Raw genomic sequence first — 113,286 nt, forward strand, 5'->3', positions numbered from 1 at the left:
TCACCCTCTCGGGCTTTCCTCCGGGCGCTTCCCTTCGGTGTTTCCGACTCTATCAGATCTTTTTCCGATCCGATTTCCTCGGTGCTTTCCAGGTTTCCGCTTTCGCGTTTCCCTTTCCGGCGGTTCCGACTTTATCAGAACTTTTGAGCCGGCCTGACCGGCCTTCGTTTCCGATTTTATCGGGAGAGGCTTCTCCATGTTCGATCTTGTCGACATATGCAGAAGCGGATAGACGCTCACTGTCACCCTCGCGGACCCTGTCCATCTCCGGGCAACTGTTTGAATCTACCTCCCCACCGGACCCGTGTCAACGGCTCTGGTGCGGCGAAGAGGAGAGTAGCAGCTCGGCGGGCTCAAACGCACATCAGGCGGCGGTCGGCACGGTCGCGCTTCGCTCGATCGGCTCCACGTCCCCTGTGCCGCCGGCCCGTGCCGCTCGACCGCCGAGGACGTAGACGTAGGCCAGGAAGGCCAGCTCGGCGACGATCCCGATGCCTATGCGGGCCCAGGTGGGCAGGCCCGACGGCGTGACGAAGCCTTCGATGGCGCCGGAGACGAAGAGAACGAGGGCCAGGCCGATCGCCATGCCCAGCGCGGCCCGGCCCTCTTCGGCGAGAGCGGCGCGGCGGGAGCGGGGGCCGGGGTCGATGACCGTCCAGCCGAGGCGCAACCCCGTACCGGCGGCGACGAAGACCGCGGTCAGTTCGAGCAGGCCGTGAGGGAGGACGAGGCCGAGGAAGGTGTCGAGACGGCCGGCCGAGGACATCAGGCCGATGCCCACGCCGAGGTTGAGCATGTTCTGGAAGAGGATCCACAGGACCGGCAGCCCCAGGAAGACGCCCAGAACCAGGCACATCGCGGCAGCCTGCGCGTTGTTCGTCCAGACCTGGGCGGCGAAGGCGGCCGCGGGGTGGCTGGAGTAGTAGGTCTCGTACTCGCCGCCGGGACGGGTGAGTTGCCGGAGTTCGTCGGGCGCCGCGATCGCGGCCTGCACCTCGGGGTGTGTCCCTATCCACCACCCCAGGAGCGCCGCGACGACGGTCGACACGAGCGCGGTGGGAACCCACCAGTGGCGGGCCCGATAGACCGCCGCGGGGAAGCCCTCCAGCAGAAAGCGGGTGACGTCCCGCCACGAGGCGCGGCGTGCCCCCGTCACAGCGCTGCGCGCGCCTGCCACGAGTTGGCTGAGTCGGCCCGTCAGCTGCGGGTCGGGGGCGCTGGACTGGATCAGGGAAAGGTGTGTGGCCGTGCGCTGGTAGAGGGCGACGAGTTCGTCGGCCTCCGTGCCGGTGAGCCTGCGCCTGCGGCGAAGCAGGGTGTCGAGGCGGTCCCATTCCGCTCGGTGGGCGGAGACGAAGACGTCCAGGTCCATCGTGCCTGCCTGCTCCTCGGCTGGTTGTTCGACAACTCGTCGGCTGTGTCAGCTTGTCCTACTGCGGCGCGGTCGCCCTCAGCTTGGCAGACTGGCCGTTCTCGGGGCAGGCCAGGGGAAGGACGACGGGCATGAGTGAGCTGGTGACGGGTGAGGCCGTGGTGCTGGAGGTGCGCCCGGCCAGGCTGCCCAGTAGGGCACTGGCCCTGCTGCTCGACCTGGTCGTGACAGTGATGGTCTACATGATCGTGTCCTTTGCCCTCCTCGCCGCCACGGCTTCCCTGGACGAGGCGGCGCAGATCGCGATGTCGATCGCGACGTTCCTGCTCGTGCTGGTCGGGGGGCCGATAGCCGTGGAAACGCTCAGCCACGGGCGGTCTCTCGGGAAGATGGCCTGCGGGCTGCGGGTGGTCCGGGACGACGGCGGGCCGATCCGCTTCCGGCACGCGCTGGTGCGTGGCGCGATCGGTGTGGTCGAGATTCTGATGACGTTCGGGGTCGTCGCCTGTATCTCCTCGCTGGTGTCGGCGCGGGGGCGCCGGCTGGGCGACGTGTTCGCGGGCACCCTGGTCGTGCGGGAGCGGGTGCCGGCCGGGCAGGCGACCGCCGTGCCTCCGCCGCCGCCCTGGCTGGCGGGGCGTTTCTCGGAGCTCGATCTGTCGGCGGTGCCCGACGGGCTCTGGCTGGCGGTCCGGCAGTACCTGACGCGGATGCAGCACCTGGATCCGCGGGTCGGCTGGAACATGGCCGAACGGCTCGCCGCCGATCTGGCCGCCCTTACCGGGACTCCGGCACCGCGCGAGGTCCCGCCGGCCGTGTACCTGGCGGCGGTGCTGCAGGAGCGGCAGGCGCGTGAGGCCCGGCGCACGTTCGGCGGCGGCTACGGGGCCGGTGCGTTCGCCGCGGGGGGCGGGGTCCCGGTAGCCGGGTTCGGCGCGGCGCCCGGTGGTCCCGGCTTCCCGCCGCCGCAACCGCCGGTGTACGGCGCGCCGCAGGCGTACGGCGTCGGCGAGCACTCGGGTGCTCCCGTGTCCGCCGCCGCGGCCTCACCCGCCGCGTCTCAGGACACCCACTCCTGGGGCGCCCCGGCCACGGATCTCCCCTCGCAGCACGCTGCGTCCGAGGACACGTCGCGGACCGAGCGTCCCGGTACCGGGTTCGTGCCGCCGGCCTGAGTCGTCGGCCGCTCCGCCCCGCAGGTTCAGGAGTCGAAGACCGACGGGGGCGACTGGAGGTCGTCGAGCTCGATGCCGGGGGCTGCCAGAACCACGTCACCGGCGATGTGCACGGTGTGCTGCTCGCCCGTGTCCAGGGCTGTGACCTGGTATTCGTCCACGGTCAGGGGGCCGTTGTCAGTGGCGTGTGCTTCTCTTTCGAGCAGAGCCCAGGACTGGTCCACGGTGCGGGGGGCGAGGACCGGATCCGTGAAGGCGACGAGGCGGACGCGGGTCGCGGAGGCAGAGGGGGTGAGGCGCAGGAGACGGGCGGTGGCGACGAGGAACGCGGGGGACGTGCCGGTGAAGGCGTGAGCGCGCGCAGTGCCTTCGGTTGCATGGATGCCGGTGGGGTCGGTGCGGACCCAGGTGACGCCGTCGAGGGCGGCACCGCGCACCTGCCAGCTTCCAGCGTGGAGTTCGAGGCGAAGGGGACGGCCGAGGTCGTCCAGGGTCAGGTCGACGGAGCCGTGATGAGTGCCCGAGGGAGTGGTCACCTGGGACACGTAGCGCCAGCCGGAGGGGCCGGGGGCGCACTGGAAGTGCTCTTCTGCGAGGGGGGTGTGATCGTGCGGATCGTGGAGCGAATAACGGCCGCGGGGCATGGGGGTCCTGGGGTGTGACGAGGTGGTCCGGCCGCCTCGGTGCTTCGGTCGGGCGGACGGCGTGACGGCCGCCGGTCCGGTCGGAACGGCCGGTCCGGTCCAAAGGGGCAGGCCCCCGACACGGGGGTGCGGGGGCCTGCCTCGAAGGACCTGGCTGAGACGCGGATGCGGCTCGGTGACGGTCAGTAGCGGTAGTGGTCCGACTTGTACGGGCCGTCGACCTCCACGCCGATGTACGCGGCCTGCTCGGGGCGCAGCGTGGTGAGCTTGACGCCGAGGGCGTCCAGGTGGAGGCGGGCGACCTTCTCGTCGAGGTGCTTGGGCAGCACGTAGACGCCGGTCGGGTACTCGTCGGGCTTGGTGTACAGCTCGATCTGGGCCAGGGTCTGGTCCGCGAAGGAGTTGGACATCACGAACGACGGGTGGCCGGTGGCGTTGCCCAGGTTCAGCAGGCGGCCCTCGGACAGCACGATGATCTTCTTGCCGTCCGGGAAGGTCCAGGTGTGGACCTGCGGCTTGACCTCGTCCTTGACGATGCCGGGGGTCTTGGCGAGGCCGGCCATGTCGATCTCGTTGTCGAAGTGGCCGATGTTGCCGACGATGGCCTGGTGCTTCATCTTCGCCATGTCGGAGGCGAGGATGATGTCCTTGTTGCCGGTGGTGGTGACGAAGATGTCGGCCGTCTCGACGACCTCGTCCAGCGTGGTGACCTGGTAGCCGTCCATCGCCGCCTGGAGGGCGCAGATCGGGTCGATCTCGGTGATGATCACGCGTGCGCCCTGGCCGCGCAGGGACTCCGCGCAGCCCTTGCCCACGTCGCCGTAGCCGCACACGACGGCGGTCTTGCCGCCGATCAGGACGTCGGTGGCGCGGTTGATCCCGTCGACCAGGGAGTGCCGGCAGCCGTACTTGTTGTCGAACTTCGACTTGGTGACGGCGTCGTTGACGTTGATCGCCGGGAAGAGGAGGGTGCCCTCGCGCTGCATCTCGTACAGGCGGTGCACGCCGGTGGTGGTCTCCTCGGTGACGCCCCGGATCTCGGAGGCCAGCTGGGTCCACTTCTGGGGGTTCTCGCCCAGGGTGCGGTTCAGCAGCTCCAGGATGACGCGGTGTTCGTCGGACTCGGCGGTGTCGGGCGAGGGGACCTTGCCGTCCTTCTCGTACTCGACGCCGTTGTGGACGAGCAGGGTGGCGTCGCCGCCGTCGTCCAGGATCATGTTCGGGCCGCCGGTGGGGCTGTCCGGCCAGGTCAGCGCCTGCTCGGTGCACCACCAGTACTCCTCGAGGGTCTCGCCCTTCCAGGCGAAGACCGGAACGCCCTGCGGGTCGTCGGGGGTGCCGTGAGGGCCGACGGCGATGGCGGCGGCCGCGTGGTCCTGGGTGGAGAAGATGTTGCAGGACGCCCAGCGGACGCGCGCGCCGAGGGCCGTCAGGGTCTCGATCAGGACGGCGGTCTGCACGGTCATGTGCAGGGAGCCGGTGATGCGGGCGCCCTTGAGCGGCTGCTTCTCGGCGTACTCCGCACGGATGGCCATGAGGCCCGGCATCTCGTGCTCGGCGAGGGAGATCTCCTTGCGGCCGAACTCGGCCAGGGACAGGTCGGCGACCTTGAAGTCCTGTCGGTTCTCGACAGTCGTCATGGGGTGCTGCTCCTCGGGGTTGGGGCGAGGTGGGTACGGCTGACCTGCGCGGCGGCGGACACAGGGGTGTCCCGAAGAGGACACAGGCATGCCCGCGTGCGCGCAGCGCAGTCCGTCGGAGGCCCTCTCTCCCTCGGCCGGCCCCTGCTCGGGCCGCCCGACCGCCATCAGCAGCGACGTCTGGCTCCGACCCAAGCTACACCGCGAAGCGCGGGGGCCCACAGTCCGCGTCCGGACACTCCGGGCCGTTCGCGGGACCTCGTGATCGTCGCCGGGCCGGCCGGGATCAGTGGCCTGTGGGGTGCGGGGCGGGGCCGCCAGGGGTGGCCTCGCGGTCCGGGCCCTTGGCCGCCTCGGCCTCGCTGTAGATGTCCGGTTCCAGGTAGATGACGCGGGCGATGGGGACGGTCGCGCGGATGCGGGACTCGGCGGCGTCGATGGCGGCGGCGACGTCGGCGGCCGTGTCGTCGTGCCGGACGGCGATCTTGGCGGCGATGAGCAGTTCCTCGGGGCCGAGGTGGAGCGTGCGCATGTGGATGACGCCGGTGACGGTGTCGCCGTCGACCATGGCGGTCTCGATCTGCCGGACGACGTCGGTGCCGGCGGCCTCGCCGAGGAGCAGGGACTTGGTCTCGGCGGCCAGGACGAGGGCGATCAGTACGAGCAGGGCGCCGATGCAGACCGTGCCGATGCCGTCCCAGATGCCGTCGCCGGTGAGCAGGGAGAGACCCACACCGCCGAGGGCGAGGACGAGACCGATCAGGGCGCCGAAGTCCTCCAGGAGCACGACCGGCAGTTCGGGTGCCTTGGCGCGGCGGATGAACTGCGGCCAGGACAGCTTGCCGCGCAGTTGGTCGGCCTCCTTGACGGCCGTGCGGAAGGAGAAGCCCTCGGCGACGATCGCGAAGAGGAGGACGCCCACCGGCCAGTACCAGTGCTCCAGTTCGTGCGGGTGGCTGATCTTCTCGATGCCCTCGTAGATGGCGAACATGCCACCGACGGAGAACAGGACGATGGAGACGAGGAAGGCGTAGACGTACCGCTCGCGGCCGTAGCCGAAGGGGTGTTGCGGGGTCGCCTCGCGCTGGGCCCGCTTGCCGCCGATCAGCAGCAGGAACTGGTTGCCGGAGTCGGCGAGGGAATGCACGCCCTCGGCGAGCATCGACGAGGAGCCGCTGAAGGCGAACGCCACGAACTTGGCTGCCGCGATGGCGAGGTTGGCGCCGAGTGCCGCCACGATCGCCCTGGTACCGCCTGACGCGCTCATCTGTTCGCGTTGTCCCTTCGCCGTCGTACGCCGTCACGGCCGAGTCCCGTGCTCGGCCGGTGGGCCATTGTGGCAGCCCGCTCCGGCGGCGGTACGCGGGCGGCGGCCTCCCGGGCCGCCGCCCGCGCGGTCATACGAGGACGGTGGCCCGGAACAGGGTGCCGGTGCCGGATGCCTCGGCTCTCTCGCCGGCCGGGACGAACACGGACTGCCCCGGGGTCAGTTGCTGCTCGCCGGCCCGGACGGAGCCGGTCGTGCAGAGCAGGATCTGCGGGGTGCCGAGGGTGAGGTCGACGTCGGCGGTGCCCTCGGACAGGACGTAGCGGGACAGGCGGAACTCGTCGACGGGGGTGTCGTAGACCTCCTCGCCGTCGGGGCCGGCCTCCGGGGACAGGATGCCGGGGTCGCCTGCCTCGAAGCGGACGATGCGCAGGAGTTCGGGGACGTCGACGTGCTTGGGGGTCAGGCCGCAGCGCAGGACGTTGTCGGAGTTGGCCATGATCTCCACGCCCAGGCCGTCGAGGTAGGCGTGCGGGACGCCGGCGCCGAGGAAGACCGCCTCGCCCGGCTTGAGGCGGAAGTGGTTGAGGAGCATCGCAGCCAGCACGCCCGGGTCGCCCGGGTAGTGGCGGGCGATGCCGGCGTAGGGCGCGTGGTCGCCGCCGAGGCGGGTGCAGGCGGCCGCGGCCTCGGTGACCGTCGCGGCCATCTCCTCGCGGTCGGCGGTGAGGAGGGCGGTGAGGACCTCGCGCAGGGCGGCTTCCTCGGGGCGGGTGCGCAGCACCTCGATGTACGGCTTGAGGGAGTCGACACCGAGGGCTTCGAGCAGGTCGGCGGCCCGGTTCGGCGCGCGGAAGCCGCACAGGCCGTCGAACTCGGTGAGTGCGCAGACCAGTTCGGGCTTGTGGTTGGCGTCCCTGTAGTTGCGGTGCGGGGCGTCGGCGGGGACGCCTCGGCGCTCCTCGTCGGCGTATCCCTGCTTGGCCTGCTCCAGGTCGGGGTGGACCTGGAGGGAGAGCGGGGCGCCGGCGGCGAGGATCTTGAGCAGGAAGGGCAGGTGCGGGCCGAATTTCGCGACCGTCCCGGCGCCGAGTTCCTCCTCGGGGCCGGCCTCGATGACGTCGGCGAGGGTGCCGCGTGCGGTGCGCGAGGGTGCGCCCGGGTGGGCCCCCATCCACAGCTCCGCCTGGGGCTCGCCGCTCGGTTCGACACCCAGCAGGTGCGGGATGGCGGTGGTGGAACCCCAGGCGTAGGGGCGGATCGTGTTGTCGAGGCGGTCCATGCGCTTCTCTCTGCGGTTCTGGTCTGTTCTCGGCTGTTCTCGGCTGCTCTCAAGGACAGATCAGGTGCCGGAGGCGAGCGCCAGGTAAACGGCGGTGAAATCCGTGACGGCGATCAGTTCCGCGAGGGTCTCGATCTCGTCGCCGGGTCCCGGCTCCAGTTCGCTGATCGGCGTGTCGTGGCTGAGGGCCAGGTCCCGGGCGGCCGGGGCGGCGGTCAGGCCGCCCAGCGGGCGGTCGCGCAGCAGCACCACGCGCGCGTGCAGGGCGGGCCGTTCCTCGACGCGGTCGCGGAAGAAGTCGTCGGGGTCGGCGCTGGCGGCCAGCGGACCGGCGAGCAGCGCGGTGTGCGCGGCGAGGGCCTCGGGCAGTTCGGCGACGACCGCGGGGATGCCTGACAGTTCGGCGAGCCCGGCGGCGAAGCGGCGGCCCGCGGGTCCCGCGGAAGGGCCCTCGGTCCAGATGACCGGCAGCGTGTCGGCGAGTTCGGCGGCGAGGGTCTTGGCCGGGTTGCTGTAGGTGACGATGGCGGGTCCGCAGCGCTCGGCGATGTGGTCCAGCCGGTCGGCGACCTTCCCCAGGGCGTCGGGCGGGGCGGTGAGCAGGCCGACGCGGTCCAGGAGGGCCAGCAGTGGGGTGAGCAGCGCCCACAGGACGCCCGGGGCGGATCCGGCGAGGGGTTCGTCGTGGTCGTAGGGGGCCGTGGCCATGGGAATGAACAGGCCGCGGGCGCCTTCGAGGGTCTCGGCGAGCGGGGTACCGGCCGGGGCCACGGCGACGACCGTGCACCCGCGCCGGTAGGCCTGCTCGGCGAGCAGGGACAGGCTCGGTTCGGTGCCGTCCGGGGTGGCGATCAGCAGCAGGTCGACGGAGCCGGCCCAGCCGGGCAGCTCCCAGCGCAGGGCGCCGGCGGCGGAGGCCACGCCTGTGGGCGCGAGCCGGGTCACGGGGCTGCCGGCGCCGGCGAGCGTGCCGAGCAGGTCGGCCGCGTGGGTGGCGGCGGCTCCGGGGCCGGCGATCAGGACGGCGCGGGGGCGGCCGTCGGGCCTGAGGCCGGCCACGCCGGCCTCGGTGGCGTTCCGGGCGGCGGTCCGGACGCGGGCGCCGGCCTCGGCGGCACCGCGGAGCAGTCCGCGGCTGTCGGCCTCGGCGAGCCCCTCAGGGGCGTCGAGCAGCGATTCGTCGAGCATGGGCGGCAGCCTCCCGATCGGGCACCGAGCGCCTGGTCGTCTTCGTGCGGGCAGCGGAAGTCGTCCGGACGAGGCGTGGGCCTCCTCCGGACGAGCCGTGTCACGCCGGGCGGCGGGCCTCGTCGACGAGCAGGACGGGGATGCCGTCGCGGACGGGGTACGCCAGACCGCAGTCCTGCCCGGTGCAGACCAGCTCGGCTTCCTGCTCCTTGAGGGGGGCGTGGCAGGCCGGGCAGGCGAGGATCTCCAGGAGGCCGGCTTCGAGCGGCATGGGGTTTCCCTTCGGGCGGCGGGATGGACGCGTCGGTGCGGTCGTACGGACGTGCCTGGTCAGCGTACCGCCGGTGGCGGCGGCATGGCGGGGGCGGGCCGGGGCCCGCATGCCGCGGCCCGCCTCCACCGGAGGTGAATGGTCTCTCAGCCCCGGATGATCGCGAGGGCCTCGTCGCGCACCTTGGCCATCGTCGGCTCGTCGCGGGCCTCGGCGTTCAGCCGCAGCAGCGGTTCGGTGTTGGACGGGCGGACGTTGAACCACCAGTCGGCGGCGCTGACGGTGAGACCGTCGAGTTCGTCGAGGGTGACGTCCGCGCGGCCTTCGTAGGCCGACCTGATCGCTGTGAGGCGGGCGGTCTGGTCGTCGACCGTGGAGTTGATCTCGCCGGAACCGGCATAGCGGTCGTACTGGGCGACGAGGGCGGACAGCGGGCCGTCCTGGCCGCCGAGGGCCGCGAGGACGTGCAGGGCGGCCAGCATGCCGGTGTCGGCGTTCCAGAAGTCCTTGAAGTAGTAGTGCGCGGAGTGCTCGCCGCCGAAGATCGCGCCGGTCCTCGCCATCTCGGCCTTGATGAAGGAGTGGCCCACGCGGGTGCGGGCGGGCGTGCCGCCGTTCTCCTCGACCACCTCCGGGACCGACCAGGAGGTGATGAGGTTGTGGATGATCACGCCCTTGCCGCCGTTCTTCGCCAGTTCGCGGGCGGCGACCAGTGCGGTGATCGCGGACGGGGAGACCGGCTCGCCGCGCTCGTCGATCACGAAGCAGCGGTCGGCGTCGCCGTCGAAGGCGATGCCGAGGTCGGCGCCCTCCGCGCGGACCCGCTTCTGGAGGTCGACGAGGTTGGCCGGGTCGAGGGGGTTGGCCTCGTGGTTGGGGAAGGTGCCGTCCAGTTCGAAGTACATCGGGACGAGGTCGACGGGCAGGCCCTCGAAGACGGTCGGGACGGTGTGGCCGCCCATGCCGTTGCCCGCGTCGACGACGACCTTCAGGTGGCGCAGGGAGTCCAGGTCCACGAGGGAGCGCAGGTAGGCGGCGTAGTCGTGCAGCGTGTCGCGCCGGCTGATCGTCCCCTGCCGGGCGGCCGGCTCCGGGGCGCCCGAGGCGAGCCACCGCTCGACCAGTTCGCGGATGTCCGCCAGTCCGGAGTCCTGGCCGACGGGGGCCGCGCCCGCGCGGCACATCTTGATGCCGTTGTACTCGGCCGGGTTGTGCGAGGCCGTGAACATCGCGCCGGGCAGGTCCAGGGCGCCGGAGGCGTAGTAGAGCTGGTCCGTGGAGCACAGCCCGATCCCGGTGACGTCGGCGCCGTGACGGGCCGCGCCGCGGGCGAAGGCGCGGGCCAGGCCGGGCGAGGAGGGCCTCATGTCGTGGCCTGTCACGAGGGCCTCGGCGTCGGTCACCTGGGCGAAGGCCGCGCCGAAGAGTTCGGCCAGCGACTCGTCCCACTGATCCGGGACCACCCCGCGTACGTCGTACGCCTTCACGATCTGCGACAGATCAGCAGCCACGGCAAGCCCTTCTGAGGTCCTATCGGTCACCACAAACTACCGTCGGTGTGCGAACACGAGGCAGCGAAGGCGCGGGGCACGGGTGACGGAAGGAGTGCGCGGCCGGACGCAGTCAGTTGTCGGGCGAGCGCAGCACGCGCAGGTGGCCGCGGCGAGCGACCTCCATCGGGTCCGCGGTACGCGCTCCGCCACCGGCCTCGGCCGCCCGTTCCTGGGGCCTGGCGGCCTCTCGCACGGCGTTGGCAAGCGCTTCCAGATCGTCGCCGCTGGGCCGCGCGGGAGCCGAGCCGTCCAGGAGCCGGACGACCTCCCAGCCGCGCGGGGCGGTGAGGCGCTCGGAGTGTTCGGCGCACAGGTCGTAGCAGTGGGGTTCGGCGTAGGTCGCGAGCGGGCCGAGGACGGCGGTCGAGTCGGCGTAGACGTACGTCAGCGTCGCTACGGCGGGACGGCCGCAAGCGGTGCGCGAACAGCGACGTACAAGGCTCACGACGTTGGACGGTACCGCACTCTTGAGCGGGCCGCGACGACTCTCCACCAGGCCGCTCCACCGTGTCGCGGCATGAAACGTCCCGGAAGCGCCTTCTGTCACACTTCCCTGACCTGCGCGAACGCCGCCTGACGGGCCCTCGGGCATGTCGGATCCGATCACGACCGGGTACAAAATCAGTCAATTACCTTGATATTGACGGTCCCGTAGAGATATGGAATCGAGCCCCAGCTTGGCTGAAATGCTCACTGCGACACAGGGCGTGACGCGGTGTCGGGCGCGATGTCCGGGATGGCGCGCGATGTCCGGGATGACGCGTGGAGCCGGGCGCGCGGGGACGCCGGGGACTACCCTTCAGCAGTGATGGACAACCGTGTACCGCCCCGTGCCGCCGGCCCCGGGCCCCGACGACGTGATCGCCACGGCCGGGGCATGCGCGGCCCGATCGCCCCGCCGCAGGTGCCCCTCGCCGCGAGCCGTGCCGAGGCGTTCGCGGATCTGGTGCAGGACTCCGTGGACCGGCTGGAGCGGCGCTGGCCGCAACTGGCCGACATCGACTTCTTCGTGGTCGAGGTGCCGCGGCTGGACGGGCCGGGGCAGGCGTGGAGCGACGAGGTGGTGCCGCTCGGAGGCACGGTCGCGTCGCGCGAGGGCCGACGCGCGCGCGTGGTGGTCTACCGGCGGCCGGTGGAGATCCGCACCAAGGGCCGCGACGAGCGGGCCGCCCTGGTGCACGAGGTCGTGGTCGAACAGGTGGCCGAGCTGCTGGGGCTGACCCCGGAGACGGTCGACCCCCGGTACGGCGAGGACTGACCCCGCCCGCCGGGGGCCGCCCGGCTCACTTCTGCAGCACCGACAGGTCCTGCTCCGCGTGCGGCACCGCCACCATCCCCCGGTCGTCCGGCAGCGTCTGGATCGTGAAGCCGGAGCCGCCCTCCCGCGCCGTGAGGGTGCGCGCCCCGTAGACCGGGCCGCCGGAGACCCGCTCCACCGTGACCGCGTACGTCCCCTTCAGACCCGACGGCACCGGCGGGACGATGTCCTGGGTCGTCCCCTCCTTGATCGTGTAGGTCTTCGACACGGCCGTGCCGCCGCCGCTGCCCGCCGACGCGGTGACCTTGACCTCCGCGGTGGCGGTGGGAGCCGTCAGCGACAGCGTCGCGCCCTTGGCGCTGTTGTCCGGCGAGGTCGCCCGGGTCATGACCGGGCCGGTCGCCGGGATGAACGCCGTCTCCTGCCGGTCGCCCTTGCCCCGCAGGATCCGCAGCGCCGCGACCACGGGCACCGACCGCGAGGTCGGGGTCAGCACCAGCGAGCCCGCCTCCTCGCGCGTGACCTCACCGAGCTCGACGACGGTCGTCGTCCCGCCCTTCAGGTGGACCGTCTCGTGTCCCGCGGGCGTGATCAGCCCGGACGGGGAGGCGAGGCGCACCTTCAGGTCGGCGTCGGAGTCGGCGGGCGTGAAGGCGACCAGCCGTACGTCCGTGGCGTCCTTGGGGATGCCCGGGAGCACCAGGCTGCCCGCCGGGTCGGCGGACGCCGCCAGCCAGTCCCCGCCCAGACTGTTGTCGAGGGACTGCACCGCCGCCCCGACCCGGCCGCTGCGCACGCTCACGTGCACGGTGAGGTCCTGCTGCGGGGAGTCGGCGAGCGTGGAGAGCAGGACCGGCTCGCTGGAGTGCGCCGGAACGGTGATGCCCTCACCGGCGGACGACTTCACGGCGCCCTCCGTGCCGTAGAGCTGGATGTCGACGACGGCCGGGGAGTCGTCCGGATTGGTGAGGTGGATGTAGTCGGACCGGCCGGCGGCCGTGCTGGCGCCGGGGAACCAGAACTGGGTGTCCGGCGCGGTGCAGGTCACGCCCAGGAGGCCGCGGCCGGCACCCACGGTGACCTCGGTGGTCTGCTGCACCGTCCAGCCGGGTGCGAACTTGCCCTCGGCCGTGCCGATCAGCGCGGTCCCGTCCCCGCCCGAGATGTCGGCGGTGACGGGGGTGCCGGGCTCCTTGGGCTCCAGGACGGACTTGGCGGTCTTGTTCTTTCCGCCGTCCTTGGTCCCGCCCTTGGCCGTGCCCTTCCCGGCGCCCGTGTCCGACGCCTCGGCGGCGGGCAGCAACTGGGCCTTGCCCGTGCTGCCGGTGCCCGTGGTCACGGGGGTGAAGGACGCGTACGCGGTGTCGGCTATGTCCGAGGTGCTCGGCGCCGGGCACACCAGGGTGGTGCGCTCGACCGGCAGTTGCGCGGCCGCCGTGGCGGTGCCGGAGCCCGTGGCCTCCGGCGTCTCCAGCGCGGCGAATCCGGTGACGGCGGCGAGCGCGGTCACGCCGGCGATCAGGGACAGGGTCGTGCGGTTCACTGCTGGCTCCCGTCGGGGCGCTCATTGCCGTTGCCGTGCGGGTGGTGCTGAGCCGGGTCGTACGGCTCCTCGTATCCCTGGTGATACGTCGTCCGGTCGTACGGCGCCGCCGACGTCCGGCCGTCGTATCCGTACGGGTCGTACTGGGCGCCCTGGTACGGGTCGGCCTGGTACGCCTGGTCGTAGCCGCCCGCCGGGTACTGCTGGGGCTGGGCGCCCTGGTACTGGCCGTCGTCCTGGTACTGGTTGTCGCCGTAAGCGCCGTACTCGGCCGTGGCTCCCGCGTAGGCGGTGGTGTCCCACTCGTCGTAGGCCTGCTGGTGCGGGACGGCGGCGGTTGCCTCGTCCGGGGCGGCAGGCGGCACGGTGCCCGGTTCCGGCGCGAACTCCGCCTTTCCGGGCTCCCGCTGCTGTCCGGGCCCCTCCGGCCCGAACCCCTCGTGACCGGCCTCGTCCTGTCCGGCCTCCTCGGCCTCCGCCTGGGCCCGGAGCCTGCGGGCCCGGCGGCCCTCTCCGGAGACGGCCTCGGCGGGAGCGAGCTCCTCCTCGGGCAGGTCGTCGTCGACGTCACGGCGCCGGCCGGGCAGGGCGAGCACGACGAGGACGACGGCGAGGGCACCCTGGGCCCACAGCCAGGCGGTGTGGCCGAACGGGTCGTCGAAGGTGACGTCCAGCTTGCCGCCGGAGGCGGGCAGCTGGAAGCCCTGGGCCCAGCCGTCGACGGTGGTGCGGGTGAGCGGCTTGCCGTCCAGGGTGGCCGTCCAGCCCGCGTCGGCGGAGTCGGCCAGGCGCAGCACGCGGCCCTCGGCCCCGGACGGGATGGTGGTGTGGATCTCGACGGGGCCCGCGGCGACGGGTTCGGCGGTGCCCGAGCCCGAGGCGGACACGACGGCGGCGCGCGAGACCTCCCGGTTCACCCGCCACAGGGCGCTGCCGTCCTGCTGGCTGAGCCGGGTGAGACCGGGCGTGGCGTCCAGGACGCGGCTGACGTCGCGGGGCGCGCCCTTGTGGACCAGGACGTAGCGCACGGCGTAGCCGCCGAGCTGGCCGGCCTGGTCGGCGCCGGAGCCGGCGACCAGGTTGGCGACGACCTTGTCCAGCTGCTGGTTCGCGCCGTTCACCGCGGCGAGTTCGGCGTCGCCCATGCGGGCGCCGGAGCCGCGTACGAGCATGTAGCCGACGTGGGCGGGCGAGTCGCTGTCGAGGACCAGGGTGCGGGCCTGGTCGCGGGTGGCGCTCTCCTCGGCGACGAACGCGGGCACCTGCACGGGGTCGCGCCGCTCCACCGGGCCGTCGGCGCCGCCGATCATCCAGCCGGCGGCGACGAGCAGGGGCCCGGCGGCCGAGGCGAAGGCGATCAGCGCGGCGACTGGCTGGCGCCAGCCGAAGCTCTGCTCGGCCACGCGGGCGCGTGCCCCGTCGGCGCCGATCACGGCGGCGGCGAGGAGGGCGAGGCCGTAGACGAGGGTGGCCGGGCCGGCCCAGGTGGAGCCGTTGGACAGCACGGCGAAGACGAGCGCCACCAGGGCGACCGCCCAGGCCGTCCAGATCGCGAACTGGCGCTCGGAGCGCAGCAGGGCGGCCAGCGCGGCCAGGACGATGCCGATGAGCATCAGCCCGTGCATGGTGCCGGGTCCGCCGGGGCCTGCGCCGAGCAGGTCGAGCGCGGAGGCGGCCGAGGCGCCGTACTCCAGGCCGGCCTCGTGGAAGAAGCCGAACGGCAGCAGCGACAGCGACCAGGGCGCGAGGACCAGCAGCGGAGTGCCCAACTGGGCCAGGAAGCGCAGGCCGTGGGCCACGATGTCGTCGCGGCGGACGACCAGCACGCCGAGGCCGAGCAGCAGCGCGATGGGCCACACGATCGGCGTGAACGCGGTGGTGATGGTCAGCAGCAGGGCGTACGCCCAGGTGGCGCGCCAACTGCCGCGGGCGCCGGAGGCCTTGGTGAGGCCGCCGGCCGCGACGCCCGCGCGGGCGATCAACGGCAGCAGCACGGCCAGCACGGCGGTGCCGATGCGGCCGCCGGCCAGCGCGCCGGTGGTGGCGGGCAGGAAGGCGTAGGCGACGGCGGCCCAGGCGCGCAGCAGACGGGAAGGGACCAGCGGGCGGGAGGCGAAGTACGCCGTGAACCCGGCCAGTGGCACCGATCCGACCAGCAGGACGGTGACCGCGAGTCCGCCCGAGCCGAGCAGCAGGGAGGCGAGCATCGCGACCATCGCCAGGTACGGCGGCGCGGACGGGGTGCCGCCCGCGCCCACCGGATGCCAGGAGTCGAGGTAGCGCGACCACAGTTCGGCGGAGTCGGCGGGTGCGGGCAGCAGGGCGCCGCCCGCGAGCGCGCCGCCGCCGAGCAGGCCGCGGCAGGCGGCCAGGGAGGCTAGCAGCAGCATCAGGAAGAGCACCGGGCCGGGTTTGCGCGCGATGCGCTTGAGGCGGGCGAACTGCTCGACCTCGAGGAAGTCGGCGTCGTCGCCGCCGGGCCCCGACTCGATGGCGCTCCCGTGCCGGCCGGCCGCGGACGCCTCGGCGTCGGAGCCGCCCACGAAGTTGCCGGCCACCTGTTCCACCGTGGCGCGGATGGTGGCGCCCGGCGGCGGGAGCAGCGCCCGCAGCTCGCCCTTGTCGATCTGCGGCCTGCCGCGTCTGCCGCGGCCCGCGATGATCCGCTCGGGCCGGAACAGAACGCTCATCAGGCCGCGGATCTCGTCCACCGCCTGTCCCGGGACCTTGCCGACGAGGTAGGCGACGGTCCGCAGCAGGGTGCCCAGGACGAGCCGCAGCAGGACCCAGGGCAGCGCCGCCGTACGGACGTTGACGAGCAGGGTGTAGACGGCTCCGGCCTTGTCGACCTTGTGCGGGGAGGCGGCGGTGCGGCCGGCGCAGTCGACGGTGCGGCGCTCCCGGGAGGCCGCCTCGGCGTGCCGTACGACGGCTTCCGGGGCGACCAGGACGCGGTGGCCGGCGGAGATGGCACGCCAGCACAGGTCGACGTCGTCGCGCATCAGGGGCAGCCGGCGGTCGAACCCGCCCAGCTCCTCGAAGATGTCACGCCGGATCAGCATTCCGGCGGTGGACACCGACAGCACGGGCCGTACGTGGTCGTGCTGTCCCTGGTCCTGCTCGCGCCGGTCGAGTCCGGTCCAACGGCGGCCGGAGTTGGCGATGCTGACGCCCACTTCGAGGAGCTGCCTGCGGTCGTACCAGCCGCGCAGCTTGGGTCCGACGACGGCCACGTCCTCGCGGCCGAGTTCGTACTCGTTGTCCACGACGCGCAGCAGCTCGGCCAGGGCGTCGGGTTCGGGGGCGCAGTCGTCGTGCAGCAGCCACAGCCACTGCACCGGCTCCCCGTGCGGCAGTTCGGGCAGGTCGTAGGCGTCGTCGCGCCAGGTGCGCGTGACGGGGTCCCAGCTGCTGGGGCGCTTGAGGTACGGCAGGTCGTCCGGGGTGAGGACCGGGGCGCTGTGAACCGCCTCCTCGACGGCCTGTCCGAAGCCGGTGCGCCGGGCGAGGTGCACGACGCGGTCGGGGCCGAGGGCGTCGGTGACCACCTGGGCGGACTCGTCCCCGCTGCCGGTGTCGGCGGCCACGGCGTACTGGACGGGGCGCTCCTGGCCGAGCAGGCCGGCGAGCGCGTCGGGCAGCCAGCGGGCTCCGTCGTGGGAGACGAGTACGGCGGTGACGACGTGGCGCGGGTACTCCGGTGTGCCGGTCTGGTCGGACACCGTCGCGCGCGCGGGGTCGTGCGCTGGGGCAGCGCCGTCGTAGTGGGCTGCCGTATGGCTGTGCACGGACATCGAGATACGGGCCCCGGTTCGGTGGTCTGCGGTGGACGCCCGCGCCCGCTGGGGGCAGGGGGGCGTGTCGGACGAGCGACCACACTATCGGCTGGCCAACAGGGCGGCCCGCCGCCTGTGGATAACCCACCCGCGACGGGCCGTTCGTGACGTTTTTCCGGGGAAGTGAGCGGAGCCTGCGGCGGTCCGGCGGTCAGACGGCGGCCTTCTTCAGCCGGCGGCGCTCCCGCTCGGACAGGCCTCCCCAGATGCCGAAGCGCTCGTCGTTGGCGAGGGCGTACTCGAGGCACTCGGAGCGGACCTCGCAGGCGAGGCAGACCTTCTTGGCCTCGCGGGTCGAGCCGCCCTTCTCGGGGAAGAAGGACTCGGGGTCGGTCTGGGCGCACAGCGCGCGCTCCTGCCAGCCGAGCTCCTCGTCCGCGTCGTCGACCAGCAGTTGCTGCACCAGCTCGGTCATGTGCGCCCCTCGTCTGTCTTTCGCGTCCCCGTGATGCAGCCGTTATCTGTCCGGCTGAACGACACGAGTGAAATTACAAGTGTGCTGCTCCGGGCGAGTCAAGCCGAGATCTGCTATTGAGCCCCTTATTCACTCTGCGGAACCAAGCCCATGCGGAAAGTGTTCAAATCGGGATAAACCCTGACACGCCGCCGAGGCCCCGAGGGCCGCGCACCCCGCACGGAGCCCGCACAGGGAAGGACGACCCGAACTTCGATCTCGTTCCGGCACATGCACCGAAGCGACCCGAATCACGGTCTGATCACGGGATCGCAACGGGGCTTGCGCGCCCGGCATGGACGCCATGTGTCCCGGTAGCCCCACGAGCAAACCTTTCACCTGTGAGATGAACCGGATGAGGTGAAACATGTCCCGCATTCCGGGCGTCAGGTTGACAGTGAAGGTGTGAGCCGCTGTCCTAGAGGGCATGCTCGCGAACTCGGTACTCACCACGACCCGCACCGCCGGGTCCCACGGTGCTGCCCACGTTCGCCACAGCTGTCGCTGTTGCGGCTGTTGAGCCCCACGCGCGCACGCGTGCTCCAGCCGTCGTCCAGCCCTTCGCGGCCGGGCCCCCGTTCCCTCTGACCTTCTTTCACCGAGGAACCACCCCACCCTCATGAACAGCGACAGCGACCTCCAGATCGCCGGCGACATCCTCGAAGTCCCGCACCTTCTCCAGACCCCCCGCGAACACCCCTCCACCGTGGCCGAGTTCGTCGGACTGGCCCGCTCCATCGCCGCCGACCGCGCCCAGTGGGCACACCTCGTCCGCTACGACGCGACGACCCGCTGGTACCACCGGCTGCGCACCGTTCCCCAAGCTCTCGGCTCCGCTCGAGCAGGGGAGACCCCAATGGGCTACGAGGTGTGGCTGCTGTCCTGGGTGCCCGGACAGGGCAGCGAACCGCACGACCACGGTCCCTCCTCCGGCGTGCTCACGGTCCTCTACGGCGAGCTGACCGAGCGCACCGCGCGGGCCACGCGCGTGTTGGGCGCGGGGGCACAGCGCGTGTTCGCGCCCGGCTACGCGCACGAGGTCGTCAACGACACGCTGGAGCCGGCGGTCAGCCTGCACGTGTACTTCCCCGGCCTGACCGAGATGCCCATGCACCCCCGGTCCTCGACCGGAGCGGCCCACTCCGCCGCCCGGTGTGCGGGGGCCCTCCCCGACCCGGCGGGCGCGACCGGCGCCTGAGCCGCCCGCGGGGACCTGTTCCCTCGTCCACGGGCCGCCACGCGTCGGCTCCCTCGTCCACGGACCGCGGACCTGTCCCTTGTCCACAGGCCGCCACGCGTCGGCCCGGCGGCTGACACACTGTTTCCATGCGGATTGTGGTTCTGGCAGGCGGCATCGGTGGTGCCCGGTTCCTGCGCGGTCTGAAGCGGGCCGTGCCGGACGCGGACGTCACGGTCATCGGCAACACCGGTGACGACATCCACCTCTTCGGGCTGAAGATCTGCCCGGACCTGGACACGGTGATGTACACGCTCGGCGGCGGCATCGACGAGGAGCAGGGCTGGGGCCGGGCCGAGGAGACCTTCCATCTCAAGGAGGAGCTCGCGGCGTACGGCGTCGGACCGGACTGGTTCGGCCTCGGCGACCGCGACTTCGCCACGCACATCGTGCGCACTCAGATGATCGGCGCCGGGTATCCGCTCAGCGCGGTGACCGAGGCGCTGTGCGAGCGGTGGAAGCCGGGAGTGCGGCTGATCCCGATGACCGACGACCGGGTGGAGACGCATGTCGCGGTCACGCTCCCCGACAGCGGGGCCACCCCGGGGCCCGGCGAGCGCAAGGCCGTCCACTTCCAGGAGTACTGGGTGCGGCTGCGGGCCTCGGTGCCGGCCGACGCGGTGGTGCCGGTCGGCGCGGAGCAGGCCAAGCCGGCGCCCGGCGTGCTGGAGGCGATCGCCGCGGCCGACGTGATCCTCTTCCCGCCGTCCAACCCCGTCGTCTCCATCGGCACCATCCTCGCGGTGCCCGGCATCCGGGAGGCCATCGCCGACGCCGGGGTACCGGTGGTCGGCCTGTCCCCCATCGTCGGGGACGCGCCGGTGCGTGGCATGGCCGACAAGGTCCTCGCCGCGGTGGGCGTGGAGTCCACGGCCGCCGCGGTGGCCGAGCACTACGGCTCGGGGCTGCTGGACGGCTGGCTGGTCGACACGGTCGACGAGGCCTCCATCGAGCGGGTCGAGGCCGCGGGCATCCGGTGCCGGGCGGTGCCGCTGATGATGACCGACGTCGACGCCACCGCCCGGATGGCTGACGAGGCACTCACGCTGGCCGAGGAGGTGCGCGGGGCATGAGCGGCACGACGGAGCAGTCACCGGCCGCCCCGGAGTTCCGGGTCTGGGCGGTGCCCGGGCTGCCCGAGGTCGCGCAGGGCGACGATCTGGCCAAGCTCATCGCCGGCGCGGAGCCCGGGCTGACCGACGGGGATGTGCTGCTCGTCACCTCGAAGATCGTCTCCAAGGCCGAGGGGCGGCTGGTCCATGCGGCCGACCGGGAGGCCGCCATCGACGCCGAGACCGTACGGGTCGTGGCCCGGCGCGGGCCGCTGCGGATCGTGCAGAACCGGCAGGGGCACGTCATGGCGGCCGCCGGAGTCGACGCGTCCAACACCCCTTCGGGCACCGTCCTGTTGCTCCCGGAGGACCCGGACGCGTCCGCGCGCGCGATCCGGGACGGGCTGCGCGACGCCCTCGGGGTCACCGTCGGCGTGCTCGTCACCGACACCTTCGGGCGGCCCTGGCGGGCGGGGCTGAGCGACGTCGCCATCGGCGCCGCGGGCGTGCGCGTGCTGGACGATCTGCGCGGCGGCACCGACGCCCACGGCAACCCGCTGAGCGCCACCGTCGTCGCCACCGCCGACGAACTCGCCGCCGCGGGCGACCTGGTCAAGGGCAAGGCCGCCGGGCTCCCCGTCGCCGTGGTGCGCGGGCTGCCGCATCTGGTGGCCGAGGACGGGGAAGGAGCGCGGGCCATGGTGCGGGACGCACGCGACGACATGTTCCGGCTGGGGACCTCCGAGGCCGTGCGGGAGGCGGTGACCCAGCGGCGTACCGTGCGGTCCTTCACCGACGAGCCCGTCGACCCCGGCGCGGTACGGCGGGCGGTGGCCGCGGCGGTGACCGCGCCCGCGCCGCACCACACCACGCCGTGGCGGTTCGTGCTGCTCGAGTCCGCGCAGTCGCGCACCCGGCTCCTCGACGCGATGCGCGAGGCGTGGATCGCGGACCTGCGGCGGGACGGGAAGAGCGAGGAGTCGATCGCCCGGCGGATCCGGCGCGGGGACGTGCTGCGCAACGCGCCGTACCTCGTGGTGCCCTGCCTCGTCATGGACGGCTCGCACGAGTACGGCGACGAGCGCCGGGACGGCGCCGAGCGGGAGATGTTCGTGGTCGCCGCCGGGGCCGGGGTGCAGAACTTCCTGGTCGCGCTGGCCGGGGAGCGGCTCGGCTCGGCGTGGGTGTCCTCGACGATGTTCTGCCGGGACGTGGTGCGCGAGGTGCTGGGGCTGCCCGAGGACTGGGATCCGATGGGAGCGGTCGCCGTCGGGCATCCGGCGGAGCTGCCGAAGCCGCGGCCGGAGCGCGACGCGGGGGCGTTCGTCGTCTCCCGGTGACCGCATAGGCTCGTACGGCATCTTCAAGGCAACCCTGGATCTCACTCGTGGCAGGACGTTTCGCTCCGCGGCCCCCGCGCCCGACCGTGCGCGGCGGGCACGCCGGCGTACCCGCGGCCGTGCCCCGGCAGGCCGCCGCGCCGGGGCGGGTGCGCACGTGGACGCCGGACGGGCCGCTGGACCTGGGCCTCGTGCTCGGGCCGCTGCGCCGGGGGCAGGGCGACCCCACCTTCCGGGCGACGCCGGACGGTTCGGTGTGGCGCACCGGCCGCACACCGCTCGGACCCGGGACGCTGCGCGTCGTGGCCCACGGCGGGAAGGCGCGCGCCGAGGCGTGGGGGCCGGGGGCCGCATGGCTGCTGGAGCAACTGCCCGAGCTGCTCGGGGCCACCGACGACCCGTCCGCGTTCGTACCGCGGCACCGGCTGCTCGCGCTGACCCGCCACCGCCGGCCGGGGCTGCGGCTGACGCGGACCGGGCTGGTGCTGGAGTCGCTGATCCCCTCGGTCCTGGAGCAGAAGGTGACGACGGTCGAGGCGTACGCGGCCTGGCGGACGCTGGTGCGCACGTTCGGGGAGCCGGCGCCCGGACCCGCCCCCGCAGGGATGTACGTCATGCCGGCGCCGCGGACCTGGGCGCTGATCCCCTCGTGGGAGTGGCACCGGGCCGGGGTCGACGACAAGCGGGCCTCGACCGTGCTGCGGGCGGTGCGGGTCGCCGCGCGGCTGGAGGAGGCGGCGCGGATGACTCCGGAGCGGGCCCGGGAGCGGCTGGAACTGGTGCCCGGCATCGGGCCGTGGACGTCGGCGGAGACCGTGCAGCGCAGTCATGGCGCGGCGGACGCCGTGACGGTCGGCGATCTGCACCTGCCGGGAATCGTGGGCTGGGCGCTGGCCGGGAACCGGAACGCGGACGACGCGGAGATGCTGCGCCTGCTGGAGCCGTACGCCGGGCAGCGGCATCGGGCGGCCCGGCTGATCCTGATCAGCGGGCGGGTGCCGCCCCGGCGGGCGCCGCGGATGCCGAAGGGCGACATCGGGCGCCTCTGAGCCGGGGCACCTCCGAGCCGGGCGGCTCAAAGGCCTTGACGGGCGCCCACGTCGCGGCCGGCGCGAGGCCGGGCTACTGGTCCGAGGAGAACCTCACGGATCCGGCCGGGATCGTCGCGTCGCACCACACTCTCGCGCCGTTTCGCAGCTCGTTGTCGGCACCCACCACCGCGCCGTCGCCGACGACCGTGCCGTTGAGGACGGAGCGGGTGCCGACGCGGGCGCGGCTGCCGATGAGGGAGTCGGTGACGACGGCACCGGACTCGATGACGGCGCCGGGCAGGATCGCGCTGCCGAACACCCGCGCGCCCTCGGCGACGAACGCGCCCTCGCCCACCACCGTGCCGCCGGTCAGCTTGGCCCCGGGGGCGACGACGGCCGTGGGCAGGATCAGACGGTCCCCGCAGCGGCCGGGCACGGCCGGGGAGGGCGCGCGACCGAGGACGAGGTCCGCGGAGCCGCGTACGAAGGCGGCCGGGGTGCCCAGGTCCAGCCAGTAGGTGGAGTCGACCATGCCCTGCAAGTGGGCGCCGGCCGCGAGCAGTTCGGGGAACGTCTCCCGCTCCACCGACACCGGCCGGCCGTGCGGGATCGTGTCGATGACCGAGCGGCGGAAGACGTACGCCCCCGCGTTGATCTGGTCGGTGACGATCTCCTCGGGGGTCTGCGGCTTCTCCAGGAAGGCGAGGACGCGGCCGGTCCCGTCGGTGGGGACCAGACCGTAGGCGCGGGGGTCCGGCACCTTCGTGAGGTGCAGGGAGACGTCCGCGCCCGTCGTCTCGTGGGTGCGCACCAGCGCCCGGATGTCCAGTCCCGTCAGGATGTCGCCGTTGAAGATCAGGACCGGCTCGTCGGGACCCGAGCGCAGGAGGGGGGCGACGTTGCGGATGGCGCCGCCCGTGCCCAGGGGCTCCTCCTCCGTCACGTACTCCAGGTGGAGCCCGAGTGAGGAGCCGTCGCCGAAGTGCGGCTCGAAGACCTCGGCCAGATAGGAGGTGGCGAGCACGACGTGATCGACGCCCGCCGCTCTCGCCCGCGCCAGCTGGTGGGTGAGGAACGGCACTCCCGCCGCCCGCACCATCGGCTTCGGCGTGTGCACCGTGAGGGGGCGCAGCCGTGTTCCCTTGCCGCCGACCAGGAGGATCGCTTCTGTCACCTGTCGTCTCCGCTTCCTGTTCGTCCTCGGTCCGCCCTCAGCGGCCCTGGTATCGCGCCGCGGTCGAGCGGACGGTGCCGAGCTTGCCGTAGAGCTGTTGTCCCGGGCAGTCGGTGGCGAAGCCGTCCCGGTGGCCGGAGATCACATTCAGGCGTACACTCTTCCCTTTTTGGTAGAGGTTGCCACCACCGGACGTCAGATATGTCTTTCCGAGCGGATTCATCCCGTAGAGGCCGAGCTTCCACGCGGTCAGCCGAGCGAGGGCCGTCACCGTGGCCGAGGAGGGCTTGGCGGTGTCGTAGGTTCCGATGACGGCGATGCCCACGCTGTTGCTGTTGAACCCCATGGTGTGGGCGCCCAGCACGGCCTTCGCCACTCCGCCGGCCCTGCCCTCGTAGATGGTCCCGCACTTGTCGACCAGGAAGTTGTAGCCGAGGTCGCGCCAGCCCATACTCCTGACGTGGTAGCGGTAGATGCCGCGGATCACCGCCGGGGCCTGCGCACAGGTGTAGTTGTTGCCGGAGGCGGTGTGGTGCACGAACGCCGCCTTGACCTTCCGGGTGTAGACGAAGCCCGGCTCGCGCAGGGGCTCGTCCGCGCCCCAGCCGAGGCGCGTGACGATACCCGGCCGTGGTCCGACAGGGGCCCGGGCGCTCCGGTCCCGCGCCGGGGACAGGGTGCCGGGGTCGACGAGTTCCAGGCGCAGTCCCGCGGGCAGCGGGACCGGCCGCGCGGCCGGGTCGCGGCTTCCGGCATCGGCGCGGACGCGTACGTCGACGCCGTCGCTCTCGCCCACCCACAGTGGCGCGGTGGCCCCGTGCACGTGCCCGGAGGTGCGCTCGGCCGTGCCGGGGTCGGCGCCGTGGTCGGCGTTGCGCGTGTCGAGGTCCTGCCAGCCGGACCAGGCGCCGGTGGCGGCGGAGCGGGTGCGGATCCGGACGGTGCCGTGCAACTCGGCGTCCGGGTCGTTCCAGACGACGCCGGCCAGTGAGAAGTGGCGGACGTCCGTGCGGCGCAGGCCCTGTTCGAGGGCGGCGCCACCGGGATCGGGGTCCCGGGTGAGCGGGGCGAGGGGCAGTGACCGGGTGCTGCCGGTGACGGCCGCCGGCCCGGCCGCCGCTGCCGGCCGAGCGCCTGCCCGACTGCCCGTCAGGCCCGGCGCGAGGGCGAGGGCGGCCGAGCAGGTGACACCGATGGAGGAGGCGAGGAATCCGTATCGACGCATGCCCCTGATCCTGGACATGACCAGACAAACCTGTCCATCGCTGACTTGACGGGCCGTCGGCTGCGGTTGCGCCGAACCGGTGGCCCGCGCCTGGCCCGCCACGCGGTGCGCGGAACCGGCGCCGCGTACGCTTGCGTGGGTGAACGCCACCGAACGCACCCCTGCCGACCTGCTGCGTTCCGCGCTCGCCGCGGATCCCGGACGCCCGCTGGTGACCTTCTACGACGACGCCACGGGCGAACGTGTCGAATTGTCCGTGGCCACCTTCTCCAATTGGGTGGCCAAGACGGCGAACCTCCTCCAGGGGGACCTCGGCGCCGGCCCCGGCGACCGGGTCGCGCTGCTGCTGCCGGCGCACTGGCAGACGGCGGTGTGGCTGCTGGCGTGCGCGTCGGTGGGCGCGGTGGCCGACGTCGACGGGAACGCGCGCGCGGCCGACGTCGTGGTCAGCGGTCCCGACACACTGGACGCGGCCCGCGCCTGCTCCGGGGAGCGGGTGGCGCTGGCGCTGCGGCCGCTGGGCGGGCGTTTCCCGCAGCCGCCGGAGGGCTTCGCGGACTACGCCGTCGAGGTGCCGGGGCAGGGCGACGTGTTCGCGCCCTTCGCGCCGGTGGACCCGGAGGAGCCGGCGCTGATCGTGGCCGGGGCCGAGTACACGGCGGCCGAGGTCGTGGAGCGGGCCCGCGGCGACGCCCCGGAACTGAACCTGACCGGACCGGGCTCCCGCCTGCTGTCGGCGCTGCCGTACGGCACCTGGGAGGGCCTCAGCGCGGGCCTGTACGCGCCGCTCACCGCCGGCGCCTCGGTCGTCCTGTGCCGCAACCTCGACCGCCTGCCCGAAGACGCCCTCGCCAAGCGCATCGAGTCCGAACGGGTCACGGCCACCGCCAGGTGACGTGAACGCGCCCCGCGCCCGAATCCCCGCACCACTCCCTCGCCCCGAATCCCGCGGAATGCTGGATTCGGGGCGAACGGCACTAATTCCGCCGCCGACGGGATTCGGATTCCGGGCCGGAAAGGGGATTCACCTACGCAGTCGCACGACTACGGTGGGTATTCCAGGGGTTGTGCGCGACGCGGGCCGAGCGCTCGGGCGCCCCATGACCCGCACCCCGACCCGCGACGCCGTTCCGCGACAACACCGCCAACTCGGGGGCCCCTGGGGGTAAAGCCACGGCCAAAGGCGAACTTTTGTCCAAGGAAATGGGCGAATTGCCCCCTTGTGCGGAAGTGGAATTTGTCACCAGCGTCGCTCGATGTTGAATCAGCCGGATAGTGTGAGCGATCCGGTGCGACTGGCCGCGAGGTCTTCCTGGGGTCGCGCACTGTGCGAAGCAGACCTGGCGCCGAGAAGGGCAGGCGCCGCGTGGCCCCGACGGAGGATTCGGACAACCGTGGACGCGCAAGGCCGTGGGCGGGCGGACAATGTCGACCCCGCAGACCAGTGGGTACTCAACCCGGACACCGGCGAATACGAACTGCGACTGACCCCTTCCGCTGCGCAGTCGGCGGTACCGGGTCCCCGTAGGCCGTCCGCGGACAGGACCGGGGGCACGGCGCCCGGCGGGCAGAAGACCCGCGAGGCCGCTCCCGCCGAAACGGTGCCCGCCCCGCGCCGGCGCCGGGCGGCACCGGCGGAGGAGGAGCCGCCGCCAGGACGGCGGGGGCGCCGGCCGGAGAAGAAGAAGTCGAAGACCAAGAAGGTCCTTATGTGGACCAGCGGCGCCATGGCGCTCGTCGTGGTGGGCGTCGGCACGACCGTCTACCTGGTCTACAAGCACCTCGAAGGCAACGTCACCACCACCGACGTGGGCAGCGCGGCCAAGAACGGCTTCAGCAAGGACGAAGCCTTCAACATACTGATCATCGGCACGGACAAGCGCACCGGCAAAGGCAACGAGGGCTACGGCGACGCGGGCAGCGTGGGCCACGCCGACACCAACGTCCTGCTGCACGTGTCCAAGGACCGTACGAACGCGACCGCGCTGAGCATCCCGCGCGACCTGATCGTGGACATCCCGGACTGCCCGACCAAGCAGCCCGACGGCAGCACGAAGGTCATCCCGGGAACGAGCAACGAGCGCTTCAACACGAGCCTCGGCCAGGACGGCCGCGACCCGGGTTGCACCATGCGCACGGTCAAAGAGATCACCGGTGTTCAGCCCGACCACTTCATGATGGCCGACTTCAACGCGGTCAAGACGCTGACGACGGCGGTCGGCGGAGTCGACGTGTGCCTCAAGCACGCCGTGGACGACAGCAAATCGCACCTGAAGCTGCCCGCCGGCAAGTCCACCGTCGAGGGCGAGCAGGCGCTGGCCTTCGTGCGGACCCGGCACGCCTGGGGCAACCAGGGCGACCTGGACCGGATCAAGGTGCAGCAGCAGTTCCTCAGCTCGCTGATGCGCCAGATGGCCTCCGGTGACACTCTCACCGACCCGACCAAGCTGTACGAGCTGGCCGACGCCGCCACCAAGGCGCTGACCGTCGACACCGGCATCGGCAAGGTCAGCACCCTCAAGGACGTGGCGCTGGAGCTGAAGAAGGTGCCGACGAAGAACATCACCTTCCTGACGGTGCCGGTGCGGGACAACCCGGCGGACGGCGTGGTGCACAAGACGGTCATCGTCGACCCCGTCATAGCCCCCCCGGTCTTCGACGCCATCGCCAACGACGTCTCCTTCACCGAGGTGAAGAAGAAGCAGAAGGCCGACAAGAGCGCCGCGGCCGCCCGCCTGAAGGGCACCCAGTCCGAGGCCTCCGAGGTCCGGGTCCGGGTCTTCAACGGAGGGGCCGCTGCCGGTGCCGCCGGGGAGACCGTCAACTGGCTACAGCTCTCCGTGGGCGTGCTCAAGTCGGAGAACGCGGCCAACGCCCCCGGGGAGATCCCCAAGACCACCCTCGAGTACGCGCCCGACCAGGCGCCGCAGGCTCGTAAGCTCGCCGCGCTCATGGGACTGTCCGGGGCCGCGCTGAAGCCCGGCAAGAGCTTCACCAACTCCCAGGGGCTGCCCACGATGACACTGACCCTGGGCAAGGACTTCAAGGGCGCCGGCGTGCCGCTCACCCCGCCGACGAAGGCCCCGGATGTCGAGCAGAAGTCCACGGCGGACAAGGTCGAATGCGCAAGTTGAGCGCACAGCACCACCTTATGGGCCTGTCATGCGTCTAACCCGGCGCATGGCAGGCCTGTTTCATGGCATGGCACCAGGGTGGGAGGACGGGGAGTGACGCAGAGCAGTCTGCGCGGGGAGGACTCGGCGGTCGAGGAAGCGATACCTCCCGCGCCGCGCAAGGGCAGCGCATCGGACGGCCGCGGCCGGCACGGCGGAGGAGGGCGCGGCGGGAAGAGGCGCGACACCGCGGGCAGGAGCCCCGCGCGGCGCGTACTGCGCTGGTCGGCAACGGCGCTCGCACTGGTCGTACTCGGCACGGCCGGCGCCGGATACCTCTACTACCAGCACCTGAACGACAACATCCGCAAGGGCCGGCGCAGCAACGGCGACTCCAAGGCCCAGCAGTCGAGGCCGAACGCGGACGGCCAGAGGCCCATGAACATCCTGCTGATCGGTTCCGACAGCCGGAACTCCGACGCGAACGTCGCACTGGGCGGCAGCCGGGACAACCGCGGCACCCCGCCGCGGGCCGATGTGCAGATGCTCATCCACCTGGCCGCGGACCGTAAGAGCGCCGCCGTGGTGAGCATCCCTCGGGACACCCGGGTCGAGATCCCCAAGTGCACCGACCCCGACACCGGCGAGGTCTATCCGCCGCTCGATGAGATCATCAACGAGTCGCTGGCCCGCGGCGGGGCCGGCTGCACGCTCGCCACCTGGGAGAGCATCACCGGTGTGTACATCGACCACTGGATGACGATCGACTTCGCGGGCGTGGTGAAGATGGCGGACGCCATCGGCGGCGTCGAGGTCTGCACGAAGCAGAACGTGTGGGACCACCCCACGCCCCGGGCGCCCGGCGGTTCCGGTCTGAAGCTGACGGCGGGCAAGCACAAGGTCCAGGGCAAACAGGCCCTGCAGTGGCTGCGCACCCGGCACGCCTGGGGCAGCGACCAGATGCGGGCCAGAGGCCAGCACATGTACATGAACTCCATGATCCGCACCCTGCAGCACCAGAACGTCTTCACCGACACCGGCCGGCTGATGAACCTGGCGGAGACGGCCACGAAGTCGCTCGAGGTCTCCGAGGAGATCGGCACCGTCAAGAAGCTGTACGACCTCGGGATGCAGCTCAAGACGATCCCCACCGACCGCATCACCATGACCACGATGCCCAACATCAAGGACTGGAAGAACGAGAACCACCTGCTCCCGGACGGCGCCAACGCCGCGAAGATGTGGAAGATGCTCCGCGACGACGTGCCCTTCGACGACAAGGGCACGTCGCCGGACGCGAAGAAGCAGACCGGCAAGAGCGCGGCGAGCAGGACTCCCTCGGTCCCGGCCGACCGGCTGGGCGTCCTGGTGCAGAACGCCACCCGCACCGCCACCGCGGCCCCGGTCGGCGGCCGGGCGCGGGAGATCAGCCAGGAACTGGCGGGCAAGGGCTTCACCCGGGCCGCCGCGGACACCTCGCCGGCGCTGGCGGAGGACGAGACGCTCGTGCGGTACCCGAGCGCGGACATGGAGGGCGACGCGCAGAGCGTCGCCAAGGCCCTCGGGATTCCGCTGAGTTCGGTGCGCAAGTCGACCGACGTCTCCGGTGTCACCGTCGTCGTCGGCGCCGACTGGCGTACGGGGAGCACGTATCCGAAGGAGGCCACGCCGAAGCCCGGCGAACTGCCCGACAACTCCGACGCCATCAACGGCTCGGACGAGAACCAGTGCATGGACGTGTACGCGCCCTACCGCTGGTAGCGCGAACAGGGCCCCTCTCCGGGGAGAGGGGCCCTGCGGAACTGTTGGCGGGAACGCTCAGTCGGCGGCGGGGACCGCCGGCCTCCGTGCGGCGATGACCCTCCTGGCCAGGGACTTGGGGCTGGTCAGGAAGCCCCAGCCCCAGGACATGTGCATGGTGGCCAGGGCGACCGGGATGCGCAGCCGGGCCGCCGGGGCAAGGCCCTTGCCCGCGGGGAGCGAGCCGGCGGCGATCGCCGCCAGGTAGCCACCGGGGACCACCAGGGCCCACGGGGTCAGGGCGGCGCCCGCCACGATGCCCGCCGCGATGGCGCACACCGCGGCCGGCGGGGCGAGGTAGCGCAGGTTGATGGAGCCCTGGTGGTAGCGGGCGACCACGTGCCGCCAGCGGCCGTAGTCCTTGTACTGCTTGGCGAGCGCCCGCACGTTCGGGCGGGGCCGGTAGGACACCCGCAGTTCGGGCGAGAACCAGATCAGGCCGCCCGCCTCGCGGATGCGGAAGTTGAGCTCCCAGTCCTGGGCCCGGATGAACTCCTCGTTGTAGCCGCCCTGTTGCTCAAGGGCGGCGCGACGGAAGACACCCAGGTAGACCGTTTCGGCCGGGCCGGCCCGGCCGCCGGTGTGGAAGGCGGCGTTGCCCACCCCGATCTTCGAGGTCATGGCGGCGGCGACGGCGTGCTCCCAGGCGTTCTCGCCCTCGGCGTGCATGATGCCGCCGACGTTCTGCGCGCCGGTCTCCTCGAGCAGCCGCACCGCCGTGGCGATGTAGTCCGGCGAGAGCATCCCGTGGCCGTCGACCCGGACCACGATCGGATGGCGGGAGGCCTTGATCGCGGCGTTGAGCGCGGCGGGGGTGCGGCCGGTGGGGTTCGGGACCGTGTGCACGCGCGGGTCGTCGGCCACGAGTCCGGCGGCGATCTCGTCCGTGCGGTCCGTGGACGGACCGAGGGCGATGACCACCTCCATCTCGCCGCCGTACTCCTGCGCGAGGATCGCTTCGACGGCTCCGCGCAGGTGCCGTTCCTCGTTGAGGACGGGCATGATCACAGAAACGGCGGGGAGCCGCACGTCGGGCTTGGCGTTCATCGGTGCTCACGTTACCGCGAACGGGGGACACCGGTGCGCGCCGTGGGGGTCACTGCACCGGTCAGCCGATCGTATGGCCCTACGGTGCTCACGGTGTCCACCCACGCCTATGCGGAGGTGTCCCCATGCCCACCACGCCGTCCCGGCCCCGCCCGCGGTCACCGCGACCCCCGCAGCGCCGCCCCGCACCGCCGCGGCCGGCCCGGGTTCCGTACGCGTCCGTACCGCGGAAGAGACCGCGCTGGGCCATGCGAGCGGCGACCACGCTGTCGGTGGTGGTGCTCGCCTCCGCCGGGATCGGGCACGCGGTGGTCTCCAGCCTGGACGCGGACATCGCCCGGGTCGACCCCTTCAAGGACATGAAGAACCGGCCGCGCGCGGGCCACGGCATGAACGTCCTGCTGGTCGGCACCGACGGCCGGGACCGGATCAGCGAGCAGGAGCGGCGCCAGTACCGGCTGGGCGGCCAGGCCTGCCACTGCACCGACACGATGATGATCGTGCATGTGTCGCAGGACCGGCAGCGGGCCAGCGTGGTGAGCCTGCCCCGGGACTCCTACGCCGAACTGCCCGGCCACGTCGACCAGAACTCCGGCCGGCCGCACGGACCGCACCCCGTCAAGCTCAACGCGGCGTACGCGGAGGGCGGGCCCCATCTGACCGTGCGCATGGTCGAGGACCTGACCCGTCTGAAGATCGACCACTATCTGGAGGTGGACTTCACCACCTTCATGCGGACCGTGGACGTTCTCGGCGGCGTGCAGATCTGCACCTCCGAACCGATGCGGGACAGCTACTCCGGCCTGGACCTGGCCGCCGGCACGCACACGCTCTTTGGCGGCCAGGCCCTGCAGTACGTCCGCTCCCGGCACGTCGACGGGGCCAGCGACCTGGGCCGGATGAAGCGCCAGCAGCGCTTCCTGGCCGCCCTGATCGAGCGGGCGGCCTCCTCCCGGGTGCTGCTGAACCCCATGAAGTTCCGGAACGTGGCGCTGACCGTGCTGGGCTCGGTGCGGGCGGACCAGGGGTTCCACACCGACGAGCTGCTGGACCTCGGGCGGGCGATGCGCAACTTCTCCCCGTCCTCCTCGGAGTTCACCACCGTCCCGATCGCGCAGCCGTCGTATCCCGTCAAGGGCCTCGGCTCGACGGTGAAGTGGGACCGGACCAAGGCCGACCGCCTCTTCCAGGCGCTGCGCGAGGACCGGCCGCTGACCGTGCGCCGGCCGCGGCCCGCGAACCCTCCGGCAGCCGTGCGGGTCGCCCCGCAGCAGATCCACGTCCAGGTGGAGAACGGCACCGCCGGTGCCGGGCTCGGCAATCGGGTGGACGAGGCGCTGGCCGCGGCCGGGTTCCGTACGACGGGGGCGCCCGCGGACGCCAAGGACCGCACCGCGCGGCGGACGGTCGTGCTCTACGACCCCCGGTGGGACCTGTCGGCGAAGTCGCTCGCCGCGGCGCTGCCGGGCAGTGAGCTGCGGGCCGTGCCGGGGCAGGGGGCCACGCTCAAGGTGATCGCGGGAAGCGACTACCGCCGGGTGCGCCCGGTGCGGGTGGAGGACCCGGAGCAGGGCGCCGCGACGGTCATGACGGGCGAGGAGGTGCTGTGCGGCTGACGGAGTGAGGACCGGCGGGCAGCCGTCAGTCCTCGAAGCCCTCGGCGGCGCGCCTCTCGCGCAGTTCCTTGATGGCGCGACGGCGGGCCAGGCGGTGGGTGCGGCGGATCTGGGCCTCCTGGTAGCGCCGCCGGTCCCGGTCGGTCTCGGGCAGCACCGGCGGCACGGGGCGCGGCTTGCCGTCGGCGTCCACGGCGGTGAAGACCAGGTAGGCCGAGCCGACCCGGGTGGTCGGGGTGGACTCGTTCCAGCGTTCGGCGAGGACCCGCACGCCGACCTCCATGGAGGTGCGGCCGGTCCAGTTGACCTGGGCCTTGACATGGACGAGGTCTCCGACCCGGACCGGTTCGAGGAACACCATCTCGTCCATGGACGCCGTGACGGCGGGTCCGCCGCTGTGCCGGCCGGCCACCGCGCCCGCCGCGTCGTCGACCAGCTTCATGATCACACCGCCGTGCACCGTCCCCAGGAGGTTGGTGTCATTGTGGGTCATGATGTGGCTCAGGGTGGTCCGGGACGCCGAAGTCGGCTTGCCGGGGATGTCCGATATCTCGGACTCAGCGGTGGAGGCCTGCTCTGTCATGACCCCTACCTTATGCCGAGGCGGCATCCGGGGGATTTTGTGTCAGCTTGGCAACAGCGGGGCCCTTATTCACCGACGGCCCTTGTAAGGCACACAGCGGTGCCCTGCACACTGGGCCGCATGAGTGATTGGCCCGAGGGGCGGTCCGGCGGCGACCGTGGACCCCGATACGGACGCGGCAGCGCCGGCGCGACGCCGGAAGGGGCGCGTGTGATGCGCCAGGTACGGCGCGGCGGCCCCGGTGGCCCCGCGGGGCAGGGCGGGTATCCGGGACCCGGCGGCCCCGGCTCCTCGGCACCGCCGTACGGCATCCCGCAGCAGCCTTCGTACGTCGGCGGAGGGGGGTACGACGATCAAGGCGCCTACGACGGCTACAACTCCGGCCACGTCTACGGCGGTCCCGGCGGACCGGGCGGCGGTGACCCGCGCGGCTACCGTCCCGCGCCGGACTGGCGCCGCCGCTTCAAGTGGTCCGTGATCACCCTGGTCACGCTGCTGGTGGTGACCTCGGTCGCGACCTACTTCTGGGCCGACTCCAAACTCCGCCGCGAGGTCGACCTGTCCAAGGTCATCGACCGCCCGGAGGCCGGCAAGGGCACGAACTACCTGATCGTCGGCTCCGACAGCCGTGAGGGCATGTCCTCGCAGCAGAAGAAGGACCTGCACACCGGGTCCGCCGAGGGCAAGCGCACGGACTCGATGATGATCCTGCACGTCGGCGACAACGGCGACACGCTGATATCCCTGCCGCGCGACTCCAACGTCACGATCCCGCAGTTCCGCGGCTCGGAGTCCGGCAGGATCAAGGGCCCGCTCGGAGCGAACAAGCTGAACGCGGCCTACGCCTTCGACGGCCCGGAGCTGCTGGTCCGCACCGTCGAGTACAACACCGGACTGCGCATAGACCACTACGTGGAGATCGGCTTCGCCGGCTTCGCGAACATCGTGGACGCGGTCGGCGGCGTGGAACTCACCATCGACAAGGGCTTCCAGGACAAGTACTCGGGCGCCGACTTCAAGGCGGGCAAGCAGACGCTGGACGGCCGGCAGGCCCTGGCCTTCGTCCGCACCCGGCACGCCTTCGCCGCCTCCGACCTGGAGCGCACCAAGAACCAGCAGAAGTTCCTCGCCGCACTGGCCCACGAGGTGGCGACCCCCTCGACGGTCCTTAACCCGTTCAAGCTCTACCCGACGCTGGGCGCGGGCCTGGACTCCCTGATCGTCGACAAGGACATGAGCCTGTGGAACCTGGCCTCCATGTTCTGGGCGATGAAGAACGTCAGCGGCGGCGACGGCACCTCCATGAACATGCCGATATCCGGCTCAACCGGCGGCAACCTCGTCTGGGACATGCCGAAGGTCAAGACTCTGGTCAACGAGCTGAAGAACGACGAGAAGGTCACGGTCACGGGCAACTGACCCGGACCCTCTCCCAGGAGAGCCCCGCGGTGCCGGCCGGCACCGCGGGGCTTTCGCCGTCCGGCCGGGCTCAGGTCACATCCTGACGCCCGCCATCGCCCGGCACATCTCCGCGCAGCGGCGACACGCCTCCGCGCAGCGCGTCATCGTCTTGTCGTCGGGCATGGACCTACACGCCTCGGCGCACATGTCGCAGGCCTTGGCGCACATCGCGCACATCTCGGCCGCCATGGGCGAGCGGCGCATCATCATGTCCGCGCACATGCGGGTCATCTCGGAGCAGTCCATGATCGCGCGCATGATCTGCATCTGCGCCTGGCCGCCCATCTGCATGCAGCCGCTCATGGCCTCCTCGCAGACGGTGTGGCACGACATGCAGGCCTGGACGCAGTCCTGCATCTCCTTGCTCATGGGGGTCATGGTTCCGGGCTGGGTCATGGCTCCTCCTGGGGGACGAGGGGCACCGGATCGGGGCCCTGTTCACATCCGTCGTACGCCCGTCCGGGCCCCCGCGCCATCCGGCAGGGACATCGCACCGGCTACCGCCGTTCGGCTTACGGCGGCCCTCCCCACCGCGACACGAACGGCCCCCGGCGCGATGCCGGAGGCCGTCGAAGACGCGTGAAGAGACCTGCTACGGAAGGTTCCTCGCCATCACGATCCGCTGGACCTGGTTCGTGCCCTCGTAGATCTGCGTGATCTTGGCGTCGCGCATCATGCGCTCGACCGGGTAGTCGCGGGTGTAGCCGTAGCCGCCGAGGAGTTGGACGGCGTCCGTGGTGACCTCCATGGCGACGTCCGAGGCGAAGCACTTGGCGGCGGCGCCCTGGAAGGTCAGGTCGGAATCACCCCGTTCGGACTTGGCGGCGGCCGCGTAGGTGAGGTTGCGGGCGGCCTCGATCTTCATGGCCATGTCGGCGAGCATGAACTGGATGCCCTGGAAGTCGGCGATCGGCTTGCCGAACTGCTTGCGCTCCTTGACATAGCCCTTGGCGTAGTCGAGGGCGCCCTGGGCGATGCCGAGGGCCTGGGCCGCGATGGTGATACGGGTGTGGTCCAGGGTCTTCATCGCCGTGGCGAAGCCGGTGCCCTCGGCGCCGATCATGCGGTCGGCCGGGATGCGGACGTTGTCCAGGTAGACCTCGCGGGTCGGCGAGCCCTTGATGCCGAGCTTCTTCTCCGGGGCGCCGAAGGAGACCCCGGGGTCCGACTTCTCCACGACGAACGCCGAGATGCCCTTGCTGCGCTTGTCCGGGTCGGTGACGGCCATCACCGTGTAGAAGTCGGACACGCCCGCGTTGGTGATCCAGCGCTTGACGCCGTTGAGGACGTACGTGTCGCCCTCGCGGACCGCCTTGGTCTTCATACCGGCCGCGTCGGAGCCCGCGTCCGGCTCGGACAGGCAGTACGAGAACATCGCGTTGCCCTTGGCGAGCGGGGTCAGGTACCGCTTCTTCAGCTCCTCGGAACCGGAGAGCATCACCGGCAGCGAGCCCAGCTTGTTCACGGCCGGGATGAGGGAGGAGGACGCGCACACGCGGGCCACCTCCTCGATCACGACGACCGTCGCGAGGGCGTCCGCGCCCGCGCCGCCGTACTCCTCGGGCACGTGCACCGCGTGCAGGTCGTTGGCGACCAGCGCCTCCAGGGCCTCCTGCGGGAAGCGGGCCTCCTCGTCCACCACGGCGGCATACGGCGCGATCTTCGCCTCGGCCAGCGAGCGGACGGCGTCGCGGAGCATGCCGTGCTCCTCCGACGGGCGGTACAGGTCGAAGTCAGCCGATCCGGCCAAGGTCTCTCACGCTCCAACGCTAATTACCGTTAAGTAACCCAAATTTTATGCGCCCGCCCCCGCCAGTGATACGTGAGCTTGGCGACAGCGGGGACATTGCCCGGCGAAGGCCCCGCGCATGCCCCCGATATGCTCGGGCACCGCATCACCGTCGTCTTTCCTGGAGCACCCATGAGCCTCAAGATCACTGTGATCGGGACCGGCTATCTCGGCGCGACGCACGCCGCGGCCATGGCCGAGCTCGGGTTCGAGGTGCTGGGTCTCGACGTGGTCCCCGAGAAGATCGAGATGCTCCGGCGGGGCGAGGTCCCCATGTACGAGCCCGGCCTCGAGGAGCTGCTGCGCCGGCACGTGGCCGGGATCGAGGGCTCGACCGGGCGGCTGAGCTTCACGACGGACTACGCGGAGGCCGCCGCGTTCGGCGACATCCACTTCGTCTGCGTGAACACCCCGCAGAAGCACGGGGAGTACGCCTGCGACATGAGCTACGTCGACTCCGCCGTCACCTCGCTCGCCCCGTACCTGACCGGCCCCGCGCTCGTCGTCGGCAAGTCGACCGTGCCCGTGGGGTCCGCGGACCGCCTGGCGCGTACGATCGCCGAACTCGCGCCCGCGGGCGCGGACGTGGAGCTGGCCTGGAACCCGGAGTTCCTGCGCGAGGGCTTCGCCGTGCAGGACACGCTGCACCCGGACCGGATCGTGGTCGGCGTGCGCAGCGAGCGGGCGGAGAAGCTGCTGCGCGAGGTGTACGCCACGCCGATCGGCGCGGGTTCCCCGTTCGTGGTCACCGACTTCCCCACCGCGGAACTGGTGAAGACCTCCGCGAACTCCTTCCTGGCCACGAAGATCTCCTTCATCAACGCGATGGCCGAGGTCTGCGAGGCCGCCGGCGGCGATGTGGCCAAGCTGGCCGAGGCCATCGGGCACGACGACCGGATCGGCCGGAAGTTCCTGCGGGCCGGCATCGGCTTCGGCGGCGGCTGCCTGCCCAAGGACATCCGGGCCTTCATGGCGCGCGCCGGTGAACTGGGCGCGGACCAGGCGCTGACCTTCCTGCGCGAGATCGACTCGATCAACATGCGCCAGCGCGGGCAGATGGTGGAGCTGGCCCGGCAGGCGCTGGGTGGCGGGCCGTTCCTCGGCAAGCGGGTCGCGGTGCTCGGCGCCACCTTCAAGCCGGACTCGGACGACGTGCGGGACTCCCCCGCGCTCAACGTCGCCGGGCAAATCCACCTCCAGGGCGGCCAGGTGACGGTCTACGACCCCAAGGGCATGGAGAACGCCCGGCGGGTGTTCCCGACGCTCGGGTACGCCGGCTCGGCGCTGGAGGCCGTGCGGGGCGCCGACGTCGTCCTGCACCTGACGGAGTGGCGGGAGTTCCGCGAGCTGGACCCGGCCGGTCTTGGCGAGGTCGTCGCCGCCCGGGTGGTCCTCGACGGGCGCAACGCGCTGGACCCGGAGCTGTGGCGGCGGGCCGGGTGGACGTACCGGGCGATGGGCCGCCCGACCGCGTAGTCCCGCGCGGGCAGGCGCACGAGGACAGGCGACGCCGGTTCGGCCGAGGCTCAGTCGGCCGAACCGGCGTCTGCACGCATTGTGCACCACGCGGGCCGGTGTGAACGACGAACGGCCTGTGGATCAGGTCTGCTTCGCTCGGTAGCGGCGCATCTTCGCGCGCGCTCCGCACACCTGCATCGAGCACCAGCGGCCGCGGCCGGCCGGGCTGCGGTCGTAGAACGCCCAGTGGCACGTGGCCGCCTCACAGGCCTTCAGCCGCGTCCAGGTGCCCGCGACGAGGGCCTCGGCGACGGCGGCCGCGACCCGGGAGAGCAGCGGGCCGTCGTCGGCGGGCGCGAGCGTGGCGGAGCCGTCCCGTGCGTCGACAGAGACCAGCAGCGGCGCCCGCGCCAGCAGCTCGCCCAGCGGTGTCACCCGCCGGTGCGGCGGGTGACCGGCGTGGGCCAGCAGCACCGCCCGCAGCGACTCGCGCAGCTCGCGCGCCCGTTCCAGCTCCGCCTCGGGGACTCCCAGGCGCGCCCGGCCCTCCGCGGTGTCGAGCGAGTCGGCGCCCGTCTCGATGTCCAGCGTGTTCACCAGGGCCTCGACCAGCGCCAGGCTCCCGGGCGCGGACGATCTCTCACTCATGTCAGCGACGGTACCTCTTCAATACGGTTGCGCCGTTACTCGCCATAGGGGAGCATGCGGTAACGGTTACTGGTTACCCACTTCTATGGGTAACACCGTCTGCGACTGGGAGGAAGTCATGGCTCTCGCCAAGCTGGGTGTCGTCGTCCTGGACTGTCCCGACCCGCGCGCCCTCGCCGGCTTCTACGCCGAGGTGCTCGGCGGGACGGTGGAGGGCGAGGGCGACTGGGTGGACCTGAAGGTGCCGGGCGGTTCGGCGCTGGCGTTCCAGAGGGCGCCGGGGCACGTGCCGCCGAAGTGGCCGGCCGGGGAGGCCTCGCAGCAGTTCCACCTGGACCTGGTCGTGGAGGACCTGGACACGGCGGAGAAGGGGGTGCTGGCGCTCGGCGCGCAGCCGCTGGACGCGACGGACCGGACGCGCACCTTCCGCGTCTACGCCGACCCCGCCGGGCACCCGTTCTGCCTGTGCGCCTGCTGAGAGGCGTCCGGCGGTCGCCCTGTGCGCCGGACGGCAGGGGACACACATGCCGTGGTCTCCTGCCGTCCGGTACTGGAGCTCAGCCGTCCAGTTCGGCGATCGTCGCGTTGGAGGGTGCCCGGGTGGCCTGCGCGTCACGGGCGACGTCCTCCGCGGCGCCCAGGACGCGGACCGCGTTCTGCCAGGTGAGCTTGGCCAGGTCGGTCCTGGACCAGCCGCGGTCCAGGAGTTCCGCGATCAGGTTCGGATAGCCGGAGACGTCGCTGAGGCCCTCGGGGGTGAAGGGCGTGCCGTCGTAGTCGCCGCCGATGCCCAGGTGGTCGATGCCGGCGACCTCGCGCATGTGGTCGAGGTGGTCGGCCACCGTCGCGACCGTGGCGACCGGGCGCGGGTTCGCCTCCTCGAAGGCGTGGTGGACCTTCATCGCCTCGGCGGTGCCGTCGAGGGGGTGGAAGCCGTGCGCACGCATGTTCTCGTCGGCGGCGGACGTCCAGTCCACGGCCGCCTGGAGCACGAACTTCGGCACGAAGGTGACCATCGCGATCCCGCCGTTGGCGGGCAGCCGCTCCAGCACGTCGTCCGGGATGTTGCGGGGGTGGTCGCACACGGCCCGCGCGGAGGAGTGCGAGAAGATCACCGGCGCACTCGTGGTGTCGAGCGCGTCCCGCATGGTCGTCGCGGCCACGTGGGAGAGGTCGACCAGCATGCCGAGCCGGTTCATCTCCCGGACCACCTCGCGGCCGAAGGCCGACAGGCCGCCCACGCCCGGCTCGTCCGTCGCCGAGTCCGCCCAGGCCACGTTGTCGTTGTGGGTGAGCGTCATGTACCGCACGCCGAGCGCGTACAGCCCGCGCAGCGTGCCGAGGGAGTCGGCGATGGAGTGGCCGCCCTCGGCGCCCATGAGGGAGGCGATGCGGCCCTCCGCACGCGCCGCCTCCATGTCGGCGGCGGTCAGCGCGGGCGCCAGGTCGGCCGGGTGACGGGCGAGCAGCTGCCGTACGCAGTCGATCTGTTCCAGCGTCGCCGGCACGGGGTCGGGCTGGTCCGCGCGGACGTAGACCGACCAGAACTGCGCGCCGACGCCGCCCTCGCGCAGGCGCGGCAGGTCGGTGTGCAGATGCGCGTTCTGCGGGGTGGCGATGTCGCGCGCGTCGAGGTCGTAGCGGACCTGCTCGCGCAGCGCCCAGGGCAGGTCGTTGTGGCCGTCGACGACGGGGAACTCCCGCAGCAGGTCCCGGGCTTCGTTCAGCGAGGTCATCGGCGTCACTTCCTGCCGAAACCGAAGCCGCCGGAGTTCTCGACCTTGGCGCGCAGCCGCTTGCCCTTCTCGGTGGCCTGGTCGTTCAGCTCCTGCTGGAACTCCCGCATCCGGGCGAGCAGTTCCTCGTCGTGCGCGGCGAGCATCCGGGCGGCGAGCAGACCCGCGTTGCGGGCGCCGCCGACGGACACGGTCGCCACCGGGACTCCGGCCGGCATCTGCACGATCGACAGCAGCGAGTCCATGCCGTCCAGGTACTTCAGCGGGACGGGTACGCCGATCACCGGCAGCGGGGTGACGGAGGCGAGCATGCCGGGGAGATGGGCGGCCCCGCCCGCGCCCGCGATGATCGCCTTCAGGCCGCGGTCCGCCGCACGCTCGCCGTACGCGATCATCTCGCGCGGCATGCGGTGTGCGGAGACGACGTCGACCTCGTAGGAGATCTCGAACTCGTCGAGCGCCTCGGCGGCGGCCTCCATGACGGGCCAGTCGGAGTCCGACCCCATGACGATGCCAACAACTGGGCTCATTCGGTGATGGTGCCTCTCAGGTAGCCGGCTGCGTGACGGGCGCGTTCCAGCACGTCGTCCAGGTCGTCGCCGTAGGTGTTGACGTGGCCGACCTTGCGGCCGGGCTTCACGTCCTTGCCATACATGTGGATCTTGAGCTGGGGGTCGCGGGCCATGCAGTGCAGGTACGCGGAGTACATGTCGGGGTAGTCGCCGCCGAGGACGTTGACCATGACGGTCCACCGGGCGCGCGGGCGGGGGTCGCCGAGCGGGAGGTCGAGGACCGCGCGGACGTGGTTGGCGAACTGGGAGGTGATGGCGCCGTCCATCGACCAGTGGCCGGAGTTGTGCGGACGCATCGCCAGCTCGTTGACGAGGATGCGACCGTCGCGGGTCTGGAACAGCTCGACCGCGAGGTGGCCGACGACACCGAGTTCCTTGGCGATGGTCAGCGCGAGCTGCTCGGCCCTGAGGGCGAGGCTCTCGTCGAGGTCGGGTGCCGGGGCTATCACGGTGTCGCAGACGCCGTTCACCTGCCGCGACTCCACCACCGGGTAGGCCACGGCCTGACCGTGCGGGGAGCGTACGACGTTGGCGGCCAGCTCCCGGACGAAGTCGACCTTCTCCTCGGCGAGGACGGGCACGCCGGCGCGGAAGGGCTCGGCGGCCTCCTCGGCGGAGTTGACCACCCACACGCCCTTGCCGTCGTAGCCGCCGCGGACGGTCTTCAGGACCACGGGGAAACCGCCCGCCCGTCGCCCACCGCCGCCCTTGCCGGAGGGCACTTCGTGCCCGCCCCTTTCGAGCTCCGCCGCGAACGCGGCCACGTCCCGCGGGTCGCTCACGATGCGGTGCCGCGGGCAGGGCACACCGATCGCGTCGAGCTTCGCGCGCATCACGCCCTTGTCCTGGGCGTGCACGAGCGCGTCGGGGCCGGGGCGCACGGGGATGCCGTCCGCCTCCAGGGCCCGCAGGTGCTCGGTGGGGACGTGCTCGTGATCGAAGGTGATCACGTCGCAGCCCCGCGCGAACGCGCGCAGCGTGTCCAGGTCGCGGTAGTCGCCGATGACGACATCGCTCACCACCTGCGCCGCGGAGTCCTGGGGAGTGTCACTGAGGAGCTTGAACCTGATGCCCAGCGGGATGCCCGCCTCGTGTGTCATACGAGCGAGCTGGCCACCGCCGACCATGCCGACTACCGGGAACGTCACGCTCCTAGGGTATCGGCCGCCGCGCCGCGCACCGCTTCCGCGCCCGCCGGGGCCTTACCGGCGCCTCGCGGGGCTCTCACCCCCCGCACTGACGTACCCGACGTCACCCCCGTCGGCGTTCTTACCAGTCACTTCGGCGGCTCTTTCCCGCCTTTTCCCGGACTCTTTCCGACCCGTTCCCCAGCTGATGCCTTGTGCACGGGCGCGGGCGTGCGGCGCTGGTTAGCATGGCCGGGTTGACCGAACCGACCGAGACGGGGGCCTGCACGACCATGGAACGTGGTTCCTCGGGGCTCCGACCGGCGCCCCCCGCGCCCCGCGGCGCGCTGCGCAGGCACGTGGACCAGCTCTGGCGCGAGGTCGTCAAGTTCGGCGCGGTGGGCGGGGCGGGGCTGCTGGTCAACCTGCTCGTGTTCAACCTGGTGCGGCACACGACCGGACTCCAGGTGGTGCGGGCCAGCGTCATCGCGACCGTCGTCGCGATCGTCTTCAACTACATCGGCTTCCGCTACTTCACGTACCGGGACCGCGAGAAGACCGGGCGCACCAGGGAACTGACGCTGTTCCTGCTGTTCAGCGTGGTGGGCCTGGTGATCGAGAACGGCGTGCTGTACCTGGCGACGTACGGCTTCGGCTGGGACAGCCCGCTGCAGAGCAACGTCTTCAAGTTCCTCGGCATCGGCATCGCGACCCTGTTCCGCTTCTGGTCGTACCGCACCTGGGTCTTCCGCACCCTGCCGGCCCGGCAGACCGTGGCGGGCGCGGAGTCCTTCCTCCAGACCGAGTCGAAGACGCCTCGGACCCGGGCCTTCCGCTAGGTTCCCCGGCCCTGGCGGTCAGCGCACCGTCGGGTGGTCAGCGCACCGTCGGGTGGTCCTCCGGCTCCTTCTTGAGCGGCGGGGTGCGGGACAGGAACAGGCCGAAGACGGGCGGCTGGGCCTGGAGCAGTTCCAGGCGGCCGCCGTCGGCCTCGGCGAGGTCGCGGGCGACGGCGAGTCCGATGCCCGTGGAGTTGCGGCCGCTGATGGTGCGCTCGAAGATCCGGGCGCCGAGGTCGGCGGGGACGCCGGAGCCCTCGTCGGTGACCTCCACCACGGCCTGGTTGCCGGTCACGCGGGTGCGCAGCGCCACCGTGCCGCCGCCGTGCATGAGGGAGTTCTCGATCAGCGCGGCCAGCACCTGCGCGACGGCACCCGGCGTGCCCACGGCCCGGAGGTGCCGCTTGCCGGAGCTGACGATCGCCCGGCCGGCACTGCGGTAGGCGGGACGCCACTCGGCGATCTGCTGCTGGATGACCTCGTCGAGGTCGAAGGAGACGGCGGAGCCGGTACGCGGGTCGCGGGAGTTGGTCAGCAGGCGGTCCACCACGTCGGTCAGCCGCTCGACCTGGGCGAGGGCGACGTTCGCCTCCTCCTTCACCGTGTCCGGATCGTCGGTGAGTGTGATCTCCTCCAGGCGCATGGACAGCGCGGTCAGCGGCGTACGCAACTGGTGGGAGGCGTCGGCGGCGAGCCGGCGCTCGGCGGTCAGCATCCGGGCGATGCGCTCGGCCGATCCGTCGAGCACGTCCGCGACCCGGTCCAGCTCAGGGACGCCGTAGCGCTTGTGGCGGGGGCGCGGATCGCCGGATCCGAGGCGCTCGGCGGTCTCGGCCAGGTCGGTCAGCGGGGAGGCGAGCCGGTTGGCCTGGCGGACCGCGAGCAGCACCGCGGCGACCACCGCGAGCAGCGCCACCAGGCCGATGATCAGCAGCGTACGGCCGACCTCGCGGGTCACCGAGGAGCGCGGCTCCTCCACCCGGACGGTCTCGCCCTGCTCCCCCGTGGCCGTGGAGTGGATCACGTCGCCGGACGGCTTGTCGCCAACCTGGATGGGCCGTTGTCCCGGGATGCCGATGACGGCGTACTGGCCGTCGGCCATTTGGTGGCGCAGGATCGCCGCGTTGACCGTCGCCTCGCCGAGCAGCCTGCTGTCGACGATGCTGGCCAGCCGCAGCGCCTCGGAGTCGACGCGCTCCTGGGCGCTGCTGCTGATGGTGCGGGTCTCCACGATCACCAGGGAGAGACCGAAGACGGCGATCACGACCAGGACCACGGCAAGCGTGGACTGGATCAGTCGGCGGCGCATGTACTCCTACCTGACGAAAGCGCGGGGCGGCCGGCTCAGCTCTTCTCGAAGCGGAAGCCCACGCCGCGCACGGTCGCGATGTACCGGGGGTTCGCCGCGTCGTCGCCGAGCTTCTTGCGGAGCCACGAGATGTGCATGTCGAGGGTCTTGGTGGACGACCACCAGGTGGTGTCCCAGACCTCGCGCATCAGCTGGTCGCGGGTGACGACCCGGCCGGCGTCCCGCACGAGCACCCGGAGCAGGTCGAACTCCTTGGCGGTGAGCTGGAGCTCCTCGTCGCCCATCCACGCGCGGTGGGACTCGACGTCGATGCGCACGCCGTGGGTGGCGGGCGGCTGCTGCGGCTCGGCGGCGCCGCGCCGCAGCAGGGCCCGGACGCGGGCGAGCAGTTCGGCGAGCCGGAAGGGCTTGGTGACGTAGTCGTCCGCGCCCGCGTCGAGGCCGACGACGGTGTCCACCTCGTCGGCGCGCGCGGTCAGGATCAGGATGGGCACCGTGTGGCCGTCGGAGCGCAGCCGGCGGGCGACCTCCAGGCCGTCCATGCCGGGCAGTCCGAGGTCCAGCACGACCAGGTCGACACCGCCCTGCATTCCGGCGTCGAGCGCGGCGGGTCCGTCCTCACGCACCTCGACCTCGTAACCTTCCCTGCGCAGTGCGCGAGCCAGCGGCTCCGAGATGGACGCGTCGTCCTCGGCGAGCAGTACACGGGTCATGGACCGATGGTAGTCCGCCGACGCCGCCCGCTGGGGCGGTCCTGCGGTGTGATCGACACGCGCGGTTCTTACCTTGCGGCCGGCCGGAGGCCGCCTCGGCGGCCCGCGCCCCTGACCGGCCGGCCCGGATGTGATCGTTTGAGGCCTCGGTAATAGACCTTCGAAAGCAGGGCAGGGTTCCCCTGTAGCCTGTGATTCATCTCTCAAGTCCTTCCATATCCGGCAGTGTCCTGCCGTATGGTGGATTGAACGTCTGATGCACACAGGGGACCTTTGGCGATCGTATTGACGCTGAAGGTCTCTTCTGTGAGCGGGCCGGCCCGGGCCGGCCCGGTAAGAACGACCTAGGGCCGGGCCTCGTACGCGCGTCGACGCGGGCAGAGGTGTGGATCCCGGTGGCCGTCGTCCCCCGCTTCGCGTTCCGGAGCGGACTCCCCCTGGGCGTGGGGTGGACCTCGGGCCTGCCGGTGCCGGCCACCCCCACCGGGCGCACAACCGCCGAGGGCGGCGCGTCCCGACCAGCAAGGAACGACCATGGCGTCCAGCCTGACGAAGGACTCGGTCCATCGGGGCACCCCCGGTTCCGAGAAGACCTTCTTCGGCCACCCCCGCGGCCTGGCCACCCTCTTCATGACCGAGATGTGGGAGCGCTTCAGCTTCTACGGCATGCGTGCCCTTCTCGTCGTGTACCTGCTCTCCGGCGGCCCCGACGCCAAAAAGGGGAGCATGAGCGGTGGGCTCGGCATGGATCTGGCCACCACCACCGCCATCTACTCCGTCTATCTGTCGATGGTGTACCTGCTCGCCATGCCCGGCGGGTGGCTGGGCGACCGCGTCTGGGGTCCCCGCAAGACGGTGGCGATCGCCGCGATCACGATCATGGCGGGCCACGCGGTCCTGGCGCTGCCCGGTGGCCAGGCGCCCTTCTTCGCCGGTCTCGCGCTGGTCGCGCTCGGCTCCGGCCTGCTGAAGGCCAACATCTCCACCATGGTCGGCCACCTCTACAACGGCCCGGACGACCCGCGCCGCGACGGTGGCTTCACGATCTTCTACATGGGCATCAACATGGGTGCCTTCTTCGCGCCGCTGATCATCGGCACCGTCGGTCAGCAGGTCAGCTGGCACCTGGGCTTCGGCCTCGCCGCCGTGGGCATGGCGATCGGCCTCGCGGCCTTCCTCATCGGCACCCGGAACCTGAGCCCGCAGAGCAGCGTCGTGCCGAAGCCGCTGGCCGCCGCCGAGCGTGCCTCCTGGCTGCGCAAGGGCCTGACCTGGCTGGCCGTCGCCGCCGTCTTCTACGGCATCGTCGGCTTCACCGGCCACTTCACCCTGAACTGGGCGATGATCCCGCTCACCGTCATCGGTCTGGTCATCCCGGCCGGCGTCCTGCTGCGCATCAAGCGCGACAAGGAGCTGTCGACCGCCGAGCAGTCCAGGATGACCGGCTACATCTGGTTCTTCGTCGCGGCCGCCGTCTTCTGGATGATCTACGACCAGGGCGGCTCCACGGTCCAGGCGTTCGGTGAGACCAAGACCTCCTCCTCGCTGCTCGGCTTCGGCTTCCCGTCCTCCTGGTACCAGTCGCTGAACCCGGTGTTCATCATGGCGCTGGCCCCGGTCTTCGCCTGGTTCTGGCTGTGGCTGAGCCGCAAGGGCAAGGAGCCGAGCACCGTCGCGAAGTTCGCGGCCGCCCTGTTCTTCATCGGCGTGTCGTTCTTCTTCTTCCTGCTGCCGCTGGGCATGGCCGGCGGCGACACCATGGTCAGCCCGATGTGGCTGGTCGGCATCTATCTGATCCAGACCGTCGGCGAGCTGTGCCTCTCCCCGGTCGGCCTGTCCGTGACGACCAAGATGGCGCCGGCCAAGTACGCCAGCCAGATGATGGGCGTGTGGTTCCTCGCGGTCACCGCGGGCGACTCCATCACCAGCCTGCTGTCCAACCCGGCCGTGGCCGGGGTCGACCTCAGCGGGACGGGAGCGGTGGCCCTGGAGGCGGTCCTCGCCGCCCTCGCCGGTGTCGCGGTGTACATGTACCGCCGGAAGGTGAAGTCCCTGATGGGCGACGTCCACTGACGTCCCCCCGCAGCAACGCGGAAGGGCCGCCCCCGTGAGGGGCGGCCCTTCCGCGTTGCCGGTCTTTCAGGCGGGTGCGCCCAGCTCGGCCCACACTCTCTTGCCGGTGACGCCGGGGGCGCGGACGACGCCCCAGTCCAGGCACAGCCGCTGGACGATGAACATGCCGTGGCCGCCGGGGCGTCCGGCGCGGTGCGGGGTCCGCGGGGAGGGCTGTCCGGTGCCGCGGTCGGAGACCTCGACGCGGATCACCTTGTTGTCGCAGGTGATCTCCAGCTGGTCGGGTCCCTCGGCGTGCAGGCAGGCGTTGGTGACCAGTTCGGAGACCACGAGGAGTACGTCCTCGGCGGCGGCCCGCTGGTCGGCGGTCGCGGCGGGCAGCCAGCCCCACGCGTACAGCGCCTGGCGGGTGAAGTCGCGGGCGAGCGGCACGACGCCGCTCTCGCCGTCGAAGCTCAGCCTGCGGATCTGGCGACTTCCGGACGGGGCCGCCGGCACGGCGGTCGCACCCCCTGGGGGTACCGCGCCCGCCGGCGCGTCCCCCTCGGACGCCCCGGAAGCGCCGCTGGGCTCCGGGCGGCGGTCGCCCGGCGAGTAAGGCCGGGTGGTGCTCATCAGCGCTTCACCTCACCGATTCACCAGTTCACGATTCAAAAGTCACCAGTCACTTCACACGTACACGCCGGTACGTCCGTTCATTCGCCGAATGCCGGTAGCCGGCTCGCGAGGGCCGCCGATCCACTCAGGTTGTCTCCTGCCCGACCGATCGGGGGGAACACCCCCGTTTTCGGCCCGCCGTGCGGGCGCCCGGCGTACGCCGGGCGCGGAACACGAAAGGGGCACGTCGAGAGTCCCGGGGCCGGCTCAGCCGGCCTCGTCGGCCAGCGCGTCCTCCAGGGAGTCGTGCACGGTGAAGACCGCGTCCGCCCCTGTGATCTCGAACACGCGGGCCACCACCGGCAGCATCCCGGCCAGATGCACACCCCCTCCGGCCGCCTCCGCCTTCAGTCGCGCGCCCAGCAGGACGTTCAACCCCGTGGAGTCACAGAACTCCAGACGTGAACAGTCCACCACCAGGCGCGAGCGCCCCTTGTCGAGACACTCCTCGAGCGGCTCACGCAACAGGTCGGCCGTGTGGTGATCGAGCTCACCCGCCGGCGTCACGACGGCGCTGGAGCCCTCTTGCCGCACCTCCACCAGAAGCCGGCCCGACTGTGCGCTGCCGACCGTCCCGCGGTCCATGCCGTCTCTCTCTCCCGGGGTCTTGGCTGCTGACTGACGCCCTCGAACACTACGCCTTCCCTTACCGCTCCGACACCCGAACAACCACACACAACCGGACATAGGCCCACACAAGGAACTTGCGGTGGTGTTGGTAAAGCGGGTAGGGCTAGTAGAGACCCGCACCCGACACGGCCGGCTTTGGAGGCGCCGCACACCGCAGTGCACGAATTGGCTTCGGCAGCCATATGCCGAGAACGATGGAGGACATCATGTCACCCCGGCTCGACGCCTCGCATACCCGGATGGCGACGTCGGCATCCCCCACGGAGCACCTGGATCCCATCGAGTTTCCCGACGTACGCGCCGAGCGGGCCGCTCAGGCCGACGCGCTGGCCGGACTTCCGGACATCCCCCCGTACGACGAAGTGGCCCCCGACGACGCCCGGGCCCTGTCCAAGACCCTCTTCGAGCGGCTGGAGTCCCTCGAGGAAGGCACTCACGCCTACTCGTACGTCCGCAACACGCTCGTCGAGCTCAACCTCGCGCTCGTCAAGTTCGCCGCCTCCCGCTTCCGCTCCCGCAGCGAGCCGATGGAGGACATCATCCAGGTCGGCACCATCGGCCTGATCAAGGCGATCGACCGGTTCGAGCTGTCCCGGGGCGTGGAGTTCCCCACGTTCGCGATGCCCACCATCATCGGTGAGATCAAGCGCTTCTTCCGCGACACCTCCTGGTCCGTGCGCGTCCCGCGCCGGCTCCAGGAACTGCGGCTTGACCTCGCCAAGGCCGGTGACGAACTGGCCCAGCGGCTCGACCGCGCCCCCACGGTCGCCGAACTCGCCGAGCACCTCGGTCTGTCCAACGACGAGGTGGTGGAGGGCATGGCCGCCTCCAACGCCTACACCGCCTCGTCGCTGGACGCCCAGCCCGAGGAGGACGACTCCGAGGGCGCCCTCGCGGACCGCATCGGCTACGAGGACCACGGTCTCGAAGGCATCGAGTTCGTGGAGGCGCTGAAGCCGCTGATCGCGCAACTGCCCTCCCGGGACCGGAAGATCCTGTCCCTGCGGTTCGTCGCCAACATGACCCAGTCGGAGATCGGCGACGAACTGGGCATCTCGCAGATGCACGTCTCCCGGCTGCTGTCCCGCACACTCGGCCAACTGCGCAAGGGCCTGACACTCGACGAGTGACCGGGTGACGGGGCGGCGGTGAAGCGCCGGCCGCCGGCCCCGCCGGCCGCGGCCGGCGCTTCACCGCCGCCCTGCGCGGTCCTTGTTCAGGCCCCCCGCACGCCGCGCCGCCAGACCTCGGTGACCAGCGGGACGCCCGGCCGGTAGGCCAGGTGCACATGGCTGGGCGCGTCCAGGACGGCGAGGTCGGCGCGGGCACCCGGGGACAGACGGCCGACGTCGTCGCGGCGCAGGGCCCTCGCACCGCCCGCCGTCGCCGCCCATACCGCCTCGTCCGGGGTCATGCCCATGTCGCGTACGGCGAGCGCGATGCAGAAGGGCACCGAGGACGTGAAGGACGAGCCCGGGTTGCAGTCGGTGGACAGGGCGACCGTGACACCCGCGTCGAGGAGGCGGCGGGCGTCGGGCCACTGGGCGCGGGTGGAGAACTCGGCGCCGGGCAGGAGCGTGGCGACCGTGTTCCCGTTCGCCAGCGCGTCCACGTCCGCGTCGGTCAGATGCGTGCAGTGGTCGGCGCTGGCCGCGTCGAGCTCGACGGCGAGCTGGACGCCGGGGCCGTGGCTGAGCTGGTTGGCGTGGACGCGCGGAAGCAGGCCCTTGGCCATGCCCGCGGTGAGGATCTCCCGGGCCTGGTCGCCGTCGAAGGCGCCCTTCTCGCAGAAGACGTCGATCCAGCGGGCGTGCGGGGCGCAGGCGTCCAGCATCTCCCCGGTGACCAGGGCGACGTACGCCGCCGGGTCCCCGGCGTGGTCCGGGGGGACGATGTGGGCGCCGAGGTAGGTGACCTCGTCGGTGTGCGCGGCGGCGATGCGCAGGGCGCGGGCCTCGTCGGCGACGGTGAGGCCGTAGCCGGACTTGGTCTCGAACGTGGTCGTGCCCTGGCGCAGGGCCTCGGCGAGGTAGCGGGTGAGGTTGGCCTCCAGCTCGGCGTCGGTGGCGGCGCGGGTGGCGGCGACCGTGGTGCGGATGCCGCCTGCGCTGTAGGCCCGGCCGGACATACGGGCGTTGAACTCCTCGGTGCGGTCGCCCGCGAAGACCAGGTGGGAGTGGGAGTCGACGAAGCCGGGGATCACCGCCCGGCCGCCGGCGTCGACCCGGTTGTCAGTGGCGGGTGCTTTGCTGGATTCACCGGTCCACGCGACGTGGTCTCCGTCGATGACGACGGCCGCGTCCCGGACCAGTCCGAGGGGGGATCCGTCACCGAGGGAGGGGTCGTTGGTGACCAGCGTGGCGATGTTGGTGATGACGGTGCTGCTCATGGTGTCCTCAGGGGTGACGGGGGGATTCAGCCGCGCAGTGCCTCGACGGCGCCTGCCAGCGCCGACGGCACATCCGGTACGAGGGTGTGGGAGCCGTCCCGCACGACGTGCCGGCCGGCCACGACCGTATGGCGTACGTCGGCGGCGGTCGCCGCGAATACGGCTGTCTCGGCGCCGAGCCTGGGCAGCGTCCCCGCTGTCCTGACCGAGTCCAGCGCGAGCGTCGTGAAGTCGGCGAGGGCGCCGGGGGTGAGGCTGCCCGCGTCGGACCAGCCGAGGGCGGCGTGCCCGTCGGCGGTGGCGGCCCGCAGCAGGGACGCGGCCGTCCAGTGGCCGCGGGTGCGGGTGCGCAGCCGCTCGTTCAGCTCTATCGCGCGGGCCTCTTCGAGCAGGTCGATGACGGCGTGGCTGTCGGAGCCCAGGGAGAGCGGGGAGCCGGCGCGCTGGAGGGCGACGGCGGGTCCGATGCCGTCGGCCAGGTCCCGCTCGGTGGTCGGGCACATGCAGGTGCCGGTGCGGGATCCGCCGAGCAGGGCGATGTCCTCGTCGGTCAGGTGGGTGCTGTGCACGCCGGTCGTGCGCGGGCCGAGGACGCCGTGGTCGGCCAGCAGCCGGGCCGGGGTGCACCCGTGGGCGGCCCGGCAGGCGTCGTTCTCGGCGGTCTGCTCCGACAGGTGCACATGGAGCGGGGCCCGCCGCTCCTCGGCCCACCGCGCCACCGTCTCCAGCTCCCGCGCCGGCACGGCCCGTACGGAGTGCACGGCGGCACCGATCCGCGCGTGATCGTGTTCCTTGAGAACTGAACAGCGTTCGGCCCAGGCCTCGGCCGTCCCGTCGGAGAAGCGGAGCTGGTGGCTGTCGGGCGACTGCCCGAACCCGGAGGACAGGTAACAGGTGTCGAGGAGGGTGATGCGGATCCCGGCCTCGGCGGCGGCCGCGATCAGGGCCTCGCCCATCGCGTTCGGGTCGGCGTACCGGGTGCCTCCCGGCGCGTGGTGGACGTAGTGGAACTCGCCGACGGCCGTGATGCCGGCCAGCGCCATCTCGGCGTACACCGCGCGGGCCAGCGCGTGGTACGTCTCGGGAGTGAGCCGGTCGGCGGTGGAGTACATGACCTCGCGCCAGGTCCAGAAGGTCCCCGAGCCGACCTGGACGGTGCCGCGCAGGGCCCGGTGGAAGGCGTGGCTGTGCGCGTTGGCGAGTCCCGGGACCGTGAGGCCCCGCAGCACCTCGGCGCCCGGCGGCGGGACGGGCACGCCCGTGCGGACGGCCGCGACGCGGCCGCCGCGCACGTCGAGCGCCACGCCCGGCTCGACGTAGCTGCCGAGCCAGGCCTGCTCCAGCCAGTACGTCCGCGTCTGCTCGGTGGGGGTCACGTGCAGGCCAGCCCTTCCAGTACGTCGGCGAGTGCGCGCACCCCGGCCACGCAGTCGTCCTCGGCCGCGGATTCGGCCGGGGAGTGCGAGACACCGGTGGGGTTGCGCACGAACAGCATGGCGGTCGGGACGGTCCCGGACAGGATTCCGGCATCGTGTCCGGCGCCCGTGCCGAGCACCGGCACCTTCAGCTCGGTGCCGGCGCCCAGGATGCGGGCGAGTTCGTCACGCAGCGCGTGGTCGAACTCGACGACGGGGGTGAAGGACTCGCGGACCACGTCCAGGTCGACGCCGTGAGCGGCGGCGTACTCGCGGGCCGCCTTCTCGACGCCGGTGACCACGGTGTCCAGGGTCGTCTGGTCGGCGGCGCGGGAGTCGAGCCAGCCGCGCACCAGGGACGGGATCGCGTTGACGCCGTTCGGCTCGACGGCGATCTTGCCGAAGGTGGCGACGGCGCCCGCGAGCGCGGCCTCGCGCCGGGCCGCGAGCACGGTCTCCGCGTACGGCAGCATCGGGTCGCGCCGGTCGACGAGCCGGGTGGTGCCCGCGTGGTTGGCCTCGCCCCGGAAGTCGAACCGCCACCGCCCGTGCGGCCAGATGGCACTGGCCACACCGACGGCGTCGCCGGTCAGGTCGAGGGCGCGGCCCTGCTCGACGTGCAGTTCGACGAAGGCGCCGATGCGCGCGAGCCGCTCCGGGTCGGGGCCGATGGCGTGGGGGTCGTACCCGGCGGCCTCCATGGCCCTGGGCAGGGTGACCCCGTCGGCGTCGGTGAGCCGGTGCGCCTGCTCGACGGTGAGGTGCCCGGCGGTCAGCCGCGAGCCGGTGCAGGCCAGCCCGAACCGGGCGCCCTCCTCGTCACCGAAGTTGACGAGGGCGAGCGGCTTGGCGAACCGCGCGTTCCTGTCGCGCAGTTCGTCGAGGGCGGCGAAGGAGGACACGACGCCCAGCGGCCCGTCGAAGGCCCCGCCGTCGGGCACGGAGTCGAGGTGCGACCCGGTGACCACGGCGTCCCCGGCCTCGGGGTCGCCGAGCCAGGCCCACTGGTTGCCGTTGCGGTCGACCTCGTAGTCCAGGCCGCGGTCCTCGGCCTGCTGCCGGAACCAGGCCCGGCACTCGGCGTCGGCCGCGGTCCAGGCGAAGCGCCGGTAACCGCCGGACCCGGGGTGGCGCCCGATCGGGAGCAGTTCCCGCCACATCGTGTGGAAGGAGTCGCCCACGGCGGGCGCCGGGGTCCGCGCCGCGGCCGGACGGGCCTCGCCCGGGTCGGCGGGATGCCGCGTCACGCCTCCTCGCCCTCGCGCATGGGCACGCGCACCCCGCGTTCGCCGGCCACCGACTCCGCGATGTCGTACCCGGCGTCCACGTGCCGGATCACGCCCATGCCGGGGTCGTTGGTGAGCACCCGGCGGATCTTCTCCCCGGCGAGCGCGGTGCCGTCGGCGACCGTCACCTGTCCGGCGTGGATGGACCGTCCCATGCCGACGCCGCCGCCGTGGTGGATCGACACCCAGGACGCGCCCGAGGCCACGTTCACCATCGCGTTCAGCAGGGGCCAGTCGGCGATCGCGTCGGAGCCGTCGAGCATGGCCTCGGTCTCCCGGTACGGGGAGGCGACGGAGCCGCAGTCGAGGTGGTCGCGGCCGATCACGACCGGCGCCTGGAGCTCACCGCTCGCGACCATGTCGTTGAACCGCTCGCCCGCCTTGTCGCGCTCGCCGTAGCCGAGCCAGCAGATGCGGGCGGGCAGGCCCTGGAAGTGGACGCGCTCGCCGGCCAGCTTGATCCAGCGCGCCAGGGACTCGTTCTCGGGGAACAGCTCCAGGATCGCCTTGTCGGTCTTGGCGATGTCGGACGCCTCACCGGACAGCGCGGCCCAGCGGAACGGGCCCTTGCCCTCGCAGAACAGCGGCCGGATGTAGGCGGGGACGAAGCCGGGGAAGGCGAACGCCCGCTCGTACCCGGCGAGTTGTGCCTCGCCGCGGATCGAGTTGCCGTAGTCGAAGACCTCGGCGCCTGCGTCCATGAAGCCGACCATGGCCTCGACGTGCCGGGCCATGGACTCACGGGCCCGGGTGGTGAAGCCGGCCGGGTCCTTGGCGGCGGCGTCGGCCATGTCGTCGAAGTCGGTGCCCAGCGGCAGGTAGGCCAGCGGGTCGTGCGCGGAGGTCTGGTCGGTGACGATGTCGATGGGCGCGCCCATCGCGAGGAGCCGCGGGACGAGTTCGGCGGCGTTGCCGAGCACGCCGATGGACAGGGGCTTGCGCTGGTCGCGCGCCTCCACGGCCAGGCGGAGGGCCTGCTCCAGGGAGTCGGCCTTCACGTCGAGGTAGCGGTGCTCGATGCGCCGCTCGATGGCGCGCGGGTCGCAGTCGACGCAGATGGCCACGCCGTCGTTCATGGTGACGGCGAGGGGCTGGGCGCCGCCCATGCCGCCGAGGCCGGCGGTCAGGGTGATCGTCCCGGCGAGCGTGCCGCCGAACTTCTTCGCGGCGACGGCGGCGAAGGTCTCGTAGGTGCCCTGGAGGATGCCCTGGGTGCCGATGTAGATCCAGGACCCGGCGGTCATCTGGCCGTACATCGTCAGGCCGAGGTTCTCCAGGCGGCGGAACTCCTCCCAGTTGGCCCAGTCGCCGACGAGGTTGGAGTTGGCCAGCAGCACGCGCGGGGCCCACTCGTGAGTCTGCATGACGCCGACCGGGCGGCCGGACTGGACGAGCATGGTCTCGTCGGCCTTGAGGGTCCGCAGCGTGCGGACCATGGCGTCGAAGGAGCGCCAGTCGCGGGCGGCCTTGCCGGTGCCGCCGTAGACGACGAGCTTGTCGGGGTGCTCGGCGACCTCGGGGTCGAGGTTGTTCTGGAGCATCCGCAGGGCGGCTTCCTGCTGCCATCCCAGGGCGCTCAGTTCCGTACCGCGCGGCGCTCGTACTCCACCAGGGGGCGGCCCGTAGGGCCTCGTTTGAGGGTGGCGGCGGGAGACGGGCGGGCGGGGTCCTGACATGGTCTGCCTCCTGGTGGGTGCTCCCGGGGTTATTACTGCGTCTATTCACATCCTGGCGTGATGAATAGAACTAGTCAATACGTGCGCGCCGGGCGGCGCGCGGCGTGGGCGGATGTTTGGCCGGCTCCAGGTCAGGAAGGCGGGACCTGGAGGCACACCGACGGGACCGGGGGCGCGGCATGGCCGGGAACATCGACGACGACATCGACGAGGGCGTCAGCGAGGGCATGGACCGGAGCCTCGCCGAGGCGGACCGCGAGCGGGCCGTGCGGCGGGACCAGGCGGTGCGGGCCGCGGTGGCGCGGGGGCTGCTCGGCCCCGGCTCCCCCGTCGTGGGCCTGCTCGACGTCACCGGCATCCGGGAGTCCGCGGCGGCGCTCCGGGCAGCGTTCGAGGCGGTGCTGGCGCCGGGAACCCCGGTGCTGCACGCCTTCGCGGTCAAGGCGACCCCGCTCGTGCCCGTCCTGCGGCTGCTGCACGAGGAGGGTGTCGGCGCCGAGGTGGCGAGCCCGGGGGAACTGGCGCTGGCGCGGGCGGCCGGGGTGCCGCCCACCCGTACCGTCCTGGACTCCCCCGCGAAGACGCCGGCCGAGCTGCGCGAGGCGCTGGAACTGGGCATCGCCGTCAACGCGGACAACCCCCAGGAGCTGGCCCGCATCGACGCCCTCGTGGGCTCCGCCACCCCTCGCTCACCACTCGGGATACGGGTGAACCCGCAGGTCGGCGGGGGCGCCATCGAGGCGCTGTCGACGGCCAAGGCGACCTCCAAGTTCGGGGTGGCGCTGCGCGACGAGGGCGCCCGCGAGTGGGTGGTGCGGGCGTATCTCGACCGTCCGTGGCTGACCCGGCTGCACGCCCACACCGGGTCCCAGGGCATCCCGCTCTCCCTGATGGCGCAGGGCGTGGCGCGGACGTTCGAGCTCGCCGAGGAGATCAACGCGCGCGCGGGACGGCGGCAGATCGACACCCTCGACATCGGCGGCGGGCTGCCGGTGAACTTCGGCTCCGAGGCGACCGCGCCGACGTACGCGCACTATGCGCGGCTGCTGCGCGAGGTGGTGCCGGGGCTGTGCGAGGGGCGGTACGGACTGGTGACCGAGTTCGGGCGGTCGCTGCTGGCCAAGCAGGGCACGACGGTGGCGCGGGTGGAGTACACCAAGAGCGCCGGGGGGCGGCCGGTCGCCGTGACCCACGCGGGCGTGCAGGTCGCGACGCGCACCGTCTACGTGCCGGAGGCCTGGCCGCTGCGCCTGGCCGCGTACGACGCGAAGGGGCGGCCCAAGCCGGGACCCGAGGTGGTGCAGGACGTGGCCGGGCCCGCCTGCTTCGCGGGCGACCTGCTCGCCGAGGCCCGCGCGCTCGCCCTGCTCGAACCGGGCGACCATGTGGCGGCGCTGGACACCGGGGCGTACTGCTTCGCCCACCACTACGCCTACAACTCCCTGCCCCGGCCCGGGGTCCACGGCTATGCCCCAGACGGTTCCGGAGGCGTCGCCTTCGCCCTCGTGCGCGAGCCGCAGCCGGTCGAGGAGATCGTGGCGGAGTCCGGAGGGGCGCACGCGTCGGCGCTCACCACCTTGGGCACACCCGAGCGCGCTTGAGGAACGCCGAAGGCCTCGCGGCACGTCCTGGACGATGAGACGCGTCCAGGGCGCCGAGCGCGTGTGCGTCCAGGACGCCGAGGCACGTCAAAGGCCTTGAGACGCACCGTGGATGCGGCGCGACCCGCCCGAAATCCGGTTCAGTCGACCCACATTAGCCGCTCGGTCGCATGTTCCACCGGAAAATGCCCGTAACCCTCACCACCGGCGTGCACCGTGCGTAGCCTCGGCATCACTCAGCCGAACCCCCGGTGGGAGAGGAACAACGGTGCCCGGAATCGACGAGTGCCTACTGGAAGCCATGCGGCTGCCCGGTGCCAGAGGCGCCGCGCTGGTCGACTGGACGAGCGGACTTGCCCTGGGCACCGTCGGGGAGTCCCCGGGCGGCGACCACGAGACCACCGCGGCGGAGGCCGCCGAACTGGCCCGGCTGGCCGCCGAGCACGGCGCCTTCGCCGCCGCCGAGGACCCAACCGGCGAGCGTCCCCCGGTGGAGGACCTGATCGTCAGCAACCGCGACAGCTACCACCTGCTGCGGTTCGTGGACACGTCCTTCGACAGCAGCGTGTTCCTGCACCTGTGGCTGACCCGCGCCGACGGCAACCTCGCCCTGGCCCGCATACGCCTGGGCGAGATGGCCGAGCGGCTGGTGCTGGGATGACCGTGGTCGACATCCCGCCCCCGCCCCAGCTGCCGGTGCGCAGCAAGCCGGCCGACGAAGACCGGGCCTGGGGCGGCCTCTCGCCGATGCTGACCCGGCTCGCCGCGGAGCACGCCACCGGCGTCCTGGTCCGCGAGCACGGCACGCTCTACCTCGACGAGGGCCGGGTGACGCACGCCGAGAGCCCTCTGAGCCCCGGCCTCGACCTGCTGCTCACCGCCCACGGCACGCTGACGGCCGAGGCGTGGCGGGACGCGGTCGCCGGGGCCGACGACCGGCACGGCGCCGCGCACCGGCTGCTGGCCGGCGGCCATCTGACCGAGGGCGCCCTGGAGCTGTGCCATCTGGGCGCGCTCCACGACGCCGCCTACTTCGCGCTCGCCCCGAGCAGCACCCCGGGCCGGTTCCGCTACGGGATCGCCCACCCGCTCGGTCCCGTCCTGCCGGTCCCGTTGGCCGCCCTGGAGCGCGAGATCCTGCGCCGCCGTGAGCTGCTGCACCGCGTCTGGCCCGACGCCGCGCCGGACAGCACCCCGCTGGTGCGGACGCACAGCACCGCGGCACCGGAACTGACGCCCCGCCAGCAGACGCTTCTGGAGCGGATCGACGGCACCCGCACGGCCACGGACCTGGCCAGGGAACTGGGCCGGCAGGCCTTCCACACCCTGGTGGACGTACGGCGTCTCGCGGCCGCCGGGCTCGTCGCGCCGGCCGTCGCGCCCAAGGACGAGCCCGTACCGGACGGCGCCGGGCAGACCACGACGCTCGCCGACCGGCTGGCGTACACCACCGACCCCCACATCACGCTGCTGAAGAGGCTCAGGGATGCGCTGGAGGCCCTTTGAGAGGAGACACCGGATGGCAGCCGAGCCCGAGATCCTGGACGAGCTGCGTCGGCTCAGAGCCCGGGTACCCCAGCTCACCGGCGCCCTCGCCGCCAGTGTCGACGGCCTTGTACTGGCCCACGACACCCCCGGCGTGGAGCCGGAGAGCGTGGCCGCGCTCACCGCTACCGCGCTCGGCGTCGCCGTGCGCATGGCGGACGTGACCGGCCAGGGCGATCTGCGCGAACTGCTCGTGCGGGGCGTCCACGGCTATGTCGCGACCTACGCGGCGGGCCGCACCGCGGTGCTGACCCTGCTCGCGCAGGACCGCGTCAACGTCGGCCGTCTGCACCTGGAGGGCCGCCGGGCGGGCGCCCGCATCGGGGAACTGGTCGACGCCGAGGCGGTCAAGGCTCCCGGTACGACGGCCGCGAAGGCCGTGAAACCGGCCACCAGGACCGGCACCGCACGGGCCAGAACCACCCGCGCGCCGCGCACCACTGCCACCAACGCGCGCACCACCACCGAAAGTTGACAGAACAAGGAGACCCCTGGCCATGGCCAATACCGAGACCTGCCTGAAGGAAGCGCTCGCCTCCATCGAGGGAGCGACAGGCGTCGCGCTCGTCGACTACACCAGCGGCATGGCGCTGGGCACGATGGGCGGCAGCAAGAGCTTCGACCTGAACGTCGCCGCCGCGGGCAACACCGACGTCGTACGAGCCAAGATGCGCACGATGGAACACCTCGGCCTCAAGGCGCAGATCGAGGACATCCTGATCACGCTGACCGACCAGTACCACCTGATCCGTCTGATCAGTGGGCGCGGCGGGAACGGACTGTTCCTCTACCTCGTCCTCGACGCCAAGCGGGCCAACCTGGCGATGGCCCGCCACCAGCTGAGGAGAATCGAGGAGGAGCTGGAGGTCTGACCCCGGCCCGCCGGAGTCAGACCCGCAGGATCCATCTGTCCTAGGGCCTCTCGTTTGGATCAGGCCGGATCAGGGAGCGGCCTGATCCAAACGAAAGACCCTAGCCGAGCGCCGCGGTGCGGCGGCGTGCTCCGCCCGGGGCCGCGTCGCCCGCCGCGAGGCCGGTACCGCGGTAGCCCCGCACCGTCCTGCCCGCGGGGCGCCCGCCCCGCTTGCCCAGCCAGTCGACGCGCACCCACAGCAGCGTGTCCTCGGCCCGCTCCAGCCGCCCCAGCCAGCCGGCCTTGAGCCACAGGCCCACCCCGGCGCCGGCCAGCAGGAGGCCGCCGGCCGCGGGCAGGACGAAGGAGCCGCCCAGCGCGGCCAGAAAGGCCGGCGCGAGCCACCAGCGGTGCCCCCGGCGCCAGACACGCACGCTCACCGCCCGGTCCTGGAGCACGTCGTGGCGTCCCGCCCGGGAGGCGCCCCTGGCCAGGGCCCTGTAGCGCCGGCGCCGGGCGCAGGCCACGACGGCCGCCGTCACCAGGAACAGCGCGGCCCCCGCCAGGACACCGATCCGGCGCCCGGTCAGCCCCGGCACCAGTACGCCGATCCCCGCCGCGAACACCCCGAGCCACCACAGCGGCGCGGCTCCGGCCCGCACCACGACGGCCACCCGGGCCAGGCCCTGACCTCCCCGACCTGTGCGACCAGCCCGCGCCATGCCCTGCCTCCTCGTCGTCCCGGCACCCTCGTTCGGGCGGGCAGGCTAGCGAGCGTTGGTGAGACGAGTCTGAGAGCACCTCCGAGAACAGCCGGGCCCCCGGGCGTCACGAGGTGCTACTCCACGAAAAGCCCCCGCGCCGCGGCCTTCCCGTCGAACTCCTCCAGGCGCGCCTGCGCGTCGGGCAGGTCGTCGCACATCGCCTCCAGGAGCACCCGGCCGAGCAGCATCGGCGCACAGGCGGTGTCGAAGGCGAGCCCGGTGCCCACGGCGGCGGGCAGCAGCAGGTCGGTGTGCTTGGCGACCGGCGCGAAGGCCGAGTCCGCGACCGTGACGACGGTCAGCCCCGCCTCCTTGGCATGGGCGAGGGTGTCCACCACCTCGCGCGGGTGGCGCGGCAGCGCGAAGCACAGCAGCGCCGAGGCGCCCGCCCGTACGGCGCCGTCGATGCGGTCCTCGATCATCGTGCCGCCCTCGTCGAGCAGCCGTACGTCCGGGTGGACCTTGGCGGCGAAGTACGCGAAGCCGTAGGCCTGGGCGGCGGCGGCCCGCAGGCCGAGGACCGGCAGCGGGCGTGAGGCGGCGAGCACCTGTCCCGCCCTGCGCACCGGCCGGGGATCGGCCAGCGCCTCCGCCAGGTGCCTGAGGTTCTCGATCTCGGCCTCGACCGCCTGCTGGTACTCGTTGTACGAGGCCGGCTGCGCCACCGGTTCGGTGGGCGCGACCTCGCGCAGGTGCCGGCGCAGCGCCGGGTAGCCGTCGAAGCCCAGGGCGACCGCGAAGCGGGTCACCGACGGCTGGCTGACCCCGGCGAGTTCGGCCAGCTCGACGCTGGACAGGAAGGGCACGTCGGCGGCCCTGCGCACCATGCTGTGCGCGATGCGCCGCTGGGTCGGTGTGAGCCGGTGCCCCTCGAAGAGCGCCTGCAGCCGTGCGGCAGGGCTGTCGGTCACGCTCATGACGTGCTTCCCCTCCAGATGTCGTCGACGCCCCGGGAGGGTATCTCCCCGACCAGTTTCTATTCAGACACCAAGAACTCTGCATGAGGCCATACAGCCAGAGCAAGGGAAAGGCCAAGTGTGATTAAACCCGGCCACGAATGCCCAGAGTGTGACAATACGTGCGCTTACTGTGAGCGGGCCCCGTCGGTGTCGCCGGCCGCAGCCCCGGCGACACCGACGGTGGCCCGCCCCCGCCCCGACTGGGGGGCTGTCCCCAGTGCGGTGGGCGGCCCGGCTCCCTAGCCTGGTCCGCATGACGGGAATGGACGGGCGGGACACAGACCTGAAGAAGGACCTCGACGCCTCCCTGCAGGCCCGCAGGGAGCTGGGTGAGGAGTACGAGTCGGCGCTGGTCGACTCGTTTCTGGAGAAGGTCGACCAGCGCATCGACGGGGCTGTCGAGCGCCGGATGCGCCGGCAGTTCGCCGAGCAGCAGATGACGGCGGCGCGGGGCTCCCGCGCGCCGAAGGCCACCGACTCCTGGGGCGAGCGCTTCGGCTTCGGCATCGTCTCGCTGGTACTGGCGGTGCCGCTGTCCGCGATCGGCGGGGCCGTCGCGCACCTGCCCGGCCTCATCGTCGCCTGGGTCGGGATCGTGGGCGTCAACGCCGTCCAGGCCGCCCGCACCACGCCGGGCCTGTTCACCGCCCGCCGCCGCGACCGCGCGGAGGACGACACCTGGAAGGACTGAGCGGCCGCCCGGAGGACGAGACCCGCGGCCGTTCGACTTCCGCGACCCCGGCCGTCCACGGATGACCGCACGGGGCCGAAGCGTATGCGCGGGGACCGCCGCACCCCCGTGGAACGGGGGGCGGGACGACGGCGGTCCCCGCGGGGGACGCGAGCCGGGTCAGGACCGGGACGTCGCGTCCGTGGCGTCCATGGAGGTCCGGGAGCCGCTCCGGAGGTCCGCGACGCCGCACGGCGCCGGCCGGGGCAGACGGCCTCCCCCGGGCGCCCGGCGCCCGGGAGGCGGTCCCCGCCCCTTCCGACGCCCACCAATGTGCCGGACGCGTGTTAAGCGGGTGCTGCGTGCACGTGACACGCGCGTACCGTTTCCGCGACTGCCTCTCAGTCGCGGATCACCGCGTGTTCCCCGCCGGCGCGCCGGCACATCGGCCGCGACGCCGGGGCGTCAGTGCTTTCCGCCCTTGGCCAGGAAGGAGAGCAGGTCCTGACGACTGACGACGCCGGTCGGCTTGCCCTCCACCAGCACGATCGCCGCGTCCGCCGAGCCCAGCACGGACATCAGGTCGGCGACCGGCTCGCCGGAACCGACCTGCGGCAGCGGGGCCGACATGTGCTTCTCCAGCGGGTCCTCCAGCGCGGCCCGCTTGGTGAACAGCGCGTCCAGCAGCTCCCGCTCGACCACCGAGCCGACCACCTCGGCCGCCATGACGTCCGGGTGGCCGGCGCCCGGCTTCACGATCGGCATCTGCGAGACGCCGTACTCGCGCAGCACCTCGATGGCCTCGCCCACGGTCTCGTCCGGGTGCATGTGGACCAGGGACGGGATGGAGCCGCCCTCCTTGTCGCTGAGCACGTCGGCGACGCGGGCGCTCGGGCCCTCGTCCTCCAGGAAGCCGTAGTCGGCCATCCACTCGTCGTTGAAGATCTTCGACAGGTATCCGCGCCCGCTGTCCGGCAGCAGGACCACCACGACGTCGTCCGGGCCGAGCCGCTCGGCCACCCGCAGCGCCCCGACGACGGCCATGCCGCAGGAGCCGCCGACCAGCAGGCCCTCCTCCTTGGCGAGGCGGCGGGTCATCTGGAAGGAGTCCTTGTCGGAGACGGCGACGATCTCGTCGGCCACGCTCTGGTCGTAGGCGGTCGGCCAGAAGTCCTCACCGACACCCTCGACGAGGTAGGGCCGCCCGGAGCCGCCGGAGTACACCGAGCCCTCCGGGTCGGCGCCGATGACCTTGACCCTGCCGTCGCTGGCCTCCTTCAGATAGCGCCCGGTGCCGGAGATGGTGCCGCCGGTGCCGACGCCCGCCACGAAGTGCGTGATCTTGCCCTCGGTCTGCTCCCACAGCTCGGGACCGGTGGAGTGGTAGTGCGACAGGGGGTTGTTCGGGTTCGAGTACTGGTCGGGCTTCCAGGCTCCGGGGGTCTCACGGACCAGCCGGTCGGAGACGTTGTAGTAGGAGTCCGGGTGCTCCGGCGCGACGGCCGTCGGGCACACGACCACTTCGGCGCCGTACGCGCGCAGCACGTTGATCTTGTCCGTGGAGACCTTGTCAGGGCACACGAAGATGCACTTGTAGCCCTTCTGCTGGGCCACGATGGCCAGTCCCACACCGGTGTTCCCACTGGTCGGCTCGACGATCGTGCCACCGGGCCTGAGCTCCCCGCTCTGCTCGGCCGCCTCGATCATGCGCAGGGCGATGCGGTCCTTCACGGAGCCGCCGGGGTTGAAGTACTCGACCTTCGCCAGGACGGTCGCCTTGATCCCCTTGGTGACGTTGTTGAGCCGAACCAGCGGGGTGTTGCCGACGAGGCTGATCATCGAGTCGTGGAATTGCACCGTTGTCTCCGGTTGCTGCAAAAGATGTGGTCGTGGTGTGCCGCCAGCCTAAGGCCAGGGGGCCGGGCCGGGGGTGGGCGTTCACTCCCCGTCGAGATTGGACAACGGTCCGTACGGGGCAAGGAGTGGATGTACGGCTACGAGGAGGTGTCGGCTGGCATGACGAACATGTCGAGGGCGAGAGTGGCCCGGCGGATCGCGGCCGGCGCCGCGTACGGCGGCGGCGGACTCGGTCTGGTCGGTGCCGCGTCCGTCGGCCTGCTGCTGGCCGAGGTGCGGATGGCCAAGCGTCACGTGGGCAACGGCACGGACAACCACGTGCCGGTCGCGGACGGCCTGTACGGCCGCGCCTACGACACTCCCGGCGAGCCGCCGCTGAGCCTGGTCATGCTCGGCGACTCCACGGCCGCGGGGCAGGGGGTGCACCGGGCCGGGCAGACGCCGGGCGCGCTGCTGGCGTCCGGTCTGGCGGCGGTGGCGGAACACCCGGTGCGGATGCGCAACGTGGCGCTGCCCGGTGCCCGGTCGGACGACCTGGACCGCCAGGTGGCGCTGGTGCTCGGCGATCCGGAGCGGATGCCGGACATCTGCGTGATCATGGTCGGTGCGAACGACGTGACCCACCGGATGCCGCCGACGCGCTCGGTGCGCCATCTGTCGGCGGCGGTGCGGCGGCTGCGCACGGCGGGCGCGGAGGTCGTCGTGGGCACCTGCCCGGACCTCGGCACGATCGAGCCGGTCCAGCAGCCGCTGCGATGGCTGGCCCGGCGGGCCTCGCGCCAGCTTGCGGCGGCGCAGACGATCGGGGCGGTGGAGCAGGGGGGCCGGACCGTGTCGCTGGGCGACCTGCTGGGTCCCGAGTTCGCGGCGAACCCGCGGGAGCTGTTCGGTCCGGACAACTACCACCCCTCGGCGGAGGGGTACGCGACGGCGGCGATGGCGGTGCTGCCGACGGTGTGCGCGGCGCTGGGCCTGTGGCCGTCCGAGGAGGAGCGTCCGGACGTCTTCCGCAGCGAGGGCTTCCTGCCGGTGGCCCGCGCGGCGGCCGAGGCCGCGTCGCAGGCGGGCACGGAGGTCACGGCGGCCCTGCCGACCGGCCCGCGCGGGCCCTGGGCGCTGCTCAAGCGGCGCCGGCGGCGCCGGGTCCCCGAGCCCGACCCGGCCTCTTCCGGGCCGTGCGAGGAGCCCCTCACCCCGACGGGCTGGGACGAGTCCGGTGGCGGTCTTCGTGCGGTCTGAGACCGACCCCGGGCGAGCAGGGAAAGCAAGCGCTTAGAAAATTGCGGTCAGGGTCACACCCCGGCAGGAGTGACCCTGACCGTACGTACGGGTAACTTCCAAGCAGCCGCCCGCAATCGACCACACGGCCGCCCGGTCGCCCCGACCACCTCCACGAGCGCGGCGCGCCGCCCTACCGACATGGAGTCGTGATGCCCGAAGCCGTCATCGTCTCGACTGCCCGCTCCCCCATCGGCCGCGCCTTCAAGGGCTCCCTCAAGGACCTGCGCCCCGACGACCTCACCGCCACGATCGTCCAGGCGGCGCTCGCGAAGATCCCCGAGCTGGACCCCCGGGACATCGACGACCTGATGCTCGGCTGCGGACTGCCCGGCGGCGAGCAGGGCAACAACCTCGGCCGGATCGTCGCCGTGCAGATGGGGATGGACCACCTGCCCGGCTGCACGATCACGCGCTACTGCTCCTCCTCGCTCCAGACCTCCCGGATGGCCCTGCACGCGATCAGGGCCGGCGAGGGCGACGTGTTCGTCTCGGCCGGCGTCGAGACGGTCTCCCGGTTCACCAAGGGCAACTCCGACAGCCTGCCGGACACCCACAACCCGGTCTTCGCCGAGGCCGAGGCCCGCACCGCGGCCAGGGCCGAGCAGGGCGGCTCGTCCTGGCACGACCCGCGCGAGGACGGTCTGGTCCCGGACGCCTACATCGCGATGGGCCAGACCGCGGAGAACCTGGCCCGCCTCAAGGGCGTCACCCGCCAGGAGATGGACGAGTTCGGCGTGCGCTCGCAGAACCTCGCCGAGGAGGCCCTCAAGAACGGCTTCTGGGAGCGGGAGATCACCCCGGTGACGCTGCCCGACGGCACGGTGATCGGCAAGGACGACGGCCCGCGCCCCGGCGTGACCATGGAGGGCGTGGCCGGCCTCAAGCCCGTCTTCCGCCCGGACGGCCTGGTCACCGCCGGCAACTGCTGCCCGCTCAACGACGGTGCCGCCGCGGTCGTCATCATGTCCGACACCAAGGCTCGCGAGCTGGGCCTCACCCCGCTCGCCCGGATCGTCTCCACCGGCGTCTCGGCCCTGTCCCCGGAGATCATGGGACTCGGTCCGGTCGAGGCGTCCCGGCAGGCCCTGAAGCGGGCCGGGCTGACCGTGGGCGACATCGACCTGGTCGAGATCAACGAGGCCTTCGCCGCCCAGGTGATCCCGTCCTACCGCGACCTCGGCATCGACCTGGACCGGCTGAACGTCAACGGCGGCGCGATCGCCGTGGGCCACCCCTTCGGCATGACCGGCGCGCGCATCACCGGAACACTCGTCAACTCCCTCCAGTTCCACGACAAGCAGTTCGGACTGGAGACGATGTGCGTCGGCGGCGGTCAGGGCATGGCGATGGTCGTCGAACGCCTCAGCTGATCCACCGCGACACCAGGGCCAACTGAGAGACCGTCAGTGGCCGCTTTACCACCGGTAGTGACCGAACGGCCCGGAATCCAAGAAACGCCTTGGTTCCGGGCCGTTTTGTGATCCAATCTCACTCAGGATGTGACCTATCTCCCTTGGCGGAGAGGTTTACGCAGGTCAGCGCTTCATCACGGAGGCCTCTGGGGCCGCATCAGGCCATAATTCTGTCCGTTTCGTGACATTACGCACTGACACTTGGATAGTCCACCCTTCAAGCTGATGTAGGAAGTCGGGGGTCGACCTTGAACCCGGGAGTACGTCAGTGAGCGCCATGCCCATCGCCTTGCTGCTCACCACGGCCGCCACCGGCGCCGTGGGCGTCGCTGTACTGCGCACCTTGTGGGTGCTGCGCCGCCAGGTCGCGGCCCTGCACACGCAGCTCGCGCAGAACCACGCGGCCACCGCGCGCGCACTGCTGCCCGCCGCCCGCGGCCACGCGGACACGGAGCAGATACGTGCCGCCGTGGTGGAGGCGCTCACCGAGGAGCGGGAGCGGGAGCTGGCCGAGGCGCGCGCCTTCTGGGCCGCGCAGGAGGCCAGGGACGCCGCCGACGCGCCCTCCCTGCTGGGACTGCCCGACAGCGAGCTGTTCCTGCCCCGGCAGGCCGATCTGACCGGCCTCGAACACCTGGAGCCGGTGGCCGAGCCCGGCCCGGAGGCCGACGAGTTCTCCGGCAAGGACTGCGCCCAGGGCGGCGCCTCCGGGGAGTCCCCCGAGCTGGCCGCGGCCCGCCGCCGGCACCCCTCGCACCCGGACTTCACCCCGCACCCCTCGCCCATCGGGGGCGACCACGAGCAGACGCTCGCCACGCTGGAGGACCTGGCCGAGTCCGGCGTGGAACTCGCCGACGTCCGCCCGGGCCCGCTGGGCACCCTCGACGTCTACGTCTTCGCCGACGGTACGACCCTGTGCATGACCCCCGGTCACCGCGAGACCGCGGAACGCCTGGCCGACGCGCTGCGCGCGGGCGAGACCCCGGTGCTGCTCGGCGGCTCCGGCGTCTCGGGCGCCTACACGCTCACCTTCACCTGCGGCACGGAGCAGGTCTACATCCTGGCCGACCGGGTCATCGCGTCGCTGTAGCGAGCACGTCGGCCCAGAGCCTGTCCTTTCCTCAGACCCCGGCGCGTTTCAGTGCCTCCTGGACCAGGTGGACGGCCTCCTCGACCTCGGCGTCGTTCTTCAGCACGAGCGCCAGGTCGTGTCCGGCGACCGTGACCTGGTCCGCGGCGGCGAACATCCCCGCGTCCGGCATCTCCCGCGGCTCGCACCCGGGGCATTCGGCGAGCTGGGCCCGTCGGGCGAACTCCCTGGCCAGCGCCAGTGCCTCCGCAGCGCCCGCCCGTTGGAGCCGGCTCTGCGGCGCCGCCCTGAGGCGGTCGGCGAAGTGATCCACTGCCTTGGTCAGAGATGTCGTGTCAACCACGCCGCGAGAGTACGCGCCGCGGCACGACTGTTGCCAATACGCGAACCCTCAGGCACGGTGACGTGAAGGACCGGCTTCGAATGCGTCCGGAGGCGCCGATGTCCCAAGTCTTCTCCGAGGAGACCCATCGCAATCTGCTCGCCCGCATCCCCCACTGCACCGGTCGTGCCATCTCCGACTGGCTGCGCACCGTCGAAGAAGGCCCCGCGCTCCGCTTCGAGGAGAAGGTCAGCTGGCTCCGCCACGAGCACGACCTCGCGTACGGCCACGCCAAGGCGCTCATCCACGAGTACGACCTGAGAAGGGCCGCGCGCAAGCTGCTCTAGGCATGCGGCGCGGCGACCGGCGCCGAACGAGGGACACGGCGCCGAACGACGAAGGGCCCCGGGAAGACCCGGGGCCCTTGTCCTTGCCTTTGTCCGGCGCGGACTAGTCGCTCTGGTTGAGGATCGCGATGAGGCGCAGGAACTCCATGTAGATCCACACCAGGGTCAGCGTGAGGCCGAAGGCCGCGAGCCACGCTTCCTCGCGCGGCGCGCCGTAGGCGATGCCGTCCTCGACCTGCTTGAAGTCCAGGGCCAGGAAGCAGGCGCCGAGGATGATGCCGATGACGCCGAAGAGGATGCCGAGCGGGCCGCTGCGGAAGCCGAGGCCGTCGCCGCCGCCGAAGACCGCGAACAGCATGTTGACCATCATCAGCAGCACGAAGCCGAGCGCCGCCGCCATCACGAAGCCGTAGAACCGGCGGGTGACGCGGATCCAGCCCGCCTTGTACGCCAGCAGGACACCGACGAAGACGGCCATCGTGCCGATCACGGCCTGCATGGCCGCGCCGCTGGCGACATGGGTGTCGACGACGTTGGAGACGACGCCGAGGAACACGCCCTCGACCGCGGCGTAGGACAGGATCAGCGCGGGCGAGGCCTTGCGCTTGAAGGACTGCACCAGGGCCAGGACCATGCCGATCACCATGGCGCCGATGCCGATCCCGTAGGAACGGTTGATGTTGGCGCTGTCGACCGGCAGCAGCGTCCAGGCGAGCGCGGCCGTCAGGATCAGCGTGCCGAGCGTGGACGCGGTGCGCAGGACGACGTCGTCCATCGTCATCCGGCCGGTGGTGGCCGGGGCCTGCGGCGGCGCGCCCTGAAGGTCCTGTTGAGCGTAAGGGTTCTGCGCGTAGGGGTTGCCGCTCGGCTGGGCGTACGGGTTGCCCTGCGCGTACGGATTGCCCTGCGTGCCGACAGCGGGACCCCCGGCCTGCGGCGCGGCGTTGAAGCCCGCGTAGCCGTTGTCGCGGCTGAACCCCCGTCGCGAGAAGACCGGGTTTCTGCTCCTCATCTCACTCCTCCATGGCCGCACGGCGCGGCCTTGGCCTCAAGAGTAATGGAAAGGCAAAGGGCTGACCCCAGTACCTCGGAAGGATCTTTCCCTCGCCATGCTGCGGAACACGCTACGTCGCCGACTGATTCCCGGCCAGAAGAGGCCCCGATCATGACCGACCCGGAACACGTCCGGAACCGGGCGGAGACCACCCGGGTGTCCGTCAGCCGATCGGGAACCCGGTGTAGCCCTCGGCGAGGTCGGTCTCGGCGGCCCGGCAGGAGCTGATCCGGTCCAGGCGGGCCTGTTGCAGGCGTTGCTCGAAGGCGGTGGCGTCCGGGTCGCGGTGCAGCATCGTCGTCATGTCGTAGCTGAAGCGCTCGGCCTGCCAGACGCGCCGCAGGCAGGTCGCCGAGTAGGCGTCGAGGAGCGCGGCGGACCCCGTCTCCCTCTCGTGGACGAGCGCCCGCGCGAAGGTGACGACGTCGCCGACGGCGAGGTTCAGCCCCTTGGCCCCGGTCGGCGGCACGATGTGGGCGGAGTCCCCCGCCAGGAACAGGCGGCCGTGCCGCATGGGCTCGTGGACGTAGGAGCGCATCGGGGTCACCGACTTCTGGGTGATCGGGCCGCGGCGCAGGGTCCAGTCGTCGTCGGTCTCCAGCCGCCGTTCGAGCTCGTCCCAGATCTCCTCGTCGCTCCACGCCTCGGCGTCGGTGCCCGCGGGCACCTGGAGGTAGAGGCGGGAGACGGACGGCGAGCGCATGGAGAGCAGGGCGAAACCGCGGTCGTGGCGGGCGTAGACCAGCTCGTCGTGCGAGGGGGCGACGTCGGCGAGGATGCCGAGCCAGCCGAAGGGGTACGTCCGCTCGAACACCTGGGAGAGCGAGGCCGGTACGGCCTTGCGGGCCACGCCCCAGAAGCCGTCGCAGCCGACGACGTAGTCGCACTGGAGGACGTCCTCGCGCCCCTGGTGGCGGAACCGGACGGCGGGGCGGTCGCTCTCCGCCCCCTCCACCGCCAGCGCCTCCGCCTCGAACAGCAGCGGGCCGCCCTCGTCGAGCTGGAGGGCGATGAGGTCCTTGCAGACCTCGGTCTGGGCGTAGACCATCACCGACCGTCCACCGGTGAGCGCGGGGAAGTCGACGCGGTGCCGGCGCCGGTCGAAGCGCAGCTCGATCCCGTCGTGCCGCAGCCCCTCGCGGTCCATCCGCTCCCCCGCCCCGGCCGCGCGCAGCACGTCGACGGTGCCCTGCTCCAGGATTCCGGCCCGCTGCCGCTGCTCGACGTAGGCGCGGTCGCGGCTCTCCAGGACGACCGAGTCGATCCCGGCGTTGTGGAGCAGCCGGGCGAGGAGCAGGCCGGCCGGTCCGGCTCCGATGATGCCGACGGTGGTGCGCATCGGTCGTTCCCTTCAGTGGGCCTCGCCGCACGAGTGCGTTCGTCTGGTGAAGTTTCTTTCACTATGGTGCGCCCTGAGTTTCCGCCGGGACCCGTCCGATGTCAATGGTTGTCCGCGTCGATGAGGATTCGCGTCGATGGGGCTTCGCGTCGATGCGCGCGGACGCCGAAGCACGGCGGTACGGGCGAGCGGGAGGGGCGCGGGCCGCGGATCCGGGGAGACCTGCTCGACCCGCTCTCCTGCCACAGACCCCAGCGCGCCGGTGAGACCGTGCGCGACGTGGGTGGTGCCCGGAGCCGGACTTGAACCGGCACGCCCGCGAAGGGGCAGCGAGGTTTAAGCTCGCCGTGTCTGCTTTCCACCATCCGGGCAGGCCATGGGCTCCGCGCTGCGGCTCCGACCCTATCGGGGCCCCGTCCCCGAACGGCGGCCGGGTGGACTCATGTTGTCTGATTTTATTGGCAACTGAGGGAGCATCAGCACTCGGGGGTGGCCATCGGTACTCGCCAACAGCCTTGCGGGCAAGCGCCGGGCGCGCACAGGGAATGACGGAATTTCACCGTCCGAACCGGGGCGCTCCCCCCGTTCTTCGCAGCCGAGCGGAAAAACGCAGCTCATCCCCGGGTATCAGGGACGGCCCTCATCCCCAGGTATGACACGCCCGGCCTCCCTCCGACCCCAGTCGGCCCCCGGAACGGGAACAGCGGCTGACTGCACGGGCCCGATCGGCCGCGACGATGGTCTCGTCCCGCGAACGTCGTCGTCCCGTCAGGAGCACCCACCCGTGACCACCTCTTCCATCGCCGGCCGGACCACCGCCGTGGCCGCGCGTGCCACGGATCTGTCGAAGATCTACGGACAGGGCGAGACCCAGGTGGTCGCCCTCGACCGGGTCTCCGTCGACTTCCGCCAGGCCGAGTTCACCGCGATCATGGGCCCCTCCGGGTCCGGCAAGTCCACGCTGATGCACTGCGTCGCGGGCCTGGACACGTTCTCCTCCGGTTCGGTGCGCATCGGCGACACCGAGCTCGGCTCGCTGAAGGACAAGCAGCTCACCCGGTTGCGCCGGGACAAGATCGGCTTCATCTTCCAGGCGTTCAACCTGCTGCCGACGCTCACGGCCCTGGAGAACATCACGCTTCCGATGGACATCGCCGGCCGCAAGCCGGACCAGGAGTGGCTCGACTCCGTGATCCGGATGATCGGGCTCGCCGACCGGCTGGGCCACCGGCCCTCCCAGCTGTCCGGCGGTCAGCAGCAGCGCGTCGCCGTCGCCCGGGCGCTGGCGGCCAAGCCGGAGATCATCTTCGGTGACGAGCCCACCGGAAACCTCGACTCGCGCTCCGGCGCCGAGGTGCTCGGCTTCCTGCGCAACTCCGTGCGCGACCTGGGCCAGACGGTGGTGATGGTGACCCACGACCCGGTGGCCGCGGCGTACGCGGACCGGGTGGTGTTCCTCGCGGACGGGCGGATCGTGGACGAGGTGTACGACCCCACGGCGGACTCGGTCCTCGACCGGATGAAGCAGTTCGACGGCAAGGGCCGCACCAGCTGACCTCCCGCCTCCCTCACACCACCCCCTCGTACACCCTGGACTGAGACGAACCCATGTTCCGCACAGCCTTGCGCAACGTACTCGCGCACAAGGCCCGGCTCCTCATGACTGTGCTCGCCGTGATGCTCGGCGTCGCCTTCGTGTCGGGGACCCTGGTCTTCACCAACACCATCTCGGACGCGTTCCAGAAGAGTTCCGCCAAGGGCTTCGACCATGTCGACGTGGCCGTGCGGTCCAAGTTCCAGCAGAGCAAGGGCGACCAGGTCGGCAAGCGGCCCGAGCTGACCCAGGCGCTGCTGGACGAGAGCGCCCGCGTCCCCGGCGCCGGCTCCGTCATCGGCGTCGTGCACGGCTTCACCGCGATCGCCGACAAGGACGGCAAGCTGATCGGCGGCGGCTTCCAGTCCCAGGGCGGCAACTACTGGGGCACGAAGGACCCCCGGTACCCGCTCGAGTCGGGCGCCGCGCCGCACGGCGAGAACGAGGTCCTCATCGACTCCGAGACCGCCCGGCGCGCCGGTTACAAGGTCGGTGACACCGTCCGCGTCTCCGTCGACGGCCCCGTCCTGAAGCCCACCGTCAGCGGCATCTTCACCACCGACGACGGCAACGTCGCGGCCGGCGGCAGCCTCGCCCTGTTCGACACGGCGACCGCCCAGAAGCTGTTCGGCAAGCCGGGCACGTACGACGAGATCGACGTGCGGGCGAAGGCGGGCACCAGCCAGGCGGCGCTGAAGACGCAGCTCGACCGGGTGCTGCCGAAGGGGAAGACCGAGACGACCACCGCCGCCAAGCTCGCCGACGACCAGGCGCGGATGATCTCGGACTCGATGAGCGGACTGCGTCAGGGGCTGCTGGTCTTCGCCGGCATCGCGCTGTTCGTCGGCACGTTCATCATCGCCAACACCTTCACCATGCTGGTCGCCCAGCGCACCAAGGAACTGGCGCTGCTCCGCGCGGTCGGCGCCTCCCGCCGCCAGGTCACCCGGTCCGTGCTGATCGAGGCGTTCCTGGTGGGCACGGTGGCCGCCGTGACCGGTCTGGTCGCGGGCGTCGGCATCGGCGCCGGACTGAAGTCCCTGCTGGGCTCGATGGGCGCCACCGTGCCCGACGGGCCGCTGGTCGTCACGCCCGGCACGGTCGTCGCCGCCCTCACGGTCGGTGTCCTCGTGACCATGCTGGCCGCGTGGCTGCCCGGCCGCCGGGCCGCCAAGATCCCGCCGGTGGCGGCGATGAGCAGTCTGCACGCCCAGGCGACCGCCAAGTCGCTGGTGCTGCGCAACACCATCGGCGCCCTGTTCTCGGCCGCCGGTGTCGCCACGGTCCTGGCAGCCACGACGATGGACGACATCGAGTCCGCCCAGGCGCCCATGGGCATCGGCGCGGTGCTGCTGATCATCGGCGTGTTCATCCTGACCCCGCTGCTGTCCCGTCCGCTGATCGCCGCCACGGCCCCCGTCCTGCGCGCCTTCGGCGTCTCCGGCAAGCTGGCCCGGCAGAACTCGGTGCGCAACCCGCGCCGTACGGCGGCCACCGCGTCCGCGCTGATGATCGGCCTGACCCTCATCACCGGCATGACCGTGATGGCGGGCAGCCTCCAGCACGCGATCGACAAGATGGCCTCGTCCGCGATCCGCGCCGACTACGTGGTGTCGATGGCGAACGGCAACTTCCTCTCCCCGGACGTCGACAGCAAGCTGCGCGCCACCGAGGGCGTGACGGCCACCAGCCCGCTGCGCAACGCGCCCTCCCGGATCGACGGGCAGACCGAGTTCCTGACCGGGGTGAACGGCAAGGCGATCGGCGAGCTGACCGATCTCCGGGTCGACGACGGCTCCTTCACGGTCGGCGGCACGAAGGTCGTCGTCGACGCCAAGACCGCCAAGTCGCACGACTGGAAGGCCGGTTCGGCCTTCACCGCCTCCTTCGAGGACGGCAGGAAGCAGCGCCTGACCGTCGCCGGGGTCTACGAGGGCAACGAGATGATCCGCGGGATCATGCTGGACAACGCCACCCTCACGCCGCACCAGCCCCGCCCGAACGACATGCAGGTCATGGTCAAGACCTCCGACGGGGCGTCCGACGCGACCAAGGACCGGCTGGTGGAGGCCCTCGGCTCCAACCCGGCGATCAAGATCCAGGACAAGAAGGACATCTCCAACGGCATCGCGCAGATCTTCACCCTGATGCTGAACCTGCTCTACGGCCTGCTCGCCATGGCGGTGATCGTCGCGGTCCTCGGAGTCATCAACACCCTGGCGATGTCGGTGTTCGAGCGCTCCCAGGAGATCGGCATGCTCCGCGCCATCGGCCTGGACCGCAAGGGCGTCAAGCGGATGGTCCGTCTGGAGTCCCTGGTGATCTCCCTGTTCGGCGGTGTCCTCGGCATCGGGCTCGGCGTCTTCTTCGGCTGGGCGGCCGGTGAGCTGCTGGGCTCCAGCCTGTCGACGTACGAGCTGATCCTGCCCTGGTCGCGGCTGGTCGTCTTCCTGCTGCTCGCGGCGGCGGTCGGCGTGCTGGCGGCCCTGTGGCCGGCCCGGCGCGCGGCCCGCCTGAACATGCTCCAGGCCATCAAGTCGGAGTAGCGGTCGCCTGTGCGACCCCGGCGCCACGGGGGCCCGTTCCATGACGGAACGGGCCCCGTGGCGTATGAGCCGGGCGGCGTGTTCTAGGCGGGCGGGGCGCCCCAGGTGCGGGCCCGCAGCGGCATCCCCGAGTCGCCGGACGCGGGGGTCCGCACGGCCAGTACCTGGTTGACGCCGATGCGGTTGCGTTCGAAGGCGAGCGCGGAGGCCGCCATGTACAGGCGCCAGACACGGGCGCGTCCGGGGCTGGTGAGCCGCACCGCCCGGTCCCAGTCCGCCTCCAGGTTGGCCACCCAGCGGCGCAGGGTGAGCGCGTAGTGCTCGCGGATCGACTCCACGTCGCGGACCTCGAAGCCGGCCCGCTCCAACTGGGTGACGGTGGTGCCGACGGGGGCGAGTTCGCCGTCCGGGAAGACGTAGGCGTCGATGAACGCGTCCACGTGGTACTCGGATTCGTCCTGCTGCGGCCGGCGGCCGATCTGGTGGTTGAGCAGCCGTCCGCCGGGCTTCAGCAGGGCGTGCAGATCACGCGCGTACCGCAGGTAGGGAGCGGCGCCGACGTGTTCGGCCATGCCGATGGAGGAGATCGCGTCGTAGGGGCCGTCGTCCACGTCCCGGTAGTCCTGGACGCGGATCTCCACCCGGTCGGTGAGCCCCTCGTCGGCGACGCGCTTGCGGGCGTACGCCGCCTGCTCCTGGGACAGGGTGACGCCGACGACGCCCACGCCGTGCTCGCGGGCCGCGTGGACGGCCATGGACCCCCAGCCGCAGCCGACGTCGAGGAGGCGCTGACCGGGCTTCAGGTCCAGCTTGCGCGAGATCAGTTCGAGCTTGTCGTGCTGGGCCTGTTCGAGGGTGGCGAGGGGTTCGCGGGCCGGCCAGTAGGCGCAGGAGTACACCATGGAGGGGCCGAGGACGAGCTCGTAGAAGTCGTTGCCGACGTCGTAGTGGTGGCTGATGGCGCGCTTGTCGCTGTGCCTGGTGTGCAGTGGGCCGCGGCGCCTGCGGACCTCCTCGCGGGGCGGGGCGGGCGGCAGTGGCGGGCCGCCCAGCCTCACCAGGCCGCGGACGGCGGCGCGGGCCTGCGGGTCGCGCAGCGTCCCGGCGAGACCGCGGGCGTCCTCGCCGCGCTCCCAGATCAGGCCCGAGAGCAGTTCCAGGGCGGTGTAGAGGTCGCCCTCGACGGTCAGGTCGCCGGCCACCCAGGCGCGGGCCAGGCCCAGTTCGCCCGGCTTGAACAGCAGCCGCCGCAGGGCCCGGCGGTTGCGTACGACGAGCAGCGGTGCGTCCGGCGGCCCCGCCTCGGAACCGTCCCACGCGCGGACGCGCACGGGAAGCGGGGTCCCCACCAGTTGTTCGAGGAGTCGTGTGAGCCGCAGCGCGGCATCGGGCATGGTGCACACCTCCATGACGACGAACGCCGGAATGTCATCCACCACGTAAACACCGGGACGCACCGGGCGCAGTCCCGCAACGGAGTTACGACTGGGCAAACACCACCGTTCCACCGCAACGGCTCCGTGTCACGACGGGCGGAACGCCGAAGGACCTCCCGCACCACGGATGGCGGGAGGTCCTTCGGTTCGTGCGTCGGACCGGGAGGCCGTACGGCCAGGAGGTCAGAGACCCGGGAGCCGGGAGGCCTGGGTCAGGAGGCCTTGGCCTTCTCCTCGGCCTTCTCCTCGGTCTTCCCCGCGGCGGCGGGCACCGGCGCGGGCTTGGCGGCCTCGTAGAACTCCTCGCGGGGGTTCTCCATGGCGCCGAGGGAGACGACCTCGCGCTTGAGGAACATGCCGAGGGTCCAGTCGGCGAAGATGCGGATCTTCCGGTTCCAGGTCGGCATGGCCATACCGTGGTAGCCGCGGTGCATGTACCAGGCGAGGCGTCCCTTGAGCTTGATCTTCATCTTGCCCATGACGATCATCGCGACGCCCTTGTGCAGGCCGAGACCCGCGACCGCGCCCTTGTTGGCGTGCTCGTAGTCCTTCTGCGGGAAGCCCCGCATCTGGGAGATCACGTTGTCGCCGAGAGCCTTGGCCTGACGCAGCGCGTGCTGGGCGTTCGGCGGGCACCAGGCGTTCTCGTTGCCCGCCCGGCGGCCGACGAGGTCGGGCACCTGCGCGTTGTCACCGGCGGCCCAGATGTAGTCCGTGCCCTGCACCTGGAGGGTGGGCGCGCAGTCCACGTGACCGCGCGGGCCGAGCGGCAGGCCGAAGCGGGCCAGCGCCGGGTTGGGCTTGACGCCCGCGGTCCACACGATGGTGCTGGAGTCGACCTCGAGGCCGTTCTTGAGCACCACGTGGCCGTCGACGCAGGACTCCATGGAGGTGGAGAGGTAGACCTCCACACCGCGGCCCTCGAGGTGCTCCTTGCCGTACTGGCCGAGCTTGGGGCCGACCTCGGGGAGGATCTTGTCGGCGGCGTCGACGAGGATGAAGCGCATGTCCTCGCGGGACACGTTGGTGTAGTACTTGGCCGCGTCCCGGGCCATGTCCTCGACCTCGCCGATGGTCTCGGCGCCGGCGAAGCCACCGCCGATGAAGACGAAGGTGAGCGCCTTGCGGCGGATCTCCTCGTCGGTGGTGGAGTCGGCCTTGTCGAGCTGCTCCAGGACGTGGTTGCGCAGTCCGATGGACTCCTCGATGCCCTTCATGCCGATGCCCTGCTCGGCGAGGCCGGGGATCGGGAAGGTGCGGGACACCGCGCCCATCGCGATGACCAGGTAGTCGAAGGGCAGCTCGTACGCCTCGCCGACCAGCGGGGCGACCGTGGCGACCTTGCGGTCCTGGTCGATGGTGGTGACCCGGCCGGTGAGGACCTCCGCCTTGGGCAGCACGCGTCGCAGCGGGACGACGACGTGCCGGGGCGAGATGCTGCCGGCTGCGGCTTCGGGGAGGAAGGGCTGGTAGGTCATGTACGAACGGGGGTCGACGACCGTGACGGTCGCCTCTCCGTAGCGCATCTTCTTGAGGATGCGCCGAGCTGCGTACAGGCCTACGTACCCACCGCCTACTACGAGGATCCTGGGACGCTCCGTGGTGCTCATGGCATCGAGTATCCACCTGCTCCAGGGGGGTCGCTCGTGCGCCCCTTCACAAGGTCCGACAGCCCCTATGGTAAACTCCGCGCCCCCGTTCGGCGGGCCCTGGCGGCCACAGGCGGCCGCCGTCCGGTTCGGGCCGTTGTCAAGACCGCGTGAGCTGCTCATCTGATTGAGGACGGTCCCCCACCGAGGGGCCGCGCGACCCTTCCGGAACCGCTTCCCGGCGCTCACCCGAGCACCGCTTTCCGCCTGCTGAGACCCCGAAAACGCCCCCGGAGGCCCTTTCGGCCCTTGACACGGGCGAATTCCTTGTGAAGAACTTCACGAAGTTTTCCTGGCGGAACGTCACCGGGGGCGCCGAACGGACCCCCGGGTGCGCTCACACGGTATCCGAACTGCTCAACCGCAGGCTACTGGCCAGTAGAACCAGGGGAGGACGAGCCTGCGCCACGGGCCACGCGATGCCGTCGAGGATCGCTCGCGAACGTCACCCCCCAAGCTGGGCACGTGTACACGCGAATGCGTACACTAATCTCATGACTGAGAACACCGTGACCGTACGGGAAGCCCGCGCGCACCTCGCCGACCACATCAACCGGGCCGAGGAAGGCGTTCCGACCGTCATCACGCGCAACGGCGCTCCGGTGGCAGCCGTAGTCCCGATCGCGGACTTCGAAGCGCTGGAGGAAGCGGCCGACGTCATGCTGGCGCGCGAAGCCGAAGCGGTCCTGGCCGAGGGCGGTCCCACAGTGACGATGGCGGAACTGCTGGCAGACCTGTTCACCGAGCAGGACGGCGAGGCGGCGTGAAGTACGCCTTCCGATTCACCACGGCGGCGCAGCGGCAACTCCGGGCCATCAGTCGGCCCGACGCCATGCGCATCCTGACCGCGCTGACCGCGCTCGGTGACGACCCGTACCGCGAGGACGCCGACGTCAAGAAGCTCACCGGCCCGTCCGGGCTCTACCGGCTCCGGGTCGGCAGCTACCGGGTCGCCTACCAGATCAACGATGGTGAACTCGTCATCCTCGTCGTCAAGGTGGGCGACCGGCGGGACGTGTACCGCAACGTGTAGGCGGTCAGGCCAAAGACCATCCGATGCCGTCGAGGATGTCGTGCTCGCTGACGACGACCTCCTTCGCTCCGATCCGCTCCATGACGGCCAGCAGGACCAGTGCGCCCGCGCCGATGACGTCGACACGGCCCGGGTGCATGGAGGGGATCGCCGCGCGCTCGGCGTGCGTGGAGCGCAGCAGGCGGTCGCTGATCTCGCGGACGCGCTCGCGGGAGACACGGGAGTGGTGAATGGCCGCCGAGTCGTATCCGGGCAGCTCCTGAGCGATCGCCGACACCGTCGTCACCGAGCCGGCCAGGCCCACCAGGGTGCGCGCCTCGCGCAGCGGGACGGTCTTCTCGGCGAGGTCGAGCGCGGCCTCGATGTCGGCGCGCACGGCGGCGATCTGCTCCTCCGTCGGCGGGTCGGTGACCACCCCGTCCCGCACCAGGTGACGCTCCGTCATGCGGACGCAGCCCACGTCCACCGAGCGCGCCGCGCGGACGCGGTCGTCGCCCACGACGAACTCCGTCGAGCCGCCGCCGATGTCGACCACCAGGAAGGGCCGGGCGAGGTCCGTACGGCCCGTCAGCTCCTTCGTCGCGCCGGTGAAGGAGAACTCCGCCTCCTGGTCACCGGAGATCACCTCGGGCTCGACGCCGAGGATGTCCATCACCCCGCGCACGAACTCGTCCCGGTTCTCGGCGTCCCGGGAGGCGGAGGTGGCCACGAAGCGCAGCCGCTCGGCGCCGTGCTCCTTGACGGCCCCGGCGTACTTCCGGCAGGCCGCGAAGGTCCGCTCCAGCGCGTCGGGGGCGAGCCTGCCGGTGCGGTCGACGCCCTGGCCGAGCCGCACGATGGTCATGCGCCGGTCCAGCTCGCGCAGTTCGCCCGTCGCCGGGTCGGCGTCCGCGACCAGCAGGCGGATGGAGTTCGTACCGCAGTCGATGGCGGCGACCCGGGTCATGCGCGGTCCTCCCCGGTCTCCAGGGGACCGGCGGCGAGCCGGCCGCCTTCGGAGGTCCCGGTCTGCGGCCCCTCGCCGGACGGCGGCTGCGCGGGCGTCACACACGGGCCCTTGCGCCACCACTCGGGCAGCATCGCGATCGCCTCGTCGCCGAGCGGGTTCACACCGGGCCCGGCGGCGAGCGAGTGGGCGACCAGGACGTGCAGGCACTTCACCCGGTCCGGCATGCCGCCCGCGCTGGGGAAGCCCGTCAGCTTCTCGATCCGGTCCCGGCGCCGGATGTAGTCCTCGTGCGCGGCCCGGTACGCGGCCGCGAGCTCCGGGTCGGCGGCCAGCCGCTCCGTCATCTCCTTCATCACGCCGTCGGCCTCCAGCGTGCCGATGGCCGAGGCGGCGCGCGGGCACGTCAGGTAGTACAGCGTGGGGAAGGGCGTGCCGTCGGGCAGCCGCGGTGCCGTCTCCACGACGTCGGGCTGCCCGCAGGGGCAGCGGTGCGCGATCGCGCGCAGCCCGCGCGGCGGCCGGCCGAGCTGCTGCTCGAAGGCCTCGACGTCCGCCTCGGTGGGCTCGGTGCGCTCAGTGGACGGCGGTGGGGTTTCCATGCCTTGCGTACATCTCTCTGTCAGTTCACTGGTCGGAGGCGTCGGACTTGTCGACTCCGTCCCAGACGTTGGCGTACCAGGGGCGGCGGGCCGTCCCCCGCTCGGCGCGGGACCGCTCGGCCGGGCCCGGTTCGACCACGGAGTAGCCGGTCTCCCCGGGCTTCACGTAGTGCAGCCGCCGCCGGATCTGCTGTTCGGCGTAGGCGTCGTCCTGCCAGCGTGCCTTGAGGTCGCGCAGTTGTTCCACCCGCTGCTGGGCCTGCCGCTTCTGGCGTTGCAGGTCGGCGATGTCGGCGCGCTGGGAGACGTACTGCCGCATCGGATACGCGAGGGCGACCACCATCGAGCACAGCACCAGCGCGAGCAGCGCCGCGCGGCCGGTGAGGCGGGAGCGGCGGGCCTGGCGCCGGGTCTGCGAACGGTAGACGCGGGCCGCGGTCTGCTCACCGAGCAGCCTGATCCTGGTCGTGGTGGAGAACCGGTCCCGGTCCTTGACGGCCATCGTCCCGCCTCCCGTTCGTGCCCGCGCACACACGTGCGTACGTCCCCGGACACGGTACGGGACCGGGTACGGGGACGTACGTGCGACGGGCGAAGCCGTACGCTGTGCGGCTCAGCCGCCGTGGCGGCCGAGCCCTTGCCGCGCCTACTGGGCGGAGCGGAACCGCGGGAAGGCCGAGCGGCCCGCGTACACCGCGGCGTCGTCGAGGATCTCCTCGATGCGCAGCAGCTGGTTGTACTTGGCGACGCGCTCGGAGCGGGCCGGGGCGCCGGTCTTGATCTGGCCGCAGTTGGTGGCGACGGCCAGGTCGGCGATCGTGACGTCCTCGGTCTCGCCGGAGCGGTGGGACATCATGCACTTGAAGCCGTTGCGCTGGGCCAGCTCGACGGCGTCCAGGGTCTCGGTGAGCGAACCGATCTGGTTCACCTTCACGAGCAGCGCGTTGGCGGCGCCCTCCTCGATGCCGCGGGCGAGACGCTCGGGGTTGGTGACGAACAGGTCGTCGCCGACGAGCTGGACCCTGTCGCCGAGCTTGTCGGTGATGACCTTCCAGCCGGCCCAGTCGTCCTCGAACAGCGGGTCCTCGATGGAGACGAGCGGGTAGGCGGCCACCAGCTCCTCGTAGTACTCGGTCATCTCCGCCGCGGAGCGGTCCTTGCCCTCGAAGAGGTACTTGCCGTCCTTGTAGAACTCGGAGGCGGCGACGTCGAGCGCGAGGGCGATCTGCTCGCCGGGCGCGTAGCCGGCTTCCTTGATCGCTTCGAGGATGAGGTCGAGGGCCTCGCGGTTGGAGCCGAGGTTCGGGGCGAAGCCGCCCTCGTCGCCGAGGCCGGTGGACAGGCCCTTGCTCTTCAGGACCTTCTTCAGGGTGTGGTAGACCTCGGTGCCCCAGCGCAGGGCCTCGGAGAAGGACTCCGCGCCGATCGGGGCGATCATGAACTCCTGGATGTCCACGTTGGAGTCGGCGTGCGAGCCGCCGTTCAGGATGTTCATCATCGGCACCGGCAGCAGGTGCGCGTTCGGACCGCCCAGGTAGCGGAAGAGGGGGAGGTCCGAGGCCTCGGAGGCGGCGTGGGCGACGGCGAGGGAGACGCCGAGGATGGCGTTGGCGCCCAGCGAGCCCTTGTTGTCGGTGGCGTCCAGGTCGAACATGGCCTGGTCGATCAGACGCTGCTCGGTGGCGTCGTAGCCGACGAGCTCCGGGCCGATCTGCTCGATCACGGCGAGGACGGCCTTCTCGACGCCCTTGCCCTGGTAGCGGTTGGGGTCTCCGTCACGGAGCTCGACGGCCTCGAAGGCACCGGTGGAGGCGCCGGAGGGGACGGCGGCACGACCGGTGCTGCCGTCGTCGAGGCCGACCTCGACCTCGACCGTGGGGTTGCCTCGGGAGTCCAGGATTTCCCGGGCTACGACGACGTCGATGGACGGCACGAGCATCTCCTTCTGGGATGTGACGCTGAAAGTGCGGGGCGTGAGCCCTGCGACTAGAGCCTAACCGTCCCGGGGCGGCGACCGGCCGACCGACCGCCTCATGGACAGAGTGACAGTACCCTTTGTTCCCGTTCGGAACAAAGGGGAGGGGAATCTTCGGGAACGGGACGGTGTGCGGGAGACGAAAAAAGCCCCGCCCCGGGCGCGCAGGGGGGAACGCGCCGGGGCGGGGAGCCCGTGGAGGGCGGGACGGGCCCTTACTTCAGGTGGAGCTGCTGGCCCGGGTAGATGAGGTCGGCGTTGTCGACGACGTCCTTGTTCAGCTCGAACAGCTTCTGCCAGCCGCCCTGGACGCCGTGGCGGGCGGCGATGGAGCTGAGGGTGTCGCCGGAGACCACCTTGTACTCGCCGTCGCCCTTCTCGACCTTCTTGCCGGTCGGCGTGGTCACGGTCCCGCTCGGGGCCGAACGCGTCGCGGAGCGGCTGGCGGCCTGCCGCTCGGTCGAGCGGGTGGCGGTGCTCTTGGCGGAGCTGCCACCCGCCGACGAGGACGCCGAGCCCGACGAGGACGACGACGCGGGGGCGCTGCCGGTGTAGGCGGCGCCGGACAGGCCCTTGCCGCAGACCGGCCAGGCACCCTTGCCCTGGCCCGCGAGCACCTTCTCGGCGACGGCTATCTGCTGCGACTTGGAGGCCAGGTCGGCGCGCGACGCGTAGGAGGTGCCGCCGTACCCGGCCCAGGTGGAGTTGGTGAACTGGAGGCCGCCGTAGAAGCCGTTGCCGGTGTTGATGGACCAGTTGCCACCGGACTCGCACTGTGCGACCGCGTCCCACTGGGAGGCGGTGGCGGCGGAGGCGTCGCCGACCGCCATCAGCGGGGCGGCGACCGCGGCGCCGGCGACACCGGCGAGCGCGACGACACGGGTGGCCCTGGACGGACGGCGGTGCTTGCCCTTGCTGGAGAACAGCATGGATGGATCCCCTCACCGACGCCTGCGAGGTGAGCTGTCGGGTTCGGGCCGGTTGAGTTGCCCGGCCGTGCCTCGTACACGAGGCACGGCTCCACCCCTAGCCGCTCCGGTCAACTGCCCGGTGCGGCGCCTACCTTGGGTCCCCCGCTCCTGCCCACGGCGCTTGACGCGACGACTGTTCCCGTGCGGCCGCTGGCAGGATTCGGCGTTGCGGCAGCCGGGGCTCGCGGTGACGAGCGGTCACGACCGTAGGCACGCGCTCCGCCGAATTCCAAAGACGATCAGGGCTTCTGAGACTCATCCCACACTTTCCCCGAATGGGGCATTCGGGGCGAAGCGTGACGTGAACTCCCGCTACTTCTGGGGCGTTTCGGTAGGGATATTCAGGGTCTGACCGGCGGAGACGTGGTTCGGGTCGGACCCGATCGCGCCCTTGTTCGCGGCGTACAGCGCATCCCATCCGCCGGGCACGTCAAGGGAGTCGGCGATGGACTCGAGGGAGTCGCCGGCGCGAACGGTGTAGGAGTCGCCGGCGCGTGCGGCGTGGCGGCCGGCGGAGGCGGCCGTGTGGTTGTCGACCAGGTTCTCGACGGCACTGCCGCCGCGGTGCCGCCCGCCGCCCAGCGCCCCGGTGTCGACCAGGGCCGAACTGCCGCCGACCTGCCAGGACTTGTCCGTACCGCCCGGCTCCGGCGCGACCGGGGACGAGGTGTCGGACGACTGGGACCCGCTCACGGCGACATCACGGGATGTGTCGGACTTACCCGGCTTACCCTTCTTGGCCGGCGAGGACGGCGAGGGTGAGGACGTGGTGGGGGACTCGCTCGGGTAGTCGGAGGAGTCGGCCGGACCGGGCTCGGTGTCCGACGAGCCGGACGAGTCGGCCGGCGTCTGTGACGAGTTCGACAGACCGAGGTCGTCGGTGAGCGACTTCCCGGAGGAGTTGGAGGATCCGGTATCGCCCACTCCGGTGTCCACCTTCGCCGCCTCGGACTTCTCGCCGAGACCGGAGAGCAGCCCGCACGTCGGCCAGGCACCGGGACCCTTGTCGGCGAGCACCTTCTCAGCCACGGCTATCTGCTGGGACCGGCTCGCCTGATCGGCGCTCAGCGCGTAGTCGAGGCCGCCGTACTTCTCCCAGTCGTCCTGCGTCATCTGCAGGCCGCCGTAGTAGCCGTTGCCGGCGTTGGAGCTCCAGGCGCCGCCGCTCTCGCACTTGGCCACCTTGTCCCAGGTGTTGCCGTCGGCGGCGCTGGCGGCGCCGGCGCCCATCAGCGGGATGGCGATGGCGGATCCGGTCACTCCAGCGGCGACGAGGAGGGCCGGAGCCTGACGGGGCCGACGGTGACGGCCGTTCCCGGAGAGCATACGGAGACCTTTCGTGCGACAACGCTGACCGGCGTGGCGGCCGCGACTCGGCGCCACGCTGATGGGTGAAAGTAGCCGCTGACGCTCGCTTGTTACAAGTTCATGCCGCACAGATCACGTGAAGATCACACAGCTGACGCTGTGTCATGTTCGGGGCCGTCAGTGGGTAGGGGCGATGCGGCCGCAGGCGCCTTTTCCGGCCTTGTCCGGCTTCCCTCCGACTTACCGACCAGGGGTGAACCGCACCGGCAGCGTCCGCAGTCCGCGCATGATGAGCCCGCCGCGCCAGCGCAAATCGGCCGGATCCGCGTCCAGTTGGAGGTCCGGAAGCCGGGTGAGGAGGGTGGCCAGCGCTGTCTGGCCCTCCAGTCGGGCGAGCGGCGCGCCGAGGCAGTAGTGGATGCCGTGTCCGTAGCCGAGGTGTTGATTGTCACGTCGCCCGAGATCGAGGACGTCGGGGCTGTCGAACCTCTCCGGATCCCGGTCGGCGGCGGCGAGGACGACGAGGACCGGGTCGCCGGGGGCGATGTCCTGCCCGCCGATGGTGAGCGGCTCGGTGGCGTAGCGCCAGGTGGCCAGTTCCACCGGACCGTCGTAGCGCAGGAGTTCCTCCACTCCCGTCTCCAGCAGGCCGCCGTCCCCATCGGCGAGGGACCGCTGGAGCCGGTCCCGCTGCTCGGGGTGGGTGAGCAGGGCGAAGGTGCCGTTGCCGATGAGGTTGACGGTGGTCTCGAAACCGGCGAACAGGAGAATGAAGGCCATGGCGGCGGCCTCGTTCTCGGTGAGGTGCTCGCCGTGGTCGGAGGCGCGGATGAGGGCGGAGATGAGGTCCTCGCCGGGGCCGGGCTCGGCCGGCAGCGCCTCGCGCTTGCGGTGGATGAGCTCGGCGAGATAGCTGCGCATCTTCTTCACCGAGCGGGCGACTCCGCCGCGGGGGCTCTTGCCGTGGCGCCGGGGGTCCGTGGACTCGCCCCCGGGAAGATGCAGCATCATGCCTGCCCAGTCACGGAAGTCGTCCTGGTCCTCGCGGGGGACGCCGAGCAGGTCGCAGATGGCGTAGATGGGCAGCGGGAAGGCGAACTCGCGGATGAGGTCGGCGGTGCCGCGTCCGGCGAACCCGTCGATGAGTCCGTCGGTCAGCTCCTGCACCCGCGGGGCGAACTCGGCGACGCGGCGCGGGGTGAACGCCTTGCTGACCAGCCGGCGCAGCCGGGTGTGGTCCGGCGGGTCGATGTTCAGCAGGTGGGTCATCAGCTCGGCCTTGCGCTCGCCGGGGATGCCCGTCCTGCCCTTGGCGTGCGCGGGCTCGGCGTGATGCACCGGGTTCTTGCTCAGCCGCTGGTCGGCCAGGGCCTGCCGGGCGTCGGCGTACCGGGTGACCAGCCAGGCCTCGACCCCGCTGGGGAGGCGGGTCCTGTGCACGGGGGCGTGCTCGCGCAGCCAGGCGTAGGCCGGGTAGGGGTCGCTCGCGAACTCCCAGGTGAACAGGGTGGGTGGCTGGTCGTGCATGGGGCCGACCCTAGCGCCGGGGCGTCCGCGCGGTGCAGTCGCGTGCCGCGCGGCCGCTCAGGACCTCAGTCGCCCTCCGTCTTTATGATCACGTCCCGGTACGCGCGCGCCGCCGCGCGCAGGGCCGCCTCCGGGTCGACGCCCTCCGCCTCGGCGCGGGCGGCCAGGGCCAGCAGTTCGTACCCGAAGCCCTCGCCCGCCGGGAGGGGGACGTCCAGGCCCGCCGTGCGGACCCGGGAGGCCAGCTTGGCGGCGAGGGCGAGGCCGGGCTGGCCGAGGGGGACGCCCTCGGTCACGGAGGTGCGCCGCTTCTCCTCGGCCTTGGTGCGCAGCCAGTGCGCCTTGACCTCCTCCGGGGTGGTCGCGGTCTCGTCGCCGAAGACGTGCGGGTGGCGGTGGATCAGCTTGGCGACGATGGTGCCGGCCACGTCGTCGATGGAGAACGGCTCCTCGGGGTCCTCCTCGGCGATACGGGCGTGGAAGACCACCTGGAGCAGGACGTCGCCCAGTTCCTCGCGCAGTTCCTCCCGGTCGCCGTCCTCGATCGCCTCGACCAGCTCGTACGCCTCCTCGATGCCGTACTTGGCCAGGCCCTTGTGGGTCTGCCGGGACGACCAGGGGCACTCGGCGCGGATGCGGTCCATGACCTGGACGAGGTCGAGCAGGCGGGCGCCGGGCAGGTCGTAGGAGGCGGGCAGCAGTTCCAGCTCGGGCATCTGCACACGGCCGGATCCGGCCAGACGGGCCAGTCCGTCGGTCAGGGCGGGCTCGCCCTCGCCGGTGGCCACGACGACGACCGTACGGCCGCCGGCGCACGCGTCCACCAGCTCCTCCGCGCTCGGCGCCGCCTCGTCCACGGCTGTGCCGGCCTCCCGCAGATACGGCAGCTGCGGATGGGCACCGTCCGCGCACAGCACCCGGTCCGCCGACCGCAGTGCCTGCCAGGCGGGCCAGGACAGCAGGCCGGGGGCGACCCGGTGGCTGGTGGTGAGCAGGACGATCCGGCCCGGGGCCGCTGCGGGGGTGGTGGCGCTGGTGGTGTTCACGCTCCGAACGTAACGCACGCGGCTGAGGTCACCTTGAGTTGTCCACAGGCCGGGGGCCACCCCCGGCCCGGTTGTCCACAGGCCCGGCCGCCCGGCGACCGTCCGGCGTCCGGTCAGGTGGACTGCTGGTTCTGGGACGCCGAGACGTCCCGCAGCCACGGCGTCTTGGCGTTCACCAGGGTGCTCTTCTCGACGTCCCAGGTGCCGTAGCGCGGGTTGAGGTCGACGTGGAGGTCGGCGGAGGCCTCGGACAGCGCCTTCCAGAAGGCCGGCTGGCCGGCGTCGGTGTGCAGATGGGTCGCGAGCTTCTGCGCCTTCACCTGGAGGCGGAGGTTGTCGTCGAGGCGCTGCGGCGGCACCCCGTACCGCTGGAGCCAGGTGTCCTCGAGCGCCTTGGCGCCGCCCGCCTGCTGTTCGAGACCGGTGCGCAACTGCTGGACCTCGCTGCGGCTGACGGTGAGGCCCGCGTTCCGGGCGGCGCGGTCGAGGACCCGGTCGAGCACCATCTGGTGCAGCGTGTCCCGGGTGAGCGTGCCGGTCGAGGCGACGGCCTGCTGGTACTGCGCCTCGTCCGCCACCGCGGCCCGCTGCGCCTCGCGCACCTCGCTCACCCGGCTCTGCAACTGCCCGAAGGTGATCCGCTGGCCGCCGACCACGGCCGCCGCGCCCGGATGCGCGTCGCTTCCACAGGCGGTGAGCAGGGGTGCCGCCGCGAGGAGCGCGGCGGACAGGACGAGCGCGGTGCGACGGCGGCGGTGCAAGGAAACCTCCCGTGGTGGAGATTGCTGCGACAGGTGCGGCGCGCAACGTCTCCACCAGGGGTGGTGGTCGGGCGACGGGCGGGCGCACAAAGTCTTGCGGTGATCGATAGTAGGCAGCGGCCGGGCTCCGGCCAACCCATTCGACCAACGATTCACCACGACTTCGGGCACCGTCGCACAGGGGGAGGACCGACACGGCGTCCGGCGAGGGGGAAACGCGTGTCGGAACCCGGCAGGATCAGCCGGTGATGGCGACCGGGGCGTCCCACCAGTCGCGGTCGACGGTGATCGTGACGCCGCCGCGCGTCTCCTTGCTGTTGACCATGTACTGGTGGGCGCGGCTGTGGTCGGTGAACTGGTTGGCGCCCCAGGGCCAGTCGGTGGTGGTGGTCTCCTTGCCGTCCCAGAGGGCGTACCAGAGGTTGCCCGGCAGGTCGGTCTTGTTGGTCGCGGTGGCGATGGCCTTGGCGCTGGAGCTGGTGAAGCCGTAGTAGCCGGCGCGGTAGGTCTTGTCGCGCAGCACCTTGTCGAAGGCGCGGACGTAGGTGAGCACGGCGTCGTTGCACGCCTTGTCGGTGATGTCGTACGGCTCCATGTCGAGGTAGACCGGGCTGCCCGCCTTCATGCCGAGCGCGGAGGCCTTGGCCACCGCGTCCTTGGCGTCGGCGGTGCCGAGGGAGGCGGCGGTCGCGGCGGTGAGCCGCTCGGGGTTGGCGCTCTTCTGGCAGGGCGGCTGGGCCCCGACGTACAGCGGGATGAGCTTCCAGCCCTGGGAGCTGACGGACTTCACCCAGGAGGCGGTGAGGTTGGGCTGGGCGCAGCCGCGGTTCTTGCCGCCGATGTAGACGGCGGCGGCGCCGTAGTACTTGTCGGTGCGCCAGGCGTTCATGGCGCTCAGCGAGGGCGCGGAGCAGGTGTCGAACGCCCGTCCGGTGAAGGTCTTCTGGGCGGGCCAGGTGGTGGCCGCCATGGACGTCTGGGCCGCGATCCCGGCGCCGGCGACGACGACGGCCCCGGCCGCCGCCCATGTGATGTACCTGCGCTTCTTCGATTGCCGGTGCTCGGCCATCCCCACCCCTGTTGTCGTGTACGCGCGTGTTGCACGTGTGCGGAGGCACGCTAGCCGACTAAACCCCGCGGCCCGAAAAACGATCGCCTCGCAGGGCACAAGAATCACACAAGACACCGTAAAAACATGCGCGTTGTACGCGACGGCAACCGGTCCGGCCTCCTCGGGCGTCACAGGGTCCGCTCGCCACGCCTGTGTGGCGCCCCCGGCTCAAGAAAGCACCTCGCATGCATTTCGCGTCCCGCGCCGCCCGTGTCCTCGCCGTGGCCACGCTTCCCCTGACCCTGACCCTGACGGCCTGCGGCTCTTCATGTCGACGGACGGCCACGACAACGGGGCGGCGACCGCGAAGAAGCTGACGGAGCGGATCGTCACGGCCTTGAAGCAGACTTCCTGACGGTATCGGTCCACGTCGCCGGGTGGCCTAACCTTGCCTGCGACGACTCCGTCCTCGTGCGGCGGAGCTCTTGGGGGTGGAGATGGACAAGCGGCTGGAGGCCGGCTGGTTCCAGCGGATCGTCTGGTCCGTCCTGGTCTGGGGTTCGCTGGGCCTGCTGGCATGGGTGCCGTTCCTGTACGTGGCGATCCGCCGCGGACTCGGCTCGGACTGGGGCGCGTTCGCCGCCTTCGTCCTGTACGAGTGCACCGTGACACCGGGACTGTTCCTCGTGCCCGACGACAGCGACGCCTCCGCGGTGCTCGGCATCGTGATCATCATGTGCCTGCTGGCGGCGACGGGGATGCTGCTGTTCGCCATGTTCGACCGGCGGACGCCGCAGGCGATGGCGGCGGCCGGTTACGGGGCGGCCCCCTCCGCGCAGACGGTGCAGCAGGGCCCGTACGGCTACCCGTACGGGCGCTGAACCGCGCCCGCGTACGCCTGCCCGGCCCCGCCGCTCAGCCCCGCACCTGGCCCAGCCACTGCAGGGTGCGCTGTATCTCGGCCGGGAGGGGATGCACGGGGCCGTGCCGGCGCTCCGCGTCGTGCAGCAGGCGCAGCAGGGTGTCGTGGGCGGCGGTCCGGTCGCCCAGGGCGAGCAGCAGGTGCCCGATCCGGCGGCGGATCTCGAAGGGCAGGTCGGGGTCCGCGGCCGTGTACGGGTTCTCCGCGAGCCGGTTCTCGAAGTAGGGCAGCAGGGCCCGGTACTCGGCGAGCGCCGCGGCCGGTTCACCGAGCTGTTCGAGGCACTGCGCCGCGTCGTGGCGGAACCGGAGGGCCTGCGGGTCGGCGGGGCCCGCCTCGGTGGCCCGTTCGCCGGCGAGGCGCCGCAGTTCGGGCAGGGCGCGCCGGTACTGGCCGTCGTCCATCAGCGTGGCCGCGTACTGCTTGCGCAGGGTGCGCACCACCGGGGAGTGCTCGCCGTGCTGGGCGGCGGCGGCCGGGAGGATCGCGCCGAGGATGTCGACGGCCTGGGTGACGCGGCCCTCGCCGAGCAGCCGCTTGACCTCGTCGACGGCGGTGGCGACGTCGTGGAGGCCGCCGGACCCGGCGGTGGACGGTTCGGCGCGGGGCGCGGGACGCGGCGCCGGGGTGACGGCGCGGTCGGGCCAGGGGGCGTGCGGGCGCAGGAAGGGGCGGGTGGGGTCGAGGGGGCCGCCGTTGTGCGGGCCGCGCGGAGGCAGCATCGGCAGCAGGTCCTCGTACACCGCCTGGGCACTGGCCGGTCTGTGCTGGGGGTCCTTGGCGAGCAGCCGCAGTACGAGGGATTCGAGGGCTTCGGGGACCTCGGGGCGCAGCCGGCGCACGGGCACCGGCGGCTCGTGGAGGTGGCGGTGCAGCACGCCGACCGCGGTGGAGGCGGCGAACGGAACGTTCCCGCTGAGGAGTTCGTGCAGCACCACGCCGAGCGCGTACAGGTCGGTGTACGGGCCGACGGCGCCGCCCATGGCCTGTTCGGGGGCCATGTAGGCGGGGCTGCCGACGGGTGAGCCGGTGCGGGTGAGGCGGGTGGTCTCGGTGTTGAGGACGGAGGCGACGCCGAGGTCGAGGACGGTGACGGTGCCCTCCGGCTTCACCATCACGTTCCTCGGTTTGAGGTCGCGGTGGACGATCGGTACGGCGTGCACGGCGGAGAGCACGGCGCACAGCTGGGCGGCGACGGCGACCGCCCACTGCCAGGGGTACGGCTCGTTCTCGGCGAGGTGGTCGGCGAGGTCCGCGCCGTCGACGTACTGCATGACCAGGTACAGGTTCTCGGCCTCGCTGCCCGCGTCGTGCACGGTGACCAGGCCGGGGTGGTCGACCCGCGCGGTGACGCGGCACTCGCGGACGAAGCGGCGGCGCAGGTCGGCGGCGTCCTGGCTGTGGGATCCCGCGACCTTGTCGGGGCGCACCAGTTTGACGGCCACGCGGCGGTCGAGCCGCTGGTCGTAGGCCGTCCACACCTGGCCCATGCCGCCTTGTCCGATGAGTGTGGACAGTTCGTAGCGTCCGGCGATGACGCGTGCGGTCACCGGCCGCCCTCCGGGCCCCAGCTCGTGGTGAACCCGATGTCACCGCCGCCGGCGGCTCCGCCCGGCGCGGACCGCCCGCCGTGACCCCGGCCCCCGTGACCGGGCTGCCCGCCCTGGCCGGGTCCGGTGTCCTGGCCGCGCAGGAGGTCGCTCAGCTCGTCCAGTTCGGCGCGGACCTGGTCGATCCGGGCGGGTGCGGGGCGCTGCGGCTGCCCGGGCACCGCGTCGCGGGCGGGCACGGGCGCCGGGTTCGGCGCGGACGGGTAGGAGGCGGGCTGCGGCGGCGCGTACGGGCCCGGCCGCGGCGGGGAGTAGGGCGCGGGCTGCGGCGGGCCGTACGGGGCGGGCGGCGGGCCGTAGCTCTGCGGGGCGGGGGACGGCGGGTAGCCGTACGCCACGGTGGCGGCCGCGGGACCGGGGGCGACCCGACCGGTCAGGGGGGCCTCGTGGTGACGGAGGTCCCTGTACAGGAAGTAGCCGACGCTGCCGAACGCGGACAGCAAAAACAGCGCTGCGCCGACGTCGCTGTGCCAGGTCTGCGGGTCGCCCTCCTCTCCGGTGCCGCCGACGCCGATGAACACACAGGCCGTGAACAGGACGACGAGCGACAGGACGAACAGGACCCAGTCGCGCCGGGCACGGGTCATGCAGGCGACGCGCAGCATCGTGCCCCAGGCCAGGAAGCCGACGCTCAGCACCGAGAGGGCCACGAACAGCACCCTGAGGCCGACCACCAGCGCGGTCGACGGGCGCGGAGGCTGCGGCGGCGCGTAGCCGGGGCCGTGCATGACTGCTCCTAGTGGCGAGGCCCCGGTGGGGCGCCTGCGGGGACGGTGCGTACGGTGCGGAACCGAGGGTGATCCGAGCGCGTTCCGAGAGTATCGGTCAACCCGGACAACCGGCCTGGGATGTATCGAACCGTTGTCGTCGCCCGTCCCCGCGCGCCTCCGCACCGCCGAACAGGCCGCGGCGGCCCCGGCGGCGCCCGCCGCGGTCAGCGGGCGTGGAAGCGCTCCGGTGCCTTCGTCGGGTTGCCGCCCGAGGGGAGCTTCTGGCCGGGGCAGGTGGACAGGACCTTCTTCATCGCGGCCTTCTCGGCCCCGGTGACCCACAGTTGGTACTTCTTCTTCACGGCGACCTGCGCGGCGACGTACGTGCACCGGTAGCCCTTGGCGGGCGGCAGCCACGTCGCCGCGTCGCCGTCGCCCTTGGAGCGGTTGGCGCTCGCGTCCACGGCGATCAGGTTGAGCGGGTCGTTGGCCAGCGCTATGCGCTTGCTCGCGTCCCAGTACGCGGCGCCCTTCTGCCAGGCGTCCGAGAGGGCGACGACATGGTCTATGTCGACCAGGCTGCGCCCGCGCCGGTAGACGATCTCCTCGCCGGAGTACGGGTCCCGCTCCAGCACGCCGTACGACACCTTGCACTTCCCGTCGGTGAACCGCACCTGCTTCAGGTCCCGCTTGAGGATGTCGTCGCGGGTGGGGCAGCCGTTGGAGTCGGTGTCCGCCCAGGCGGTGCCGAACTTCTCCCGGACGTAACCGGTCTTCGGCGACCGCCCCTTGACGGTCAGTGACTCGGCGGCGGCGAGCGCCTCACCGCCGGTCTTCGCCGGCTCCGGTCCGCTCGCACCGCCGTCCAGCTGCTCCGTGCATCCGGTCGCCAACAGTGCCACGACGGCAGCCGCAACCGCCCCGCCCCTCAGACGCGTCACGCTGCGCCCCTCCCCTAACCTGCCCGGTTCCGCCCATGGTTCGGGCGTCCTTCACCTGCTGCCCACCGTAGCGGGGCAGTATGCGCAGGCCACACGGGGGTACGGGGGTCACGGGGCGCGAACGCGCGAACCGCGTACCCTCCGCGGCCCCAAAAGCGCGCGGGCTACGACCCCAGGATGGACGCCAGGAACTCCCCTACCCAGCCCAGCAGTTCACGGCCGACCAGCGGCTTGCCGCCGATCTTCGCGGTCTTGGGCCGGGGAACGAGGACCTGGTGGACGGTCGGCTTGATCACCGAGCCCGGGTAGAGGCGCTTGACGCGCAGCTCCTGCGACTCGCGCAGATCCACCGGGGCGAAGCGGATGTTGTTGCCCTGGAGGACGATCTCGCCGACGCCGCAGGCACGGGCGAGCATGCGCAGCCCGGCCACCAGCAGCAGGTTCTCCACCGGCTCGGGCAACTTGCCGTAGCGGTCGGTGAGTTCCTCGCGGACGGCCTTGATGTCCTCCTCGGAGTCGGCGGAGGCGATGGACCGGTAGGCCTGGAGGCGCAGCCGCTCGCCGGGCGCGTAGTCGTGCGGGACGTGCGCGTCGACCGGCAGCTCGATCTTGACCTCGAGCGGCGGCTCCTCCTGGATCTCCCCCGTCTCCAGCTGCCGCCGGTAGTCGGCGACCGCCTCGCCGACCATGCGGACGTAGAGGTCGAAGCCGACGCCCGCGATGTGCCCGGACTGCTCGCCGCCCAGCAGGTTTCCGGCGCCGCGGATCTCCAGGTCCTTCATCGCCACGTACATGCCCGCGCCCATCTCGGTGTGCTGCGCGATGGTCGCCAGGCGCTCGTGGGCCGTCTCCGTCAGCGGCTTCTCCGGCGGGTACAGGAAGTAGGCGTAGCCGCGCTCGCGGCCACGGCCCACCCGGCCGCGCAGCTGGTGCAGCTGGGACAGGCCGAAGTTGTCGCCGCGCTCCACGATCAGGGTGTTGGCGTTGGAGATGTCGATGCCGGACTCGACGATCGTCGTAGAGACCAGCACGTCGAACTTCTTCTCCCAGAAGTCGACGACGACCTGTTCGAGGGCCGCCTCCGACATCTGGCCGTGGGCGGTGGCGATGCGCGCCTCGGGGACGATCTCCCGCAGCCGGGCCGCCGCGCGGTCGATGGACTCCACCCGGTTGTGGATGTAAAAAACCTGGCCCTCGCGCAGCAGTTCGCGGCGGATCGCCGCGCCGATCTGCTTCTCCTCGTACGGCCCGACGAACGTCAGCACCGGGTGCCGCTCCTCGGGCGGCGTGGTGATCGTCGACATCTCCCGGATGCCGGTCACCGCCATCTCCAGCGTGCGCGGGATCGGGGTCGCCGACATCGTCAGGACGTCGACGTTCGCGCGGAGCTTCTTCAGCTGCTCCTTGTGCTCGACGCCGAAGCGCTGCTCCTCGTCGACGATGACCAGGCCGAGATCCTTGAACTTCGTCTCCGAGGAGAACAGGCGGTGGGTGCCGATGACGATGTCCACCGCGCCGTCCCCGAGACCTTCCAGGACCGCCTTGGCCTCGGTGTCGGTCTGGAAGCGGGAGAGCGCTCTGACGTTCACCGGAAACTGCGCGTACCGCTCGGAGAACGTGCCGAAGTGCTGCTGCACCAGCAGCGTCGTCGGGACCAGGACGGCGACCTGCTTGCCGTCCTGGACGGCCTTGAAGGCGGCGCGGACCGCGATCTCCGTCTTGCCGTAGCCGACGTCGCCGCAGATCAGGCGGTCCATCGGGACCGACTTCTCCATGTCCTCCTTGACCTCGGCGATCGTGGTGAGCTGGTCCGGGGTCTCCGCGTACGGGAAGGCGTCCTCCAGCTCGCGCTGCCACGGCGTGTCCGTGCCGAAGGCGTGCCCGGGCGCCGCCATGCGCGCGCTGTAGAGCCTGATCAGGTCGGCGGCGATCTCCTTGACCGCCTTCTTCGCCCGCGCCTTGGTCTTCGTCCAGTCGGCGCCGCCGAGCCGGTGCAGGGTGGGCGCCTCGCCGCCGACGTACTTGGTGATCTGTTCGAGCTGGTCGGTGGGGATGTACAGGCGGTCGCCGGGCTGGCCGCGCTTGGCCGGGGCGTACTCCACCACCAGGTACTCACGGGTCGCGCCCTGCACCGTGCGCTGCACCATCTCGATGTAGCGGCCCACGCCGTGCTGCTCGTGGACGATGTAGTCGCCCGCCTCCAGGGTCAGCGGGTCGATGGTCTTGCGCCGCCGCACCGGCATCCGCGCACCGTCACGGCCGGCCGTCTTCTGGCCGGTCAGGTCGGTCTCGGTGAGCACGGCCAGCTTCAGGGCGACGTCGACGAAGCCGTGGTCGATGCCGCCGCAGGCCACGTGCACGACCGACGGGGACAGCCCGCCGAGGTCCACGTCGAGGCGGGCCGCGATGCCCTCCCCGCCCAGCACCTCGACGGTGCGCGAGGCCGGACCGTGGCCCTCGGTGACGAACACCGTGCGCCAGCCGTCGGCGAGCCAGCCCTTGGTGTCGGCGAGCGCCTTGGCGATGTCGCCGCGGTAGGTCTCGGGCGCGTGCATGCCCAGCTTGAGCGCGTCCCCGTCCCCCTCGTACGCCGTCTCGTCCGCGGCGAACGGCGACACCGACCACCACATCATGTCCAGCTCGCGCGCCCGGTCCCGGACGTCGGCGATCGACCACAGGGAGGCCGCGCCGAGGTCGATGGGCGCCTCTCCCCCGCCGGCCGAGGCCGCCCAGGACGCCTGGAGGAACTCCTGGGAGGTCGCCACCAGGTCCGCCGCGCGCGTGCGCACCCGCTCGGGATCGCACACCACGGTCATGGCGCCCTTGGGCAGCACGTCGAGCAGCAGCTCCATGTCGTCGACCAGGACCGGCGCCAGGGACTCCATGCCCTCCACCGCGATGCCCTCGGCGATTTTGCCCAGCAGCTCGCCGAGCTCCGGATGCCGCTCGGCGAGAGCACGAGCACGCGCGCGTACGTCCTCGGTGAGCAGCAGTTCACGGCAGGGCGGGGCCCACAGTCCGTGCTCGGCGACCTCGAGGGAACGCTGGTCGGCGACCTTGAAGTACCGGATCTCCTCGACGTCGTCGCCCCAGAACTCGACGCGCAGGGGGTGTTCCTCGGTGGGCGGGAAGACGTCGAGGATGCCGCCGCGCACGGCGAACTCGCCGCGCTTCTCCACCAGCTCCACGCGGGAGTACGCGGCGGCGGCGAGGGCGTCCACGACGCTGTTCAGGTCGGCGGTCCGCCCCGCCCGCAGCGCTACCGGCACCAGGTCGCCCAGCCCCTTGACCTGCGGCTGGAGCACCGAGCGCACGGGGGCGACGACGACGGAGACCGGTCCGGTCTCCGGATCGTCGGGGCTCGGGTGGGCCAGGCGGCGCAGCACGGCCAGGCGGCGGCCGACGGTGTCGCTGCGCGGGCTGAGCCGCTCGTGCGGCAGGGTCTCCCAGGACGGGTACTCCACGACGCCCTCGGCCGGCAGCAGCGAGCGCAGGGCCGCGACCAGGTCCTCGGCCTCGCGGCCGGTCGCCGTCACCGCGAGCACGGGACGGGCGGACTCACGGGCCAGCGCGGCGACGGCGAAGGGCCGGGCGGCGGGGGGACCGACGAGGTCCACGTGCATGCGGTTGCCGTCCGCCGCCGCGGTGATCGCTTCCGCGAGGGCGGGGTCCTTGACGACGGCGTCGAGCAGACCGTGCAGGCTCATGGGGGGCTTTCCGTCCGAATCCGTCCGAGGGTGGGCAACGCGAAGGACCCGACTCGTGCGGCGGGCCGGGGATTCCTTCAGCGTACGCCGCCGGGCAGTCGGCCCGCGGAGGCTGTGGACAACCCCGCTCGCGCCCCCGCCGCCCCTTCCGGCACAAGCCCGGTGCCGGGAAGTCACCCTGACTTCCCGGCACCGGGCTTCTCCGTGGCCCCCGTCCGCGGAGGGGGCACGCCGCGCTCGTCAGTCGGTCGCGATCGCGTTCAGGACGTTCATCCGGCCGGCCCGGAAGGCCGGGACCAGGGAGGCGAACAGACCCACGAGGGCCGAGCCGACGAAGACCACGATGATCGTGACCCAGGGGATCTCCAGGACCTTCAGGCCCTCCAGGGCGAGGAGCTTCTGGGCGGTCGCGCCCCAGCCCATGCCGAGCCCCAGGCCGAGCAGCGCGCCGAACAGGGCGATCACCACGGACTCCAAGCGGATCATGCGGCGCAACTGGCGGCGGGAGAGGCCGATCGCCCGCATCAGGCCGATCTCCTTCGTCCGCTCGACCACCGACAGCGCCAGGGTGTTCACCACACCGAGGACGGCGACGATGATCGCCAGGGCGAGCAGTGCGTAGACCATGTCGAGCAGCTGGCCGATCTGGTTCTCCAGCTCCTTCTTGTAGTCGGTCTGGTCGCGCACGGTGTACTGCGGGTAGTCGTGCAGGGCGGACTTGAGCGCCTGGTACGCGGCGGTCTCCTGCCCGTCCTTGGCTGTGGCGAAGAGCAGCAGGTCGAGCGGCATCCGGTCGGCCGGCAGGTACTTTCCGACCGTGGCGATCGAGACGTACATCGCGCCGTTGTCGATCAAGCCGTCGTCGCTGGTGATCGCGCGGACCGTGAGCGCGGCCGTCCTGCCGCCCCTGAACCCGACCTCGACCGTGGACCCCTGCTTGATGCCGTGCTTCTTGGCGAAGCCCTCGGGGACGGACATCGAGTCGGGCCCGTAGGCGTCGGCGAGCGTGCCGGAGACCGTCTTGGTGCGCAGGTCCTGGGCGTACGTCGGGTCGGCCGCGTTGATCATCTCGTTCTTCGAGGTACGGCCGTCCGGCGTGGTCAGGGAGACGTCCACGAGCTTGTACTCGGTGACCCGCTCAAGGCCCGGGGCTTCCTTCAAGGCCTTCACCGCCTGCGGGGTGATGACCTCGCCGTTGTCGCTCTGGATGATGAAGTCCGTGCCGACGGTCTTGTCGAGCTGGTCGGTGGCGGAGGCCACCATCGAGGAGCCGACCACCGACAGGCAGGCCACCAGGGCGAGGCCGATCATCAGCGCGGCGCCGGTGGCGCCGGTGCGGCGCGGGTTGCGCAGCGCGTTGCGCTCGGCCATCCGCCCGATCGGGCCGAAGATCCGCAGCAGGACCACGCTGAGGACGCGGACCAGGCCGCCCACGAGCAGCGGGCCGACGACGACGAGGCCGATCAGGGTGAGCACCACGCCCAGACCCAGCCACGCCGAGCCCTGAGTGGCCTTGTCGGCGTTGGCCGCGGCGTACAGGCTCGCGGCGCCGGCGCCGGTGAGGACCAGGCCGACGACGGCCCGTACGGTCCCGGCCCTGCCGTCGGCCGGGGTGCCCGCGTCGCGCAGGGCGGCCATCGGGGAGATCTTGCCGGCCCGCCGGGCGGGCAGGTAGGCGGCGAGGACGGTGACGACCACGCCGAGGACCAGGCCGATGACGGGGGTGGTCCAGGCGACCGTGAGGTCGTCGGTGGACAGGTTCATGCCCGCCTGGCCCATGATCTTCATCAGGGCGACCGCGATGCCGACGCCCGCGCCGACACCGAGCACGGAGCCGACCACGCCCAGCAGCAGCGCCTCGACCAGCACGGACCGGTTGACCTGGCGGCGGGAGGAGCCGATGGCCCGCATCAGGCCGATCTCCCGGGTGCGCTGGGCGACCAGCATCGAGAAGGTGTTGATGATCAGGAAGATGCCGACGAGGAAGGCGATTCCGGCGAAGCCGAGCATCCCGTACTTCATGACGTTCAGGAAGCTCTCGATGTCCTTCTGGTTGGCGTCGGCGACCTCCTTGGCCGTCTGCACCTTGTAGCCGGCGCCGAGCGCGGCGGACACGTTCTTCTTCAGCTGCTCGTCGGTGACGCCCTTGGCGGCGGTGACGTTGACGTTCGTGTACACACCGGTCCGGCCGACCAGGGTCCGCTGGGCGGTCGGGGTGTCCAGGTAGAAGATCGCCGCGCCGGGGTTGGTGACGGTGAAGGCGGCGATGCCGGACACGTGCGCGCGATGGGTGCCGACCGCGGTGATCAGACCGATCTCGTCGCCGAGCTTCAGGTGGTGCTTGCCGGCGGTGTCGGCGTCGACCATCACCTGGTCCGGGCCCTTGGGCGCCGTACCGGAGGTGATCTTCATGGTGCGGGAGTCGTTGGCGTTCCAGTTGCCGACGATGGTGGGCGCGCCGCTGCTGGGCGACAGCTTGTCCTTGTCGGCGTCGACGACGGTCACGGAGGTGGAGAACACCGTTCCCTCGGCCGCCCGCACGCCCTGGGCCCGCCGCACCTCGCCGAGCACGGAGGCCGGCAGGACCGGTGGCTTGCCGGTGCGGGAGGTGGTCTCACCGGTGTCGGACGAGGTCTTGGTGCTGACCGTCACGTCCGAGGACGTCGCCTGGAACAGCTTGTCGAACGTCGTGTTCATGGTGTCGGTGAAAACCAGCGTGCCGCACACGAAGCCCACCGACAGCAGCACCGCCACGGCCGACAGCGCCATGCGGCCCTTGTGCGCGAAGAAGTTGCGCAGGGAGGTCTTCAGGACGGTCATGACGTACGCCCCCGGGCGTCGAAGTCCTTCATGCGGTCCAGGACCTGGTCGGCCGTCGGCTGGTGCATCTCGTCGACGATCCGGCCGTCGGCGAGGTACAGCACGCGGTCGGCGTGGGAGGCGGCCACCGGGTCGTGCGTGACCATCACGATCGTCTGGCCCAGGTCGTCCACGGACCGGCGCAGGAAGCCCAGCACCTCGGCGCCCGCGCGGGAGTCCAGGTTGCCGGTGGGCTCGTCACCGAAGATGATCTCGGGCCGGGCGGCCAGGGCCCGGGCCACGGCGACGCGCTGCTGCTGGCCGCCGGAGAGCTGGTTGGGCCGGTGCTTGAGCCGCCCCGCGAGACCGACGGTCTCCACCACCTGCTCCAGCCACTTCCCGTCCGGCTTGCGGCCGGCGATGTCCATGGGCAGTGTGATGTTCTCCAGCGCGTTCAGCGTGGGCAGCAGGTTGAACGCCTGGAAGATGAAACCGATCCGGTCCCGGCGCAGCTGCGTGAGCTTCTTGTCCTTCAGCCCGGTGATCTCGGTCTCGTCCAGGAATATCTGGCCGCTCGTCACGGTGTCGAGGCCGGCGAGGCAGTGCATCAGCGTGGACTTGCCGGAGCCCGAGGGACCCATGATCGCGGTGAACCGGCCGCGGGCGATGTCGACGTCGACGTGGTCGAGGGCGACGACCCGGGTCTCCCCGGCCCCGTACGCCTTCACGACCTGCCGCGCCCGCGCGGCGACGGCCGTAGTCCCTCCAGTACCCCCGTGCCTGGGAATGGTCACAGCCGTTGTCACGTCAAGTCTCCTATGTCGGTCCGGTGGTGAAGCGTCCGGTGCTGCGTCACGTGCGAAGTGGGTGTGTACGTCGTGCGCCTCGGTACGCCGATGAGTCTGCTCGACGGGGGGTGTCCGGCGCGCTGGTGCTCAGCGCAGTCTTCTCCGGGGGAAAACCCCACCCCCGCCGCTGTGGCGTACCGCCCCCCGCGACGTAAGACCAGGTTAAGGAGCGGCCCGGTCCCCGCTCGTCCTCCGTCGGTACGACCGCTCCCCGACCCCGGGTACGGAGCTTCCCCTAGGGGGCCTCCGTCCTCGGGAGGAGTCGTTCTCAGGGTCGCCTCCGTCGCACGGCCCCTCGGCCTCCGCCCTCCCGCCACGGGAGGGCGGAGCGGGAAGCTGTCCGGCGGCAGATGGATGCAGGGGGAAAGGATCCGGAGCGGGCGGCACCGAACCCGCGACACGTCAGGTTGCCCGGCCCCCGAGGCCACCCGGCGGGCCATCGCGGACGCGGTCCACGCGGTGTGTTTGGGGGCGGGGTGCGCGGCGGCGCCGGCGTTCATGGTGCTGCTGGTGCCGGCGCCGCGCCGCTTCCGCGTACTGAAGGAGTAGGGCTGGCGGCTGCGGGGCTCTACTCGGCCCAGGCACCTTCCTTCAGGGCCGTGATGCTGTCCTGCACGGTTTCCATCTGGGTCCGTACGGCGTCCCACACCTCGCCGTGCTCGCGCAGGACCTGCTCGGTCTCGTGGGCGATCCGGTCGGCCCGCAGCCGGGCCCCGGCCAGCATCTCCGCCGCCCGCACGCGCGCCTCCTCCGGGGCCCGCCGCGCCGCCTCCCGCGCGTCGACGAGGGCCCGTTCCGCCTCGGACAGCGCCGTCTCGGCGGCCGCCACCCGTTCGGTGTGCCGCACCTCCAGCCCGGCCTGACGCTCCGCCACCTCATGCTCCGCGTCCACCAGTGCGTCCGCCTGCTCGCGGGACTGCTCGGTGAGCATCCCGGACGCGCGCTGCCGCGTCTCCCGCAGCGCCGCCAGCGCCTCGCCGCGTGACTCCTTCACCTCGCGCCGCACCGAGATCCGGATGTCCTCGGCCTCCGCCTGGGCCGCGAGGAGCCGCAGCCGGGCCCACTCGTCGGCCTCGGCGCGTACGGCGTCGGCGTACGCCCGCGCTTCCTGGAGCGCGCCGTCGGCGTACGTCCGCGCCGCCTCCAGGAGTCCGTCCCCCTCCTGCCGTGCCCGCTCCCGGACCGTCCGCGCCTCCTCCAGCCCCAGTTCGCACAGTCGCCGGGCGCCCTCGCCCAGCGACTCGTAGGACTGCTCGCCGAGCCCGGTGAGCTTCTCCCGCAGGGCCGCGAGTTCCTCCTCCATGGTCCTGGCCAGGACGGTCAGCCGCGCGGCCCGTTCCCAGGCGGCGTCCCGGCCGTCGGAGAGGGCGTCGGCGAAGGCGTTCACCTGATCGGGCCGGTAGCCGCGTCCCCGTACGGCCACGAAGCCGTGGAGCGACATCGGTGCGCTGCCCATCCTGGACCCCTCTTCGCCGGCGGTGATTTCGCGGACATCTTCGAGGATTGGCCGGAAATGTTCATAACGCGACACTCCGGGCGCAACGGGCGGTCGGTCGTGAACGCAAAAGGGCCGGACCCGGTCGCACGACCGGGTCCGGCCCCTGGGCCGAACGCTCACACGCTCACAGCAGTCCGTCCCACATCTGCTCCAGCAGCACCGACCACCAGCTCTCGGGCGAACCGAGCGCCGCCGGGTCGAGCGCGGCCAACTGCGCCTGGAAGTCGACGGTCCAGCGGCCCGCCTGCTCCTGGTTCAGGCCGAACCGCAGCCGCCACATCCGGCCGAGCAGCGCCAGGCAGCGCGCGAACTCCGGCAGACCGGTGTTCACGAACTGCGGCGCCACGGGCGCACCGCCAGGACCCGACTCCACGGGCACCGCCACGATGTTCGCCGTGCCGTACTGCACGCAGATCGCCTTGCCGAAGTCACTGCCCATGACGAGGTAGGAACCCGCGTCCGAGGCGGGCTGCACTCCGCGCTCGGCCGCCAGTTCCGCCAGCGTCGGCACCGGGCGCCCCGGCTGGGCCTGCGCCCAGAAGAACGGGCCCATGTCCATGGGCAGACCGGCCACCACCAGGGTGTGCGCCACGACCGGCGGCACGCCCTGGCGGGAGACCGCCGCCTGCTCGAACCGGAAGATCCCCGGCCCGAACGCCGACGCGAGCTCCTGCGCGATCGCCTCCGGCGGGATCGGCGGCACCGGCTGCACCGGCGGCAGTGGCGCGCGCACCGGTCCCGGACGGGCCGGGCCGTCCGCCACCTGGTGCAACTCGCCCTGGTGGGCGAGCAGTTGCTGCATGCCCTGCTGACGGCTCGCATGGTCGGTGCCGTACGGGGCGATGGACGCGATACGGGCCTGCGGCCACTGTTCACGGATCATCCGCGCGCAGTACGCACCCGGCAACTGGCAGGACTCCAGCTCCGTGTGCAGCTCCAGGACCCGGTCCGGCGGCACGTTCTTGGCCCGCAGCTCGTGGAAGATCTGCCACTCCGGGTGCGGGGTGCCGGGCGCGGAGCGCCGGATCAGCCGCTGCTCGGAACCGTCGTGCGCGCGGTAGCGCAACACGGCCTGATAGCCGGGCCCGACGGTCGGCTGCCCCTGCTGGGGGTAACCGTAGGCCGGCGGCCGCTGCCCGGGTCCGGGTGGCTGTCCGGGCATGACCTGACCGGGCATGGGCGGCTGACCGGGTACGGCCTGCCCCGGCACAGGCGGCACGCCCGGCGGCATCGGCGGCGGGGTGCCCGGAGGCACACCCGGCACACCAGGGGCGCCCGGGGGCGGCGGAGGCATGTGGGGGCCGCCCGGGGGCGGCGCGGCCAGCATCGTCTCCGCGTGGTGCACGACTCCCGGCGCGCCGGGGGCGGCGGGCATGCCCGGGGCACCCGGCGGCATGCCGGGGGCGCCCGGGGCCGCGGGAGCACCGGGCGGCGGCGGCTGCGGCGCGCCGGAGGCGCCCGGCGGCTTGAGCGCGCCCGGAGCGCCGGGCGGGGCCGGCGGGTGCGGGGCGCCCCCGCTGCTCTGGCCGGGGTCGGCGAGCATCGTGGCGGCGTGGTGGACGCCTCCCGGGGGCGTACCGCCGGGCACGCCCGGGCCGGTGAGGCCCTCGGGCCCGTCGGGGCCGAGCGACGACACGAGCTGGGTCGGTACGTATCCGCTCGCGGCGCCCGGCGGGGGCGGCGTGGACGGGGCACCCGGCCGCGCACCCGGCGTGCCCGGAGCACCCGGCGGCGGCGGCGCGGACGCATCACCCCCACGGCGGGGCGGAGGCGCCGCCTTGCTGGTCGCGGCGTCGGCGATGTCACCGGCGTCGGGCGCGAGCGGCGGCCGCCCGTGCGGGCCACCACCGGGCCCCTGCGGATGCCCATGGCCCGCGCCACCCACGGCCCCGGACGGCGGAGGCGGCGGCGAACCCGGAGCCACCGGGGCACCCGGCCCCTGCGGATACCCGTACTCCGGACCACCCGGCACACCCGGCGGAGGCGGCGGCGTACCCGCACCCGGAACCGGCGGAGGCGGCGTACCTGGAGCCGCCGGGGCGCCCGGTCCACCGGTCCCCTGCGGATGTCCATGGCCCGCGCCACCCACGGCCCCGGACGGCGGAGGCGGCGTACCCGGAGCCGCCGGGACGCCCGGTCCACCCGGTCCACCCGGCCCCTGCGGATACCCGTACCCGGCGCCGCCCGCCGCCCCGGACGGCGGCGGTGTACTGCCCTGCGGCCCGCCCTGGGCCGGTGAACTTCCCGGCGGGACAGGACCGTTGGGGCCGGCGACCGCCGGCCCGACGGTCGTGCGCGGGAGTGCGCTGCCGCCCGCCATCAGCGCCGTCTTGGCGTCCGACGGGGCGGCGGGCGGCGGGGTGTCGTCGTCGGAGCCGCTCAGCGGCGGCGCGAACACGGTCGCCGGCAGCGGCACGGAACGGTCGTCCCCGGTGTCGGCGTTGGTGTCCGTACCCGCCCACGGGGTCGCCCCCGCCGGCGTGCCCGGCGCACCCGCGCCCACCGGCATGCCCGCCTGCGTCCGGGGAAGCGGACCACTCCCGCCCGCCTCCGCCGACGCGGCGGCGGCGCCCGCGCCGCCCCCGGTGCCCGACTCACCGCGCCGGTCCGGAATGCCCATCCGGTCCGCCGCCTCCTGAAGCCACTCCGGCGGGGTCAGCAGGAAGGACGTCTGGTTCAGGTCCACCCGCGCCGGAGGCGGCGGGGCCGCGTCGGCGGCCGGCTCCACCCGGCCGTACTCCTCCTCGTACCGGCGCACCACCTCGCCCACCGGCAGCGCGGGCCACAGCGTGGCCTCCCCGCTGTCCCGGGCGATCACCAGCCGCTGCGCGCCCCCGTCCAGGCGCGGGCCGCCCTCGCGGTCCTCGGCCCACACCACGAAGCCCAGCTCGAACTCCCGGACCCGCACCTCGCGATGCTGGTACGCGGGCACGTCACCGTTGATCCACTCTTCCGCGCGTTCCTGCGCCTGCGCGAACGTCACCATCGCTCGGCTCACTCCCCCACCGACGAGACGGCCGCGGCACGGGCGAAGCCGCCGTCCACCATCAGATTCGCCACCGTCTCCAACTCCGGCGGCGAACCCGCCAGCCGGGAAAGGAACGCGTCGAAGTCGTCACCGCACGGCAGCAGCAGCCGCTGCACCCGCTCGGCCTGCGGCCAGGACGGATCCACGTCCCGCGCGTCGTCGTACGCGCAGAACCACACCGAACCCGACTGCTCGCCCTTCACCTTCACCGCGAGCAGTCCGCCCTGGACGAAGCCGACGGCCAGGTAGTCCTTGGTCAGATGGTCGCGCAGGCACTTGTTGACGTACACCAGGTCGTTGACCGCCGCCTCCTCACGGACCGTGAAGAACGGCTGGTCCACCAGCAGCCCCAACTCCGCGTCCAGGGCCGTCCCGACCGGCGCGCAGCCGCCCGCCGCCTTCAGGAACGAGCGGTAGGCGCCCGGCAGCCGGTACCCGAGGTCCTCCTCGACCCCCTGCACCTGCTGCTCCGACACCGCCACTCCCGACTTCGGCAGCCGGAAGTGCGCCGGCCGCGTCTCCTGCAACGGGCGGGTGCCCCGCTTGTTCTGGTCGACGTTCGCGGTCGCGATCCCGCCGTGGTGGCGCAGCAGCGCCTTCACCTCCACCGGGACCAGTTCCAGGCGCCGGGAGCCGGCCACGTGGTGCCACGTCCAGCCGTGCGGGGTCGCCACGTTCGGCACCGTGTCCCACAGTTCGTGCCCCGACGCCGCCATCGCCGCGTTCGCCGACACGTAGTCCGTCAGCCGCAGTTCGTCGACCCCGAAGCCCTGCGGCGGCTCCGCGATCTCCACCGCGGCCCGCGCGTAGGGCGAGAAGTCGGGGAAACCGCGGTCGTCCACCCGCACCCCTCGCGGGTGACGCGCGGCCCGGACCGGATCCGGAAAGTGCACGATTTGCCCGGCATAGGCCGCGTTCGGCGGCACGGCCTGTCCCCCAGCCCGGGGGCCGGGTGGCACCCCCAGCCCGAGCCGACCTGTCGTCATGGCTGCTGCCCCCTGAGGCACTCTGTACGGCCCACGCCGACCGGCTCGCTGCTCCGCCCGCCGAGGCCCGTATCCCTACTTCTCTCCAACGCGTCCACCGCGCGCACCGCGGCGTGCCGACAGCCTATGCGGTACGACGTCACCGGTCACCGGGCCGCCACCCGCCGAACCGGCCCTGCCGTGACCAGCCGTCACCTTCCAGTGACGCACTGCCCCGGACGGGGTGTGTCACACCGCCCCAGCTTCCGCAGCAGGCACGCCATTTGGCACTCTGTGAGTTTCCGGGGGGATGCACGGGAGGGAAAGATGATCATGAACGCGACGCAGACGGGACCGCACACCAGCGCTTCCGGAGACCCAAGAGTCGGCTGGAGCAGCGCCGACGCACCGCACGCGCCGGCACTCCGCCACCGCCGCGACGGCATCCTGCCGACCGTCGCGGCCGCGCTCTCGGTGCGCGGCGCCACCCTCACCGGCACCGCCGCCCGGGGCGAGGAGCCGCCGGCCCTGCACCACCTCGTCCAGGACTTCCTCGACGCCCTCACCAGCGCCCAGCGCGACCGCTTCACCGGCCGCTGCGCCGAGACCATCCTGATCTCCCGGCACATCACCGCCGCCGACGCGGCCCGCAGCAAACGTGCCGCCCGCAAACCCATGAGCAACGGCGAGGCCCGCAAGAGCCTGAAGCACGCCAAGCTCACCACCCGCCGCATCCGTGAGGACGGCGATCCCCTGCACGGCAGCTTCGCCGGCCCCTGCCGGTCCTGCACCGCGCTCAGCGCCCATTTCGGCGTCCGCATCGTCGACCCCACCGCCGGCAAGGGCTGACCCACCGGCCTGGAACCCCGGCCGCGGCCCCCGCGAGACCCCCCACCCGCACGCCGCCACGGCACCACCCGCCACGGCACGACCCACGAACGAAGGGCAGATGCACACCGAACGAGCCTCCTTCCCCCAGCAAGCCGAGAGCGGGGGAGGAGCCGCACGCTTCCCCGGGCCCGTCGAGACCGCGCTGCGCGCCGCCGGCTGGCGACCGGGGCGCTGGAACATAAAACAGGCCGAGATGTGGGCCGACGCCCTGCGCGAGCACCTCTCGCCCGCCGGCCACCACCACGCCGTGTTCCCCGCCGCCGTCGAGGCCTGGGCGGAGTTCGGCGGCCTGCGCGTCTCGCCCACCGGCCCCGGCCGCCGGATCGCCCCCGCCGTCCTGGACCTGGACCCGCTGCACGGCCTCCACATGGCCCGCACCCTCGGCGACCTCGGCCGCGCCCTGGACACCGAGGTCTGCTCGCTGGGCACCGAGACCGACAGCCGGTCCCTGCTCGCCATCGACGCCGAAGGCCGTGTCTACGCCCTCGACCACACCGGCGACTGGTACCTCGGCCCCGACATCGACCTGGCCCTGTCGGCCCTCGTCTCCGGCACGGAACCGGTACGGCTCACCACGGGCTGAGCACCCGTACACAGCAACGCGCGTACGCACACGCGCGCGTGTGCGTACCCGCTCACCACGTGCCGGCCGGAAGGCCCGCTACGACGCCGGGATCACCGCCGACACCCGGAAGCCCCCCGCCTCCGTCGGCCCCGACACGAACACTCCGCCCAGCGCGACGACCCGCTCCCGCATCCCGAGCAGTCCGTTCCCGCCCGACGGCAGCCTCGCCGCCGACGCCGAGGCGGGTTCGGGCGGCGGCTCGTTCTCCACCTGCATCGCGATCTCCGCCGTCCGGTGCGCCAGCCGCACGTACGTCTGCGCCCCCGCCGCGTGCTTGTGGACGTTGGTCAGCGCCTCCTGCACCACGCGGTACGCCGTCTGCTCGACCTCCGCCGCGTACGAGCGGGCCGTGCCCTGCACCGAGAGGTCGACGGGCATCCCGGCGGCCGCCGACTGCCCGACCAGTTCGTCCAGCTCCGACAGGCACGGCCCCTCGGGCACTCCGTCGGCGGCGCGGGAGGCCGCGGCCGCCGCGGCGGCCCCCACCGCGGCGAGCGGCACGTCGTCCGCCGCACGGGACGCACCCTGCTCCGGCACGTACGCCCGGGGCCGGGTCTTGGCGGGCTCCGTGCTGCGCAGCACCCCCAGCATCTCCCGCAGCTCGGTCAGCGCCTGCCGCCCCATGTCCCCCACCAGGGCCGCGTTCTTCACCGCCTTCTCGGGGTCCTTGCGGGCCACGGCCTGCAACGCGGCGGCGTGGACCACCATCAGACTCACCCGGTGCGCGACCACGTCGTGCATCTCCCGCGCGATCCGGGTCCGCTCCTCGTTGCGGGCCCACTCGGCCCGCTCCTCCGCACGCTCCGCGAGCAGCTGCAGCTCCCGCTCAAGACTGTCCGCCCGCTCCCGCAGGCTCTCCATCAGCCGCCGCCGGGCCCCGACATACAGGCCGAGAAGCAGAGGAGGCGCCGTCAGCCCGAGCGAGGTGGTCACCGCGGCGAAGGGCACGAACCAGTTGCCGAGGGTCAGGTCCCCGCGCGCCATGTCCTGGTGCACCCGCACGAACGTCACGATCATCGTCCCGACCAGGGACATCCCGGCCAGCGCGGCGATCACTCTGCGGGGCAGCTCGCACGAGGCCAGGGTGTACAGCCCGACGATGCCCATCAGGAAGCCCATCTGGGCCGGCGTGATGGCGATGGCCACCAGCACCACGGCGATCGGCCACCGCCGCCGGATGAGCAGCACGGCCCCCGCCACCACCCCGAACACGATGCCCAGGGACACCGGAATCCCCGCGTCCCTGGCGAACGGCACCCCCTCGGCCCCGCACTCCAGGGCGGACACCAGCGCGAGTCCCCCGTCGAGTGCCGCGCTGCGCCGTCGCGCCCACCACCACGGCCCGGTCAGGACCGCCTCGTGGTCTTCCCCCGTCGTGGTCATGGCTCCAGCCTACGGGCGGCTGCCAGGGCGGGCGGAACGGATTCGTGGCCCTGAGCCGGGCACGTCTCCGGTATGGTCTGAAGCGCTGTCCCCCGTGGTGTAACTGGCAGCACACTGGTTTTTGGTACCAGCAGGACAAGGTTCGAATCCTTGCGGGGGAGCTCCGGCGCAGAAAGTCTCATTCCGGGTCCCGCCCTCACGGGCCGGGACCCGTTCTCATATCCCCCCACAACCGCCCCGGTATCCTGCGGATGTCCACCCCCACCCATCCACAGCCGAAGGGCATCCCGTGAGCGCCATTCGCCCGGCAGCCGTCGTCGTTCTCGCAGCGGGTGAGGGCACCCGTATGAAGTCGGCCACACCGAAGGTCCTGCATGAGATCTGCGGCCGGTCACTGGTGGGTCATGTGCTCGCCGCCGCACGCGAGTTGAAGCCGGAGAACCTGGTCGTCGTGGTCGGGCACGCGCGGGAGCGGGTGACCGCGCACCTGGCCGAGGCCGACCCCGGGGTCCGCACCGCCGTGCAGGAGAAGCAGAAGGGCACCGGGCACGCGGTCCGGATGGGCCTCGAGGAGCTCGGCGGCCCCGTCGAGGGGACCGTGATCGTGGTCTGCGGCGACACTCCCCTCCTCACCGGTGAGACCCTCCAGCGGCTGGCCGGCGCGCACCAGGAGGACGGCAACGCCGTCACCGTGCTCAGCGCTCAGGTCCCGGACGCGACCGGTTACGGCCGGATCGTGCGCGAGGCCGGTACGGGCGCGGTGACCGCGATCGTCGAGCACAAGGACGCCACCGAGGACCAGCGGGCGATCCGGGAGATCAACTCCGGGGTGTTCGCGTTCGACGGGCGGCTGCTGGCCGAGGCGCTGGGCCAGGTCCGGACGAACAACAGCCAGCACGAGGAGTACCTCACCGACGTCCTCGGGATCCTGCGCGAGGCCGGGCACCGGGTCGGTGCCTGCGTGGCCGGCGACCACCGGGAGATCGCCGGGATCAACAACCGCGTGCAGCTCGCCGAGGCGCGGCGGACCCTCAACGACCGCCTCCTGACGGACGCGATGCTGGCCGGTGTCACGGTCGTCGACCCGGCGACCACCTGGATCGACGTGACGGTGACCTTCGAGCAGGACGTCGTCGTGCACCCGGGCACGCAGCTGCACGGGACGACCCGGCTCGGCGAGGGCTGCGAGGTGGGCCCCAACAGCCGGCTGACGGACACCCGGGTCGGCCCGGGGGCGCGGGTGGACAACACGGTGGCCGACGGCGCCGTGGTGGGCGCGCAGGCCTCCGTGGGGCCGTACGCGTACCTGCGGCCGGGTACGCGGCTCGGGGCGAAGTCCAAGGTGGGCACGTACGTCGAGACGAAGAACGCCTCGATCGGCGAGGGCACCAAGGTTCCCCACCTGTCGTACGTCGGTGACGCCACCATCGGCGAGTACACGAACATCGGCGCGGCGAGCGTGTTCGTGAACTACGACGGGGAGAGCAAGCACCACACGACGGTCGGCTCGCACTGCAAGACCGGTTCGGACAACATGTTTGTGGCTCCCGTCACGATCGGGGACGGCGCCTACACCGCCGCCGGGTCCGTGATCACCAAGAGCGTGCCGCCGGGTTCGCTGGCCGTGGCCCGTGGCCAGCAGCGGAATATCGAGGGCTGGGTGGCTCGCAAGCGTCCCGGAAGCGCGGCGGCGAAGGCGGCCGAGGCGGCATCCGGACAGCCGGAGAGCAAAGCCTGACCGGAAACCGGCACGCCAAAGACGGCGTACCGTGATAAGTGCACACGTCCCCACGTCCCCACCCTGCTGCGAACACCCGCTGAGGAGACACTGCTGTGACCGGGATCAAGACGACCGGCGAGAAGAAGATGATGTTCTTCTCCGGCCGCGCCCACCCCGAGCTTGCCGAGGAAATCGCCCACGAGCTGGGTGTCGGGGTCGTCCCGACCAAAGCGTTCGACTTCGCGAACGGCGAGATCTACGTGCGTTACCAGGAGTCGGCCCGCGGCGCGGACTGCTTCCTGATCCAGAGCCACACTGCTCCGATCAACAAGTGGATCATGGAGCAGCTGATCATGATCGACGCGCTGAAGCGCGCGTCGGCCCGTTCCATCACGGTCATCGTCCCGTTCTACGGTTACGCGCGGCAGGACAAGAAGCACCGGGGACGTGAACCGATCTCGGCGCGCCTGATCGCGGATCTGATGAAGACCGCGGGCGCCGACCGCATCCTGACCGTGGATCTGCACACGGACCAGATCCAGGGCTTCTTCGACGGACCGGTGGACCACCTGTTCGCGCTGCCGCTGCTGGCGGACTACGTGGGCAACAAGGTGGACCGTTCGAAGCTGACGGTGGTCTCCCCGGACGCCGGCCGGGTGCGGGTGGCGGACCGCTGGTGCGACCGCCTGGGCGCCCCGCTGGCGATCGTGCACAAGCGGCGTGACAAGGACGTGGCGAACAAGGTCACCGTGCACGAGGTCGTCGGTGACGTGAAGGGCCGCGTCTGCGTCCTGGTGGACGACATGATCGACACGGGTGGCACCATCTGCGCGGCGGCGGACGCCCTGTTCGCGCACGGCGCGGACGACGTGATCGTGACGGCGACGCACGGTGTGCTGTCGGGTCCCGCGGCGGACCGGCTGAAGAACTCCAAGGTGAGCGAGTTCGTGTTCACCAACACGCTGCCGACGCCGAACGAGCTGGAACTGGACAAGATCACGGTGCTGTCCATCGCGCCGACGATCGCGCGCGCGGTGCGCGAGGTGTTCGAGGACGGTTCGGTGACGAGCCTGTTCGACGAGCAGTGACGACCAGGCCTGTGGAACGATCAGGCCCGTAGATCGTTTTGGGTCCGGCCTCCCGCTCCGAGTAGACTGCTGCAGTTGCTCGGCGAGGGAGGCCGTACTCGTTCTCGTGTACGGCGATCCGTTATCGACGCGCTCTTCGTAGCAGGCCGTTCGTGGCCGGGTGACCCCGCCCGTTTTCCGTGTACCTCTACGAGGAGTGAAGAGCATGTCCGAGGTGAAGCTCGCCGCCGAGACGCGCACCGAGTTCGGCAAGGGTGCCGCCCGCCGTGTCCGCCGTGAGAACAAGGTTCCCGGTGTGCTGTACGAGCACGGCATGGTGCCGATCCACCTGACGCTGCCGGGTCACGACCTGCTGATGGCGCTGCGTACCCCCAACGTCCTGATCTCGCTGGACATCGACGGCAAGACCAACGAGCTGGCGATCCCGAAGGCCGTGCAGCGCGACCCGCTGAAGGGCCACCTGGTGCACGTGGACCTGCTGATGGTCAAGCGCGGCGAGCGCGTCGTCGTCGAGATCCCCGTCGTCGCCGAGGGCGAGCTGGCCCCGGGCGGCAACCTGCTGGAGCACGTCCTGTCGGCGCTGCCGGTCGAGGCCGAGGCCACCACCATCGCGGACCAACTCACGGTCTCCGTGCAGGGTCTGGCGGCCGGTGCCGCGATCCAGGCCAAGGACATCGCCCTGCCGAGCGGTGTGAAGCTGGCCGTGGACGAGGACACGGTGGTGCTGCAGGTCCTGGCCGCGCAGGCCGAGGAGGCCCCGGCGGGCGAGGAAGGCGAAGAGGCCGCGCAGGCCTGAGCCCGACCGTCGTCGTTCCGCCGGCCGCCGCTTCCCTCGGGGGGCGGCGGCCGGCGCGTATGACGCCTATTGAGGAGACATGGACGTGACGACCTCCGCGAACGATCCCTGGCTGATCGTCGGCCTCGGCAATCCCGGACCGGAGTACGCCATGAACCGGCACAACGTCGGGTTCATGGCGGTGGATCTGCTGGCCGACCGGATCGGGGGCCGGTTCAAGCGGGCGGGCAAGGCGCAGGCCCAGGTGGTGGAGGGGCGGATCGGTCCCCCCGGGCCGGAGAGCCGCCGGGTGGTCCTGGTGAAGCCGATGTCGTTCATGAACCTGTCCGGCGGACCGGTGAACGCGCTGCGCGACTTCTACAAGGTGCCGCTCGGCAACATCGTGGCGGTCCACGACGAACTGGACATCGACTACGGCGTGCTGCGGCTGAAGCTGGGCGGCGGCGACAACGGCCACAACGGGCTGAAGTCGATGACGAAGGCGATGGGTCCCGACTACCACCGGGTGCGGTTCGGGATCGGGCGCCCGCCGGGCCGGATGCAGGTGGCGGACTTCGTGCTCAAGGACTTCTCCTCCGCCGAGCGCAAGGAGCTGGACTACTTCGTGGACCGGGCGGCGGACTCGGTGGAGTGCCTGCTGGCGGAGGGTCTGGAGCGGGCGCAAAGCGCGTACAACTCCTGACTTGTCCCCCTGCTGACGGCCCCCGGAGTTGACCGCTCGTAGCGACATGGCCAATGATCCCGGCCATGCCTGCCGCCACCGCAAGACGTTCCCGCCAGGCCTCCCACACCGCACTCCGGTTCGGCCGGGTGGCGGCCATGGGCGCGGTCACGGTGCTGATCCTCATCGCGGGTGTGTGGGCGTCCTGGCACACCGCGCCGTACGTGATGCTCACCAAGGGACGCGAGCACGGCACGATCGAGGTGACGCGGTGCGTGGGCGACACGTGCACCGGGCCCTACACCCCCGTCTCCACGGGGTCGACGGCCCGCGACCGGGCGGTGATCGACCACACCGTTGCGGTGCGCAAGGGGCAGACCTACAGCGTCGTCGTGAAACCGGGGACCGACGAGGTGGTCCGCTCGGGCCCCGCCGGGATCCTGTACGCGTGGGCCCCGCTGGGCGGTGCGCTGCTGCTGGCCTCGGTGGTCGTGGCGGGCGGGCTGCGGCGGACCCGGGCGGCGTGGGTGCTGGCGGGCTCCGGGATCGCGCTGCTGACGGCGGTCTTCGTGGCGCTGTGAGCCGTAGGGCAGTGGTGAGTCGTAGGACATGAGAGTGCCCCCGGTCCCGTACGGAGATCCGTACGGGACCGGGGGCATTCGTGTGCCGGTCAGCCGGTGTTGCGCAGGCCGGCCGCCACGCCGTTGACGGTGAGCAGCAGGGCCCGGGAGAGCAGCGGGTCCGGCTCCTGGCCGGCCGCCGCCGCGTCGCGCTGCCGCTTGAGCAGGGTGACCTGGAGGTAGGAGATCGGGTCGAGGTAGGCGTCGCGGATGGCGAAGGTCTGCCGGAGCACGGGCTGGGCGTCGAGGAGTTCGCTCTCGCCGGTGACGCGCAGCACCTCGCGCACGGTGAGTTCGTGCTCGGCCCGGATGGTGTCGAAGATGTGCTTGAGCTCGTCGGGGACGAGGGTGTCGACGTAGTGCTGCGCGATGCGCAGGTCGGTCTTGGCGAGGGTCATCTCGACGTTGGAGATGAAGTTGCGGAAGAAGTGCCACTGCCCGTGCATCTCGTCGAGC

Annotated in this window: 97 protein-coding genes, 2 tRNA genes and 1 riboswitch (1 of these 100 only partly in view); of the genes, 39 read left to right on the forward strand and 60 right to left on the reverse strand. The window is 71.9% G+C overall.

Annotated elements, in window-relative coordinates; all coding sequences use genetic code 11:
- Positions 1–364: 364 nt before the first annotated feature.
- Entirely contained in the window at positions 365–1,372 is a 1,008-nt protein-coding gene (locus ACIOWN_RS24385; RefSeq protein ID WP_362345271.1) for a stage II sporulation protein M, read from the reverse strand.
- 131 nt (positions 1,373–1,503) lie between these two features.
- Here ACIOWN_RS24385 and ACIOWN_RS24390 point away from each other — a divergent pair, with 131 nt between their 5' ends.
- Positions 1,504–2,547, forward strand: coding sequence for an RDD family protein (locus tag ACIOWN_RS24390; RefSeq protein ID WP_401983328.1), 1,044 nt, complete (start codon positions 1,504–1,506; stop codon positions 2,545–2,547).
- Between the two features lie 26 nt (positions 2,548–2,573).
- Here ACIOWN_RS24390 and ACIOWN_RS24395 read toward each other — a convergent pair whose 3' ends face one another.
- From ACIOWN_RS24395 to ACIOWN_RS24430, 8 genes are all read right to left on the reverse strand, one after another.
- A complete protein-coding gene (locus ACIOWN_RS24395) occupies positions 2,574–3,191 on the reverse strand; it encodes a hypothetical protein (RefSeq protein ID WP_401983329.1) in 618 nt (205 codons plus the stop codon).
- Between the two features lie 182 nt (positions 3,192–3,373).
- Positions 3,374–4,831: an adenosylhomocysteinase gene (gene ahcY / locus ACIOWN_RS24400; RefSeq protein ID WP_362345277.1), complete on the reverse strand. Its 1,458-nt coding sequence runs from the start codon at positions 4,829–4,831 to the stop codon at positions 3,374–3,376.
- Positions 4,832–5,117: 286 nt separating this feature from the next.
- The gene (locus tag ACIOWN_RS24405; protein ID WP_401983330.1) at positions 5,118–6,098 is read right to left on the reverse strand and encodes a cation diffusion facilitator family transporter; all 981 of its coding nucleotides are present in this window, start codon (positions 6,096–6,098) and stop codon (positions 5,118–5,120) included.
- A 130-nt stretch (positions 6,099–6,228) separates the two neighbouring features.
- Positions 6,229–7,380: a mannose-6-phosphate isomerase, class I gene (manA, locus tag ACIOWN_RS24410; RefSeq protein WP_401983331.1), complete on the reverse strand. Its 1,152-nt coding sequence runs from the start codon at positions 7,378–7,380 to the stop codon at positions 6,229–6,231.
- A gap of 60 nt (positions 7,381–7,440) precedes the next feature.
- Complete coding sequence (locus ACIOWN_RS24415) at positions 7,441–8,568, reverse strand: SIS domain-containing protein (protein ID WP_362345283.1); 1,128 nt, start codon at positions 8,566–8,568, stop codon at positions 7,441–7,443.
- A gap of 100 nt (positions 8,569–8,668) precedes the next feature.
- A complete protein-coding gene (locus ACIOWN_RS24420; RefSeq protein ID WP_100570979.1) occupies positions 8,669–8,839 on the reverse strand; it encodes a Trm112 family protein in 171 nt (56 codons plus the stop codon).
- A gap of 146 nt (positions 8,840–8,985) precedes the next feature.
- The gene (locus ACIOWN_RS24425) at positions 8,986–10,350 is read right to left on the reverse strand and encodes a phosphomannomutase/phosphoglucomutase (RefSeq protein ID WP_401983332.1); all 1,365 of its coding nucleotides are present in this window, start codon (positions 10,348–10,350) and stop codon (positions 8,986–8,988) included.
- Between the two features lie 112 nt (positions 10,351–10,462).
- Positions 10,463–10,885 (reverse strand): DUF3499 domain-containing protein, encoded by a 423-nt coding sequence (locus ACIOWN_RS24430; protein ID WP_100570981.1) that lies wholly within the window; start codon positions 10,883–10,885, stop codon positions 10,463–10,465.
- Positions 10,886–11,200: 315 nt separating this feature from the next.
- Between ACIOWN_RS24430 and ACIOWN_RS24435 the strand changes: the two genes are divergently transcribed.
- The gene (locus ACIOWN_RS24435; RefSeq protein ID WP_100570982.1) at positions 11,201–11,650 is read left to right on the forward strand and encodes a metallopeptidase family protein; all 450 of its coding nucleotides are present in this window, start codon (positions 11,201–11,203) and stop codon (positions 11,648–11,650) included.
- A 25-nt stretch (positions 11,651–11,675) separates the two neighbouring features.
- On the opposite strand, the gene ACIOWN_RS24440 is transcribed toward ACIOWN_RS24435, so the two are convergent.
- From ACIOWN_RS24440 to ACIOWN_RS24450, 3 genes are all read right to left on the reverse strand, one after another.
- Complete coding sequence (locus ACIOWN_RS24440; protein ID WP_362345287.1) at positions 11,676–13,193, reverse strand: DUF5719 family protein; 1,518 nt, start codon at positions 13,191–13,193, stop codon at positions 11,676–11,678.
- Positions 13,190–16,987 (reverse strand): glycosyltransferase family 2 protein, encoded by a 3,798-nt coding sequence (locus tag ACIOWN_RS24445; protein ID WP_401983333.1) that lies wholly within the window; start codon positions 16,985–16,987, stop codon positions 13,190–13,192. Before ACIOWN_RS24445 ends, ACIOWN_RS24440 begins: the two co-directional genes overlap by 4 nt.
- A gap of 193 nt (positions 16,988–17,180) precedes the next feature.
- Positions 17,181–17,444: a WhiB family transcriptional regulator gene (locus ACIOWN_RS24450; RefSeq protein WP_003975777.1), complete on the reverse strand. Its 264-nt coding sequence runs from the start codon at positions 17,442–17,444 to the stop codon at positions 17,181–17,183.
- 658 nt (positions 17,445–18,102) lie between these two features.
- Here ACIOWN_RS24450 and ACIOWN_RS24455 point away from each other — a divergent pair.
- The 4 genes from ACIOWN_RS24455 (at position 18,103) to ACIOWN_RS24470 (ending at position 22,161) form a co-directional block, all read left to right on the forward strand.
- Positions 18,103–18,681 carry a cysteine dioxygenase gene (locus ACIOWN_RS24455; protein ID WP_401983334.1) on the forward strand — a complete coding sequence of 193 codons (579 nt, stop codon included), beginning with the start codon at positions 18,103–18,105 and terminating at the stop codon, positions 18,679–18,681.
- Between the two features lie 128 nt (positions 18,682–18,809).
- Positions 18,810–19,793 carry a 2-phospho-L-lactate transferase gene (cofD, locus tag ACIOWN_RS24460; protein WP_362345292.1) on the forward strand — a complete coding sequence of 328 codons (984 nt, stop codon included), beginning with the start codon at positions 18,810–18,812 and terminating at the stop codon, positions 19,791–19,793.
- Entirely contained in the window at positions 19,790–21,112 is a 1,323-nt protein-coding gene (locus ACIOWN_RS24465) for a coenzyme F420-0:L-glutamate ligase (RefSeq protein WP_401983335.1), read from the forward strand. The genes cofD and ACIOWN_RS24465 overlap by 4 nt, the downstream gene beginning before the upstream one ends.
- A 47-nt stretch (positions 21,113–21,159) precedes the next feature.
- Positions 21,160–22,161: a DNA-3-methyladenine glycosylase 2 family protein gene (locus ACIOWN_RS24470; RefSeq protein WP_362345295.1), complete on the forward strand. Its 1,002-nt coding sequence runs from the start codon at positions 21,160–21,162 to the stop codon at positions 22,159–22,161.
- Positions 22,162–22,234: 73 nt separating this feature from the next.
- On the opposite strand, the gene ACIOWN_RS24475 is transcribed toward ACIOWN_RS24470, so the two are convergent.
- Positions 22,235–23,317, reverse strand: coding sequence for an NDP-sugar synthase (locus ACIOWN_RS24475; protein ID WP_362345297.1), 1,083 nt, complete (start codon positions 23,315–23,317; stop codon positions 22,235–22,237).
- A 37-nt stretch (positions 23,318–23,354) separates the two neighbouring features.
- Positions 23,355–24,542: a peptidoglycan recognition protein gene (locus ACIOWN_RS24480; RefSeq protein ID WP_401983336.1), complete on the reverse strand. Its 1,188-nt coding sequence runs from the start codon at positions 24,540–24,542 to the stop codon at positions 23,355–23,357.
- 139 nt (positions 24,543–24,681) lie between these two features.
- On the opposite strand from ACIOWN_RS24480, the gene ACIOWN_RS24485 reads away from it, so the two are divergent.
- The 3 genes from ACIOWN_RS24485 to ACIOWN_RS24495 all read left to right on the forward strand — a co-directional run bounded on the left by ACIOWN_RS24485 (position 24,682) and on the right by ACIOWN_RS24495 (position 29,416).
- The gene (locus tag ACIOWN_RS24485; RefSeq protein WP_362345300.1) at positions 24,682–25,437 is read left to right on the forward strand and encodes a TIGR03089 family protein; all 756 of its coding nucleotides are present in this window, start codon (positions 24,682–24,684) and stop codon (positions 25,435–25,437) included.
- Between the two features lie 499 nt (positions 25,438–25,936).
- The gene (locus ACIOWN_RS24490; protein WP_401983337.1) at positions 25,937–27,676 is read left to right on the forward strand and encodes an LCP family protein; all 1,740 of its coding nucleotides are present in this window, start codon (positions 25,937–25,939) and stop codon (positions 27,674–27,676) included.
- A gap of 93 nt (positions 27,677–27,769) precedes the next feature.
- On the forward strand, positions 27,770–29,416 hold the full coding sequence (locus ACIOWN_RS24495; protein ID WP_401983338.1) for an LCP family protein: 1,647 nt from the start codon (positions 27,770–27,772) through the stop codon (positions 29,414–29,416).
- Positions 29,417–29,473: 57 nt separating this feature from the next.
- On the opposite strand, the gene ACIOWN_RS24500 is transcribed toward ACIOWN_RS24495, so the two are convergent.
- Positions 29,474–30,502, reverse strand: a complete 1,029-nt coding sequence (locus ACIOWN_RS24500; RefSeq protein ID WP_362345304.1) for a glycosyltransferase family 2 protein — start codon at positions 30,500–30,502, stop codon at positions 29,474–29,476.
- 125 nt (positions 30,503–30,627) lie between these two features.
- Between ACIOWN_RS24500 and ACIOWN_RS24505 the strand changes: the two genes are divergently transcribed.
- The gene (locus ACIOWN_RS24505) at positions 30,628–32,118 is read left to right on the forward strand and encodes an LCP family protein (protein WP_362345306.1); all 1,491 of its coding nucleotides are present in this window, start codon (positions 30,628–30,630) and stop codon (positions 32,116–32,118) included.
- Positions 32,119–32,143: 25 nt separating this feature from the next.
- Here the strand turns inward: ACIOWN_RS24505 and ACIOWN_RS24510 are convergent, their stop codons facing one another.
- On the reverse strand, positions 32,144–32,701 hold the full coding sequence (locus tag ACIOWN_RS24510; RefSeq protein WP_362345308.1) for an acyl-CoA thioesterase: 558 nt from the start codon (positions 32,699–32,701) through the stop codon (positions 32,144–32,146).
- A gap of 120 nt (positions 32,702–32,821) precedes the next feature.
- Here ACIOWN_RS24510 and ACIOWN_RS24515 point away from each other — a divergent pair, with 120 nt between their 5' ends.
- On the forward strand, positions 32,822–34,120 hold the full coding sequence (locus tag ACIOWN_RS24515; RefSeq protein WP_401983339.1) for an LCP family protein: 1,299 nt from the start codon (positions 32,822–32,824) through the stop codon (positions 34,118–34,120).
- Between the two features lie 75 nt (positions 34,121–34,195).
- Here the strand turns inward: ACIOWN_RS24515 and ACIOWN_RS24520 are convergent, their stop codons facing one another.
- A complete protein-coding gene (locus tag ACIOWN_RS24520) occupies positions 34,196–34,558 on the reverse strand; it encodes a four-helix bundle copper-binding protein (protein WP_362345311.1) in 363 nt (120 codons plus the stop codon).
- 196 nt (positions 34,559–34,754) lie between these two features.
- Complete coding sequence (locus ACIOWN_RS24525; RefSeq protein ID WP_326802742.1) at positions 34,755–35,912, reverse strand: acyl-CoA dehydrogenase; 1,158 nt, start codon at positions 35,910–35,912, stop codon at positions 34,755–34,757.
- A gap of 171 nt (positions 35,913–36,083) precedes the next feature.
- Between ACIOWN_RS24525 and ACIOWN_RS24530 the strand changes: the two genes are divergently transcribed.
- The gene (locus ACIOWN_RS24530; protein WP_362345313.1) at positions 36,084–37,427 is read left to right on the forward strand and encodes a UDP-glucose/GDP-mannose dehydrogenase family protein; all 1,344 of its coding nucleotides are present in this window, start codon (positions 36,084–36,086) and stop codon (positions 37,425–37,427) included.
- Positions 37,428–37,550: 123 nt separating this feature from the next.
- On the opposite strand, the gene ACIOWN_RS24535 is transcribed toward ACIOWN_RS24530, so the two are convergent.
- Positions 37,551–38,057, reverse strand: a complete 507-nt coding sequence (locus tag ACIOWN_RS24535) for a CGNR zinc finger domain-containing protein (protein ID WP_362345315.1) — start codon at positions 38,055–38,057, stop codon at positions 37,551–37,553.
- A 118-nt stretch (positions 38,058–38,175) separates the two neighbouring features.
- Here ACIOWN_RS24535 and ACIOWN_RS24540 point away from each other — a divergent pair, with 118 nt between their 5' ends.
- Positions 38,176–38,535: a VOC family protein gene (locus ACIOWN_RS24540; protein WP_362345317.1), complete on the forward strand. Its 360-nt coding sequence runs from the start codon at positions 38,176–38,178 to the stop codon at positions 38,533–38,535.
- Between the two features lie 79 nt (positions 38,536–38,614).
- Here the strand turns inward: ACIOWN_RS24540 and ACIOWN_RS24545 are convergent, their stop codons facing one another.
- The 3 genes from ACIOWN_RS24545 to ACIOWN_RS24555 are packed head-to-tail and all read right to left on the reverse strand — an operon-like array spanning position 38,615 to position 41,513.
- The gene (locus tag ACIOWN_RS24545; protein WP_362345319.1) at positions 38,615–39,793 is read right to left on the reverse strand and encodes a dipeptidase; all 1,179 of its coding nucleotides are present in this window, start codon (positions 39,791–39,793) and stop codon (positions 38,615–38,617) included.
- 5 nt (positions 39,794–39,798) lie between these two features.
- Entirely contained in the window at positions 39,799–40,323 is a 525-nt protein-coding gene (purE, locus tag ACIOWN_RS24550) for a 5-(carboxyamino)imidazole ribonucleotide mutase (RefSeq protein WP_362345321.1), read from the reverse strand.
- Complete coding sequence (locus tag ACIOWN_RS24555) at positions 40,320–41,513, reverse strand: 5-(carboxyamino)imidazole ribonucleotide synthase (protein WP_362345323.1); 1,194 nt, start codon at positions 41,511–41,513, stop codon at positions 40,320–40,322. The genes purE and ACIOWN_RS24555 overlap by 4 nt, the downstream gene beginning before the upstream one ends.
- A 272-nt stretch (positions 41,514–41,785) precedes the next feature.
- Here ACIOWN_RS24555 and ACIOWN_RS24560 point away from each other — a divergent pair, with 272 nt between their 5' ends.
- Positions 41,786–42,331 carry a GtrA family protein gene (locus tag ACIOWN_RS24560; RefSeq protein WP_362345961.1) on the forward strand — a complete coding sequence of 182 codons (546 nt, stop codon included), beginning with the start codon at positions 41,786–41,788 and terminating at the stop codon, positions 42,329–42,331.
- 37 nt (positions 42,332–42,368) lie between these two features.
- Here ACIOWN_RS24560 and ACIOWN_RS24565 read toward each other — a convergent pair whose 3' ends face one another.
- Both ACIOWN_RS24565 and ACIOWN_RS24570 read right to left on the reverse strand, forming a co-directional pair.
- Positions 42,369–43,640 carry an ATP-binding protein gene (locus ACIOWN_RS24565; protein ID WP_100571004.1) on the reverse strand — a complete coding sequence of 424 codons (1,272 nt, stop codon included), beginning with the start codon at positions 43,638–43,640 and terminating at the stop codon, positions 42,369–42,371.
- Positions 43,641–43,675: 35 nt separating this feature from the next.
- Entirely contained in the window at positions 43,676–44,353 is a 678-nt protein-coding gene (locus ACIOWN_RS24570) for a response regulator transcription factor (protein ID WP_100571005.1), read from the reverse strand.
- Between the two features lie 534 nt (positions 44,354–44,887).
- On the opposite strand from ACIOWN_RS24570, the gene ACIOWN_RS24575 reads away from it, so the two are divergent.
- On the forward strand, positions 44,888–46,426 hold the full coding sequence (locus tag ACIOWN_RS24575) for an oligopeptide:H+ symporter (RefSeq protein WP_362345325.1): 1,539 nt from the start codon (positions 44,888–44,890) through the stop codon (positions 46,424–46,426).
- 66 nt (positions 46,427–46,492) lie between these two features.
- Here ACIOWN_RS24575 and ACIOWN_RS24580 read toward each other — a convergent pair whose 3' ends face one another.
- Positions 46,493–47,041: an ATP-binding protein gene (locus tag ACIOWN_RS24580; RefSeq protein ID WP_362345327.1), complete on the reverse strand. Its 549-nt coding sequence runs from the start codon at positions 47,039–47,041 to the stop codon at positions 46,493–46,495.
- Positions 47,042–47,290: 249 nt separating this feature from the next.
- Positions 47,291–47,668 (reverse strand): STAS domain-containing protein, encoded by a 378-nt coding sequence (locus tag ACIOWN_RS24585; RefSeq protein WP_100571008.1) that lies wholly within the window; start codon positions 47,666–47,668, stop codon positions 47,291–47,293.
- A 239-nt stretch (positions 47,669–47,907) separates the two neighbouring features.
- Between ACIOWN_RS24585 and ACIOWN_RS24590 the strand changes: the two genes are divergently transcribed.
- On the forward strand, positions 47,908–48,843 hold the full coding sequence (locus ACIOWN_RS24590; protein WP_362345329.1) for an RNA polymerase sigma factor SigF: 936 nt from the start codon (positions 47,908–47,910) through the stop codon (positions 48,841–48,843).
- 86 nt (positions 48,844–48,929) lie between these two features.
- On the opposite strand, the gene hutI is transcribed toward ACIOWN_RS24590, so the two are convergent.
- From hutI to hutU, 4 genes are all read right to left on the reverse strand, one after another.
- Positions 48,930–50,102, reverse strand: coding sequence for an imidazolonepropionase (hutI, locus tag ACIOWN_RS24595; protein WP_362345331.1), 1,173 nt, complete (start codon positions 50,100–50,102; stop codon positions 48,930–48,932).
- Positions 50,103–50,128: 26 nt separating this feature from the next.
- Complete coding sequence (locus ACIOWN_RS24600) at positions 50,129–51,478, reverse strand: formimidoylglutamate deiminase (RefSeq protein ID WP_401983340.1); 1,350 nt, start codon at positions 51,476–51,478, stop codon at positions 50,129–50,131.
- A complete protein-coding gene (locus tag ACIOWN_RS24605; protein ID WP_401983393.1) occupies positions 51,475–52,677 on the reverse strand; it encodes an allantoate amidohydrolase in 1,203 nt (400 codons plus the stop codon). Before ACIOWN_RS24605 ends, ACIOWN_RS24600 begins: the two co-directional genes overlap by 4 nt.
- Before the next feature lie 83 nt (positions 52,678–52,760).
- Positions 52,761–54,479 (reverse strand): urocanate hydratase, encoded by a 1,719-nt coding sequence (gene hutU, locus ACIOWN_RS24610; RefSeq protein ID WP_362345335.1) that lies wholly within the window; start codon positions 54,477–54,479, stop codon positions 52,761–52,763.
- 227 nt (positions 54,480–54,706) lie between these two features.
- Between hutU and ACIOWN_RS24615 the strand changes: the two genes are divergently transcribed.
- From ACIOWN_RS24615 to ACIOWN_RS24635, 5 genes are all read left to right on the forward strand, one after another.
- A complete protein-coding gene (locus ACIOWN_RS24615) occupies positions 54,707–56,080 on the forward strand; it encodes a diaminopimelate decarboxylase (RefSeq protein ID WP_362345965.1) in 1,374 nt (457 codons plus the stop codon).
- A gap of 268 nt (positions 56,081–56,348) precedes the next feature.
- Positions 56,349–56,741, forward strand: a complete 393-nt coding sequence (locus ACIOWN_RS24620; RefSeq protein WP_362345337.1) for a hypothetical protein — start codon at positions 56,349–56,351, stop codon at positions 56,739–56,741.
- On the forward strand, positions 56,738–57,586 hold the full coding sequence (locus tag ACIOWN_RS24625; RefSeq protein ID WP_362345339.1) for a transcriptional regulator: 849 nt from the start codon (positions 56,738–56,740) through the stop codon (positions 57,584–57,586). The genes ACIOWN_RS24620 and ACIOWN_RS24625 overlap by 4 nt, the downstream gene beginning before the upstream one ends.
- Before the next feature lie 13 nt (positions 57,587–57,599).
- The gene (locus ACIOWN_RS24630; RefSeq protein ID WP_362345341.1) at positions 57,600–58,100 is read left to right on the forward strand and encodes a roadblock/LC7 domain-containing protein; all 501 of its coding nucleotides are present in this window, start codon (positions 57,600–57,602) and stop codon (positions 58,098–58,100) included.
- A gap of 22 nt (positions 58,101–58,122) precedes the next feature.
- The gene (locus ACIOWN_RS24635; RefSeq protein WP_362345343.1) at positions 58,123–58,497 is read left to right on the forward strand and encodes a hypothetical protein; all 375 of its coding nucleotides are present in this window, start codon (positions 58,123–58,125) and stop codon (positions 58,495–58,497) included.
- 100 nt (positions 58,498–58,597) lie between these two features.
- Here the strand turns inward: ACIOWN_RS24635 and ACIOWN_RS24640 are convergent, their stop codons facing one another.
- Together ACIOWN_RS24640 and ACIOWN_RS24645 are read right to left on the reverse strand one after the other, a co-directional pair.
- The gene (locus ACIOWN_RS24640) at positions 58,598–59,200 is read right to left on the reverse strand and encodes a hypothetical protein (protein WP_362345344.1); all 603 of its coding nucleotides are present in this window, start codon (positions 59,198–59,200) and stop codon (positions 58,598–58,600) included.
- A gap of 116 nt (positions 59,201–59,316) precedes the next feature.
- Complete coding sequence (locus tag ACIOWN_RS24645; protein ID WP_362345346.1) at positions 59,317–60,159, reverse strand: MurR/RpiR family transcriptional regulator; 843 nt, start codon at positions 60,157–60,159, stop codon at positions 59,317–59,319.
- Positions 60,160–60,454: 295 nt separating this feature from the next.
- Here ACIOWN_RS24645 and ACIOWN_RS24650 point away from each other — a divergent pair, with 295 nt between their 5' ends.
- Positions 60,455–60,892, forward strand: a complete 438-nt coding sequence (locus ACIOWN_RS24650) for a hypothetical protein (RefSeq protein WP_362345348.1) — start codon at positions 60,455–60,457, stop codon at positions 60,890–60,892.
- Between the two features lie 444 nt (positions 60,893–61,336).
- Here the strand turns inward: ACIOWN_RS24650 and ACIOWN_RS24655 are convergent, their stop codons facing one another.
- A complete protein-coding gene (locus ACIOWN_RS24655; RefSeq protein WP_362345350.1) occupies positions 61,337–62,728 on the reverse strand; it encodes a cystathionine beta-synthase in 1,392 nt (463 codons plus the stop codon).
- A 159-nt stretch (positions 62,729–62,887) separates the two neighbouring features.
- Here ACIOWN_RS24655 and ACIOWN_RS24660 point away from each other — a divergent pair, with 159 nt between their 5' ends.
- The 3 genes from ACIOWN_RS24660 (at position 62,888) to ACIOWN_RS24670 (ending at position 66,511) form a co-directional block, all read left to right on the forward strand.
- Positions 62,888–63,967 carry an SGNH/GDSL hydrolase family protein gene (locus ACIOWN_RS24660; protein ID WP_362345352.1) on the forward strand — a complete coding sequence of 360 codons (1,080 nt, stop codon included), beginning with the start codon at positions 62,888–62,890 and terminating at the stop codon, positions 63,965–63,967.
- 191 nt (positions 63,968–64,158) lie between these two features.
- Complete coding sequence (locus ACIOWN_RS24665; protein ID WP_362345353.1) at positions 64,159–65,379, forward strand: acetyl-CoA C-acetyltransferase; 1,221 nt, start codon at positions 64,159–64,161, stop codon at positions 65,377–65,379.
- A gap of 310 nt (positions 65,380–65,689) precedes the next feature.
- Positions 65,690–66,511 (forward strand): hypothetical protein, encoded by an 822-nt coding sequence (locus ACIOWN_RS24670; RefSeq protein WP_362345355.1) that lies wholly within the window; start codon positions 65,690–65,692, stop codon positions 66,509–66,511.
- 31 nt (positions 66,512–66,542) lie between these two features.
- On the opposite strand, the gene ACIOWN_RS24675 is transcribed toward ACIOWN_RS24670, so the two are convergent.
- Positions 66,543–66,854 carry a hypothetical protein gene (locus tag ACIOWN_RS24675; RefSeq protein WP_401983341.1) on the reverse strand — a complete coding sequence of 104 codons (312 nt, stop codon included), beginning with the start codon at positions 66,852–66,854 and terminating at the stop codon, positions 66,543–66,545.
- Between the two features lie 98 nt (positions 66,855–66,952).
- On the opposite strand from ACIOWN_RS24675, the gene ACIOWN_RS24680 reads away from it, so the two are divergent.
- Positions 66,953–67,180, forward strand: coding sequence for a DUF4287 domain-containing protein (locus ACIOWN_RS24680; RefSeq protein ID WP_100571135.1), 228 nt, complete (start codon positions 66,953–66,955; stop codon positions 67,178–67,180).
- A 103-nt stretch (positions 67,181–67,283) separates the two neighbouring features.
- Here ACIOWN_RS24680 and ACIOWN_RS24685 read toward each other — a convergent pair whose 3' ends face one another.
- From ACIOWN_RS24685 to ACIOWN_RS24695, 3 genes are all read right to left on the reverse strand, one after another.
- Positions 67,284–68,192: a Bax inhibitor-1/YccA family protein gene (locus tag ACIOWN_RS24685; RefSeq protein WP_362345358.1), complete on the reverse strand. Its 909-nt coding sequence runs from the start codon at positions 68,190–68,192 to the stop codon at positions 67,284–67,286.
- 205 nt (positions 68,193–68,397) lie between these two features.
- Positions 68,398–69,573: a 4-hydroxybenzoate 3-monooxygenase gene (locus tag ACIOWN_RS24690; protein WP_362345360.1), complete on the reverse strand. Its 1,176-nt coding sequence runs from the start codon at positions 69,571–69,573 to the stop codon at positions 68,398–68,400.
- A gap of 284 nt (positions 69,574–69,857) precedes the next feature.
- Positions 69,858–69,944: transfer RNA gene (locus ACIOWN_RS24695), tRNA-Leu, on the reverse strand.
- Between the two features lie 413 nt (positions 69,945–70,357).
- Between ACIOWN_RS24695 and ACIOWN_RS24700 the strand changes: the two genes are divergently transcribed.
- Both ACIOWN_RS24700 and ACIOWN_RS24705 read left to right on the forward strand, forming a co-directional pair.
- Positions 70,358–71,128 carry an ABC transporter ATP-binding protein gene (locus tag ACIOWN_RS24700; protein WP_100571024.1) on the forward strand — a complete coding sequence of 257 codons (771 nt, stop codon included), beginning with the start codon at positions 70,358–70,360 and terminating at the stop codon, positions 71,126–71,128.
- A 53-nt stretch (positions 71,129–71,181) separates the two neighbouring features.
- Positions 71,182–73,713, forward strand: a complete 2,532-nt coding sequence (locus tag ACIOWN_RS24705) for an ABC transporter permease (RefSeq protein ID WP_401983342.1) — start codon at positions 71,182–71,184, stop codon at positions 73,711–73,713.
- Between the two features lie 83 nt (positions 73,714–73,796).
- Here the strand turns inward: ACIOWN_RS24705 and ACIOWN_RS24710 are convergent, their stop codons facing one another.
- Complete coding sequence (locus ACIOWN_RS24710) at positions 73,797–75,107, reverse strand: cyclopropane-fatty-acyl-phospholipid synthase family protein (protein WP_362345967.1); 1,311 nt, start codon at positions 75,105–75,107, stop codon at positions 73,797–73,799.
- Positions 75,108–75,361: 254 nt separating this feature from the next.
- Positions 75,362–76,759: an NAD(P)/FAD-dependent oxidoreductase gene (locus tag ACIOWN_RS24715; protein WP_362345364.1), complete on the reverse strand. Its 1,398-nt coding sequence runs from the start codon at positions 76,757–76,759 to the stop codon at positions 75,362–75,364.
- Between the two features lie 533 nt (positions 76,760–77,292).
- Here ACIOWN_RS24715 and ACIOWN_RS24720 point away from each other — a divergent pair.
- Both ACIOWN_RS24720 and ACIOWN_RS24725 read left to right on the forward strand, forming a co-directional pair.
- Positions 77,293–77,565 (forward strand): type II toxin-antitoxin system Phd/YefM family antitoxin, encoded by a 273-nt coding sequence (locus ACIOWN_RS24720; protein ID WP_137302729.1) that lies wholly within the window; start codon positions 77,293–77,295, stop codon positions 77,563–77,565.
- Positions 77,562–77,831 (forward strand): type II toxin-antitoxin system RelE/ParE family toxin, encoded by a 270-nt coding sequence (locus ACIOWN_RS24725; RefSeq protein WP_362345368.1) that lies wholly within the window; start codon positions 77,562–77,564, stop codon positions 77,829–77,831. The genes ACIOWN_RS24720 and ACIOWN_RS24725 overlap by 4 nt, the downstream gene beginning before the upstream one ends.
- 4 nt (positions 77,832–77,835) lie before the next feature.
- Here ACIOWN_RS24725 and ACIOWN_RS24730 read toward each other — a convergent pair whose 3' ends face one another.
- The 10 genes from ACIOWN_RS24730 to ACIOWN_RS24775 form a co-directional block, all read right to left on the reverse strand.
- Positions 77,836–78,777: an exopolyphosphatase gene (locus ACIOWN_RS24730; RefSeq protein WP_401983343.1), complete on the reverse strand. Its 942-nt coding sequence runs from the start codon at positions 78,775–78,777 to the stop codon at positions 77,836–77,838.
- Positions 78,774–79,379: a DUF501 domain-containing protein gene (locus ACIOWN_RS24735; protein WP_362345371.1), complete on the reverse strand. Its 606-nt coding sequence runs from the start codon at positions 79,377–79,379 to the stop codon at positions 78,774–78,776. Before ACIOWN_RS24735 ends, ACIOWN_RS24730 begins: the two co-directional genes overlap by 4 nt.
- Positions 79,380–79,404: 25 nt before the next feature.
- Positions 79,405–79,881, reverse strand: coding sequence for a septum formation initiator family protein (locus ACIOWN_RS24740; RefSeq protein WP_100571029.1), 477 nt, complete (start codon positions 79,879–79,881; stop codon positions 79,405–79,407).
- 144 nt (positions 79,882–80,025) lie between these two features.
- Positions 80,026–81,318 (reverse strand): phosphopyruvate hydratase, encoded by a 1,293-nt coding sequence (gene eno, locus ACIOWN_RS24745; protein ID WP_401983344.1) that lies wholly within the window; start codon positions 81,316–81,318, stop codon positions 80,026–80,028.
- 251 nt (positions 81,319–81,569) lie between these two features.
- Positions 81,570–82,283: a transglycosylase family protein gene (locus ACIOWN_RS24750; protein ID WP_362345373.1), complete on the reverse strand. Its 714-nt coding sequence runs from the start codon at positions 82,281–82,283 to the stop codon at positions 81,570–81,572.
- Positions 82,284–82,287: 4 nt separating this feature from the next.
- Positions 82,288–82,455, reverse strand: a riboswitch (cyclic di-AMP (ydaO/yuaA leader).
- A gap of 182 nt (positions 82,456–82,637) precedes the next feature.
- Positions 82,638–83,651, reverse strand: a complete 1,014-nt coding sequence (locus ACIOWN_RS24755) for a transglycosylase family protein (protein WP_362345375.1) — start codon at positions 83,649–83,651, stop codon at positions 82,638–82,640.
- Positions 83,652–83,873: 222 nt separating this feature from the next.
- Entirely contained in the window at positions 83,874–85,160 is a 1,287-nt protein-coding gene (locus tag ACIOWN_RS24760) for a cytochrome P450 (RefSeq protein WP_401983345.1), read from the reverse strand.
- A 65-nt stretch (positions 85,161–85,225) separates the two neighbouring features.
- Positions 85,226–86,206, reverse strand: coding sequence for a nucleoside triphosphate pyrophosphohydrolase (locus ACIOWN_RS24765; RefSeq protein ID WP_362345378.1), 981 nt, complete (start codon positions 86,204–86,206; stop codon positions 85,226–85,228).
- A 113-nt stretch (positions 86,207–86,319) separates the two neighbouring features.
- Positions 86,320–86,967 carry a SurA N-terminal domain-containing protein gene (locus ACIOWN_RS24770; protein WP_362345380.1) on the reverse strand — a complete coding sequence of 216 codons (648 nt, stop codon included), beginning with the start codon at positions 86,965–86,967 and terminating at the stop codon, positions 86,320–86,322.
- A 238-nt stretch (positions 86,968–87,205) separates the two neighbouring features.
- Positions 87,206–88,036, reverse strand: coding sequence for a glycoside hydrolase domain-containing protein (locus ACIOWN_RS24775; RefSeq protein WP_362345381.1), 831 nt, complete (start codon positions 88,034–88,036; stop codon positions 87,206–87,208).
- Between the two features lie 479 nt (positions 88,037–88,515).
- On the opposite strand from ACIOWN_RS24775, the gene ACIOWN_RS24780 reads away from it, so the two are divergent.
- Positions 88,516–88,899, forward strand: coding sequence for a hypothetical protein (locus ACIOWN_RS24780; protein ID WP_362345969.1), 384 nt, complete (start codon positions 88,516–88,518; stop codon positions 88,897–88,899).
- A 34-nt stretch (positions 88,900–88,933) separates the two neighbouring features.
- Here the strand turns inward: ACIOWN_RS24780 and ACIOWN_RS24785 are convergent, their stop codons facing one another.
- The 9 genes from ACIOWN_RS24785 to ACIOWN_RS24825 all read right to left on the reverse strand — a co-directional run bounded on the left by ACIOWN_RS24785 (position 88,934) and on the right by ACIOWN_RS24825 (position 105,067).
- A complete protein-coding gene (locus tag ACIOWN_RS24785) occupies positions 88,934–90,490 on the reverse strand; it encodes a serine/threonine-protein kinase (RefSeq protein ID WP_362345383.1) in 1,557 nt (518 codons plus the stop codon).
- The gene (locus ACIOWN_RS24790) at positions 90,487–91,278 is read right to left on the reverse strand and encodes a hypothetical protein (protein WP_362345385.1); all 792 of its coding nucleotides are present in this window, start codon (positions 91,276–91,278) and stop codon (positions 90,487–90,489) included. Before ACIOWN_RS24790 ends, ACIOWN_RS24785 begins: the two co-directional genes overlap by 4 nt.
- 206 nt (positions 91,279–91,484) lie before the next feature.
- Positions 91,485–92,201, reverse strand: a complete 717-nt coding sequence (locus ACIOWN_RS24795) for an HNH endonuclease family protein (RefSeq protein WP_401983346.1) — start codon at positions 92,199–92,201, stop codon at positions 91,485–91,487.
- 164 nt (positions 92,202–92,365) lie between these two features.
- Positions 92,366–95,908 carry a transcription-repair coupling factor gene (mfd, locus tag ACIOWN_RS24800; protein WP_362345389.1) on the reverse strand — a complete coding sequence of 1,181 codons (3,543 nt, stop codon included), beginning with the start codon at positions 95,906–95,908 and terminating at the stop codon, positions 92,366–92,368.
- A 240-nt stretch (positions 95,909–96,148) separates the two neighbouring features.
- A complete protein-coding gene (locus ACIOWN_RS24805; protein WP_401983347.1) occupies positions 96,149–98,728 on the reverse strand; it encodes an ABC transporter permease in 2,580 nt (859 codons plus the stop codon).
- Positions 98,725–99,513, reverse strand: coding sequence for an ABC transporter ATP-binding protein (locus tag ACIOWN_RS24810; protein WP_362345393.1), 789 nt, complete (start codon positions 99,511–99,513; stop codon positions 98,725–98,727). Before ACIOWN_RS24810 ends, ACIOWN_RS24805 begins: the two co-directional genes overlap by 4 nt.
- Positions 99,514–100,123: 610 nt before the next feature.
- The gene (locus ACIOWN_RS24815; protein ID WP_401983348.1) at positions 100,124–101,011 is read right to left on the reverse strand and encodes a cellulose-binding protein; all 888 of its coding nucleotides are present in this window, start codon (positions 101,009–101,011) and stop codon (positions 100,124–100,126) included.
- Positions 101,012–101,177: 166 nt separating this feature from the next.
- Positions 101,178–104,039, reverse strand: coding sequence for an SUKH-4 family immunity protein (locus ACIOWN_RS24820; RefSeq protein ID WP_401983349.1), 2,862 nt, complete (start codon positions 104,037–104,039; stop codon positions 101,178–101,180).
- 8 nt (positions 104,040–104,047) lie between these two features.
- Entirely contained in the window at positions 104,048–105,067 is a 1,020-nt protein-coding gene (locus ACIOWN_RS24825; RefSeq protein ID WP_362345398.1) for an SMI1/KNR4 family protein, read from the reverse strand.
- Between the two features lie 312 nt (positions 105,068–105,379).
- On the opposite strand from ACIOWN_RS24825, the gene ACIOWN_RS24830 reads away from it, so the two are divergent.
- Both ACIOWN_RS24830 and ACIOWN_RS24835 read left to right on the forward strand, forming a co-directional pair.
- Positions 105,380–105,895: a YwqJ-related putative deaminase gene (locus tag ACIOWN_RS24830; protein WP_362345400.1), complete on the forward strand. Its 516-nt coding sequence runs from the start codon at positions 105,380–105,382 to the stop codon at positions 105,893–105,895.
- Between the two features lie 100 nt (positions 105,896–105,995).
- On the forward strand, positions 105,996–106,520 hold the full coding sequence (locus ACIOWN_RS24835) for an SUKH-3 domain-containing protein (RefSeq protein WP_401983350.1): 525 nt from the start codon (positions 105,996–105,998) through the stop codon (positions 106,518–106,520).
- A gap of 78 nt (positions 106,521–106,598) precedes the next feature.
- Here ACIOWN_RS24835 and ACIOWN_RS24840 read toward each other — a convergent pair whose 3' ends face one another.
- Positions 106,599–107,945 carry a sensor histidine kinase gene (locus ACIOWN_RS24840; RefSeq protein ID WP_401983351.1) on the reverse strand — a complete coding sequence of 449 codons (1,347 nt, stop codon included), beginning with the start codon at positions 107,943–107,945 and terminating at the stop codon, positions 106,599–106,601.
- A gap of 88 nt (positions 107,946–108,033) precedes the next feature.
- Between ACIOWN_RS24840 and ACIOWN_RS24845 the strand changes: the two genes are divergently transcribed.
- From ACIOWN_RS24845 to ACIOWN_RS24870, 6 genes are all read left to right on the forward strand, one after another.
- A tRNA-Gln gene (locus ACIOWN_RS24845) sits at positions 108,034–108,106 on the forward strand.
- Between the two features lie 128 nt (positions 108,107–108,234).
- Entirely contained in the window at positions 108,235–109,683 is a 1,449-nt protein-coding gene (glmU, locus tag ACIOWN_RS24850; protein WP_401983352.1) for a bifunctional UDP-N-acetylglucosamine diphosphorylase/glucosamine-1-phosphate N-acetyltransferase GlmU, read from the forward strand.
- A 95-nt stretch (positions 109,684–109,778) separates the two neighbouring features.
- Entirely contained in the window at positions 109,779–110,753 is a 975-nt protein-coding gene (locus ACIOWN_RS24855) for a ribose-phosphate diphosphokinase (protein ID WP_362345407.1), read from the forward strand.
- A 205-nt stretch (positions 110,754–110,958) separates the two neighbouring features.
- On the forward strand, positions 110,959–111,549 hold the full coding sequence (locus tag ACIOWN_RS24860) for a 50S ribosomal protein L25/general stress protein Ctc (RefSeq protein WP_362345409.1): 591 nt from the start codon (positions 110,959–110,961) through the stop codon (positions 111,547–111,549).
- A gap of 79 nt (positions 111,550–111,628) precedes the next feature.
- Complete coding sequence (gene pth, locus ACIOWN_RS24865) at positions 111,629–112,231, forward strand: aminoacyl-tRNA hydrolase (protein ID WP_362345411.1); 603 nt, start codon at positions 111,629–111,631, stop codon at positions 112,229–112,231.
- Positions 112,232–112,284: 53 nt separating this feature from the next.
- On the forward strand, positions 112,285–112,791 hold the full coding sequence (locus tag ACIOWN_RS24870; RefSeq protein ID WP_401983353.1) for a hypothetical protein: 507 nt from the start codon (positions 112,285–112,287) through the stop codon (positions 112,789–112,791).
- A gap of 89 nt (positions 112,792–112,880) precedes the next feature.
- Here the strand turns inward: ACIOWN_RS24870 and ppc are convergent, their stop codons facing one another.
- Positions 112,881–113,286 carry the final stretch of a phosphoenolpyruvate carboxylase gene (gene ppc / locus ACIOWN_RS24875; protein WP_401983354.1) on the reverse strand. It continues 2,336 nt past the right edge of the window, so 406 of the gene's 2,742 nt are visible here — the last part of the coding sequence; its start codon lies beyond the right edge, outside the window — the gene reads right to left on this strand; it ends in the stop codon at positions 112,881–112,883.

It is taken from the genome of Streptomyces sp. NPDC087787, from assembly GCF_044743035.1.
Classification (GTDB): domain Bacteria; phylum Actinomycetota; class Actinomycetes; order Streptomycetales; family Streptomycetaceae; genus Streptomyces.

Bases quoted from the DNA above. Each gene is read 5' to 3' on its own strand.
- ACIOWN_RS24450 (WP_003975777.1), bottom strand. From the start codon at position 17,444: ATGACCGAGCTGGTGCAGCAACTGCTGGTCGACGACGCGGACGAGGAG.
- ACIOWN_RS24615 (WP_362345965.1), top strand. From the start codon at position 54,707: ATGGACCGGAGCCTCGCCGAGGCGGACCGCGAGCGGGCCGTGCGGCGG.
- ACIOWN_RS24720 (WP_137302729.1), top strand. From the start codon at position 77,293: ATGACTGAGAACACCGTGACCGTACGGGAAGCCCGCGCGCACCTCGCC.
- ACIOWN_RS24500 (WP_362345304.1), bottom strand. From the start codon at position 30,502: ATGAACGCCAAGCCCGACGTGCGGCTCCCCGCCGTTTCTGTGATCATG.
- ACIOWN_RS24780 (WP_362345969.1), top strand. From the start codon at position 88,516: ATGGACAAGCGGCTGGAGGCCGGCTGGTTCCAGCGGATCGTCTGGTCC.
- ACIOWN_RS24680 (WP_100571135.1), top strand. From the start codon at position 66,953: ATGTCCCAAGTCTTCTCCGAGGAGACCCATCGCAATCTGCTCGCCCGC.
- ACIOWN_RS24715 (WP_362345364.1), bottom strand. From the start codon at position 76,759: ATGAGCACCACGGAGCGTCCCAGGATCCTCGTAGTAGGCGGTGGGTAC.
- ACIOWN_RS24750 (WP_362345373.1), bottom strand. From the start codon at position 82,283: ATGCTGTTCTCCAGCAAGGGCAAGCACCGCCGTCCGTCCAGGGCCACC.
- ACIOWN_RS24760 (WP_401983345.1), bottom strand. From the start codon at position 85,160: ATGCACGACCAGCCACCCACCCTGTTCACCTGGGAGTTCGCGAGCGAC.
- ACIOWN_RS24645 (WP_362345346.1), bottom strand. From the start codon at position 60,159: ATGAGCGTGACCGACAGCCCTGCCGCACGGCTGCAGGCGCTCTTCGAG.
- ACIOWN_RS24635 (WP_362345343.1), top strand. From the start codon at position 58,123: ATGGCCAATACCGAGACCTGCCTGAAGGAAGCGCTCGCCTCCATCGAG.
- cofD (WP_362345292.1), top strand. From the start codon at position 18,810: ATGCGGATTGTGGTTCTGGCAGGCGGCATCGGTGGTGCCCGGTTCCTG.
- ACIOWN_RS24445 (WP_401983333.1), bottom strand. From the start codon at position 16,987: ATGTCCGTGCACAGCCATACGGCAGCCCACTACGACGGCGCTGCCCCA.
- ACIOWN_RS24565 (WP_100571004.1), bottom strand. From the start codon at position 43,640: ATGCGCCGCCGACTGATCCAGTCCACGCTTGCCGTGGTCCTGGTCGTG.
- ACIOWN_RS24665 (WP_362345353.1), top strand. From the start codon at position 64,159: ATGCCCGAAGCCGTCATCGTCTCGACTGCCCGCTCCCCCATCGGCCGC.
- purE (WP_362345321.1), bottom strand. From the start codon at position 40,323: ATGAGCCCAGTTGTTGGCATCGTCATGGGGTCGGACTCCGACTGGCCC.
- mfd (WP_362345389.1), bottom strand. From the start codon at position 95,908: ATGAGCCTGCACGGTCTGCTCGACGCCGTCGTCAAGGACCCCGCCCTC.
- ACIOWN_RS24580 (WP_362345327.1), bottom strand. From the start codon at position 47,041: ATGAGCACCACCCGGCCTTACTCGCCGGGCGACCGCCGCCCGGAGCCC.
- ACIOWN_RS24705 (WP_401983342.1), top strand. From the start codon at position 71,182: ATGTTCCGCACAGCCTTGCGCAACGTACTCGCGCACAAGGCCCGGCTC.
- ACIOWN_RS24390 (WP_401983328.1), top strand. From the start codon at position 1,504: ATGAGTGAGCTGGTGACGGGTGAGGCCGTGGTGCTGGAGGTGCGCCCG.
- pth (WP_362345411.1), top strand. From the start codon at position 111,629: ATGGACGTGACGACCTCCGCGAACGATCCCTGGCTGATCGTCGGCCTC.
- ACIOWN_RS24605 (WP_401983393.1), bottom strand. From the start codon at position 52,677: ATGTGGCGGGAACTGCTCCCGATCGGGCGCCACCCCGGGTCCGGCGGT.
- ACIOWN_RS24660 (WP_362345352.1), top strand. From the start codon at position 62,888: ATGACGAACATGTCGAGGGCGAGAGTGGCCCGGCGGATCGCGGCCGGC.
- ACIOWN_RS24455 (WP_401983334.1), top strand. From the start codon at position 18,103: ATGAACAGCGACAGCGACCTCCAGATCGCCGGCGACATCCTCGAAGTC.
- ACIOWN_RS24740 (WP_100571029.1), bottom strand. From the start codon at position 79,881: ATGGCCGTCAAGGACCGGGACCGGTTCTCCACCACGACCAGGATCAGG.
- ahcY (WP_362345277.1), bottom strand. From the start codon at position 4,831: ATGACGACTGTCGAGAACCGACAGGACTTCAAGGTCGCCGACCTGTCC.
- ACIOWN_RS24540 (WP_362345317.1), top strand. From the start codon at position 38,176: ATGGCTCTCGCCAAGCTGGGTGTCGTCGTCCTGGACTGTCCCGACCCG.
- ACIOWN_RS24395 (WP_401983329.1), bottom strand. From the start codon at position 3,191: ATGCCCCGCGGCCGTTATTCGCTCCACGATCCGCACGATCACACCCCC.
- ACIOWN_RS24520 (WP_362345311.1), bottom strand. From the start codon at position 34,558: ATGACCCAGCCCGGAACCATGACCCCCATGAGCAAGGAGATGCAGGAC.
- ACIOWN_RS24640 (WP_362345344.1), bottom strand. From the start codon at position 59,200: ATGGCGCGGGCTGGTCGCACAGGTCGGGGAGGTCAGGGCCTGGCCCGG.
- ACIOWN_RS24730 (WP_401983343.1), bottom strand. From the start codon at position 78,777: ATGACCCGGGTCGCCGCCATCGACTGCGGTACGAACTCCATCCGCCTG.
- ACIOWN_RS24630 (WP_362345341.1), top strand. From the start codon at position 57,600: ATGGCAGCCGAGCCCGAGATCCTGGACGAGCTGCGTCGGCTCAGAGCC.
- hutU (WP_362345335.1), bottom strand. From the start codon at position 54,479: ATGTCAGGACCCCGCCCGCCCGTCTCCCGCCGCCACCCTCAAACGAGG.
- ACIOWN_RS24775 (WP_362345381.1), bottom strand. From the start codon at position 88,036: ATGGCCGAGCACCGGCAATCGAAGAAGCGCAGGTACATCACATGGGCG.
- ACIOWN_RS24510 (WP_362345308.1), bottom strand. From the start codon at position 32,701: ATGACAGAGCAGGCCTCCACCGCTGAGTCCGAGATATCGGACATCCCC.
- ACIOWN_RS24815 (WP_401983348.1), bottom strand. From the start codon at position 101,011: ATGGGCAGCGCACCGATGTCGCTCCACGGCTTCGTGGCCGTACGGGGA.
- ACIOWN_RS24515 (WP_401983339.1), top strand. From the start codon at position 32,822: ATGAGTGATTGGCCCGAGGGGCGGTCCGGCGGCGACCGTGGACCCCGA.
- ACIOWN_RS24805 (WP_401983347.1), bottom strand. From the start codon at position 98,728: ATGACCGTCCTGAAGACCTCCCTGCGCAACTTCTTCGCGCACAAGGGC.
- ACIOWN_RS24560 (WP_362345961.1), top strand. From the start codon at position 41,786: ATGGAACGTGGTTCCTCGGGGCTCCGACCGGCGCCCCCCGCGCCCCGC.
- ACIOWN_RS24830 (WP_362345400.1), top strand. From the start codon at position 105,380: ATGAACGCGACGCAGACGGGACCGCACACCAGCGCTTCCGGAGACCCA.
- ACIOWN_RS24405 (WP_401983330.1), bottom strand. From the start codon at position 6,098: ATGAGCGCGTCAGGCGGTACCAGGGCGATCGTGGCGGCACTCGGCGCC.
- manA (WP_401983331.1), bottom strand. From the start codon at position 7,380: ATGGACCGCCTCGACAACACGATCCGCCCCTACGCCTGGGGTTCCACC.
- ACIOWN_RS24480 (WP_401983336.1), bottom strand. From the start codon at position 24,542: ATGCGTCGATACGGATTCCTCGCCTCCTCCATCGGTGTCACCTGCTCG.
- ACIOWN_RS24570 (WP_100571005.1), bottom strand. From the start codon at position 44,353: ATGACCCGTGTACTGCTCGCCGAGGACGACGCGTCCATCTCGGAGCCG.
- ACIOWN_RS24465 (WP_401983335.1), top strand. From the start codon at position 19,790: ATGAGCGGCACGACGGAGCAGTCACCGGCCGCCCCGGAGTTCCGGGTC.
- ACIOWN_RS24690 (WP_362345360.1), bottom strand. From the start codon at position 69,573: ATGCGCACCACCGTCGGCATCATCGGAGCCGGACCGGCCGGCCTGCTC.
- ACIOWN_RS24435 (WP_100570982.1), top strand. From the start codon at position 11,201: ATGGACAACCGTGTACCGCCCCGTGCCGCCGGCCCCGGGCCCCGACGA.
- ACIOWN_RS24870 (WP_401983353.1), top strand. From the start codon at position 112,285: ATGATCCCGGCCATGCCTGCCGCCACCGCAAGACGTTCCCGCCAGGCC.
- hutI (WP_362345331.1), bottom strand. From the start codon at position 50,102: ATGAGCAGCACCGTCATCACCAACATCGCCACGCTGGTCACCAACGAC.
- ACIOWN_RS24650 (WP_362345348.1), top strand. From the start codon at position 60,455: ATGACGGGAATGGACGGGCGGGACACAGACCTGAAGAAGGACCTCGAC.
- ACIOWN_RS24735 (WP_362345371.1), bottom strand. From the start codon at position 79,379: ATGGAAACCCCACCGCCGTCCACTGAGCGCACCGAGCCCACCGAGGCG.
- ACIOWN_RS24685 (WP_362345358.1), bottom strand. From the start codon at position 68,192: ATGAGGAGCAGAAACCCGGTCTTCTCGCGACGGGGGTTCAGCCGCGAC.
- ACIOWN_RS24825 (WP_362345398.1), bottom strand. From the start codon at position 105,067: ATGACGACAGGTCGGCTCGGGCTGGGGGTGCCACCCGGCCCCCGGGCT.
- ACIOWN_RS24585 (WP_100571008.1), bottom strand. From the start codon at position 47,668: ATGGACCGCGGGACGGTCGGCAGCGCACAGTCGGGCCGGCTTCTGGTG.
- ACIOWN_RS24860 (WP_362345409.1), top strand. From the start codon at position 110,959: ATGTCCGAGGTGAAGCTCGCCGCCGAGACGCGCACCGAGTTCGGCAAG.
- ACIOWN_RS24755 (WP_362345375.1), bottom strand. From the start codon at position 83,651: ATGCTCTCCGGGAACGGCCGTCACCGTCGGCCCCGTCAGGCTCCGGCC.
- ACIOWN_RS24535 (WP_362345315.1), bottom strand. From the start codon at position 38,057: ATGAGTGAGAGATCGTCCGCGCCCGGGAGCCTGGCGCTGGTCGAGGCC.
- ACIOWN_RS24420 (WP_100570979.1), bottom strand. From the start codon at position 8,839: ATGCCGCTCGAAGCCGGCCTCCTGGAGATCCTCGCCTGCCCGGCCTGC.
- ACIOWN_RS24545 (WP_362345319.1), bottom strand. From the start codon at position 39,793: ATGACCTCGCTGAACGAAGCCCGGGACCTGCTGCGGGAGTTCCCCGTC.
- ACIOWN_RS24710 (WP_362345967.1), bottom strand. From the start codon at position 75,107: ATGCCCGATGCCGCGCTGCGGCTCACACGACTCCTCGAACAACTGGTG.
- ACIOWN_RS24415 (WP_362345283.1), bottom strand. From the start codon at position 8,568: ATGCTCGACGAATCGCTGCTCGACGCCCCTGAGGGGCTCGCCGAGGCC.
- ACIOWN_RS24530 (WP_362345313.1), top strand. From the start codon at position 36,084: ATGAGCCTCAAGATCACTGTGATCGGGACCGGCTATCTCGGCGCGACG.
- ACIOWN_RS24575 (WP_362345325.1), top strand. From the start codon at position 44,888: ATGGCGTCCAGCCTGACGAAGGACTCGGTCCATCGGGGCACCCCCGGT.
- ACIOWN_RS24385 (WP_362345271.1), bottom strand. From the start codon at position 1,372: ATGGACCTGGACGTCTTCGTCTCCGCCCACCGAGCGGAATGGGACCGC.
- ACIOWN_RS24835 (WP_401983350.1), top strand. From the start codon at position 105,996: ATGCACACCGAACGAGCCTCCTTCCCCCAGCAAGCCGAGAGCGGGGGA.
- eno (WP_401983344.1), bottom strand. From the start codon at position 81,318: ATGCTCGTGCCGTCCATCGACGTCGTCGTAGCCCGGGAAATCCTGGAC.
- ACIOWN_RS24820 (WP_401983349.1), bottom strand. From the start codon at position 104,039: ATGGTGACGTTCGCGCAGGCGCAGGAACGCGCGGAAGAGTGGATCAAC.
- ACIOWN_RS24590 (WP_362345329.1), top strand. From the start codon at position 47,908: ATGGAGGACATCATGTCACCCCGGCTCGACGCCTCGCATACCCGGATG.
- ACIOWN_RS24505 (WP_362345306.1), top strand. From the start codon at position 30,628: ATGCCCACCACGCCGTCCCGGCCCCGCCCGCGGTCACCGCGACCCCCG.
- ACIOWN_RS24790 (WP_362345385.1), bottom strand. From the start codon at position 91,278: ATGCACGGCCCCGGCTACGCGCCGCCGCAGCCTCCGCGCCCGTCGACC.
- ACIOWN_RS24840 (WP_401983351.1), bottom strand. From the start codon at position 107,945: ATGACCACGACGGGGGAAGACCACGAGGCGGTCCTGACCGGGCCGTGG.
- ACIOWN_RS24625 (WP_362345339.1), top strand. From the start codon at position 56,738: ATGACCGTGGTCGACATCCCGCCCCCGCCCCAGCTGCCGGTGCGCAGC.